General features: G+C 63.8%; 110 protein-coding genes, 1 tRNA gene and 2 pseudogenes (2 of these 113 only partly in view). 53 read left to right on the top strand and 60 right to left on the bottom strand.

Annotated elements, in window-relative coordinates:
• Positions 1 to 465 carry the 3' portion of a DUF6572 domain-containing protein gene (locus NCT05_RS16900; RefSeq protein ID WP_008353854.1) on the top strand. The gene continues 78 nt to the left of window position 1, outside the view, so the window shows 465 of its 543 coding nt (coding positions 79-543); its start codon lies beyond the left edge, outside the window; the stop codon is at positions 463 to 465.
• An 88-nt stretch (positions 466 to 553) separates the two neighbouring features.
• On the opposite strand, the gene NCT05_RS16895 is transcribed toward NCT05_RS16900, so the two are convergent.
• The 4 genes from NCT05_RS16895 to NCT05_RS16880 all read right to left on the bottom strand — a co-directional run bounded on the left by NCT05_RS16895 (position 554) and on the right by NCT05_RS16880 (position 5,353).
• Positions 554 to 1,264 (bottom strand): hypothetical protein, encoded by a 711-nt coding sequence (locus NCT05_RS16895; RefSeq protein WP_008353855.1) that lies wholly within the window; start codon positions 1,262 to 1,264, stop codon positions 554 to 556.
• Positions 1,265 to 1,377: 113 nt separating this feature from the next.
• Positions 1,378 to 2,490: an enoyl-CoA hydratase/isomerase family protein gene (locus tag NCT05_RS16890; protein WP_175983068.1), complete on the bottom strand. Its 1,113-nt coding sequence runs from the start codon at positions 2,488 to 2,490 to the stop codon at positions 1,378 to 1,380.
• A gap of 8 nt (positions 2,491 to 2,498) precedes the next feature.
• The gene (locus NCT05_RS16885) at positions 2,499 to 4,205 is read right to left on the bottom strand and encodes an AMP-binding protein (protein ID WP_250502755.1); all 1,707 of its coding nucleotides are present in this window, start codon (positions 4,203 to 4,205) and stop codon (positions 2,499 to 2,501) included.
• Between the two features lie 14 nt (positions 4,206 to 4,219).
• Positions 4,220 to 5,353, bottom strand: coding sequence for an acyl-CoA dehydrogenase family protein (locus tag NCT05_RS16880; protein WP_250502764.1), 1,134 nt, complete (start codon positions 5,351 to 5,353; stop codon positions 4,220 to 4,222).
• Positions 5,354 to 5,539: 186 nt separating this feature from the next.
• Between NCT05_RS16880 and NCT05_RS16875 the strand changes: the two genes are divergently transcribed.
• Entirely contained in the window at positions 5,540 to 6,562 is a 1,023-nt protein-coding gene (locus tag NCT05_RS16875; protein WP_502800879.1) for an AraC family transcriptional regulator, read from the top strand.
• A 62-nt stretch (positions 6,563 to 6,624) separates the two neighbouring features.
• Positions 6,625 to 6,786: a hypothetical protein gene (locus NCT05_RS16870; RefSeq protein WP_008353861.1), complete on the top strand. Its 162-nt coding sequence runs from the start codon at positions 6,625 to 6,627 to the stop codon at positions 6,784 to 6,786.
• 8 nt (positions 6,787 to 6,794) lie between these two features.
• On the opposite strand, the gene NCT05_RS16865 is transcribed toward NCT05_RS16870, so the two are convergent.
• On the bottom strand, positions 6,795 to 7,466 hold the full coding sequence (locus tag NCT05_RS16865) for a hypothetical protein (protein WP_033536103.1): 672 nt from the start codon (positions 7,464 to 7,466) through the stop codon (positions 6,795 to 6,797).
• 234 nt (positions 7,467 to 7,700) lie between these two features.
• On the bottom strand, positions 7,701 to 8,996 hold the full coding sequence (locus NCT05_RS16860; protein WP_008353864.1) for an MFS family transporter: 1,296 nt from the start codon (positions 8,994 to 8,996) through the stop codon (positions 7,701 to 7,703).
• 380 nt (positions 8,997 to 9,376) lie between these two features.
• Here NCT05_RS16860 and NCT05_RS16855 point away from each other — a divergent pair, with 380 nt between their 5' ends.
• Positions 9,377 to 10,399, top strand: coding sequence for a DUF2891 domain-containing protein (locus NCT05_RS16855; protein WP_250502753.1), 1,023 nt, complete (start codon positions 9,377 to 9,379; stop codon positions 10,397 to 10,399).
• Between the two features lie 6 nt (positions 10,400 to 10,405).
• Here the strand turns inward: NCT05_RS16855 and NCT05_RS16850 are convergent, their stop codons facing one another.
• Positions 10,406 to 10,726: a YnfA family protein gene (locus NCT05_RS16850; RefSeq protein WP_008353867.1), complete on the bottom strand. Its 321-nt coding sequence runs from the start codon at positions 10,724 to 10,726 to the stop codon at positions 10,406 to 10,408.
• Positions 10,727 to 10,876: 150 nt separating this feature from the next.
• Between NCT05_RS16850 and NCT05_RS16845 the strand changes: the two genes are divergently transcribed.
• The gene (locus tag NCT05_RS16845; protein ID WP_250502763.1) at positions 10,877 to 12,169 is read left to right on the top strand and encodes an MATE family efflux transporter; all 1,293 of its coding nucleotides are present in this window, start codon (positions 10,877 to 10,879) and stop codon (positions 12,167 to 12,169) included.
• A gap of 216 nt (positions 12,170 to 12,385) precedes the next feature.
• Here the strand turns inward: NCT05_RS16845 and NCT05_RS16840 are convergent, their stop codons facing one another.
• A complete protein-coding gene (locus NCT05_RS16840; RefSeq protein ID WP_250502752.1) occupies positions 12,386 to 13,378 on the bottom strand; it encodes an alpha/beta fold hydrolase in 993 nt (330 codons plus the stop codon).
• A 179-nt stretch (positions 13,379 to 13,557) separates the two neighbouring features.
• Between NCT05_RS16840 and NCT05_RS16835 the strand changes: the two genes are divergently transcribed.
• From NCT05_RS16835 to NCT05_RS16825, 3 genes are read left to right on the top strand one after another with little or no spacing between them, the layout of a single operon-like run.
• Positions 13,558 to 14,316, top strand: a complete 759-nt coding sequence (locus tag NCT05_RS16835) for a DNA/RNA non-specific endonuclease (RefSeq protein ID WP_250435541.1) — start codon at positions 13,558 to 13,560, stop codon at positions 14,314 to 14,316.
• Complete coding sequence (locus tag NCT05_RS16830) at positions 14,309 to 14,569, top strand: hypothetical protein (protein WP_033536088.1); 261 nt, start codon at positions 14,309 to 14,311, stop codon at positions 14,567 to 14,569. The genes NCT05_RS16835 and NCT05_RS16830 overlap by 8 nt, the downstream gene beginning before the upstream one ends.
• A 38-nt stretch (positions 14,570 to 14,607) precedes the next feature.
• Positions 14,608 to 15,123 carry a methylated-DNA--[protein]-cysteine S-methyltransferase gene (locus tag NCT05_RS16825; RefSeq protein WP_250502751.1) on the top strand — a complete coding sequence of 172 codons (516 nt, stop codon included), beginning with the start codon at positions 14,608 to 14,610 and terminating at the stop codon, positions 15,121 to 15,123.
• 85 nt (positions 15,124 to 15,208) lie between these two features.
• On the opposite strand, the gene NCT05_RS16820 is transcribed toward NCT05_RS16825, so the two are convergent.
• From NCT05_RS16820 to NCT05_RS16810, 3 genes are all read right to left on the bottom strand, one after another.
• A complete protein-coding gene (locus NCT05_RS16820; protein WP_160297400.1) occupies positions 15,209 to 15,724 on the bottom strand; it encodes an OmpA family protein in 516 nt (171 codons plus the stop codon).
• A 390-nt stretch (positions 15,725 to 16,114) separates the two neighbouring features.
• Positions 16,115 to 16,735 carry a DUF2968 domain-containing protein gene (locus tag NCT05_RS16815; RefSeq protein ID WP_250440438.1) on the bottom strand — a complete coding sequence of 207 codons (621 nt, stop codon included), beginning with the start codon at positions 16,733 to 16,735 and terminating at the stop codon, positions 16,115 to 16,117.
• Positions 16,736 to 16,847: 112 nt separating this feature from the next.
• A complete protein-coding gene (locus NCT05_RS16810; protein WP_175983075.1) occupies positions 16,848 to 17,279 on the bottom strand; it encodes a hypothetical protein in 432 nt (143 codons plus the stop codon).
• Between the two features lie 247 nt (positions 17,280 to 17,526).
• On the opposite strand from NCT05_RS16810, the gene NCT05_RS16805 reads away from it, so the two are divergent.
• From NCT05_RS16805 to NCT05_RS16795, 3 genes are all read left to right on the top strand, one after another.
• Entirely contained in the window at positions 17,527 to 19,041 is a 1,515-nt protein-coding gene (locus NCT05_RS16805) for an ATPase domain-containing protein (RefSeq protein ID WP_008353887.1), read from the top strand.
• Complete coding sequence (locus tag NCT05_RS16800; RefSeq protein ID WP_008353888.1) at positions 19,038 to 19,394, top strand: response regulator; 357 nt, start codon at positions 19,038 to 19,040, stop codon at positions 19,392 to 19,394. Before NCT05_RS16805 ends, NCT05_RS16800 begins: the two co-directional genes overlap by 4 nt.
• Positions 19,395 to 19,479: 85 nt before the next feature.
• Positions 19,480 to 19,734, top strand: coding sequence for a CsbD family protein (locus NCT05_RS16795; RefSeq protein WP_008353889.1), 255 nt, complete (start codon positions 19,480 to 19,482; stop codon positions 19,732 to 19,734).
• Positions 19,735 to 19,791: 57 nt separating this feature from the next.
• Here the strand turns inward: NCT05_RS16795 and NCT05_RS16790 are convergent, their stop codons facing one another.
• From NCT05_RS16790 to frc, 4 genes are all read right to left on the bottom strand, one after another.
• Complete coding sequence (locus tag NCT05_RS16790) at positions 19,792 to 20,454, bottom strand: hypothetical protein (RefSeq protein WP_250502750.1); 663 nt, start codon at positions 20,452 to 20,454, stop codon at positions 19,792 to 19,794.
• On the bottom strand, positions 20,451 to 21,239 hold the full coding sequence (locus NCT05_RS16785; protein ID WP_250435532.1) for a fumarylacetoacetate hydrolase family protein: 789 nt from the start codon (positions 21,237 to 21,239) through the stop codon (positions 20,451 to 20,453). The genes NCT05_RS16790 and NCT05_RS16785 overlap by 4 nt, the downstream gene beginning before the upstream one ends.
• Positions 21,240 to 21,303: 64 nt before the next feature.
• Positions 21,304 to 23,511, bottom strand: coding sequence for an acetate--CoA ligase family protein (locus NCT05_RS16780; RefSeq protein WP_250502749.1), 2,208 nt, complete (start codon positions 23,509 to 23,511; stop codon positions 21,304 to 21,306).
• A gap of 81 nt (positions 23,512 to 23,592) precedes the next feature.
• Positions 23,593 to 24,855 carry a formyl-CoA transferase gene (gene frc / locus NCT05_RS16775; protein ID WP_008353895.1) on the bottom strand — a complete coding sequence of 421 codons (1,263 nt, stop codon included), beginning with the start codon at positions 24,853 to 24,855 and terminating at the stop codon, positions 23,593 to 23,595.
• A gap of 411 nt (positions 24,856 to 25,266) precedes the next feature.
• On the opposite strand from frc, the gene sucC reads away from it, so the two are divergent.
• From sucC to NCT05_RS16760, 3 genes are all read left to right on the top strand, one after another.
• The gene (gene sucC / locus NCT05_RS16770; protein WP_175983078.1) at positions 25,267 to 26,469 is read left to right on the top strand and encodes an ADP-forming succinate--CoA ligase subunit beta; all 1,203 of its coding nucleotides are present in this window, start codon (positions 25,267 to 25,269) and stop codon (positions 26,467 to 26,469) included.
• A complete protein-coding gene (sucD, locus tag NCT05_RS16765) occupies positions 26,466 to 27,338 on the top strand; it encodes a succinate--CoA ligase subunit alpha (protein WP_008353897.1) in 873 nt (290 codons plus the stop codon). Before sucC ends, sucD begins: the two co-directional genes overlap by 4 nt.
• A 90-nt stretch (positions 27,339 to 27,428) precedes the next feature.
• The gene (locus NCT05_RS16760; protein ID WP_250481840.1) at positions 27,429 to 27,626 is read left to right on the top strand and encodes a hypothetical protein; all 198 of its coding nucleotides are present in this window, start codon (positions 27,429 to 27,431) and stop codon (positions 27,624 to 27,626) included.
• Between the two features lie 54 nt (positions 27,627 to 27,680).
• Here the strand turns inward: NCT05_RS16760 and NCT05_RS16755 are convergent, their stop codons facing one another.
• From NCT05_RS16755 to oxlT, 5 genes are all read right to left on the bottom strand, one after another.
• A complete protein-coding gene (locus NCT05_RS16755) occupies positions 27,681 to 28,424 on the bottom strand; it encodes a GntR family transcriptional regulator (protein ID WP_008353900.1) in 744 nt (247 codons plus the stop codon).
• A complete protein-coding gene (locus tag NCT05_RS16750; protein WP_051079075.1) occupies positions 28,414 to 28,635 on the bottom strand; it encodes a hypothetical protein in 222 nt (73 codons plus the stop codon). The genes NCT05_RS16755 and NCT05_RS16750 overlap by 11 nt, the downstream gene beginning before the upstream one ends.
• Positions 28,636 to 28,748: 113 nt before the next feature.
• Positions 28,749 to 29,762: a 2-dehydropantoate 2-reductase gene (locus tag NCT05_RS16745; RefSeq protein ID WP_008353901.1), complete on the bottom strand. Its 1,014-nt coding sequence runs from the start codon at positions 29,760 to 29,762 to the stop codon at positions 28,749 to 28,751.
• A gap of 155 nt (positions 29,763 to 29,917) precedes the next feature.
• On the bottom strand, positions 29,918 to 30,853 hold the full coding sequence (locus tag NCT05_RS16740; protein ID WP_250502748.1) for a LysR family transcriptional regulator: 936 nt from the start codon (positions 30,851 to 30,853) through the stop codon (positions 29,918 to 29,920).
• A complete protein-coding gene (gene oxlT / locus NCT05_RS16735) occupies positions 30,850 to 32,181 on the bottom strand; it encodes an oxalate/formate MFS antiporter (protein ID WP_008353903.1) in 1,332 nt (443 codons plus the stop codon). Before oxlT ends, NCT05_RS16740 begins: the two co-directional genes overlap by 4 nt.
• A gap of 96 nt (positions 32,182 to 32,277) precedes the next feature.
• Here oxlT and NCT05_RS16730 point away from each other — a divergent pair, with 96 nt between their 5' ends.
• The 3 genes from NCT05_RS16730 to NCT05_RS16720 all read left to right on the top strand — a co-directional run bounded on the left by NCT05_RS16730 (position 32,278) and on the right by NCT05_RS16720 (position 34,039).
• The gene (locus NCT05_RS16730) at positions 32,278 to 32,607 is read left to right on the top strand and encodes a hypothetical protein (protein WP_250440432.1); all 330 of its coding nucleotides are present in this window, start codon (positions 32,278 to 32,280) and stop codon (positions 32,605 to 32,607) included.
• A gap of 51 nt (positions 32,608 to 32,658) precedes the next feature.
• Positions 32,659 to 33,603, top strand: a complete 945-nt coding sequence (locus NCT05_RS16725) for a LysR family transcriptional regulator (RefSeq protein ID WP_033536098.1) — start codon at positions 32,659 to 32,661, stop codon at positions 33,601 to 33,603.
• A gap of 97 nt (positions 33,604 to 33,700) precedes the next feature.
• Positions 33,701 to 34,039: a hypothetical protein gene (locus tag NCT05_RS16720; RefSeq protein ID WP_008353905.1), complete on the top strand. Its 339-nt coding sequence runs from the start codon at positions 33,701 to 33,703 to the stop codon at positions 34,037 to 34,039.
• 85 nt (positions 34,040 to 34,124) lie between these two features.
• Here the strand turns inward: NCT05_RS16720 and NCT05_RS16715 are convergent, their stop codons facing one another.
• A complete protein-coding gene (locus NCT05_RS16715) occupies positions 34,125 to 35,576 on the bottom strand; it encodes an aldehyde dehydrogenase family protein (protein ID WP_008353906.1) in 1,452 nt (483 codons plus the stop codon).
• 266 nt (positions 35,577 to 35,842) lie between these two features.
• Between NCT05_RS16715 and NCT05_RS16710 the strand changes: the two genes are divergently transcribed.
• Positions 35,843 to 36,730: a M23 family metallopeptidase gene (locus NCT05_RS16710; protein ID WP_250502747.1), complete on the top strand. Its 888-nt coding sequence runs from the start codon at positions 35,843 to 35,845 to the stop codon at positions 36,728 to 36,730.
• A gap of 44 nt (positions 36,731 to 36,774) precedes the next feature.
• On the opposite strand, the gene NCT05_RS37240 is transcribed toward NCT05_RS16710, so the two are convergent.
• The 11 genes and pseudogenes from NCT05_RS37240 to NCT05_RS16660 all read right to left on the bottom strand — a co-directional run bounded on the left by NCT05_RS37240 (position 36,775) and on the right by NCT05_RS16660 (position 46,732).
• Positions 36,775 to 37,029: a hypothetical protein gene (locus NCT05_RS37240; RefSeq protein WP_502801796.1), complete on the bottom strand. Its 255-nt coding sequence runs from the start codon at positions 37,027 to 37,029 to the stop codon at positions 36,775 to 36,777.
• A 166-nt stretch (positions 37,030 to 37,195) separates the two neighbouring features.
• A pseudogene (gene tssJ, locus NCT05_RS37235) lies at positions 37,196 to 37,543 on the bottom strand (type VI secretion system lipoprotein TssJ); the annotation flags it as partial.
• Between the two features lie 103 nt (positions 37,544 to 37,646).
• Positions 37,647 to 38,180, bottom strand: a complete 534-nt coding sequence (gene tssJ / locus NCT05_RS16700; RefSeq protein ID WP_250440429.1) for a type VI secretion system lipoprotein TssJ — start codon at positions 38,178 to 38,180, stop codon at positions 37,647 to 37,649.
• 8 nt (positions 38,181 to 38,188) lie between these two features.
• Positions 38,189 to 38,542: a type VI secretion system baseplate subunit TssG gene (locus NCT05_RS16695; protein WP_502801795.1), complete on the bottom strand. Its 354-nt coding sequence runs from the start codon at positions 38,540 to 38,542 to the stop codon at positions 38,189 to 38,191.
• A gap of 2 nt (positions 38,543 to 38,544) precedes the next feature.
• A pseudogene (locus NCT05_RS16690) lies at positions 38,545 to 39,894 on the bottom strand (type VI secretion system Vgr family protein); the annotation flags it as partial.
• Between the two features lie 458 nt (positions 39,895 to 40,352).
• Positions 40,353 to 40,847 (bottom strand): MaoC/PaaZ C-terminal domain-containing protein, encoded by a 495-nt coding sequence (locus NCT05_RS16685; RefSeq protein WP_235366203.1) that lies wholly within the window; start codon positions 40,845 to 40,847, stop codon positions 40,353 to 40,355.
• 44 nt (positions 40,848 to 40,891) lie between these two features.
• Positions 40,892 to 42,049, bottom strand: coding sequence for a dihydrodipicolinate synthase family protein (locus NCT05_RS16680; protein WP_250502746.1), 1,158 nt, complete (start codon positions 42,047 to 42,049; stop codon positions 40,892 to 40,894).
• 5 nt (positions 42,050 to 42,054) lie between these two features.
• A complete protein-coding gene (locus NCT05_RS16675; RefSeq protein ID WP_250502745.1) occupies positions 42,055 to 42,906 on the bottom strand; it encodes a shikimate dehydrogenase family protein in 852 nt (283 codons plus the stop codon).
• A gap of 8 nt (positions 42,907 to 42,914) precedes the next feature.
• Positions 42,915 to 44,519 carry an acyl CoA:acetate/3-ketoacid CoA transferase gene (locus NCT05_RS16670; protein ID WP_250502744.1) on the bottom strand — a complete coding sequence of 535 codons (1,605 nt, stop codon included), beginning with the start codon at positions 44,517 to 44,519 and terminating at the stop codon, positions 42,915 to 42,917.
• Between the two features lie 49 nt (positions 44,520 to 44,568).
• A complete protein-coding gene (locus NCT05_RS16665; RefSeq protein ID WP_250502743.1) occupies positions 44,569 to 45,912 on the bottom strand; it encodes an MFS transporter in 1,344 nt (447 codons plus the stop codon).
• Between the two features lie 61 nt (positions 45,913 to 45,973).
• Entirely contained in the window at positions 45,974 to 46,732 is a 759-nt protein-coding gene (locus NCT05_RS16660) for an enoyl-CoA hydratase/isomerase family protein (RefSeq protein ID WP_008353925.1), read from the bottom strand.
• Positions 46,733 to 46,871: 139 nt separating this feature from the next.
• Here NCT05_RS16660 and NCT05_RS16655 point away from each other — a divergent pair, with 139 nt between their 5' ends.
• The 15 genes from NCT05_RS16655 to NCT05_RS16585 all read left to right on the top strand — a co-directional run bounded on the left by NCT05_RS16655 (position 46,872) and on the right by NCT05_RS16585 (position 61,648).
• Positions 46,872 to 47,672, top strand: coding sequence for a TetR/AcrR family transcriptional regulator (locus NCT05_RS16655; protein ID WP_250482344.1), 801 nt, complete (start codon positions 46,872 to 46,874; stop codon positions 47,670 to 47,672).
• Positions 47,673 to 47,749: 77 nt separating this feature from the next.
• On the top strand, positions 47,750 to 48,796 hold the full coding sequence (locus NCT05_RS16650; RefSeq protein ID WP_175983090.1) for a Gfo/Idh/MocA family protein: 1,047 nt from the start codon (positions 47,750 to 47,752) through the stop codon (positions 48,794 to 48,796).
• Positions 48,793 to 49,608: a shikimate dehydrogenase family protein gene (locus NCT05_RS16645; protein ID WP_250502742.1), complete on the top strand. Its 816-nt coding sequence runs from the start codon at positions 48,793 to 48,795 to the stop codon at positions 49,606 to 49,608. Before NCT05_RS16650 ends, NCT05_RS16645 begins: the two co-directional genes overlap by 4 nt.
• Positions 49,609 to 49,672: 64 nt before the next feature.
• A complete protein-coding gene (locus tag NCT05_RS16640; RefSeq protein ID WP_008353929.1) occupies positions 49,673 to 50,701 on the top strand; it encodes a LacI family DNA-binding transcriptional regulator in 1,029 nt (342 codons plus the stop codon).
• Between the two features lie 185 nt (positions 50,702 to 50,886).
• Positions 50,887 to 51,873 carry a TRAP transporter substrate-binding protein gene (locus NCT05_RS16635; protein WP_250502741.1) on the top strand — a complete coding sequence of 329 codons (987 nt, stop codon included), beginning with the start codon at positions 50,887 to 50,889 and terminating at the stop codon, positions 51,871 to 51,873.
• 18 nt (positions 51,874 to 51,891) lie between these two features.
• Entirely contained in the window at positions 51,892 to 52,449 is a 558-nt protein-coding gene (locus tag NCT05_RS16630) for a TRAP transporter small permease (protein WP_008353934.1), read from the top strand.
• Positions 52,446 to 53,711, top strand: coding sequence for a TRAP transporter large permease (locus NCT05_RS16625; protein ID WP_008353936.1), 1,266 nt, complete (start codon positions 52,446 to 52,448; stop codon positions 53,709 to 53,711). The genes NCT05_RS16630 and NCT05_RS16625 overlap by 4 nt, the downstream gene beginning before the upstream one ends.
• Positions 53,687 to 54,481 (top strand): 3-ketoacyl-ACP reductase, encoded by a 795-nt coding sequence (locus NCT05_RS16620; protein ID WP_250459117.1) that lies wholly within the window; start codon positions 53,687 to 53,689, stop codon positions 54,479 to 54,481. Before NCT05_RS16625 ends, NCT05_RS16620 begins: the two co-directional genes overlap by 25 nt.
• 23 nt (positions 54,482 to 54,504) lie before the next feature.
• Positions 54,505 to 55,263 (top strand): enoyl-CoA hydratase/isomerase family protein, encoded by a 759-nt coding sequence (locus tag NCT05_RS16615; RefSeq protein WP_250502740.1) that lies wholly within the window; start codon positions 54,505 to 54,507, stop codon positions 55,261 to 55,263.
• A gap of 12 nt (positions 55,264 to 55,275) precedes the next feature.
• A complete protein-coding gene (locus NCT05_RS16610; RefSeq protein ID WP_008353940.1) occupies positions 55,276 to 56,094 on the top strand; it encodes an aldo/keto reductase in 819 nt (272 codons plus the stop codon).
• Between the two features lie 11 nt (positions 56,095 to 56,105).
• A complete protein-coding gene (locus NCT05_RS16605) occupies positions 56,106 to 56,570 on the top strand; it encodes a MaoC family dehydratase (RefSeq protein ID WP_175982492.1) in 465 nt (154 codons plus the stop codon).
• A gap of 1 nt (position 56,571) precedes the next feature.
• Positions 56,572 to 58,095 carry an acyl CoA:acetate/3-ketoacid CoA transferase gene (locus tag NCT05_RS16600; protein WP_250435504.1) on the top strand — a complete coding sequence of 508 codons (1,524 nt, stop codon included), beginning with the start codon at positions 56,572 to 56,574 and terminating at the stop codon, positions 58,093 to 58,095.
• A 20-nt stretch (positions 58,096 to 58,115) separates the two neighbouring features.
• A complete protein-coding gene (locus NCT05_RS16595) occupies positions 58,116 to 59,276 on the top strand; it encodes an acyl-CoA dehydrogenase family protein (protein ID WP_008353943.1) in 1,161 nt (386 codons plus the stop codon).
• Positions 59,277 to 59,280: 4 nt separating this feature from the next.
• On the top strand, positions 59,281 to 60,876 hold the full coding sequence (locus NCT05_RS16590) for an acyl CoA:acetate/3-ketoacid CoA transferase (RefSeq protein ID WP_250502739.1): 1,596 nt from the start codon (positions 59,281 to 59,283) through the stop codon (positions 60,874 to 60,876).
• A complete protein-coding gene (locus tag NCT05_RS16585; RefSeq protein WP_250502738.1) occupies positions 60,869 to 61,648 on the top strand; it encodes an enoyl-CoA hydratase/isomerase family protein in 780 nt (259 codons plus the stop codon). The genes NCT05_RS16590 and NCT05_RS16585 overlap by 8 nt, the downstream gene beginning before the upstream one ends.
• Positions 61,649 to 61,651: 3 nt before the next feature.
• Here NCT05_RS16585 and NCT05_RS16580 read toward each other — a convergent pair whose 3' ends face one another.
• A complete protein-coding gene (locus NCT05_RS16580; protein WP_008353948.1) occupies positions 61,652 to 62,497 on the bottom strand; it encodes a sugar phosphate isomerase/epimerase family protein in 846 nt (281 codons plus the stop codon).
• Positions 62,498 to 62,888: 391 nt separating this feature from the next.
• A complete protein-coding gene (locus NCT05_RS16575) occupies positions 62,889 to 63,683 on the bottom strand; it encodes an IclR family transcriptional regulator (protein ID WP_250502737.1) in 795 nt (264 codons plus the stop codon).
• Between the two features lie 156 nt (positions 63,684 to 63,839).
• On the opposite strand from NCT05_RS16575, the gene NCT05_RS16570 reads away from it, so the two are divergent.
• The 4 genes from NCT05_RS16570 to NCT05_RS16555 all read left to right on the top strand — a co-directional run bounded on the left by NCT05_RS16570 (position 63,840) and on the right by NCT05_RS16555 (position 68,615).
• Positions 63,840 to 64,823 carry a hydroxymethylglutaryl-CoA lyase gene (locus tag NCT05_RS16570; RefSeq protein ID WP_250440411.1) on the top strand — a complete coding sequence of 328 codons (984 nt, stop codon included), beginning with the start codon at positions 63,840 to 63,842 and terminating at the stop codon, positions 64,821 to 64,823.
• Positions 64,820 to 66,094: a CaiB/BaiF CoA transferase family protein gene (locus NCT05_RS16565; RefSeq protein ID WP_175982495.1), complete on the top strand. Its 1,275-nt coding sequence runs from the start codon at positions 64,820 to 64,822 to the stop codon at positions 66,092 to 66,094. The genes NCT05_RS16570 and NCT05_RS16565 overlap by 4 nt, the downstream gene beginning before the upstream one ends.
• Positions 66,095 to 66,174: 80 nt before the next feature.
• Positions 66,175 to 67,482 carry an MFS transporter gene (locus NCT05_RS16560; RefSeq protein ID WP_250502736.1) on the top strand — a complete coding sequence of 436 codons (1,308 nt, stop codon included), beginning with the start codon at positions 66,175 to 66,177 and terminating at the stop codon, positions 67,480 to 67,482.
• Between the two features lie 2 nt (positions 67,483 to 67,484).
• The gene (locus tag NCT05_RS16555; protein ID WP_250502735.1) at positions 67,485 to 68,615 is read left to right on the top strand and encodes an amidohydrolase family protein; all 1,131 of its coding nucleotides are present in this window, start codon (positions 67,485 to 67,487) and stop codon (positions 68,613 to 68,615) included.
• Between the two features lie 13 nt (positions 68,616 to 68,628).
• Here the strand turns inward: NCT05_RS16555 and NCT05_RS16550 are convergent, their stop codons facing one another.
• The 6 genes from NCT05_RS16550 to NCT05_RS16525 all read right to left on the bottom strand — a co-directional run bounded on the left by NCT05_RS16550 (position 68,629) and on the right by NCT05_RS16525 (position 75,993).
• Positions 68,629 to 69,015, bottom strand: coding sequence for a zinc-ribbon domain-containing protein (locus NCT05_RS16550; protein WP_250459099.1), 387 nt, complete (start codon positions 69,013 to 69,015; stop codon positions 68,629 to 68,631).
• A 525-nt stretch (positions 69,016 to 69,540) separates the two neighbouring features.
• A tRNA-Ile gene (locus NCT05_RS16545) sits at positions 69,541 to 69,617 on the bottom strand.
• Positions 69,618 to 69,742: 125 nt separating this feature from the next.
• Positions 69,743 to 71,800, bottom strand: a complete 2,058-nt coding sequence (gene rpoD, locus NCT05_RS16540; protein ID WP_075583507.1) for an RNA polymerase sigma factor RpoD — start codon at positions 71,798 to 71,800, stop codon at positions 69,743 to 69,745.
• A 409-nt stretch (positions 71,801 to 72,209) separates the two neighbouring features.
• Positions 72,210 to 74,087, bottom strand: a complete 1,878-nt coding sequence (gene dnaG / locus NCT05_RS16535; protein WP_008353957.1) for a DNA primase — start codon at positions 74,085 to 74,087, stop codon at positions 72,210 to 72,212.
• Between the two features lie 19 nt (positions 74,088 to 74,106).
• The gene (locus NCT05_RS16530) at positions 74,107 to 74,553 is read right to left on the bottom strand and encodes a GatB/YqeY domain-containing protein (protein ID WP_008353959.1); all 447 of its coding nucleotides are present in this window, start codon (positions 74,551 to 74,553) and stop codon (positions 74,107 to 74,109) included.
• A gap of 213 nt (positions 74,554 to 74,766) precedes the next feature.
• A complete protein-coding gene (locus tag NCT05_RS16525; RefSeq protein WP_250502734.1) occupies positions 74,767 to 75,993 on the bottom strand; it encodes a BaiN/RdsA family NAD(P)/FAD-dependent oxidoreductase in 1,227 nt (408 codons plus the stop codon).
• Positions 75,994 to 76,068: 75 nt separating this feature from the next.
• Here NCT05_RS16525 and tsaD point away from each other — a divergent pair, with 75 nt between their 5' ends.
• Positions 76,069 to 77,097, top strand: a complete 1,029-nt coding sequence (tsaD, locus tag NCT05_RS16520) for a tRNA (adenosine(37)-N6)-threonylcarbamoyltransferase complex transferase subunit TsaD (RefSeq protein ID WP_175982500.1) — start codon at positions 76,069 to 76,071, stop codon at positions 77,095 to 77,097.
• Positions 77,098 to 77,103: 6 nt separating this feature from the next.
• Here the strand turns inward: tsaD and NCT05_RS16515 are convergent, their stop codons facing one another.
• On the bottom strand, positions 77,104 to 77,730 hold the full coding sequence (locus NCT05_RS16515; protein ID WP_175982501.1) for a glutathione S-transferase family protein: 627 nt from the start codon (positions 77,728 to 77,730) through the stop codon (positions 77,104 to 77,106).
• Between the two features lie 39 nt (positions 77,731 to 77,769).
• Positions 77,770 to 78,993 carry an MFS transporter gene (locus tag NCT05_RS16510; protein WP_250502733.1) on the bottom strand — a complete coding sequence of 408 codons (1,224 nt, stop codon included), beginning with the start codon at positions 78,991 to 78,993 and terminating at the stop codon, positions 77,770 to 77,772.
• Between the two features lie 105 nt (positions 78,994 to 79,098).
• Between NCT05_RS16510 and NCT05_RS16505 the strand changes: the two genes are divergently transcribed.
• Positions 79,099 to 80,016, top strand: a complete 918-nt coding sequence (locus NCT05_RS16505; protein ID WP_175982503.1) for a LysR substrate-binding domain-containing protein — start codon at positions 79,099 to 79,101, stop codon at positions 80,014 to 80,016.
• A 4-nt stretch (positions 80,017 to 80,020) separates the two neighbouring features.
• On the opposite strand, the gene folE2 is transcribed toward NCT05_RS16505, so the two are convergent.
• The 4 genes from folE2 to NCT05_RS16485 form a co-directional block, all read right to left on the bottom strand.
• Complete coding sequence (gene folE2 / locus NCT05_RS16500; RefSeq protein ID WP_175982504.1) at positions 80,021 to 80,827, bottom strand: GTP cyclohydrolase FolE2; 807 nt, start codon at positions 80,825 to 80,827, stop codon at positions 80,021 to 80,023.
• A 146-nt stretch (positions 80,828 to 80,973) separates the two neighbouring features.
• A complete protein-coding gene (gene dxs / locus NCT05_RS16495) occupies positions 80,974 to 82,890 on the bottom strand; it encodes a 1-deoxy-D-xylulose-5-phosphate synthase (protein WP_008353967.1) in 1,917 nt (638 codons plus the stop codon).
• An 88-nt stretch (positions 82,891 to 82,978) separates the two neighbouring features.
• Positions 82,979 to 83,866 (bottom strand): polyprenyl synthetase family protein, encoded by an 888-nt coding sequence (locus NCT05_RS16490; RefSeq protein WP_008353968.1) that lies wholly within the window; start codon positions 83,864 to 83,866, stop codon positions 82,979 to 82,981.
• Positions 83,863 to 84,198 carry an exodeoxyribonuclease VII small subunit gene (locus NCT05_RS16485; protein WP_008353969.1) on the bottom strand — a complete coding sequence of 112 codons (336 nt, stop codon included), beginning with the start codon at positions 84,196 to 84,198 and terminating at the stop codon, positions 83,863 to 83,865. The genes NCT05_RS16490 and NCT05_RS16485 overlap by 4 nt, the downstream gene beginning before the upstream one ends.
• A 310-nt stretch (positions 84,199 to 84,508) precedes the next feature.
• Between NCT05_RS16485 and NCT05_RS16480 the strand changes: the two genes are divergently transcribed.
• Together NCT05_RS16480 and NCT05_RS16475 are read left to right on the top strand one after the other, a co-directional pair.
• The gene (locus NCT05_RS16480) at positions 84,509 to 85,615 is read left to right on the top strand and encodes an aromatic ring-hydroxylating oxygenase subunit alpha (RefSeq protein WP_008353970.1); all 1,107 of its coding nucleotides are present in this window, start codon (positions 84,509 to 84,511) and stop codon (positions 85,613 to 85,615) included.
• 105 nt (positions 85,616 to 85,720) lie between these two features.
• Positions 85,721 to 86,590: a sulfurtransferase gene (locus NCT05_RS16475; RefSeq protein ID WP_008353971.1), complete on the top strand. Its 870-nt coding sequence runs from the start codon at positions 85,721 to 85,723 to the stop codon at positions 86,588 to 86,590.
• A gap of 6 nt (positions 86,591 to 86,596) precedes the next feature.
• On the opposite strand, the gene NCT05_RS16470 is transcribed toward NCT05_RS16475, so the two are convergent.
• The 3 genes from NCT05_RS16470 to polA form a co-directional block, all read right to left on the bottom strand.
• The gene (locus NCT05_RS16470; protein ID WP_175982507.1) at positions 86,597 to 87,472 is read right to left on the bottom strand and encodes a dienelactone hydrolase family protein; all 876 of its coding nucleotides are present in this window, start codon (positions 87,470 to 87,472) and stop codon (positions 86,597 to 86,599) included.
• A 189-nt stretch (positions 87,473 to 87,661) separates the two neighbouring features.
• Positions 87,662 to 89,026, bottom strand: coding sequence for an NAD(P)/FAD-dependent oxidoreductase (locus tag NCT05_RS16465; protein ID WP_250435476.1), 1,365 nt, complete (start codon positions 89,024 to 89,026; stop codon positions 87,662 to 87,664).
• A 151-nt stretch (positions 89,027 to 89,177) separates the two neighbouring features.
• Positions 89,178 to 91,916 (bottom strand): DNA polymerase I, encoded by a 2,739-nt coding sequence (gene polA, locus NCT05_RS16460; protein ID WP_250502732.1) that lies wholly within the window; start codon positions 91,914 to 91,916, stop codon positions 89,178 to 89,180.
• Between the two features lies 1 nt (position 91,917).
• On the opposite strand from polA, the gene NCT05_RS16455 reads away from it, so the two are divergent.
• The gene (locus NCT05_RS16455; protein WP_008353977.1) at positions 91,918 to 92,667 is read left to right on the top strand and encodes an LOG family protein; all 750 of its coding nucleotides are present in this window, start codon (positions 91,918 to 91,920) and stop codon (positions 92,665 to 92,667) included.
• A 57-nt stretch (positions 92,668 to 92,724) separates the two neighbouring features.
• Here the strand turns inward: NCT05_RS16455 and NCT05_RS16450 are convergent, their stop codons facing one another.
• Complete coding sequence (locus NCT05_RS16450; protein WP_008353978.1) at positions 92,725 to 94,251, bottom strand: AMP nucleosidase; 1,527 nt, start codon at positions 94,249 to 94,251, stop codon at positions 92,725 to 92,727.
• A 231-nt stretch (positions 94,252 to 94,482) separates the two neighbouring features.
• Between NCT05_RS16450 and NCT05_RS16445 the strand changes: the two genes are divergently transcribed.
• From NCT05_RS16445 to NCT05_RS16425, 5 genes are all read left to right on the top strand, one after another.
• Positions 94,483 to 94,893: a hypothetical protein gene (locus NCT05_RS16445; protein ID WP_008353979.1), complete on the top strand. Its 411-nt coding sequence runs from the start codon at positions 94,483 to 94,485 to the stop codon at positions 94,891 to 94,893.
• Positions 94,894 to 95,013: 120 nt separating this feature from the next.
• Positions 95,014 to 95,982: a homoserine kinase gene (locus tag NCT05_RS16440; protein ID WP_250502731.1), complete on the top strand. Its 969-nt coding sequence runs from the start codon at positions 95,014 to 95,016 to the stop codon at positions 95,980 to 95,982.
• An 8-nt stretch (positions 95,983 to 95,990) separates the two neighbouring features.
• Entirely contained in the window at positions 95,991 to 96,812 is an 822-nt protein-coding gene (locus tag NCT05_RS16435; RefSeq protein WP_008353981.1) for a BPSS1780 family membrane protein, read from the top strand.
• Between the two features lie 104 nt (positions 96,813 to 96,916).
• Positions 96,917 to 97,378: a MarR family winged helix-turn-helix transcriptional regulator gene (locus tag NCT05_RS16430; protein ID WP_250502730.1), complete on the top strand. Its 462-nt coding sequence runs from the start codon at positions 96,917 to 96,919 to the stop codon at positions 97,376 to 97,378.
• A 131-nt stretch (positions 97,379 to 97,509) separates the two neighbouring features.
• The gene (locus NCT05_RS16425; RefSeq protein ID WP_250502729.1) at positions 97,510 to 97,929 is read left to right on the top strand and encodes an organic hydroperoxide resistance protein; all 420 of its coding nucleotides are present in this window, start codon (positions 97,510 to 97,512) and stop codon (positions 97,927 to 97,929) included.
• A gap of 70 nt (positions 97,930 to 97,999) precedes the next feature.
• Here NCT05_RS16425 and NCT05_RS16420 read toward each other — a convergent pair whose 3' ends face one another.
• Positions 98,000 to 98,173 (bottom strand): DUF3563 family protein, encoded by a 174-nt coding sequence (locus tag NCT05_RS16420; protein WP_008353986.1) that lies wholly within the window; start codon positions 98,171 to 98,173, stop codon positions 98,000 to 98,002.
• Between the two features lie 139 nt (positions 98,174 to 98,312).
• The gene (locus NCT05_RS16415) at positions 98,313 to 99,473 is read right to left on the bottom strand and encodes an extracellular catalytic domain type 1 short-chain-length polyhydroxyalkanoate depolymerase (protein ID WP_008353987.1); all 1,161 of its coding nucleotides are present in this window, start codon (positions 99,471 to 99,473) and stop codon (positions 98,313 to 98,315) included.
• A gap of 332 nt (positions 99,474 to 99,805) precedes the next feature.
• On the opposite strand from NCT05_RS16415, the gene NCT05_RS16410 reads away from it, so the two are divergent.
• Positions 99,806 to 100,492 (top strand): phosphatase PAP2 family protein, encoded by a 687-nt coding sequence (locus NCT05_RS16410; protein ID WP_033536080.1) that lies wholly within the window; start codon positions 99,806 to 99,808, stop codon positions 100,490 to 100,492.
• A gap of 29 nt (positions 100,493 to 100,521) precedes the next feature.
• Here the strand turns inward: NCT05_RS16410 and NCT05_RS16405 are convergent, their stop codons facing one another.
• Entirely contained in the window at positions 100,522 to 101,346 is an 825-nt protein-coding gene (locus NCT05_RS16405; RefSeq protein WP_034471893.1) for a TOBE domain-containing protein, read from the bottom strand.
• Between the two features lie 38 nt (positions 101,347 to 101,384).
• Positions 101,385 to 102,842, bottom strand: a complete 1,458-nt coding sequence (locus tag NCT05_RS16400; RefSeq protein ID WP_250502728.1) for a CHAD domain-containing protein — start codon at positions 102,840 to 102,842, stop codon at positions 101,385 to 101,387.
• A gap of 182 nt (positions 102,843 to 103,024) precedes the next feature.
• On the opposite strand from NCT05_RS16400, the gene NCT05_RS16395 reads away from it, so the two are divergent.
• Positions 103,025 to 104,611, top strand: a complete 1,587-nt coding sequence (locus NCT05_RS16395) for an inorganic phosphate transporter (RefSeq protein WP_250502727.1) — start codon at positions 103,025 to 103,027, stop codon at positions 104,609 to 104,611.
• Positions 104,612 to 104,929: 318 nt separating this feature from the next.
• Complete coding sequence (locus NCT05_RS16390; RefSeq protein WP_008353994.1) at positions 104,930 to 105,088, top strand: DUF3309 family protein; 159 nt, start codon at positions 104,930 to 104,932, stop codon at positions 105,086 to 105,088.
• A gap of 82 nt (positions 105,089 to 105,170) precedes the next feature.
• Here NCT05_RS16390 and NCT05_RS16385 read toward each other — a convergent pair whose 3' ends face one another.
• Both NCT05_RS16385 and NCT05_RS16380 read right to left on the bottom strand, forming a co-directional pair.
• Complete coding sequence (locus NCT05_RS16385; RefSeq protein ID WP_008353995.1) at positions 105,171 to 105,479, bottom strand: hypothetical protein; 309 nt, start codon at positions 105,477 to 105,479, stop codon at positions 105,171 to 105,173.
• Positions 105,480 to 105,496: 17 nt separating this feature from the next.
• Positions 105,497 to 105,721 (bottom strand): hypothetical protein, encoded by a 225-nt coding sequence (locus NCT05_RS16380; RefSeq protein ID WP_008353996.1) that lies wholly within the window; start codon positions 105,719 to 105,721, stop codon positions 105,497 to 105,499.
• A gap of 276 nt (positions 105,722 to 105,997) precedes the next feature.
• Here NCT05_RS16380 and NCT05_RS16375 point away from each other — a divergent pair, with 276 nt between their 5' ends.
• From NCT05_RS16375 to NCT05_RS16365, 3 genes are all read left to right on the top strand, one after another.
• The gene (locus NCT05_RS16375) at positions 105,998 to 106,270 is read left to right on the top strand and encodes a DUF2866 domain-containing protein (protein ID WP_008353997.1); all 273 of its coding nucleotides are present in this window, start codon (positions 105,998 to 106,000) and stop codon (positions 106,268 to 106,270) included.
• 93 nt (positions 106,271 to 106,363) lie between these two features.
• Complete coding sequence (locus tag NCT05_RS16370; protein WP_008353999.1) at positions 106,364 to 106,801, top strand: MbcA/ParS/Xre antitoxin family protein; 438 nt, start codon at positions 106,364 to 106,366, stop codon at positions 106,799 to 106,801.
• Positions 106,801 to 107,532, top strand: coding sequence for an RES family NAD+ phosphorylase (locus NCT05_RS16365; protein ID WP_175982516.1), 732 nt, complete (start codon positions 106,801 to 106,803; stop codon positions 107,530 to 107,532). Before NCT05_RS16370 ends, NCT05_RS16365 begins: the two co-directional genes overlap by 1 nt.
• 13 nt (positions 107,533 to 107,545) lie before the next feature.
• Here NCT05_RS16365 and NCT05_RS16360 read toward each other — a convergent pair whose 3' ends face one another.
• From NCT05_RS16360 to NCT05_RS16345, 4 genes are all read right to left on the bottom strand, one after another.
• The gene (locus NCT05_RS16360; RefSeq protein WP_250440393.1) at positions 107,546 to 108,874 is read right to left on the bottom strand and encodes a DNA topoisomerase IB; all 1,329 of its coding nucleotides are present in this window, start codon (positions 108,872 to 108,874) and stop codon (positions 107,546 to 107,548) included.
• A gap of 73 nt (positions 108,875 to 108,947) precedes the next feature.
• Positions 108,948 to 109,685, bottom strand: a complete 738-nt coding sequence (locus NCT05_RS16355; protein WP_081851854.1) for a metallophosphoesterase — start codon at positions 109,683 to 109,685, stop codon at positions 108,948 to 108,950.
• 153 nt (positions 109,686 to 109,838) lie between these two features.
• Positions 109,839 to 111,047, bottom strand: coding sequence for a cytochrome c (locus tag NCT05_RS16350; protein ID WP_250502726.1), 1,209 nt, complete (start codon positions 111,045 to 111,047; stop codon positions 109,839 to 109,841).
• Positions 111,044 to 112,429, bottom strand: the 3' portion of a protein-coding gene (locus tag NCT05_RS16345) for a GMC family oxidoreductase (protein ID WP_250502725.1). 210 nt of this gene lie beyond the right edge of the window; only the last 1,386 of its 1,596 coding nucleotides appear in the window; its start codon lies off the right edge, out of view; it ends in the stop codon at positions 111,044 to 111,046. Before NCT05_RS16345 ends, NCT05_RS16350 begins: the two co-directional genes overlap by 4 nt.

Raw genomic sequence — 112,429 nt, 5'->3', positions numbered from 1 at the left:
GACGATCTGGACTGGCGCGATGAAGAGAAGCATCAGGATTTGCTCACAAAGAAGATCGACCGCTACATCCGTTATATTCGTTCAGGCAAATTGCTGTTGAATTATCCGAAAGTTCGCGGCTATGAGATCGTGGTCGAATACGTGTCGATGCATCCCATGACGCCGTCGGGACTCGAATTCTGGAAATCGCGCGAACGCGTCGTGACCGACGCGGGTTACAAGGTGCATATCCGTGGCGTCGACGTGCGTCATTCGCTCGGCATTTCCGTCGATAAACCGGAGCGCGTCGCAGCCGAACCGGTCGAGCCGCCCGCGCTGGAAGTGCTCGATCCCGACCCGCGCATGCAGCAACTCGCCGACGTCGCCGACGTTTCGTATCTTCCGCCCTCGATGCCCAAATCGGGCCTGCCGCAGGCGCTGCCCCTGCTCAGGCGTCTCGCGATGCGTCAGGCGGCAAGCTACTGAACCAACTCCCGCGATCGAAAAAAGCGGCGTGGCTCGCATGAGCCCCGCCGCTTTTCCTTTGCGCGCGTGATCGCCGCTTCACATCGCGTTACTGCGCGCCGCTCAGCGCCGCTGTCGCGATCGACGGCACCGAAATGCCATTGGTCTTCGCGTACTGCACCGCTTGCGAGAGCGTCTGCATGAGCGACTGCAACTGCCCCGGCGCCGATTGCGCCACATAGCTCGCCGCCTGCACGGTCGACGGATTCGAACCCGCCTCCAGCAGCGACGACATGTTCATCGAATTCGTCACCGAGCCGAGATTCGATTGCAGGCCGGCGTACTGCTTTACGCCCTGCCCGAGCGACGCGAGGCCGTCGCTGAAGGTCTTCTTGCTGGCGGCTGTCGGCGGCGTCGCGGAGCCGTTCGTGAATGCCTGCATCAGCGATTGGGACACGCTCTGCTGCGTGCCGCCGAGTTGCGACAATACGCTCGTGCTCGGAACGGCGTTCCCGCCCGATGCGCCGGAGAGCAACCCCGCCGCCGATTGCGCCTGGCTCGCGACGCTCGACATGCCCATCGCCGAGGCGAGGGTCGACTGCCCGGTCAGCACTTGCTGGTTCGCGCCGACATAGCTTTGCAGAAGCGAATTCAGCGCCGAAGGCTGCGTCGCGCCGTTCGCGCCCGACGTCACGTCAGACTTGCCGCTCCCGAAGCCGAACTGTTGAAGATTGAGTTGTGCGTACGATGCCCCCGGCGCGATTACCGCAAATGCGATCCCAGCCGAAAGAAGCGCCGTTCGATACGTACGGTTCGCCATGTTCGGTTCCTCCTCAGAATTGTCCGATGTTCGATAAGCCCGATTCGACCATCGGTCATCTGGACGGTTCGCTGCAGAAACATTTGCTTGCGAATTCCGTCGAGAGGTCCCGCCTACAGATCGGCGAGCGGATGCATTTCCCTGCGCCACGGCGATGACAGGAAGTGCTGCACGCGCTCGGCGCGCACTTGCGCGAGCGTCGTCGGCGCGAAACGCGGCCGCTCGTCCTTGTCGATGATGAGCGCCCGCACGCCTTCGACGAAATCGCCGTCATCGATCGCGCGGTACACGACGCCGAGTTCCATGCGAAAGCAGTCCGCGAGCGACATCTGACGGCCACGCAAAAGCGCGTGATACGTGACTTCGAGCATCGTCGGCGAATGGCTTTCGAGCAGCGCGAGCGTCGCGCGCGCCCAGTCGGATTCATCCGTTGCGAGCGATGCGACGATGCGTTCCACGCCGCCCGTCGCGCACACGGCGAAATGGCGTTTGATTTGCGCGCGCATATCGTCGAGCGGCGCGTGCCGTTCGATATTCGCGCTCGGCACGAACACGCGCGCCACTTGCGTCATCGTGTCCTGCGCATCGTCCCAGCGGATAGCTTCGAGACGCTCGACGAAACTGCGCAGCCACGTCGACGGCACGCATTCGTCCGCGAGACCGACACGCCGCGCATCCGCGCCCGACAGACGCGCGCCCGTCAACCCGACGTAAAGCGCGAGATCGCGCGGCAGCACGCGCAGGAAATGCGTCGCGCCGACATCGGGCAACAGGCCGATGCGCGTCTCCGGCATCGCCATGCGCGTGCGCTCGGTCGCGATGCGCAACGCCGCGCCTTGCGCGAGGCCCATGCCGCCGCCCATCACGATGCCGTCCATCAGCGCGATAACCGGCTTCGCAAAGCGATGCACCGTGAAATCGAGCCGATATTCATCGATGAAAAACTTGAGCCACGGCGTCTCGTGATGCGGATCGTTGCGCGCCGCGTGATAGAGCTTGCGCACGTCGCCGCCCGCGCAAAACGCCTTCTCTCCCGCGCCGCGCAAGACGACCGCGGCGATCGAATCGTCCGCGGCGCATTGCGCGAAACGTTCGGCGAGATGCGCGATCATGCCGTGCGAGAGCGCGTTCAAGGCATGCGGACGGTCGAGTGTGACGATCGCCACGCGGTTCACGACCTCGAAGGCGACTTCGGGCGCGTCGCGTGAAAGTTCAAGCGTGCTCATGAATTCCTTTAGTCGGCCTTGCTGGTCTGGCGCAGCTCCGGGAAATCTTCCTCCCAGAACTCGAACTCGCCGCGCGCGCCGTCCTGCGTGCGCGCGATTTCCTGCCGGCGCAAATCGACGCGGCGAATCTTGCCGGAGATGGTCTTCGGCAATTCCGCGAATTCGAGCCGGCGGATGCGCTTGTACGGCGCGAGCCGTTCGCGCGAGAACGCGAACACGCTTTTCGCGAGTTCGGGTCCGATCGAATAGCCGTGACGCAGCGTGACGAACGCCTTCGGCACCGAAAGACGCAGCGGATCGGGACTCGGCACGACAGCCGCCTCGGCGATCGCTTCGTGCTCGATCAGCACGCTTTCCAGCTCGAACGGGCTCAAGCGGTAATCCGACGACTTGAACACGTCATCCGCGCGGCCGACGTAGACGAAGTAGCCGTCCGCGCCACGCGCGGCGACATCGGATGTGCGATAGAAGCCGCCTCGCATCGCGTTTTCGGTGGCCTTGGGGTTATCGGCGTAACCGGTCATCAGGCCGAGCGGCGGCGGATCGAGCGCGAGCGCGATTTCGCCTTCTTCGGCAGGATTGCCATCCGGATCGAGCAAGGCCACGCGATAACCCGGCAGCGGACGGCCCATCGAGCCCGGCACGAGCCGCTGGCCCGGCGTGTTGGCAATCTGCGCGGTGGTTTCGGTCTGGCCGTAGCCGTCGCGGATCGGCAATCCCCACGCATGCTGCACGCGCTCGATGATCTCCGGATTCAGCGGCTCGCCCGCCCCGACGATCTCGCGCAGCTTCACCTCGTACGACGCGAGTGGCTCCTGCACGAGCATGCGCCACACGGTCGGCGGCGCGCACAGCGTCGTGACTTCGTGCTTCACGAGCACATCGAGCGCGCGGGCGGCATCGAAACGGCTGAAGTTGTAGATGAACACGCACGCCTGCGCGTTCCACGGCGCGAAGAAGCAGCTCCACGCGTGTTTCGCCCAGCCGGGCGAGCTGATGTTCCAGTGGACGTCGCCGGGTTGCAGGCCGATCCAGTACATCGTCGAGAGATGCCCGACCGGATAACTCTGATGCGTATGCGCGACGAGCTTCGGCTTCGACGTCGTGCCGGACGTGAAGTACAGCAGATACGGATCGTTCGCGGACGTTTCGCCGTCCTTGGCGAATTCCGCCGATGCGTCGTACGCGGCTTCATACGCGAGCCAGCCGTCCTGCGCGCCGTCCACCGCGATGCGCAAGCCCGGTACGTCGATGACATCGAATTTCCTCGTTTCGGCTGCATCGACGATCACATGCTGCACGCCGCCTAGCGCGATGCGGTCGCGCAAATCCGCGCTCGCAAGCTGCGTCGTCGCGGGCAGGACGATCGCGCCCAGCTTCATCGCGGCGAGCATCGTGTCCCATAGCTCGACGCGATTCGGCAGCATCAGCAGAATGCGCTCGCCGCGTTTCACGTTCAGCCCCCGCAAATGATTCGCGACGCGCGCGGAACGCTCGCTCATCTGCGCAAACGAAAGCCGTGTCTCGTCGCCGCTTTCGCCGACGATCTGCAACGCAGGCGCGTCGTTGCCGCGCGCCATCGGATCGAAATAATCGAGCGCCCAGTTGAAGCGATCGAGCGACGGCCATCTGAAGTCGCGATACGCGGTGTCGTAGTCCGTGCGATGAGCAAACAGGAAGTCTCGTGCTTCGATGAATGCCTGGGCTTCGTTCATTGCGTCTCCAAGATTTATACGTTGCGCGCGATCACCATCCGCTGCACTTCGCTGGTGCCTTCGTAAATCTGCGTGATGCGTGCATCGCGATAATGACGCTCCACCGGATAATCCTGCAGATAGCCGTATCCGCCGTGAATCTGGATCGCGTCCGAACACACGCGCTCCGCCATTTCCGACGCATACAGCTTCGCCTGCGACGCCTCCGACAGACACGGCACGCCTTCGGTACGCATGCGCGCCGCGTGATGAATCAAGAGGCGCGCGGCGTTGATCTGCGTTTGCATGTCGGCGAGCATGTTGGCCACCGACTGATGTTCCTGAATCGGCTTGCCGAACTGCACGCGCTCCTTCGCATAGGCGCGCGCCGCATCGAATGCCGCGCGCGCGATGCCGAGCGCCTGCGCCGCAATGCCGATGCGCCCGCCTTCCAGATTCGACAGCGCGATCTTCAAGCCCTCGCCGCGCTTGCCGAGCAGATTCGCGGCGGGAATCGCGCAATCGTCGAAGTTGATCGGACACGTATCCGACGCGCGGATGCCGAGCTTGTGCTCCGGCGCGCCGACGTTGAAGCCGGGCGTGTCCGTCGGCACGATGAACGCAGAGAGGCCGCGCTTGCCCTGATCGGGATCGGTCACGGCGAAAACGATCGCCACGCCCGCGCGCTTGCCGTTCGTCACGAACTGCTTGCTGCCGGAAATGACCCACTTGCCGTCTTTCTCGACGGCGCGCACGCGCAGGTTGTTCGCTTCGGAGCCCGCCTGCGGCTCCGTCAGGCAGAACGCGCCGATAACCTCGCCGCTCGCGAGCTTCGGCAGCCATTCGGCCTTCTGCGCGTCGGTGCCGTACGCGAGGATCGGCCCGCAGCCGACCGAGTTGTGCACGCTCATCATCGTCGCGCAGGACGCGCAGCCGGCGGCGATCTCTTCCATCGCGAGTGCGTAGGCGGTGTAGTCGCTGAAGGTGCCGCCGAGTTCGGCGGGCACGATCATCCCGAGCAGGCCGAGTTCGCCCAGTTGCCGCACGACTGCGTCGGGGATCGCGCCGTCCTTGTCCCACTGGCCCGCGTTCGGCGCGAGCGCTTCGGTTGCGAACTGGCGAGCCGCGTCGCGGATCATGCGTTGCTCTTCGGTGAGAAATGCGTCGATCATGTTCTGAATTCGGTGATGGGGGCTTGCGCGGCGAGGCTCGCCGCATCGATCGTTTAAACTTTCTGGCCGCCGCTCGCCCGGTCGATGATGGGCGGCTGGGCCGTCTGAGCACGAGTCTAGGCAATCGCCTAACGTTAGCCGATGCCCAAAACGATCACGCTAACTGAGCGCTTTGGCCACCTAGTGACAACCCCAAGTACCAAAAAAAAGATCGAGCGCGACTCGATTTCCGTGAGCCTCGTCGAAGCCGCATTGCGATGCGCCGAATCGCGCGGCGTCGCGCGCGGGCATTTGCTGGCCGCGGCGGGCATCGCGCCGGCGACGCTCGATTCGCCGCGCGCGCGGGTGTCGCCGGTCCAGTACGGCAAGCTGTGGAACGCCACCGCCGACGCGCTCGACGACGAGTTCTTCGGCCAGGACGCCCATCCGATGCGGCGCGGCAGCTTCGTGCTGCTATGCCACGCGGCGCTTTCCTCGCGCGACGGCGCGCAGGCGCTCGGGCGCATCGCGACTTTCATGCGGCTCGTGCTCGACGATCTGAGCTTCGAGCCGGACATCAACGACAAGCGCGTGCGAATCTGGCTCGCCGACAAAGCCGGACCGAAGTCGATGTTCGCCTACGCGACGGGCTTCATCCTCGTGTATGGGCTCTTGTGCTGGCTGGTCGGGCGGCGCATTCCGGTGCTCGCGGCGCACATGCGCTGCCCCGAGCCCGCCGACAGCGACGAATATCGCCTCATGTTCTGCAACGACCTGCGTTTCGACGCGACGCGCTCGTTCGTCGACCTGTCGGCCGAATGCGCGGCGCTGCCGATCGTGCAGACGTCCGCCACGCTCAAGCGCTTCCTGCGCGATGCGCCGGCGAATTTCATCGTGAAGTATCGCAATCCGGATTCGCTCGCGGCGCGCATCCGGACGCGTCTTCGGCAAACCGCGCCGACGGACTGGCCGGAAGCCGAAAGCATCGCGGCCGCGCTGCATATGGCCGAAGCCACGCTGCGGCGGCGTCTGAAGCAGGAAGGGCTGACCTATCAGACGATCAAGGACGCATTGCGGCGCGATCTGGCCATCGCGCGTCTTGCGCATACGCAGGAGACGATTCCGCAAATCGCCGATGCGCTCGGCTTCGCGGAACCGAGCGCGTTCCGGCGCGCATTCAGGAAGTGGACGGGCGTGCGCCCCGCGGATTACCGGCGGGAGAGCTGAAGCGCGCGAACATCGAGGCTGCTATATTGAATCGTCCATGATTTCGCACCTTGGAGCGCACCATGACCAAAGCCAGCCGGGATGAACGTTCGAAGCAGGAACAACCGAAGAAGGAAACCGAAGAGGATTTGCTCGACGAGGCGCTGGAAGAGACCTTCCCCGCAAGCGATCCGATCGCGGTGCATCCGGAGCCGGAATCGCCTGAAGACCGGAAAAACAAGTAGTCGTTCGGTTATTCGCCCGAGTCGGGCTCATCCGGACTCGAGAGCAGCACCACGAGCTTCTCGACGTGCTGATGTAACAGCTTGACGTGCTTGTCGATCTGTTCGAGACGCCCGGTCAGATCGGCCTTCGCCGACTCGCTCATGCGATCGGACGCGATGAGTTCATCGACCTTCGGCTGCATCGATTCGACCTGCAGCAAGCCGAGCTGGCGCTCCAGGCGGCGTAAGTCCTGCGACAGCAGCTCGCGATTCTTCCGAAAAACCAGATCGCGGCGGTTGGCTTCGGCCTGTTGCTGGGCCTGATCGGCGACACGGCGCGTCGCTTCGGTCTGGGAAAGCAGCGGTTCCGGGCCGCGCAACACGGAACGCTTCGGCGCGGGATGGGCCGTGCCGCGGAACACGGCCATCGGCGTTTCCTCGTCGATCGCGCGCAGGACGTCGGGCGGAATCTCGTCCAGCGTGCGGCGCTCGTCCATCCAGTGCGGCGGCAGGCCGGTCACGAGCTCGATGCCGCGTACGAATTCCTCGTTGAAATCGCGCTGACCGCCGACGATCAGCTTCATGAACGTCGGCGAGAAGTTCATCATGCGCGCGAGGCGGCCAGCGCCGCCCGGCGAGCCGACCAGGACATTGAGGTTGGCTCGCCAGACTATGAACAGCGTTTCGTCGAAATCTTCCATGAACAGGCTCCAGGCAGTCCGACGCGCCCGAACGTGCACATCGGATTTGCGCGCGGCGGCGCTGCGCGCATGCGTATCCGGTTCCCGCGCTTTCCGATCAACATCGTGCACCGTGGCCGGTGCGTCGTCTACATACCGCATAAAACACCATACTACCTTCATCGGCAAGCCGGGCGGACAACGGCGTCCGCGCCGATGCGGGCGTGCGACACGACGCGCACGCCGCCGGCCGGCTTACGGTTCGTTGCGCAGATACCCTTCCTTGCTCGGATCGAGCATGCGCCAGGAGACGATGAGCGAAATGGCGCACATCGCCGTGACATACCAGAAGAACGTCGATTCGCTGCCCGCCGATTTCAGCCACAGCGCCACATACTCCGCCGAGCCGCCGAACACCGCGTTGGCGACCGCGTACGACAGGCCGACGCCCAGCGCGCGCACTTCCGGCGGGAACATTTCCGCCTTGATGAGACCGCTGATCGACGTGTAGAAGCTCACGATCGCGAGCGCGATCACGACCAGCACGAACGCCATGACCGGGCTCGTCACCGTGGAGAGCGCGTGCAGCAGCGGCACCGTGCAAATGGTCGCGAGCGCGCCGAAGCAAAGCATCGAGGCGCGGCGGCCAATGCGGTCCGACAGCGCGCCGAACAGCGGCTGCAGCAGCATGTAGACGAAGAGCGCGGCGGTCATCACGTTGCTGGCGGTCTTCGCGTGCATGCCCGCCGTGTTGACCAGATACTTCTGCATGTAGGTCGTGAACGTGTAGAAGATGAGCGAGCCGCCCGCCGTGAAGCCGACGACTGTCATGAACGCGGCCTTGTGCTGCATCAGGCCGGCGAGCGTGCCCGCTTCCTTGCGATCGCGCGTCTCGGCGGTCGACGTTTCGTCGAGCGAACGGCGCAGGTACAGCGAGATCAGCGCCGCGCACGCGCCGATGAAAAACGGAATGCGCCAGCCCCACGCCTTCAGCTCTTCCGTCGACAGGAACAGTTGCAGGATCACGAGCACGAGCAGCGCGGCGAGCTGGCCGCCGATCAGCGTCACGTACTGGAACGACGCGAAGAAGCCGCGCCGGCCGCGCAGCGCGACTTCACTCATGTACGTCGCGCTGGTGCCGTATTCGCCGCCCACCGACAAGCCCTGGAACAGGCGCGCGATCAGCAGCAGGAACGGCGCCCACGCGCCGATCGACGCGTACGTCGGCAGGAAGGTGATGACGAGCGAGCCGCCGCACATCATCAGGACGGAGATCATCATCGCGTTGCGGCGGCCGTGCTTGTCGGCGATGCGGCCGAAGAGCCACCCGCCGATCGGGCGCATCAGGAAGCCCGCCGCGAACACGCCCGCCGTGTTCAGCAACTGAACCGTCGGATTGCCGCCGGGAAAGAACGCCGCCGAAAAGTACAGCGCGAGGAACGAGTAGATATAGAAGTCGAACCATTCGACGAGGTTGCCCGACGAGGCGCCGACGATGGCGAAAACGCGGCGCCGGGTGTCCTCTGCGGTGTAAGCGGGAAGGTCGGTCATGTTGTTTCTGATCTCTTGGTCACTGTCTGGATGGCGTATGTCGGGGTTTCATCCCCGATCCGGGCGCTCTTGGCGGCGTTCGGGCGCAAGTTTATACGCGGTTTCGCAACCGGCGCGCGATCGTGGCGCGCGAAACACGGCCGGACGGAGTAGGAAAATTCGCGCAAGGACGCGCCCGCATCGCGTTCACCGATGACCGCCCCAACCGCTCAGGCTTGCCGCAAAAGCATTTGCCGCCCTTGCGACGGCATCGTTCAACGCTTTCGACATAAATCGTCTTTGCCTCGATCGTTCGTACTAGGTAATTACCCTGATTAAAGATTTTGACGATTATTTATCGATAAAGTCTCGGGATCACGATTCACATCGACGAGGACTGCATGAGTCAGCATCAACCGATCATTCTCGACGCCGCGCTCGCGTCGACATTCGCGCAAGTCGCGCTCGGCCACCTGACGCGCGAATATCCCAACAAGCTCGATCACGTCATGGCAAGCGTTGCCGACGTGCAAAGCCCGCGCGCGCTGCATCCGATTTTCTACGGCAGCTTCGACTGGCATTCGTGCGTGCACGGTTACTGGCTGATCGCTCGGCTGATCGACCGCTTTCCGGATCTGCCGGACGCGCCGCGCATTCGCGCCGTGATCGACGAGCATGTCACCGAGGCTAACGTCGCCGCTGAAGTCGCTTATCTGCAGCGTCCCGCCGCGCGCGGCTTCGAGCGGCCTTATGGCTGGGCGTGGCTGCTCGCGCTCGCAGGCCAGCTGCGCTCGATGCGTTCCGACGACGGCGCGCGCTGGGCCCGCACGCTCCAGCCGCTCGCGGACGCATTCGTCGCACGCTTCGAGGAATTCCTGCCGAAATCGACGTATCCGCTTCGCGTCGGCACGCACTTCAACATGGCGTTCGCCTTGACGCTTTCGATCGGTTACGCGCGCGTCGCGCAGAACGCCGATTTTGAGCATCTGCTGAAGGAAACCGCCCTGCGCTGGTTCGAGAAGGACGAAGGCTGTCAGGCGTGGGAACCGGCGGGCGACGAGTTCCTGTCGCCGTCGCTGATGGAAGCCGTGCTGATGCGTCATGTGCTGCCGGGCGAGCGCTTCGTCGGCTGGTTCGACCGGTTTCTGCCGCGCATCGCCGAGCGAGAACCCGCGACGCTCTTCGCGCCGGCCACCGTCACCGATCGCAGCGACGGCAAGCTCGCGCATCTCGACGGCCTGAACCTCTCGCGCGCGTGGTGTCAGCGCACGATCGCACGCGCGCTGCCGGCGGGCGATGCGCGTATCGCCGTGCTCGAGACGGCGGCGCACGAACATCTGGCGTCGGGCATTGCGCATGTCGCGGGCGATTACATGGGCGAGCACTGGCTCGCGACGTTCGCGCTGCTGGCGCTGGAAGCCTGAGCGGTTCTAGACGCGCGGCTGGAACGCGATCACGCCCATGCCGATGAGCGCGATCGCCGCGCCCGCGACATCCCACGCCGTCGGCCGGATGCGCTCGACGGCCCATAGCCACGCGATCGCCACGCCGATATACACGCCGCCATACGCCGCGTAGACGCGCCCCGCCGCCGCGGCGTGCAGCGTGAGCAGCCACGCGAACAGCGCGAGCGACAGCGCGCCGGGCACGACGAGCCACGGCGAGCCGCCCTCCTTGAGCCATCGATGAGGGAAATAGCAGCCGGCGATCTCGGCGATGGCGGTGACGACATAGAGCGCGAACGTTTTCATGAGGCGCATTATCGGCGTTCGCGAGACGTTGCGTGGTCCGCGTCCGCTGCGGACAATGACGCCCTTGCTCGAAACTTCAGGCCGCCGACCTTGCAGACCGATTCAACCGATGCCGCCGCGCTGCCCGTGCACTGGCACAAGCGCGTGCTGATGCTGGCCTTTCCCATCGTTCTCGCGAATCTCACGCAGCCGATTCTCGGCGCCGTCGACACGGCTGTCGCCGGGCATCTCGACGGGCCGCAGTATCTCGGCGGCGTCGCGCTCGGCGGGCTCGTCTTCAGCTTCGTGTTCTGGGGCTTCGGCTTTCTGCGCATGGGTACGACGGGACTCGTGGCGCAGGCGTTCGGCGCGCGTGACGACGACGCCTTGCGCAAGAGCGTGCTGCGCGCGTTGCTGCTCGGACTCGCGATCGGCGCGGCGGTGCTGGTGCTGCAAGTGCCGATCATTCGTTACGCGCTCGTCGCGCTGGGCGGCAGCGCCGCCGTGCAGGACACCGCGAGCGCGTACTGTCACGCGCGCATCTGGGCCGCGCCGTTCGCGCTCGGCAATTACGTCGTGTTGGGTTATCTGCTCGGCTGCCAGCGCGTGAGGCTCGCGCTCGTCACGCAGATCTTCATCAATCTGGTGAACATCATCGCGGTGCTGCTTTTCGTGTATCGCTTCGATTGGGGCATCGCGGGCATCGGCGCGGCAACGGCGTTCGCGGATTTCTGCGGCTTTGCGCTCGGACTCGCGATTCTTTGGCATCTGCGTCCGCGCGGCCTCCCGCCGCTCGTCCCGCGCTCGCTCTTCGACGCGCACGCGTTGAGGCGGGTCGTCGCGATCAACCGCGACATCTTCATCCGCACGATCTGCCTGCTCGGTTCGTATGGCTGGTTCGCGCATCTCGGCGCGCGTCAGGGGGATGCGATCCTCGCCGCGAACGCCGTCCTGCTGAACTTCCAGACCTTCATGTCCTTCGGTCTCGACGGCTTCGCGCACGCGGCCGAAGCGCTCGTCGGCGCGGCGGCGGGCGCGCGCGACCGGTACGCGTTCCGTCAGGCCGTGAAGGTGACGATGTTCTGGTCGGCAATCGGCGCGGCGGGCTTTTCCATCGTCTTCTGGTTTAGCGGCGAATGGATCATCGGCAAGCTCACGGATCAGGCGGTCGTGAAGGCGGCGGCGGTGCGCTATCTGCCGTGGGCGTCGGTTCTGCCGCTCGCGTCGGTCGCGGGCTTTCAGCTCGACGGCGTGTTCATCGGCGCGACGCGCACGCACGAGTTGATGAAGGCGATGGCCGTCTCGCTTGCTGTCTTTCTGCTTGCTGCGTGGGCGCTCGCGGGATCGCTCGGGAATCACGGGCTGTGGCTGGCGCTCACTGTTTTCATGGTGGCGAGAGGTATTACGTTGGCGATTCAGGTGCCGGCGATCGAGCGGGCTTCGTGTGCGACTTTGGGAAGGTGAGGTATGGTGCGTCGGGTTCCAGCGCGGATGGCAAGTCTGCCCTCGCTTCGTCCAACGATTTTCTTGGAGGTCGGCACAGTCAGCATCGACAAGAGAAGACCTGCAAATAACGTGCGCCAGATAATGGCCGCCCTGCGTCGGCGTGGCACGATCATGGTCACGTTGAGCGAAATCGCAATGCAGAACAGCCAACGAAACTTTGCGAGCGAATCGAAGCTATTGCCCCGCCAGCCCCTCCAGCAGCGCCTTATGAAACGCGGCCGGATCCTGCATCTGCGGCGCGTGCCCAAGCGCCGGAAACTCGACCAGCTTCGCGCCTTCGATACGCTCCTTCGCCAGCTTCGCGAGATCCGGATATCGCCCGAGCATCGGCCGAATCTCCGGCGGCGCGAAGTCCTTGCCGATCGCGGTCGTATCCTTGTCGCCGATAAGCAATAGCGTCGGCGTCTTCAACTGATCGAATTCGTAGACGACGGGCTGCGTGTAAATCATGTCGTACAGCAACGCCGAGTTCCACGCGACGATGTCCTTGCCCGGTCCGCGATACATGCCCGCCAGCATCTGCACCCACGGTTCGTAGTCGTCGCGCCACTGGCCCGAGTAGTACGTGCTCGTCTCATAGCGGCGGATGCCGTCGGCGCTCGTCTTGAGCTCGCGCGCATACCAGTCGTCGATGGAAATCGACGGCACGCCCTTCGCCTTCCAGTCTTCGAGCCCGATCGGATTCACGAGCACGAGCTGCTCCGTCTCGCGCGGATACATGAGCGCGTAGCGCACCGCGAGCATGCCGCCCGTCGAATGCGCGATGAGCGTCGCCTTCGACACGCCGAGCGCGGTCAGCAGCGCATGCGTGTTGCGGGCAAGTTGCTGGAAACTGTATTGATAGCGCGCGGGCTTCGTCGATTTGCAAAAGCCGATCTGATCCGGCGCGATCACGCGATAGCCCGCATCGCTCAAGGTCTGGATCGTCTGCTTCCACGTCGCCGAACAAAAATTCTTGCCGTGCAGAAGTACCGCGGTGCGTCCATTCGGATGCGCCGGATGCACATCCATATACGCCATGCGCACGACCTGGCGCTGCGACGTAAGCGCGAAGCGCGCGACCGGATACGGATAGTCGAAGCCCTGCAACTCGGGGCCGTATGCGGGGCCGTCATTGCCGGCCGCTTGCGTGGCTTCGTCGGCATGTGCTTGTAAAGCGAAGGACATCGCGAGACACAACATCAAGGATCGAAGGACGGACGGCTTGCTGCGCGCTGGTTTCATTTTTTGATCTGAAGATGACGTCGGCCGACGCATTCTAGCGCGGCTGAATTTCGCACGCGCCCGTATGCTGTATTCAGCGCTTATACTTTGCGACCCCGATCGTCGTCAGGATCATTCCAAGCATGCAATTCCGCATCAAGGCATTCGCCGCCGCGCTCCTCGCATTCGCGTGCATCAGCGCATCCGCGAGCGACTGTCCGCAGTTCAGCCCGAACGGCCGCGCGCCGGTCGTCGTCAATTCGAAGATGCGCGCGTCGACGCAGGAAGTCTGCTATTCCGACTTCGCGCTGCTGCACTCCGGCATCACGAAAGGGCCGCTGTGGTCGGCGGAACATCTGACCGCGAGCAGTGTCGACCAGGCGAAGAACAACACGCGCACGAATCGCTTCTTCGTCGACAAACGTCTGCCGCCCGACGAGGCCGCGCAACTGTCCGACTACAAGAGGAGCGGTTACGACCGCGGCCACATGAGTCCCGCGGGCGATCGCGCAAGCAAGAAAGGCATGGCCGAATCGTTCTCGCTCGCGAACATCGTCCCGCAGGATCCGTCGAACAACCGGCGCATCTGGTCGCGCATCGAGCAAGCGGTGCGCAGGCTCACGGAGGAATCGGGCGAAGCGTATGTCGTCACCGGGCCGCTCTTCTCGGGACGTCAGTTGCAGACGATCGGCGAATCGCGCGTGTTCGTGCCCACGCAACTGTATAAAGTAGTCTATTTGCCGCAGCGTCAGATCGCGTTCGCGGTCGTGATCGAAAATACGCCGACGAACACGTACACGATGAAAACCGTGCACGAACTGGAAGCGATGAGCGGACTCGCGTTTCCCGGCATCCCGGACGGACTGAAGGACAAGCGAATTGGAGGATTGCGCGGTGTTTAAGCCATTTGCAAACGATACGGATGTGATGAACATCGCGGGCGACGCGATCAACATCGAGAACGGCGTGAAGCGCCTCACGATCAGCGGCAATTTGACGATCGCCCGCGACAAGGCCGGACTCGCGAACGCGCTGGCGCTTCAGAAGGCGATCGGTGCGATCGTCGAAGCGTTGCAAAGCGATGCGTCGCTGCCCGCGAAGCTGCCCGACGAGCCGGATGCGCCGTCAGGCACCGCCGATAATCCGTTCATCTGAAGCGGCCGTCGCCGAAGACAGCCGCGCGGAGAATCGAAGTGATCGAATGCCATGTCGGCCCGAGCCCGCTCGGGCACATTTTGTATCGCGCCGAAGACGAATGTCTGACGGGTCTCTTCTTCATCGGACAGAAGTATTTTCCCGATAGTCTGCACGCGCCGACGCTGTCGGAGACAGCGCCGAGATCCCGCGTGATTGCCGATGCGCGCGAGCAGGTCGGCGAATACTTCGCGGGTACGCGTCGGAAGTTTTCGATTGCGGTGCAGTTTCGCGGAACACCCTTTCAGCGACAAGTCTGGGACGCGCTTTGCCAGATCCCTTTCGGCGACGCGTGGACGTACAGCGATCTCGCGCGCCGGCTCGGCTTGCCCGCGGGCGCATCGCGGGCCGTCGGCGGCGCGAACGGACGCAATCCGGTCGCGATCATCGTGCCGTGTCATCGCGTGATCGGCGTCGACGGGGAATTGACCGGCTATGCGGGCGGCGTCGAACGCAAACGCCATTTGCTCACGCTGGAGGGCGGTCCGGGGCGCGAACAACTCGCGCTCTTCTGAAGCAGCGCACAGTCGGCGACAAAACAAAAACCCCCGCGAACCATCGGTTCGCGGGGGTTTTTTTTCGACATCGTCCGATGATGAATTACGGCGTAAGCATCACTTCCACACGACGATTTTCCGCACGCCCGACGCTCGTTGCGTTCGACGCAATCGGATTGGCCTTGCCGAAACCCTTCATCGCGAAGTTCTCGGCGCTCAGGCCATGTCCCTTCAGGTAGTCGAGCACGGCCTGCGCGCGACGCTGGGACAGACCGAGGTTGTAGGCATCCGGGCCCATCGAATCCGTGTAGCCCTCGACCGTGACGGACGCGAAATTCGCACCCTTCGAGTCGGCGACGAGCTTATCCAGAATGCTCCTGGCCTTCGGCGTCAACGCGGCGCTGTCGAAGGCGAAGTTCGTCTTTTCGTCGAGCGAAATCTTGCGCGGCACGACAGCCGGGGCCTTCGCTGGCGCCGGTTCCGGCGTTGCAACGACCGGCTGAGGCGGCGTCACGCAGTTGAAGATTACGTTGCGCGGATCGCTCGGCGTCTTCGTTCCGGCGAGCGTCTGAAGCACGTTCACCTTTTGATCGCCGCACATCTTTTGAGCCGCGGTCATGCAGGCGCTGCCGTTTTCGAACAGACCGTAGCATTCGGCGCGAAAAGCCTTCTGGCCATCCGACGTTTGAATTTCGCTGATATTGAAGGCCGGTCCCGACGTGGACGAACAGCCCGCAAGTACGGCAGCGGCGATAAGACTAACAGCAAGGGTTTTCGTGAGCATCTTGGTGGTCATGCAAGTCAATTTCAAAGTGCGAGCCGCTGAGCGCGCACCTCGATTCCGGGCCGGGGAACAACCCAAAGGTGACGTGAAAAATGATGGATCGATTTCGGGTGCGCCAAACGTTCGATAAGCAATCCGAAAGCTGCGCGATTGTAGCGTGACAATTCGTGCGATTTAAGCGGACAACTCCCAAATACAAGGCCGGCGGCACTCGTATCGAAAGCCCTATTTGGACGGGACCGGAAGGTCGCCGTCGGATTGCTTCTGAAGCTCCTGCACGCGGATCTGCAGCGCGCGAAGTTGCGCCTGCGCCGCTGCCTGCTCCGTGCGAAGTTCGCGGATCGCATTCTGCTGCTCCACTTGATAACTCGTCACCTGATTTTGCTGCGCGCGTGCAATATCGAGATCGGCTTGCAGCCGGTTCGCGCGCGCCTGCTGGGCGGCGATCTGCCGGTCCGCATATGCCTTCTCCGCTTCGAGCTTGATGCGCTTTATTTCCGCATCGGCGAGCGTGTTCGACGTCTTGGCGAAATCCGCATAGACCGTTTCGGCCCGCGCGTCATTTTGCGTTTTGAACACGCGCCAGATATTGCTTTGCTGAAACAGCGCGGCGTAATAGATCATCTCGTCGGGATAATACGAGAGACTCGCGCCATAACTGCCATTCAACGTCCTGCGTAACGCCGTGATTTTCCCGGCGGCAAGCAGATTCTCGAGTTCCGCGACATCGCCATTGCTCGCAATAGCCGCTTCGGGCCTCATCGGCGATGAATCAGCGGCCCGCGCCAACGGACCGGACAAACCGGCGGCAATCAGCACGATTTCCGCAATTACCCAGCGCTTCATTGCGATTTTCCGTAACGGCAACGCGCGTCGCCCGGAAAGAATTATGGCGCGGCAAGGCAATCGATTCCAGACGACTCAATACTTCATTCGAACGCCGTTAATCCGTGCGTCTTTAAATGGTCGATGTGCGCTTGAAACTTACTTGCGACAAACGCGGCTCGCTCAGGTTGCGGATCGTTTCGACCGGCATGAAGATGCGCGAATCGGACGGCTCCACGGACATGCGCGAAAAAATATGGCGGTCGCCGTGGAAAACGAAAGGCGCGGCCGAGAGAATGCGCGCGTCGGGCAGGCTTTCGGTGGCGTGCGGCGCGGCGGCCGAAGCTGTCGCGGCAAAAAGAACAAAAAAGCTGGCGGCGAGCGCAAGAGCGCCCGGAATCGAGTGCGAACGGTGCATGGCGAGATGAAGGCAATGAAGGCGCGCGAGCGCCGGAGTGAAGCGGCGGGAGAAAACACGGCGCCCCTGTAAGACGTTCGTCATTTCATCACCCGCTGCTCCGAGTGCCCATGAGACAGTTCTCAAAGAATTCCTGTTGGCGGGCAATCGCTCCCATCCGCAAAACGCTCGGGCGCAGAAAATGCGTGCATGATGCATTCGCCCGCGCGCGGCCCCGGCGGGCTCGCTTCAAAAGGCCGCAGCGACGACGCAAAGGCGCGTGGCCGCCCAAAACCGCGCACGCAAAGGCGCGACGGCGGGCATGAGCGGTATGGCTTCCAGCACGGCTTGCCAATAGTCAGCCATAATTCGCCTTCTCAAAAAAGCCGGTACGCCGAGTAAAAAAGAAAATCCCATGAACCAAGACGACAAGCACTCCACCGCTCAACCCCGGCAACACGCGGCCAACGACGGCAACGTGACGACGGGCGTCGCGGGCCTGGATGACATCCTGGGCGGCGGGTTCGTCGAGGGCGGCCTGTATCTGATCGAAGGCATGGCGGGCGCGGGCAAGACGATTCTTTCATCGCAGATCGGCTTTCATCGCGTCGCGCAGGGCGACATGGTCCTGTACATCACGCTGATCGCCGAATCGCACACCAAGCTTTTGTCTCATCTTCGCGGACTGTCGTTCTACAACGCCGACGCCATCTCCGACCGGATGCTCTTCGTCTCCGGTTATCACGAACTGATGCGCGACGGCCTGTCCGGCTTTCTCGCGCTGATTGCGGCGACGATCAAGACGAGCCGGCCGCGTTTCATGGTCATCGACGGCTTTCGCAGCGCGCGCGAATTCAGCTCGACGGAACTCGAACTCTCGCAGTTCATCCACGAGCTTTCGGCGTTCGTGAGCGCCGCGCGCTGCACGACGCTGATCCTCGCGCCGCTTTCGGGCAACGAGCCGCATCCGGAGCACACGCTCGTCGACGGGCTCATCGAACTGAACCGCTACAACACCGGCATGCGGCGTGCCCGCGAAATCGAAGTCCACAAGCTGCGCGCCCGCGATCATCTGCTCGGCAAGCACTTCTTCAAGATCACGGAGAACGGTCTCGTGACCTTTCCGCGCATCGAGGCGTCGCCCGCGAACGATGACGGCGCGCCGGACTTCAAGAACAAGTTGAGCTTCGGCTTTCCCGATTTCGACCAGATGCTCGGCGGCGGCATCGTGCGCGGCTCGACGACGACGCTCGTCGGGCCATCGGGCATCGGCAAGACGCTGCTGTCGCTCAAGTTCCTGCAGGCGGGCGTCGAACGCGGCGAGCGCTGCGTCTACTTCGGCCTCTACGAATCGCCCGAGCGGCTTCTCGCCAAAGCGTTGTCGGTCGGCATCGATCTCGCGCCGGCCGTGCAGGACGGACGTCTCGCGATCCGCTGGCATCCGGCTGTCGAACTCGCAATCGACGAGCTCGCCGTCGAACTGATGACCGCGGTGCGGAACACGAATGCGTCGCGGCTCGTGGTCGACGGCATCGACGGCTTTTTTCAGTCCGCGAACCGCACGGAGCGTTTCGGCCTCTTCCTCAACGCGCTCACGCACCGTCTGCGCGACGCGGGCGTGACGACGCTGCTCACCGAGGAAATGCCGCTCTACGGCGATTCGGTGCAGCCCACGACGTTGCGCGCGTCCGCGATGACCGAGAACATCGTGCTCATGCGTTATGTCGAGGCGAATTCCTCGCTGTATCGCATGGTGTCGATCGTCAAGCAGCGCGAAGGCCCGCACGATTCGGCGATCCGCCGTCTCACGATCGACTCGCGCGGCCTGCATATCAGCGAAGGCTTCATTGGCTCGACGGGTATCTTGTCCGGACACCCGTCGATCGCCGCGCCCGCGCTGTCTGTGTCGGACCCCGGCGCGCGCGCATGAAGAAGATCCTCGTCGTCGACGATGAATTCGACATTCTGACCACGTGGCGCCTCGTGCTCGAAATGGAGGGCTACGAAGTTTCGACCGCGTCCAACGGACGGACCGCGCTCGACGCGGCGCGCTCGAATCCGCCCGCGCTCGTCATCACCGACTGGATGATGCCGCACATGGACGGCGTCGAACTGATCCGTCAACTGGCCGCGAGCGACGCCCTCGCACGCGTGCCGGTGATCCTCATGAGCGCGGCGGCGCATGCGCCGGCGCTCGAGCATCCGCATGCGCAGTTTCGCCGCAAGCCGCTTTCTATCGACGATTTGATCGACGCCGTGAAGGGACTGATCGGTTCGGCCTGAATTGGCCCGGGCACGCTGCGTGCTGCTGATGAGCGTTCCGGCGAATCCGGATTTACGAGAAACCGCTCAACCGAAGGGAGGCACCATGGTGCAGGATCAAGTGGAAGGCGCGGCACAGAAGGTCGTCGGCAAAGTGCAGGACGCAGTCGGCGCACTGACGGGCGATGAAGGCACGCAAGCCGAAGGCAAGGTGCGGCAGGCTTACGGCAACTTGCAGCAAAGTTATGGTCAGACCGTCGACAACGTGCGTCTCGCGGTCGCGAGCCAGCCGATTCAGGGCGTGCTGATCGCGGCGGCCGTCGGCTTCGTGCTCGGCGCGTTGTGGAATCGCGATCGCTGATGTGTCTCGGGCATCGCGATGCAAAGCCGGCGCGAAGGTTGCGCCGGCTTTGTCGTTTCATGGCGTCTCGCGCACGATGCCGACGAGCGTCGCCGACCGCGTGCAGCCGACGGCGATCGCGACTGCCGCCACGACGAGCGCGCCATGCGAACCGCCGATCGCTGCCGCGAGCGCAAGTCCGCCAGCCGCCGCCGCGCTCATCGCGTATGCGACCGGCGTGGCCGCGTTGCCGCCCATCGCGAGCGACAAGTGCGCGCCGATGAGCGCGAGCATCGCGATGACGGAAATCACGTCCGACTGAACGCCGAGCACATAGGCGAACGCCGCGCATGCGCCTGCGCAGGCGAGATGCATCGATTGAAGGTTCGCGCTTGCTCCGTTCGTGTGCCGGCGAACGACGACGCAAGCCAATGCCGCCAGCGCGCCGCCCGCCAGCACCGCATACGCGCTGTCCGGGCCCGGCAGCGCCCACGCGACGAACGCCATCGTCGCGAAGAGCGATTGCGCCGATACACCCGGCGTCGCACGCGCGGATCGATACCCGATGAATCCCGCGACCAGCGCAAGCACGAGCGCGGTTCCGCCCGATGCGCCGCTCGCGAAGCACGCGGCGGCAAGGAGCGCGCCCGTTTCCCGCCTTCCGCGCGACGCACGCATCGACGAACCCGCCGACAGCGCCGCGAGCACGCAGAGCGCGCCCGCGAGTCCATCCGCGATCATGCTTCGAGCACGTTCGACAGCGTGCCGATTCCGGCGATCGACACATCCACGCGCGCGCCGTCCTTGATCGAGCCGACGCCGATAGACGTGCCGCACGCGATCACGTCGCCGGGAACGAGCGTCATGTCTTGCGACAGCATGCTCACTTGCTCGGCGGGCGAGAAAATCATGTCGTCGAGCGGATAGTTCTGGCGCTCGACGCCTTCGAGTGTCGTGACGACGCTCGCCGTGCGCCAGTCGAAGCCGTTGCCCGTCGTGACGATCGCCGGCCCGAGGCAGGTGAACGTGTCGAAGCCCTTCGAGCGGCACCATTGCGCGAAGTTGGGATCTTCCTGCAGCAGCTCGATCGCGGTGACGTCGTTCACGCACGTATAGCCGAAGATCGCGCTTTCGGCTTCCTCCACGGACGCCCCGCTCACCGTCTTGCCGATCACGATGCCGAGTTCGCCCTCGTACGCGATCTTGCCGTGATAGCTCTTCGGCCGGCGGATCGACTCGCCCGGCCCGATCACCGACATCGGCGGCTTGATGAGAAAGAGCGGATGCTGCGGCGGCGCCTTGTCGAGCTTCTGCGACAGCGCGTAATAGTTGTTCCACAGCGCGATGACCTTGCTCGGCTGACAGGGCGCGAGCAGCGTCAGGTCGTCGACGGCGAACGACATGTCGGTCGGGCGCGGATTGTCGAACATCGCGCCGTCGTGCTGCACGACGCGGCCAGAATGCTGATCGAGCGTACCGAAACCGATGCTGCCGCCGGCATCCCGAAAACGAATCCAGTGTGTCAAGTGTGTCTCCCTTATAAAGGGCGCGGACATACGTGGTCCGCGCCCCTGTCCCCTCCTCCAAACCTCAGATCAAACCTGCGCCGCGCGCCCACTTGTACTTCGCGCCGAGCACGGCAACGGGCAGTTCCGTCGAATAAGCGTAGGCCGGCACGCCATGCTCGTACAGGTATTCCGCGGCCTCTTCCACTTGCACGTCGCCCGCGAGCGACGCCACGATCGGCTTCTCGATGCCGAGCGCCTTCATCTCCTCCTTCACTTCGATGACGAGTTTCGCGAAGACCATCGGCGGCGTGATGATCGTGTGCCAGTAGCCGAGGATGATCGAATGGATGCGATCGTCCTCGAGCCCGAGGCGGATCGTGTTCTTGTACGTCGACGGCGGCTCGCCCCCGGTGATGTCGACGGGATTTCCGGCCGCGCCGAACGGCGGGATGAACTTGCGGAACGCGGCATCGAGATCGTCGGGCATCGCCATCAGCGAGAGGCCGTTGTCGACGCATGCGTCCGACAACAGCACGCCCGAGCCGCCCGCGCCCGTGATGATGACCGTGTTCTCCCCTTTGGGCGTCGGCAGCTTCGGAATGCCGCGCGCGAACTCGAGCAGATCGCGCAGCGACCGCGCGCGGATCACGCCGCATTGCTCGAAGACGTCTTCGTAGATCTTGTCGTTGCCCGCGAGCGCGCCCGTATGCGAGCTGGCCGCGCGCGCGCCGAGGCTCGTGCGCCCCGCTTTCAGCACGACGACCGGCTTCTTCTTCGACACGCGCTTTGCGGCTTCGGCGAACGCACGGCCGTCCTTCAGATCCTCGCAATGCTGCGCGATGATTTCGGTGTTGTCGTCCTGCTCGAAGAACGTGAGCAGATCGTCTTCGTCGATATCGCTCTTGTTGCCGAGACCGACGATCGCGGAAACGCCCATCTTCGCCGAACGCGAGAACCCGATGATGGCCATGCCGATGCCGCCCGACTGCGACGACAGCGCCGCCTTGCCTTTCACGTCGTACGGCGTGCAGAACGTCGCGCAAAGATTCGTCGGCGTGTAGTAAAAGCCGTAGATGTTCGGGCCCATCATGCGGATGTCGTATTGCCGCGCGATTTTGACGATCTCTTCCTGACCTTCGTGATTGCCCGTTTCCGCGAAGCCCGACGGAATCAGCACCGCGCCCGGAATCTTCTTCTCGCCGACTTCGACGAGCGCCTGAGCCACGAACTTCGCGGGAATCGCGAACACGGCGACATCGATCACGCCGGGCACGTCCTTCACGCTCTTGTACGCCTTGCGGCCCATGATCTCGTCGGCTTTCGGGTGAATCGGATAGATCGTGCCCTGATAGCCGCCGTTGATGAGGTTCTTCATCACCGAATTGCCGATCTTGCCGTCCTCGTTCGACGCGCCGATCACCGCGACCGCATCCGGCTTCATGATGCGGTTCATCTGCGCGACGATCTGCTCTTGCGTCGGCCGATAGCGCGGTTCGGCGGGCGCGAAATCCATCACGATGCGCACGTCCGCCGCGACCGCGCCGTTCGGGCTCGCGAACACCGGATTCAGGTCCATCTCGGAGATTTGCGGGAAATCGTCGACGAGACGGGACACGCGCTCGATCAGGGTAATCAGCGCCTCGCGATGTACCGGTTCGGCGCCGCGCACGCCGCGCAGCACTTCTGCGGCCTGAATGCCGTCGAGCATCGATGCGGCTTCTTCGCGCGTGACGGGCGCGAGCCGGAACGTCACGTCCTTCAGCACTTCGACAAGCACGCCGCCGAGACCGAACGCGATCAGCTTGCCGAACGACGGGTCCGTCACCGCGCCGATGATGACTTCCTGCCCCGCGCCGACCATCTGCTGAACCTGCACGCCGACAAGCGTCGCCTTCGGGTCGTACTTCTTCGCGTTCGAGATGATCGTGTCGAAACCGGCACGCACATCGGCTTCATTCTTCAGGTTGACGAGCACGCCGCCCGCTTCGGTCTTGTGCAGGATTTCCGGCGAAACGATCTTCAGCACCACCGGAAAGCCGATGAACGACGCGAGCTTCGCGGCATCGTCTGCCGATTTCGCGACGCCTTCCTGCGGCACCGCGATGCCGTATGCATCGCAGACGAGTTTGCCTTCCGGCGCGGTCAGCGACGTGCGGCCTTCCGCCTTCACTCGGGCGAACACTTCCGCGACGCGGCGTTTCGCGTCGGGCGCGTGGAGCGGAACGACCGCCGCCGCGTGCGTGGATGAATTGGCTGCTTCGCCGCGGTCCTGGGCAACCGTGCTGTTCATTTGGTGCGTCTCCGTTATAGGGGCGTGCAGGGGCCTGCGCCGCCCTCTTTCGAAGGCGGACGTCAGTGCAAGGCAATGTGCTCAGATCGCGCCGAGGCTCTTCAGCGTGGCGATCTGATCCGGCGTGTAGCCGAGTTCGGCCATGACTTCGTCGGTGTGTTCGCCGAGCAGCGGCGAGCGCACGACTTCGGTCGGACTGTCGGACAATTTGATCGGATTGCCGACCGTCAGATACTTCCCTCGCACCGGATGATCGACTTCGACGACCGTTCCCGTCTTTCGCAGCGACGGCTCTTCGGCGATTTCCTTCATCGACAGGATCGGGCCGCACGGTATGTCGTGCTTGTTGAGGATTTCCATCGCCTGGAACTTGGTCTTCGACATCGTCCAGCGCTCGATTTCCTCGAAAATCTGCTTCAGATGCGGCAGGCGCGCGTTCGGCGTCTTGTAATCCGGATGATCGATCCATTCCTCCTTGCCGATCACCTTGCAGATTTCACCCCAGACCGGCGCCTGCGTGATGAAGTAGATGTACGCGTTCGGATCGGTCTCCCAGCCCTTGCACTTGAGAATCCAGCCCGGCTGGCCGCCGCCCGATGCGTTGCCCGCGCGCGGCACGGCTTCGCCGAACGTGCCGTTCGGATATTGCGGGTACTCCTTCATCACGCCAGTGCGTTCGAGGCGCTGCTGGTCGCGCAATTTCACGCGGCAGAGATTGAGCACGCCATCCTGCATCGCGGCGAGCACTTTCTGGCCACGTCCGCTCGTGTTGCGCTGATACAGCGCCGTGACGATGCCGAGCGCCAGATGCAGGCCCGTGCCCGAATCGCCGATCTGCGCGCCGGTGACGGTCGGCGGACCGTCTTCGAAACCGGTCGTCGACGCCGCGCCGCCCGCGCACTGCGCGACGTTCTCATACACCTTGCAATCTTCGTACGGTCCCGGGCCGAAGCCCTTCACCGACGCGACGATCATCCGCGGATTCAGTTCCTGGATGCGCTCCCACGTGAAGCCCATGCGATCGAGCGCGCCCGGGGCGAAGTTCTCGACGAGCACGTCGCACTTCTTCACGAGCGTCTCGAGCACCTTCTTGCCTTCCGGATTCTTCGTGTCGATGGTGATCGAGCGCTTGTTGTGGTTGAGCATCGTGAAGTAGAGGCTGTCGGCGTCGGGGATATCGCGCAACTGCTCCCGCGTGATGTCGCCCGAACCCGCGCGCTCGACCTTGATGACGTCGGCGCCGAACCACGCGAGCAACTGCGTGCAGGTCGGTCCCGACTGAACGTGCGTGAAGTCCAGGATTCGCACGCCGTCCAGCGCCTTGCCAGATGTGTTCACCGTCATGGCTTTGTCTCCCACTCTCTTTCGACGTTTATAGATTCACAATTATTTGTACATCGTCCCGCGCCGTCGTGCCCGGAGCGCGTAGACCGTCGGACCGCAAAGCGACCCGTCTCCTGTGATATACAATATTCCACACACAGTATTAGTCAACCGTCCGCCGGTCGATGAAAACCCTGTGATGCAGCGCACGATCCCTTGAACGCCGCTGTGAGCAACGCTCGACCGATTTTTAATTCTGCAGTGCATCAATCACCGTCGTCTGCCTCGGCCCGTTAAGCACTCGTTTAACGCTGCAAAAGCCCGCAAACGAAAGTTTTTGCGCGTCGTGAAATCTGATATACAGTATTTCAGCGCGCCGACGATCCTGTTGCTCGGCTCGCTCATTCCCATCAGAGGACATCAGGAGACGAGATGAACATCCACGAATATCAGGCGAAGGCGCTGCTGCGAAAGTACGGCGTCGCGGTTCCGGAGGGCCGCGTCGCCTTTTCCGCGACGGAGGCCGCCGATGCGGCGCGCGCGCTGCCCGGACCCGTCTGGGTCGTGAAGTCGCAGATTCACGCGGGCGGCCGCGGCGCCGGGCGCTTCGCCAACGATCCGGACGGAAAAGGCGGCGTGCGCGTGGTGAAGTCGGTCGACGAAGTGCGCGAGAACGCGCAGAAGATGCTCGCGTCCGTGCTCGTGACCAAGCAGACGGGGCCGGCGGGCAAGGAAGTGAAGCGGCTCTACGTCGAAGAAGGCTGCGATATCGCGCGCGAGCTGTATCTCGGCATGCTGGTCGACCGCGCCAACTCGCGCATCACGATCATGGCGTCGACGGAAGGCGGCATGGAGATCGAGGAAGTCGCGCATCGCACGCCGGAAAAAATTCTCAAGGTCGCGATCGATCCGGCGACCGGGCTTCAGCCCTTTCACACGCGCCAGATCGCGTTCGGACTCGGGCTCACCGGCAATCAGATCAAGGCTGCGTCGAAGTTCATCACGGCGCTGTATCAGGCGTTCGTCGATCTGGATGCGTCGATCGTGGAAGTGAATCCGCTCGTCGTGACCGGCTCCGGCGACGTGATGGCGCTCGACGCGAAGCTCAATTTCGACGACAACGCGCTGTATCGCCATCCCGACATCGAGAAACTGCGCGACGAGGACGAGGAAGATCCCGCCGAAATCGAAGCGGCGAAGCACGGTCTGAACTACGTCAAGCTCGACGGCAATATCGGCTGCATGGTGAACGGCGCGGGCCTCGCGATGGCCACGATGGACATCATCAAGCTCTACGGCGGCGAGCCGGCGAACTTTCTCGACGTCGGCGGCGGCGCGACCCAGGAGCGCGTCGCGACCGCGTTCAAGCTGATCCTGCGCGACCCGAAGGTGCAGGGCATTCTCGTCAACATCTTCGGCGGCATCATGCGCTGCGACGTGATCGCGCAAGGCGTCGTCGCGGCCGCGCGCGAGATCGATCTGAGCGTGCCGCTCGTCGTGCGCCTCGCAGGCACGAATGTCGATGCGGGCCGCGAGATTCTGCGCACGTCCGGTCTCACCATCATCCCCGCCGAAAATCTCGCCGATGCCGCCGACAAGATCGTCAGCGCCGTCGCTCAAGGAGTGGCCCAATGAGCGTTCTCATCAATAAAGATACGAAGGTCATCTGCCAGGGCTTCACCGGCGCGCAAGGCACGTTTCATTCCGAACAGGCGATCGCGTACGGCACGCGCATGGTCGGCGGCGTGACGCCGGGCAAAGGCGGCACGACGCATCTGGACTTGCCCGTGTTCGACACCGTCGCCGATGCCGTCGCGAAAACGGGCGCCGACGCCTCCGTCATCTATGTGCCGCCGCCCTTCGCCGCCGATGCGATTCTCGAAGCCATCGACGCGCAGGTGCCGTTCATCGTCTGCATCACGGAAGGCATTCCGGTGCTCGACATGCTGCGCGTGAAGCGCGCGTTGAGCGGTTCGTCGAGCCGGCTCGTCGGGCCGAACTGTCCGGGCGTCATCACGCCGGGGCAGTGCAAGATCGGCATCATGCCGGGGCATATTCACCGGCCGGGGAAGATCGGCGTCGTATCGCGTTCGGGCACGCTGACCTATGAGGCCGTCGCGCAGACGACCGCGGCCGGCCTCGGGCAGACGACGTGCATCGGTATCGGCGGCGATCCGGTGAACGGGACGAACTTCATCGATTGCCTGTCGCTCTTTCTGGAGGACGATGCGACCGAGGGCATCATCATGATCGGCGAGATCGGCGGATCGGCGGAGGAAGAAGCCGCGCAGTTTCTCAAGGACGCGAAGACGACGAAGCCAGTGGTCGGTTTCATCGCCGGAACGACCGCGCCGCCGGGACGCCGCATGGGTCACGCGGGCGCGATCATCTCGGGCGGATCGGGCACGGCCAGCGCGAAGATCGACGCGATGAAATCGGCGGGCATTCACGTCGCCGATTCGCCGGCCGCGCTCGGCGAAACGATGCTGCACGCGATGCGTTAGTCACGCGGGCAACCGGCGCGGGCCGCGCAACGGCGCGCGCTATTGCTGAGAAAGGGCAGCATCGATAGACTTGCGCCTTTTTTCCGCGCCATGTTCGTCTACCTCGACTCTGCGATGGCGGTGGCCTTGCGCATCGGCCAGGTCACTGCCCTGTCGTTCGCGACATCGCAAGCCGTCGCGCCGTCTCCGAGTCATGCGCCCGGCTTCGTGCCCGTCGAGACGCGCGGCGCGCTGCCGAGCGACGACTATCCGCTTCGCGCATCACCGTTTCGATCGACGACGAAATAAAAAAACCGCACGGCGAACACCATGCGGTTTTTTGCTTTCCAACTCAATCCGTCATCAGTCCAGAAAGTCGCAATTCGCCTCGACGAACGCCGCCAGATCGAGCGAATGCTGCTTCACGAGCCGCTCGACCAGCTCCGTGTCGCGCTTCTCCAGCGCCTCGATGATCCGCATGTGATCGACGATCGAGCGCGACGCCCGATCGCTCTGCGAGATCGTCATCTTACGGATCGCGCGGACGTGCACGAAGATGTTCTTGATCGTGTCGAAGATGATTTCCGACTTCGACAGCCGCACGATCGCCGAATGGAACGCGATATTCGCTTCCGAATACTCGTCGATATGCTCGGCGGGCGTCGAGTCGCGGAAATTGTCGAACATGTGGCGCAGATGGGCGATTTCCTCGTCCGTCGCGCGCTGCGTCGCGAGGCGCGCCGCCATGCTTTCCAGCGCCGCCCACATGTGAATCATCTCGACGATCTCGCGCTTGGTCTTGCGCAAGATATAGACGCCGCGGCGCGGCACCGTGCGCAGAAAACCTTCCTGCTCGAGCAGCGTCATGGCCTCGCGAATCGGCGTGCGGGACACGCCGAGCGCTTCGGTCAGTTCTTTCTCGTCGAGACGGATTTCTTCCCGCGAACGATAGATGTCCGCCTCGGCGATCGCCTGCCGCAGCTTCGCGTACGCCTGATCGCGCAGCGAAACCGTGGCATTGATCGGCTCCAGCGAAAGCGTCAGCCCGGGCGGACGTACATCGGGGCGAACTTCCGGACTATCTACGGATTGAGTATCAGATGGCATTGATGGCTTGATTTCCCAAGTGCGGACGGCGAGCGTCGACACGCTTGCCCGAACCGCCGTTCTGGTCATCCGCCGCGAGACCGGCGAAGCGACCGTGATCCTGTGCGCGCTGCAGCATGCTTTGCGGCACGGCCGACGCAATCATAAACGTAACACCTACACCAACGGCAACCAGCGCGAATCCGACAACAACCAGCAGGGCGATGCTCATTTCAGGCTCCAGTTGAATCACTCAAGAGCCCTCAGTATATGCTGCATCGCAACAGCACGCAAGTATTTTGAATCTTGTATATCAGAAACAACGCTGGTCCCTTCGTCTGCAGTTTAGGCGGCTTTTTGAGATTGCGGGAGCGGCAGCGGCTTCGCCGTGCCCTGATTCACGCCTTCGCGCAGCTTGATCAATGCGAGAACGGCATCGAGCATCGGCGTTTCGACGTGCACGAGGCGGCCGATTTCCTGCACGACGGTCATCAGCGGATCGATTTCCATCGGGCGTCCGGCCTCGCAGTCCATCAGCATCGACGTCTTGTGCGCGCCGACCGCGCCCGCGCCGTTGATGCGCCGCTCAACGTCGACGCGGAAATTCACGCCGATCCTGTCGCCGATCGCCTTCGCCTCCAGCATCATCGCCTTCGAGAGCGCGCGCGTGCCGGGATCGCTCGTGAGCACGTCGAGCGTCGCGCCGGTCAACGCGCTGATCGGGTTGAAGCACAGATTGCCCCAGAGCTTCAGCCAGATTTCATCGCGGATGTTGTCGCGCATCGGCGCTTCCATATCCGCCTTCGCCATCATGTCGTGCAGCGCCTGCAGACGCGGCGTGATTTCGCCGCTCGGCTCGCCGATGGGAAATTTCTTGCCGTAGTGATGTTCGATGACGCCCGGCTCCGCGATTTCCGCCGCCGGCAGCAGCACGCAGCCGATCGCGCGTTCCGGACCGAACACGTCCCACTGGCGGCCGCCAGGATCGACGCTCTGCAGTTTCGTGCCTTCGAGCTCGCCGCCGTGTTTGTAGAAATACCAGTAAGGCAGACCGTTGACGGCCGTGACGATCGCGGTTTCCGGGCCGAGCAGCGGCGGAATCAGATCGACGACGCCCGGAATCGAATGCGCCTTCAGCGCGACGATCACGTAATCCTGCGGGCCGAGTTCGGCGGCATTGTTCGTGCAGCGCACCTTGACGGTGTGCTCCTCGCCATCGATCCGGAGCTTGACGCCGTTCGCCTGCATCGCCGCGAGATGCGGCCCGCGCGCGACGAAACTGACGTCCGCACCCGCTCGCGCCAGTTGCGCGCCCATATAGCCGCCGATCGCTCCGGCGCCGTACACGCAGATCTTCATGGTTCGTCTCCTGAGGGTTGTAGCTTTATATCTCTCTGATATACAAGATACTACATTCCGAGTGCAGACAGGACAAGGAATCGTGCGCTCGCAGACGAGCGAAAACCCGCATGCGCGAGATGCGCGGCGGGCTTCCTTCAGCGGCAAGAAGTCGGTCAGACCTCGACGGCCTGACCCGAGATGAAAGTATGCGACGAGGATGCGACGATGTGTGACCAGACGTTCGCCGCGCTCGAGCGCAGCGCGCGGCTCTTGCGCCGTACGAGCATGATCGTGCGCGACGTGTCCGGCACGAGCGGGATGATGCGCGTCTGTGCGCAGTCGATGGCAGCGCGCGCGTGCATCGGCAGGATACCGACGCCGAGGCCGGCTTCCGCCATGCGCGCAACCGCGGCAGCTTGCGTGAATTTCTGGCGCACCGCGCCCGCGACGCCGTGCAGCGCGAGCGCAGCCTCGATGGCGCCCAGGCTGCCGGTGTCATCGTCGAGCAGGAGAAGCGGCGTGCCGCGCAACTGCTGCCAGTCGATGCCCGCCGCCGCGCTCAGTCGATGCGACGCGCTGACGACGGCAGCAAGTCCATCGGCGAAAAGAGGCTCGGCGGCGAGTTCGTCGAGATTGTCGGGCGCGATCGCGACGCCCAGTTCCGCCTCGCCCGAACGCACGAGTTGCAGCACGGCGTTTTGCGGCCGATCCATCACGATGATCGTGACTTCAGGCAGACATTCGCGACACGATGCGAGCATCGCGGGCAAAACGCTCGCCGTGAGAGCGCAACTGCTCGCGAGATTGACGACGCCCGGCTCGCCGCCCTCTTGCGCGCGCGGCCGCAGAGTCGCTTCCAGTTCCTCGACGAGCGGCGCAATGCGGGCGAGCAGCTTGCGTCCGGTTTCGGTGAGCGCGACCTGACGCGTCGTGCGATCGAAGAGCCGCAGCGCGATTTCATCTTCGAGTTCGCGAATGCTGCGGCTCACCGCCGATTGGGTGATGCCGAGATCGTCGCCCGCGCGCGTGAAGCTGCGATGCCGCGCGAGGGTGACGAAAAGCCTCAGTTGATGCAGCGATACGCTCAACGTCGGCGTGCCCTGTTTCATTGAATCGAGCCGGTCCGTAACGACGCGTTGATCGACGATTCGGCCGACGACTCTTCCGTGAGCGTGTTTTCGATCCAGCGCTTTCGCATCGGCGCGAGAACGAATTTCGCGCACAGTCCCGCCGCGATCGACGTCACCGCCGCCGTGATGAACACCGCGTTCCACGATCCGATCGACGCGAGCACCGAAGCCAGCGGCACCAGCATCGACGCCGTGCCTTTCGCGGTGTAGAGCGTGCCCGCGTTGGCGGCGGCGTACTTGCTGCCGAAGGTGTCCGCGCAGGTCGCCGGGAAGATCGAGAAGATTTCGCCCCAGCAGAGGAACGTCATCGCCGCGAACAGCATGAAGAGATACGGATTGTGGCCGAACTCCATCAGCCCGAGCAGCGCGACGCCTTCACCGAGAAAGATGATGAACATCGTGTTTTCGCGGCCGATCTTGTCCGAGATGAAGCCGCACAGCGGACGCGTGAAGCCGTTGCACAGATTGTCGATGGACAGCGTCATCGCGAGCAGCGGCAGCGTTACGCCGAGCAGATTCACCGGCATCTTGGCGAAGCCGTATTCCTTCGCGATCGGCCCGAACTGCGCGGTCGCGATCACGCCGCCCGCCGCGACGAACACGAACATCAGATACAGCACCCAGAAGAGCGGCGAGCGCACCATCTGTCCTGTCGTGTAGTCGATCTTCGTCGACACGATGCGCTTGGCCGGCACGATGCCTTTCGGCGGATTCGGCCGCACGAGCATCAGCGCGAGCACGAAGATGCACGCGCCCTGCAGGATGCCGAAGAACATGAACGCGTGCTCGTAGCCTGAGCTCTGGATCATGTTCGAGATCGGAATCACCGTGACAGCCGCGCCCGCGCCGAAGCCAGCAGCGGTCAGGCCCGCCGCGAGACCGCGCTTGTCCGGGAACCACTTGAGCGCCGTGCCGACGCAGGTGCCATACACGCAACCGGCGCCGATACCTGCGACCACGGCGGCGATGTACAGATGCGTGAGCGTGGTGGCGTGGGCGTCGATCATCCAGCCGATGGCGGCGCAAAGTGCGCCGCCCATCACGACCGGGCGCGGTCCGAATTTATCGACGAGCCAGCCCTCGACGGGCACGAGCCACGTTTCAGTGACGATGAAGATGGTGAAGGCGGTTTGAATCGCCGCTTGACCCCAATGGTGCTTCGCATCCATCGGAACGACGAAAAGAGTCCATGCGTACTGGAGGTTGGCGACCAGCCCCATGCATACGATGCCGACTGCGAGCTGGATCCATCTGTTGTGGTGACGCCCGTGCGATTGCCCGGACACAACCGTGTCTGCGCTTGCCATGTCTGTCTCCGTTATCTGTCTTAGCGCTCGTACGGCGCTTGATGTGCTGCGAGAAGCCGGCGCGGTGCGTCGGCGGCGAGCGGTCGGTCAGGGGAAATGCTCGGTCCAGGCGGCATGGGCGTGAGGCCGCCGGTCACGGGTATTGCGCATGTCGCGCGTTTTGAGGTGGGCGATCGATTCGCACATCCGGCAAACATCCGCTTCAGGCGATCGAAGAATCATTTCAAAGCGATTCCCAATAAAGTCCGGATGGGTTATGCAGCGTTTGCGGGCTTCCATGCTGCGGGTGTGCTCATGTTGCTTTGCGGCAAACTGGCCGATGCCTGGGGTCTGGCGTGGCCCTTCGTTCTTGGCGCACCCGTCCGCCTTACAACTTTCGCGGACGTGAAAGCATCGTGGGGGAGAAAAACGATTAAGGAAAGTTAGAAAAAATTATTGTATAAATTAGTGATCGTTAATGGATGAGGGATTGCTGTGCTGCGCAACGCCACCCTGCGTCAACTCAAGATCTTCGAGACCGTCGCCCGTCGACTGAGTTTCTCGCGCGCCGCTGAAGAGCTCTACCTTACGCAGCCGGCTGTTTCGACGCAGGTGAAGCAACTGGAGGAGCACGCCGGGCTGCCGCTGTTCGAGCAGCTCGGCAAGAAAATCTATCTGACGCCGGCCGGAAATGAAATGCTTCACTACAGCCGCGCGATTCTGGAGCAATTCCGCGAAGCCGACGATGCGATGGCCCGACTCAAAGGCATCGCGGGCGGCACGCTCAACGTCGCGGTGATCAGCGCCGGCGATTACTTTTTCCCCCGCTTGCTCGCCGCGTTCACGCAGCGCAATACCGATGTCCGGCTCAATCTCGCGGTACACAATCGCGAGGAATTGCTGCATCAGCTGTCCGACAATCTCACCGATCTCGCCGTGATGGTCCGCCCCCCGCGCGATATGGACACGGTGAACGTCTCATTCGCGCCCCATCCGTACGTGATCGTCGCGCCGCCGGATCATCCGCTCGTCGGACGGAGGAACTTGCCGCTCGAAGCGCTCGCCGACGAACCGTTCATCGTGCGCGAGCGTGGCTCCGACACCTGGAATTCGATGGAAGAAGGATTCGGCGGACGGCTGCCGAACCTTAACGTCGCGATGGAAATCACCAGCACGGAGACGATCAAGCAGGCGGTGATCGCCGGCATGGGCCTGAGCTTCTTGTCCGCGCACACGATCAGCATGGAATTGCAGGTCGGAAAGCTGGCGGTGCTCGATATCGAGGGCTTTCCCGTGATGCTCAACTGGTTCGTCGTGCATCGGAACAACAAGCGGCTACCGCCGGTAGCGCTTGCGTTCAAGCAGTTTCTGATCGAAGAAGGCGCAGCGCAGATCGAAGCGATCACGCAAATCGTCGCGAAGACGGGCAAACCGAACGCATAATTTTTTCTGAATAGATAAGCGAAAAAACTTTAACTATCGTATATGGATTGACTTTTCTATCCTGCATTCAAGCCCCACGGCCATACAGGAGACGATCATGATCCATGCAACGCACGACGATGACCGCGAACTTCAGGCGCAAGTCTGCGCGTTCAACACGGCTTTCGAAGAACTCGACCTGATGTTCCGCTGGGATGTGCAGACGTATCGCGCGCTGGCATCGGCGGATAGCGATTACGGGAAGATCGCACAGTACATCGCAACCCATTCTCCGCATTTGCTGACGGCCTACAGCGCCGAGTTTCTTTGCCAGGCGATCGTCGAGCGCAAGAATTCGACAATCGAAGCCTGCCGGCAAAACACGGTCCAATATGAAGACAGCACGCAGCGGGCGCGGCTCTGGCGGGCGCGCAACGAGGAAACGGCGCGCGTCTGACGGGTCTTTCCGATCCAAACGGGCGGTTCGATGAGTCGGACCGCCCGTTTCCCTTTCGCCGCGGTTGGCCGCGGCGTTCATTCCGTCAAGGCGTCAGCGCCACCCAGACCGCCTTCGGCTCGGTGAAATTCTCGATGGCGACGTCGCCATGTTCGCGGCCGAAGCCCGAGTCGCCGCCGCCGCCCCACGGCAGGCGCACGTCCGTGAAACCGTAGGTATTGACCCAGACCGTGCCCGCTTTCAATTCCGCGGCCATGCGATGCACGCGGCCGATATCCGCGCTCCAGACGCCCGCTGCGAGACTGTACGCGGTGCCGTTGGCGATGCGCAGCGCGTCGGCTTCGTCGTCGAAGGGGATCACGCTCGCGACCGGCCCGAAAATCTCTTCCTGCGAGATGCGCATCTCGTGCTCGACGTTGGCGAACACCGTCGGCTCCACGAAATAGCCGCGTTCGCCCGCGCGCTTGCCGCCTGTCACGAGCGAGGCGCCCTCGCCCGTGCCGATGTCCACGTAGTCGAGCACGCTCTTCATCTGCTTGGCGGAAATGAGCGGGCCCATGTTGGTTTCGCGTTTGGACGGATCGCCGAGCTTGATCGTCTGCGCGCGCTGGGCGAGGCGCTCGACGACTTCGTCGTAGACGGCGCGCTGCGCGAGAATGCGCGAGCCCGCCGAGCAGACTTGCCCCGCGTTGAAGAAGATGCCCGATGCGGCCGCGCGCACGGCGCCGTCGATGTTCGCATCGGCGAAGATCACGTTGGCGGACTTGCCGCCTAGTTCGAGCGTGACGCGCTTGAAGTTGCCCGCCGCGCCCTGCAGAATGCCGCGCCCGACGGACGGCGAGCCGGTGAACGTCACCTTGTCGACGCCCGGATGCGCGACGAGGGAATCGCCGACGACCGAGCCCTTGCCGGTCACGATGTTGAGCACGCCCGGCGGCACGCCGGCTTCCAGCGCGAGCCGCCCGACCATCAGCGCCGAAAGCGGCGTGATTTCGGCCGGCTTGACGATCAGCGTGCAGCCGCACGCGAGCGCGGGCGCGATCTTCCACATGCCGATCATCAGCGGGAAATTCCACGGCACGATCGCCGCGACGACGCCGATCGGCTCGCGCACGGTGTAGGTCAGCGCGTCGGGGCGTGCGGGCACGACCTGGCCGTTGATCTTGTCGCACCAGCCGGCATAGTAGGCGAGCGTATCGATGGCGGCGGGCACGTCCTGGCGTTGTACACCGGAGATCGGCTTGCCGGCATCGAGACTTTCGAGCGCCGCGAGTTCTTCCTGATTTTCGCGCAGGAGATCGGCAAGCTTCATCAGGATTCGGCCGCGTTCGGCGGCGCGGATCGCATTCCACGGCTTGAGCGCGGCGCGCGCCGCCTGCACCGCGCGGTCGACATCGGCGGATGTGCCTTGCGCGACGTGGGCGATCGGATTCTCGTTCGAAGGATCGAGGTTCGTCGAGTAGTCGCCTCCGCTCGGCGGGACGAACTCGCCATTGATCAGCAATTCATAGCGCTTCAAATCCGCGGTGCTTTCCATGTCTCGCTCCAGTGCTTTTTCGGATCACTTCATGTTGAGGGAGAAGAACCATCTATGAAAGCAAAACATTTTTATTGTTTATATAGGGCGGAATGTATGAGCGGATATAGCGCAGGCCGCGGAATCGACTCTTGTCCCAAATTTCTCTGATTCGTCCGATAGGCCGAGATCCGGCGCGCTCCTACCATCTCAAAACTCGCACTGATTGCAGGGAGATAAGGGTGGTGTCAGTCATCTCGCGCTCGAAAAACGATCTTTACATCGTGATGCGGCGAGGCGCGCTGCGCGCCATCGTTGGTACTGCCTGCTCGGTGGCGGTGCTGGCGCTGGCAGGCGGTCTCGCGCTGGGCCAGTATGACGTTCAGATGCGGCGTGCGCAGGAGCCCGCCGCCGTCCGATACGCCCGAGCCCCTTACAACGCCGATGAGCTCGCGCGTCTGAAGGCGTCGAACGCCGCGCTCGATGCGCGCGTGGAGCGGCTCGCTGCGCAGTTGGACACGCTCAGTGGGTTCGATCAACGCTTGCGCGCAAAACCGCCGCGCGCCACGGCGACCAGCGCAGTGGCCTCGGTGCGCGCGGCCTCCAGCGACGCAGCGGGCGGCCCAGAGCTTCCGCCCCGCCCTTGCCAGGCCGCCGACGCGCGGCCGGAGCCGCGAAACCGAAGCAACGAACTCGACTGCCTGGCGACGACGCTTGACGCGCTCGAACAAGACGCGGCGCAGCACGAGGCGGCGTGGGAAGCCTTTCCGGGGCGTCGTCCGCTCGCGTTCGGACGAACGAGTTCATCGTTCGGAAACCGTCTGGATCCGTTCAATCGTCACCTGAGTTTCCACCCGGGCGTGGATCTGGTCGCCCCGACAGGTACGCCGATTCTCGCGGCCGCCGGCGGCCGCGTGATCCACGCCGGACCGATGCCGGGCTATGGCAATACGGTCGAGATCGATCACGGCAACGGCTTTATCACGCGATACGCTCACGCTTCGAAGATCGAAGTGCGCGTCGGACAGCAGGTCGAGCCGCGCGAGACTATCGCCGAGGTGGGCTCGACGGGTCGATCCACGGGACCGCATCTGCATTTCGAGGTGCGTGTGGGCGGGAAGCCGGTCGACCCGGAAGGATATCTCGCGCTGTTTGCGGGCGACTCGCATGCGTGAGACGAGGTAAGAATTGGTCCGCCGGGTGGACCATTCCGACACGTTCAATTCGAAAGCAACCCGCCGGCGCTCGTCGAGAGCGAACTTGCGCTCGCCTTGGCGCTTGTGAGCGCGTCGGTCGCCGTGTTGACGCTCTGCGCCGCCGCTTTGCTCGCGGCGGCGGCTCCCGAGACACTCGACGCCGCCGACGCGGCAGCCGCCCCGGCGTTCGATACGGACTGCTGCGGCGCATCGCGTTTCACGGCTTTCGGATCCGCACCTTCGAGCACGAGCAGATTGCTCTGCACACTGATTCTCACCGGATCGGTGTCCTTCCACTGCTTCTTCGGAATCAACAGCTTCCACACGCCGTTGCTGCTCGGCGAGCGGAAGAACGCCACTACGCCAACGTGCTCGGCGTCCTTCTGCATCGGTGGCAACGCTCGCGCTCGCGCCCGGGCGCAGCACGACGTCCTTGGTGGCGACGAGATCCGTCTTGAGCAGTTCGAGATCGGCGTTCTGCAACTGGACGTATTCGAGTTGCGCGAAGGTCTTCGAATCCTTGAGTTGATAGAACCGCACCACCGTCGAAAGCGGCTGCCCAGTCGCGTTTTCGTTCAACGCGGCGCGACCGTTCAGTTCGACGTTCATCGACTTGACTTGCGTGGTGAAGAGCCACTCGGCTGCGCTTACCGTGCTGTCCTTCGTGGCCTGCCATGCGCCGCAGCCGGCGAGCGTAAGCGCGCCGATGAAAAAGAGCGCCGAGTTCACGCTTCGGGTCGCGCGGGCGACGAGGCCATCGCCGCGTAATTCGTTCAATCTGTTGTGCCGCATTGCTGGTTATTGTCGATTTCGATTCGGTTTGATGTTTGAAGCCATCGGTCTTTTGTCGCGACCGCCCTTTAGCTACGATGGCGACGACAGACGCTGCCGCACGTCATTTCTTGCCCGCCTTCGCCTTGCTTTCCATATCGAGCTTGCTGTCCGCCAGCGTCAGCTTTACCGGCGCGTCGTCAGGGAGCTTCCTGGCCGCGATGACCTGCTTCCAGCCGCCCGCCTGATCGGCGTTCCGATAGAACGCGGCAATTGCGATGAACGCGGTCTCCTTTTGCATCGGCTGCGACACGCTCGCCGATGCGCCGGGATTGACCACGGCAGACACGCTCGCTTGCAGATCGCGCCCAAGCACGGTGCGGTCGTGGTGGAGAAGCTCGTTGAACGACGCGCTGTCGAAGCGCGCGCGATCCTTCAACTGATAGACGCGCACCGCCACCGGATGCGGATGGCCCGAAGCGTCCGGATTCAGGTCGGCACGGGCGCGCATGTCGACGTCGACCGCTTTCACGCGCCAGTCGGTCATCGCTTGATAAGCGCTCGTGGCTCCGTCGGAGGTCGCCTGCCAGAGGCCGCAGCCTGACAGCCCGAGAATGAGCAACACCGCGCAGGCCATTTGATTCGGTTTCGACATCATTCGGCCTCTCATGCGGCACGCGGTTCGAGGTACGGGTTCGGCTGCGGTGCCGGAAACGCTTCGCAGACGCCCAACTCGACCGTGATCTCGCGTTCCTGCCGAACGGGCAGCACCACCGTCCAGCCCAGACGCGGCGATACGGGCGCACGCGCTTTGCCCACCATTGGCTCGGGCGTGAATCGCGAGGACATCTGCATGCGCAGATGCACGTCCGCCTTCGTGCCGATATAGAGCCGCGCCAGCGCCATCAAATCGCGATGGAGCCACGCACCAGGCAACAAGTCGTGCGCCTGTTGCGCGTTCGTCGGACGCAGCGTCACGCGCACCGCGCGACTGCGGTAATGCACGCGCTTGCCGAGCACGTAAGCGCCACCTCCGTGCCGTGAATCAACGGCAAGTGATGACCGTAGTCCGCCCCCGCATAAGGCTTGGCCATACGAATAGGACGGCTCGCGCCCCCCGGACTCCACTCGTCCAGATCGAACGGCATCTTGACGACATACCGTCCCTTTTCATCGAGATAGCCATAGTGATAGTTGCCGGGAGAATCCACCCTGGCCGGCCAGATGCCTTCGGCCTTGGGACGCTCGATCACGTCGATGCTCGTGCGCCACTTGCGATCCGCCGGGATCGCCCGAAAAGTGTTCCAGTACGACACCCCCCGGCCGCCGCCGCAACGCATCGACGTAACGAGCAGGCCGTTGGGCGCATCCTTGGGATTCACGTCCAGCCGGATCACCTCGCCCACTTCGAGCGAGAACGGATTGCCCCGAGCGCGATAGCTGATCTGGGTGGCGATGTGCGCTTCATGGCGCAGACGCGCGATCTGGCGACCTTCCTCCAGCGTTTCGTAATGCTCGCCCCACGTCCCATCGACGCCATCGGTGGTCTTGTCCGCGCGCGCGGTGTTCTCCTCGACCAACAGATTGACGTCCGCCTGACGATGGTTGTAGTCGTTCAGTTGCACCGCCTCGGGCACGCGCTGCGTGATCGTCCTGAGCGAACGGATCGATTCGGCGCCCACGCTTTCCAGCCCCGAGTGGCTGCGATACGGAACCACCCGCTGCTTGCGGGCATACGCATCCAGATCATCCCCGAAGATGATGACCGTCCGATCGCTCTTCTGCTCGAAGCGAAACCAGATGCCCGCTTCGGCGCAGAGGCGCTGAATGAACGCGAACGTGGTCTCGTAGAACTGAGTCTCGTATTCGAGCCGCTTATACGTGCCGCGCAGACTCTTGAAATCGAAATCGACACCGAGGCGATAATCGTAGTGGCGCAGCGTATCGGTGATGATCTCGACGACCGATTGCTTCTGAAACAATCGGCATGTGCGGCCTCTCGCCAATTCCGCGATCTTCGGCACGAGGGTGACGCGATACCGGGTTTCATCGGCCGATGTGCCGAGCGTCTCAAACCTGTCAATGACGCCATGCGTGACGCTAGGCTCCGGCGCCTTGCTGAAGTCCTTCCATCGTTCACCGAACATCTGCCGCAGATAAGCTTCTTGAGGATCGATGGGGGCGATGGTCAACACCGCAGACCGCCCAACGACCTGATCCATCGGAATATCGGCGACAGGGCTCGTAAATTCGATATTGAACTTGTAGAGCGCGCTAATTTGCGCCTCGCCATTGAAGCTCAATACTGAGATGGGCGCGGGGTGGGGCTTCAACTGGAGGCCGTAGGCCTGACTTGGCAATACCATTGACATGCGAAAGCACTCTCCCTGATAAGCGCCACCTTCGACGACAACTTAGGTAGACGTTTTAACGTCCCGAGGATTGCATCGCGCAATCGCTTGGCATTCCGAATCGGGACAATTTAGCAGGGGATTGTGACCTAATATTCCGTCGCTCGGAGCGACGTCATTGTCATTTAGGAATGGTCCGAAGACGCTTGCGGCACTGATCGGAGGTGGGGCCGCTCGACATGGAAACTGCACCCAGCCTTTAGCATGTCCAGGTTGAAGCAGCGATCGCAGCGATCGCAGTGACGCGCACCCAAACTGCAATTCTGCACGTTGCTCGTGCTCGCAGAGGCGGTGCGGAGCGGGAGGTCATGACACAACTGGTTGCGCGCATCGGGCTCGACCGCCCGAGCTTCGGTCAAACGATGATCGTTAACGTCCGCTGATGGGCAATCGTCGCGCGTATCGAATATTTGAGAAAACTAAGCCCGATTCTGCATCAACAGCAGCGTCTCCCCGTCCTGCACGACGTTCCCCAGTTGATTCAGCACGCGCAGCTTCAGCGTCGCGATTCCTCGGTCGATGCGCTTCGTCACCCGCTTACCGACGACTTCGATTTCGACCTGAATGCGATCGCCGATATGAAGCGGCGCCCGAAACGACCAGTTCCATCCCAACGTCGCCAGCGCGCTCATGCGCACCGGCGAGCGCGTCTTCAGACCATCGGTGAGCGCGAGGCCGAGCAGTCCGTGCGCGATCCGGCCGGAAAATCCCGCCTGCTGCGCGGCCACATCGTCGAGATGAATGTCGTACATATCGCCCGATACACCCGCGTAATTGACGATATGCGCTTCCGTCAACGTCATGCCCGACGTGACGAAATGATCGCCTATCTCGAGGTCGTTCAGGTCATACATGCCCGGCGCGAGCAAACGCCCGCGCTGTACGGCGGCTTCTTCGTTCTGTAATTGGGTCATGTCTTCCATCTGTCCTTGTAATGTGCCTTCAAGAAAGTCGGCGTTCAAAGTCCGAGCGTCTGCATGACGAGCCGCATTCGCTGAACCGCGAGATCGGGATTGCGCAGCAGGCCGGCCTTATCGGCGAGACGGAACACGTCCGCGAGATAAACCGGCGGACGTGCGCCGTGGTGACCGCCGAGCATGAAGAAATGCGGCTGAAATCCGTTCAGGTAGGCGAGAAAGACGACGCCCGTTTTGTAGTACTGCGTCGGCATGCGAAAGATGTGGCGCGAGAGCGCCACCGTCGGCGCGAAAAACCGCTCGTATCGCGCGAGATCGCCTGCAGCGAGCGCCGCGAGCGCCTGCGATGCAGCCGGCGCGATCGCATCGAAGATGCCGAGCAACGCGTGCGAGTAACCTTCTTCATCGCCCTTGATGAGCGACGGATAGTTGAAATCGTCGCCCGTATACATCCTGACGCCTTCGGGCAGGCGTCGCCGGAAGGCAATCTCGCGGGCATCGTCGAGCAGGGAAATCTTGATGCCGTCGATCTTGCCAGCGTTCTCCGCGATGACCGTCAGGCACGCGTCGGCTGCTTCGTCGAGATTGTCGCTGCCCCAGTATCCCTTCAACTCCGGATCGAACATGTCGCCGAGCCAGTGAAGGATCACGGGCTCGTCGCACATCGCGAGCACTTCGCCATACACACGCAGATAGTCATCGCGACTTCGCGCCACGCGGGTGAGCGCGCGGCTTGCCATCAGGATCACCCGGCTGCCCGTGCGCTGAATCGCTTCGAGCTGCGTCGCATAGGCGCGGATGACGTCATCGCACGACGTGGCCGACTGCGCGGGAAGATGATCCGTGCCGCATCCCGACGCGATCCGCGCACCGGCCATGTCGCGCGTTTCCTGCATCGTCCGCTCGATGAGCTCGAGCGCCGTGTCCCATGTGAGGCCCATGCCGCGCTGCGCGGTGTCCATCGCCTCCGCGATGCCGAGCCCCTGGCCGATCAGATATCGCCGATATTCGATCGTGCGCGCCCAGTCGAGTGCGGCGGGCTGATTCAGTTCGCCGCTGCGAAGCGGATCGGCCACGACGTGCGCGGCGGAATAGGCGATGCGGTTGAATGTCGATCCCGCCGGCGCGCCGCCGATCGGATCGCCTTTGAGCGTGTAGTTTTCGAACTCGCCGGAAGCGGTCGGAAGAACGATATGCATGGTAGTCAGGTCCGGATAGGCGCGTCGAAAAGGATAGGGAACGCTGCGGGCATGTCGATGCCGAAAAACGTCGCGAACGCCGCGAGCTGCCCTTCGATCATCGGCCGTCCGTTGGTCGCGCGACAGCCGCACTGCCGCGCATGTTTCAGCAGCGGCGTTTCGGCGGGCGTCATGATGATGTCGACGACCTGCATCGCTTCGGAAAATGCGCCAAAGGAAGCCGGCATGCCATCGCCCGGCTTCATGCCGACCGGCGAACAGTTGATGAGCAGATCCATGCCCGCGACATTCGCCGGATCGACATCGACGCGAGCCTCGCAATCCGGATAGAAGCGGTTCAGTCGCGCCGACAACTGCTCGGACAGCTCGCGCTGCGGATCGCTCAGCGCGATGCTCGCCGCGCCCGCCTCGGCCAGCGCGTGCGCGACCGCGGCGCCCGCACCGCCCGCGCCGAGCTGCTTCACGCGCTGGCCGCGAATCTCGAAGCCGAGACGCGTCAGTCCCTGCACGAGGCCTGTGCCGTCGAACATATCGCCGTACCAGGTGCCATCCGGCTGTTGCCGCATCACGTTGATCGCGCCGACGCGCCGCGCCGTGTCCGACATGTCGTCGACCATCGCCATCGCGCGCACCTTGTGCGGCACGGTGACGACGAGGCCATCGAGATTGCCGAGCGCCTGAAGTCCGGCTACGGCCGGCTCGAACACGTTCACGGGCACATCGAACGGCAGGCATGTCGCATTGATGCCGCTTGCGTCGAAGAGCGCGTTCATCAGTTGCGGTGTCTTCACCTGCGTCACCGGACTGCCGACGATGCCGAAGAGGCGCGTCGATCCATCGATTCGAAGAGCTTGCAACTCGCGCTTCACCGCTCGCCCCCCGCTAACGCAGCAAGCCGCGGATGACACGGCCAGCCTTGCGACGCCATCACGGCATCGAGGCCCATCGGTTCGGGACGGAAGAGTCGCTCGTCCATCAGCTTGAGATCGGGCGAGATGACGGGGCGAAACGCCATGTGCGCGAGCACGTCGCGCTCGAGATCGATGCCCGGCGCGATCTCGATCAGTTCGAGCGCGCCATCGATGGCGCGGAACACCGCGCGCTCGGTGACGAAGAGTGTCGTCTGCTTGCGCTCCTGCGCGAAAGGTCCGCTGTACGACACCTGCTGCAGCTTCGACACGAACTTGCGATGCGCGCCTTCCTTCAGGATCTGCAGCTTGCCGCCTTCGCAGGACACTTGCAGGTTGCCCGCCGTGAACGTGCCGCCGAAGACCATCTTGCGCGCGTTCTGGCTGATGTTGATGAACCCGCCCACGCCGATCAGCTTGTTCGCGAAGCGGCTGATATTGACGCTGCCCTGCGCGTCGATCTCGACCGCCGAGAGAAACGCGATATCGATGCCGCCGCCATCGTAGAAATCGAATTGATACGGCATGTCGACGATCGCGCTGTAGTTGCGCGCGGCGCCGGCATCGAGTCCCGCCGCGGGCGCGCCGCCGATCAGCCCTTGCTCGTTCGTCAGCACGATGTGATGCAGCACGTCCTCTTCCGCCGCGACGAGCCCGATGCCCGTGCACACGCCCGAGCCGACGTTGCACACCGCGCCCATGCTCAGTTCCATCGCGAGACGCCGCGCGATGATCTTGCGTTCGTCGAGCGGAAGGCGCGGAAAACCGCCGAGCGGAATACGCATTTCGCCGGTAAACGACGGATCGTAAGCCGTCTGATACGTCACCGGCTGATCCTCCTGAACGACGACCGCGTCGACGAGCATGCCCGGAATCTTCACCGTCTTCGCGGGCAAGGTGCCGCGCTTCGCAAGCCGCTTCACCTGCACGATCACGACACCGCCGTTGCGCTTCGTCGCCTGCGCCATCGAGAGCATGTCCGCGAAAACGGCTTCATGCTCCATCGATATGTTGCCGTCTTCGTCCGCCGTCGTGCCGCGCAGAAAAGCGACATCGACTTCGAACGGCTTGTAGAACAGCCACTCGCGGCCGTCGAGCTCGATCAGGCTGACGAGTTCGTCATCGCTCGGCGCGCCCTGAAGCCCACCGCCATTGCGCGGATCGACGAAGGTATGCAGCCCGACATGACTGACGAGCCCCGGCCGCCCCGCCGCCATCTCGCGCGTGAGCTGCGAGAGCGCGCCCTGCGGCAGTGTCCACGCTTCGACTTCATTGTTCAGCGCCATCTGCGCGAGCGCCGGCGAATCGACCAGCGTGCCGCATACGACACGCTTGAGCAGCCCCGTATGCGCGAGCCGCGATGCGCCGCGTTCGCCGCGATCGCCGAGGCCGACCGGATGAAACGACGTGATCCGGCGCGGCTCGCCCTGCGCGAGAAAGCGCCGCTCGAGCGCCTCGATCAGCGCTTCCGGCACGGCGTGCCCGCTTCCCGATCCGCCGATCATCAAGGTATCGCCATCCTTCAGCAGGGATGCAGCCTGGTCGGCGGTCAAAATTTGCATGTCATCTACTCCGGTATTGTCTGTGTTTGCGTCGATGCCCGCATCGGCGTCAGATTGCCGAATGCGATTCCTGGAACACGGGCTGATCGTCCCGATGACGCGAGAGGCGTTTGCCGAACAGCGCCGCGATCAGCGTGAGCAGGCAGAAGACGGCGAGGAACACCATCACGTAAGTCGGCTTGCCGCCCGCGTATGCGACGAGCGCGGTCGCGATGAACGGCGTCGGCCCGCCTATCAGCGCGCCGGAAAACTCGCGGCACATCGCGATGCCGGAGAAGCGGTACTGCGTCGGAAACAGATTCGACAGGAACGCGCCCTGTGCGCCGCAGGTGCAGCCCCAGCTGATTCCATAGACCGCGCTCATCGCGATCGTGGCGAGCACGATGTCCTTCGAATCGATGGCGCGGAAGAGCGGCCACACGAGCGCGAGCGCGATCATCGCGCCGGCGGCGAACACGTTGCCGCTGCCGTATTTGTCCGCGAGCATGCCGCCGACGGGCGCGCAGAAAAGCGAGAAGCCCAGCGCGATGATCAGTACGACGAGGCTGTCAGCCTTCGCCATGCCGACCGTGTTGGTCATGTAGCTCAGCGCAAAGGTATTGAGCACATAGCTGAGCGCCTGATGGCCGCCCATCGCGAAGAAGCCGCACAGCAACTCGCGACGGCTGTTGCGAAACAGGTCCGCGACGGGCACTTTCTCGGCCTTGGCCTTCGCGCTCGCCTTCTCCATCGCGGCGACGTATTCGGGCGTTTCATCGAGCTTCGAGCGGATGTAGATCGCGACGCCGAACAACCCGAGCGACAGGATGAACGGCACGCGCCACGCCCACGTGAACAGGATGTCTTCCGGCACGTACGAGATCATCAGGAACGTCGCGATCGCGATCATCACGCCGAAGTTGGTGGCCGCGTTCGGAATCGACGTAAAGAACGCGCGCCGGCTCGGCGGCGTGTATTCGGCGATCAGCGTGATTGCGCCGGCGAGTTCCGCGCCGGCGCCGAAGCCCTGCATCATGCGCAGCAGCACGAGCAGGATCGGCGCGATCACGCCTGCCTGCTGCCACGTCGGCAATATGCCGAGGCCGACGGTCGCCGCGCCCATGATCGTCACGCAGAACACGAGCGCGGGTTTGCGGCCGTATTTGTCGCCGATATGCGAAATGACGATGCCGCCAACCGGCCGGATGATGAAGCCGACCGCGAAGGTCGCGAACGCCGCGAGCGTGCCCGCAAGCGACGACAACTGCGGAAAGAACAGCTTGTTGATGATGAGGCCCGATGCCGCTGCGTAGAGCCCATAGTCGTACCATTCGATGATGGTGCCGAGCGTCGACGCGAACACGGCGCGTCGGATGTTCCTGCGGTCTGCGTTCTGCGCATGTGCGACGTGCATGGCGCTGTCTCCTGCTTCTCTTTGGTCTGGTTATGTTCGACGTGACGTACTTGTCCGCGAATCAGTTCCGGCTTGCGCGATTGCCGAATGCGTTGGCGCCCTCCTCGTAGTTGCCCGAGGCGAAGCACAGCGACGTCAGCTCGTTCTCGTAGCGAATGCCCTGTTCGACGCTCATCGAAAGCGATGCGCGCACGGCCGCCTTGACCGACTGCGTCGCGATCGGGCTGAACTCGGCCATCTTGCGGCACAGCGCCATCGCGGTTTCGACGACGGCCGCATCCTCGACCACCATCTCGACAAGGCCGATGCGGAGCGCCTCGTTCGCATCGATGGTGTCGCCGGTCAGCAGAAGGCGCATGGCCTGCCCGTAGCCGATGAGGCGCGGCAGCATTTGCGACGCACCGCCGCCGCCGACCCAACCGCGCACCACTTCAGGCGCGCCGAACTTGGCGCTTTGTCCCGCGACGCGGACATCGGCGCCAAGCATCATTTCCAGGCCGCCGCCCAGCACCCAGCCTTTCAATGCCGCGACGACGGGCTTGGTGAATTCGCGCACGACCATCGCGTAATCGGTGCGGGCGCGAAACTCCCACGTCGTGCGATACGTCTTGAGCGAATGGAGATCGCTTCCCGCGCTGAATGCGCGCTCGCCTTCGCCGCGCAGCAGCACCGCGCGGATCGCTTCGTCACGCTCGATGTCCTGCCGGATGCCGGCGAGCGTCTGCGTCATCTCGGGCGTGATCGCGTTCATCTTCTCCGGTCGATTGATGACGATCTCCGCGACCGCGCCGTGTTTGCGCACCACCATGTGTTCCTGCATCGCGCCTCCTTTTTTTTCACTGCCGAAGCAGTGTTGTCCCATTCGAGTATTCCCTTATACTTACTTACTAGTAAGTACGTTGAGTGGACATTAACATCATTTCCGGGCACTACGCAACGAGATTTTCGGGAGGCGAAAAATGGAACGCGCGCAGTCGTTTGCGGAGAAGGCGGCGAAGAGATCGACAAATGGGGGTCGTGTAAAATCAACCGCAAATTCCGCAGCATCCCCGTCCGTTGCTTCGCCTCGTTCGAGGCCGAGCCGGCAGTCCGATCCCCACCGAGATGAACCGTTGAGTCAGAACGACAAGACCGACAAAACAAGCGCCGCGCCCAAAAAATCTCCGATGTACGACAGCATCAAGGATCTGGCGAAGAAGCTCCTGATCGCGCACGGCTATCACAAGACAACGTTTGGCGTGATCGCCAAGGAGCTCGGCATCACGACCACCAACATCCACTATCACTTCGGCAACAAGAACAGTCTCGTCGAGGAAGTGGTGAAGGAATACGTGGCCGGCGCCACCGCGGGACAGAAGAAAATCTGGCTCGACGAAACGCTGTCGCTGCGAGAGAAGCTGCAGGCGGAAGTCGCCTACAACCGCAATCTGTTCCGCAAATACAATCCCGGCGGCAAGACGCGCAGGCCGTGGAGTCTGATTGGCCGGCTGCGCCTGGAAAGCGACGTCCTGACCGACGAGGCGCGCGCGGCGCTCGCGGGCTTCACAACCGAGATCCACGCGGCCGTCGAAGTCGCCGTCGAGCATGCGAGCCGCACCGGCGAGCTGAAGCGCGACACGCCGAAGGAAGACCTGATCTTCCTGCTCACGCACCTCGTCGACAGCCTGTCGGTATTCGCACAGGACGCGGGCGGCTTCGAGCGTGTCGAACAGTTCATGAACTCTTTCTCCGTCGTGGTGCTCGCGAAATACACCAAGTGAATCTTTCCCATCGATGTCATCGGCGGCTGGACAATTAGATCGATCTACCTTATTGTCTTTCAACGGAGACAATAGACATGAACGAGACCGGTTTCAAGCTCGCAGTCGTCGGCGCGGGCATGGCATCCGCGCCGCATCTGGCGAGTCTGCTGGCCTTGCAGGACCGCGCGACCGTTCGGTATGTCGTTGCGAGGTCGCGGGAACGCGCAAGCGCTTTCGCCCGACAATTGCCGCATGCGCGCGTCACGCTCGATCTCGACACCGCGCTCGCCGATGACAACGTCGACGGCGTGCTGCTGCTGACGCCGCCGAACACGCATCTCGAACTCGGCGCGATGATCGCGGCAGCGGGCAAACATCTGCTGGTCGAGAAGCCCATCGACGTCACCACGTCCCGCGCGCGCGAGCTGGTCGCGCTATGCGAGCAACGCGGCATCGTCGCGGCTGCGGTGCTGCAACATCGCACGCGCGACGCAGCGCGCAAGCTCCGTCAATTGCTCGACGCGGGCGCGCTCGGCGACATCCACAGCGCGAGCATCGCCGTTCCGTGGTGGCGTCCGCAGTCCTATTACGACGAACCCGGACGCGGCACGCGCGAGCGCGACGGCGGCGGCGTGCTGATGACGCAGGCCATCCATACGCTCGATCTTTTCTTGTGGCTGGTCGGCCTTCCCGACGAAGTGTTCGCCTACGCGATCACGAGCCGCGCGCACCGCATGGAATGCGAGGACACCGTCGCGGGCGTCATGCGATACCGAAGCGGCTGCGTCGCGTCGCTGCACGCCAGCACGGCCATCTTTCCCGGCTTTCCCGAACGCATCGAATTGAGCGGGAGCAACGGCAGCGCGACGCTCGGCGGCGGCAGGCTCGTCGTGCAGTACATGGACGGCACCACGCTCGACGAAGGCGAAACCGCTTCGCTCGGTTCAGGCGCGAACCCGATGGCCTTCTCTCATCACGCCCATCAGGCCGTGATCGCCAATTTCATCGACGCCGCCACGCACGGAATCGAGCCGGTCGCGTCATTGCGCAGCGCCTTGAATGCGCATCTGCTGATCGACGCGCTGATCGCCTCGTCGGATGAGCATCGACTCATGATCGTCAACCCGGACTCGTCATCATGACTTTCGCACTGAACGCCGCTGTTTCCGGAGACACGCGCCTCTTCGCCATCGTGGGCGATCCGATTGCGCAAGCGCGCTCGCCGCTCGTCTTCAACGAGATATTCCAGCGCATGGGCGTGAACGCGGTGCTCGTGCCGATGCAGATTCCCGCCGCGTCGCTCGCGACCGCCATCGCCGGACTGAAGACGATCGGCAATCTCGATGGCATCGTCGTCACGGTGCCGCACAAGATATCGATGACCGGCCTCGTCGACCGGCTCCTGCCGATTGCGCGGAAAGTGGGCGCGATCAATTGCATGCGCCGCGTCGAATCGGGCGAATGGGTCGGCGAGATGTACGACGGCGAAGGCTTCACGCGCGGACTGCGAAAACAGGGCCACGAGCCGCGCGGCATGTCGGTGTTTCAGGCGGGCGCGGGCGGAGCCGGAAAAGCGCTCGCGCATGCGCTGTCCAGCGCGGGCGTGAAAGCGCTGCAATTGATCGATGTAGATCGCGCGAAGCAGGACGCGCTGATCGCGGAGCTTGCGCACGCTTATCCCGATGTGAACGTCTCGGTCGGAAGCGCCAGTCCCGCGGATGTCGATATGGTCGTCAACGCGACGCCGTGCGGCATGGCGGCCGGAGATCCGTTGCCGTTCGACATCGCCCGGCTCGACCGCCGCGTGCTGGTGGCGGACATCATCATGAAGCCTGAACGCACACAACTGCTCTGTCAGGCCGAAGAACGCGGCCACCGCATCCATCTCGGGCGTGGTCTGCTGGAGAATCAGGCGGAGATCGTCGCCGAGTTCTTCGGCATCGCGCATGGCTGACCGGAAGACGGATCTCGCGGCCGATTCGGATACACTCCGGGCATACGACTCATCGACCGTTCCAATGACCCGAGGCAAACCAGGTTCTCCCGTCACGCTGCTGGATATTGCAAACGATCTCGGCCTGTCCCGCGCCACGGTCTCGCTCGTGCTGCGCAACAGCCCGCGCATCTCCGAAGCCACGCGCGAGCGCGTGCTGGAAGCGTTCAAGCGCAAAGGCTACGTCTACAACCGCCATGCGGCGGGCATGCGCAGCAATCAGACGAACACCGTCGGCGTCGTCGTCAACGACCTCGCCAATCCGTATTTCACGATGCTCGTCCGCTCCATCGAGGCGAGCCTGAGCACGCAAGGGTTCATCACGCTGCTCGGCAACACCGACGAATCGCTCGAACGCCAAGGCCGCTTTCTCGATACCGTGCGGCAGCACAATATCGACGGTCTCATCGTCTGTCCGACCGAATCGACGACGGCCGCGCAGATGCGTCAGGTGCTCGCGTGGGGCATTCCGTGCGTCTTCGCTTCGCGTTACGTGCCGGGCCTCAAGGCCGATTACGTCGGCGTGGACAATCGTCGCGGCATGGCGCTCGCGACCTCGCATCTGATTTCGCTCGGGCACAAACGCATCGCGATGATCGGCGGCGTGATGCGCGCGTCGACCGGCAGCGACCGCGCCGAGGGCTATCGCGACGCGCTGCGCGACGCGAAGATCAAACTCGACGAACGGCTGCTCGTGCCGTCGCCGCTGACGCGTCACGACGGAAAGCGCATCATCACCGAACTGCTTGCGCTGAAGAATCCGCCGACGGCCGTCGTATGCGGCAACGACATCGTCGCGTTCGGCGTGATGCTCGGACTGCGCGCCCACGGCATCGAGCCTGGCGCAGACTTCGGCGTCGTAGGCTTCGACGACGTGCCGGAAGCCGAACTCTGGGAGCCGCCGCTGACCACGGTCCAGGTCTTGCAGGACGACATCGGCCGCGCCGCCGCCGATCTGCTGCTCAAGCGCATGACGGAGCCTTCGCGCACGCCCACGCGCATCGTCTCGGAGCCGGTTCTCGTCATCCGCGGAACCTGCGGCGCGCGCAAATAAGCGCCTCATACCCGGACGTGCTCCGTTCGGGTTTCCCTTATAAAAATCTCCTTGCACCGTATCCGCGCAGCTTTTACCCTGTAGTAGATCGATCTAACAGATTTTCGCAGTCGCATCGGCAGCGTCTCTTCGCGCCTTTTTCGTCGCAATGCAATATGGACATCAGACCCATAGGAGTCCGAGACATGCATGACTATCTGCTTTCTCGCCGCAAGATTTTGATGCTCACGGCTGCGTCGGCGGCCGCGGGTTGCCTGCCGCGCCTGGCGAGCGCCGACACCCCGACGATCCGCATCGGCGATGTCGTCGACCGCCACAATCCCGAGGTCATCACCGAGAATCTGATGGCCAAGCGTCTGAAGGAAACGACCGGCTTCGACGCGCGCGTATTTCCGGACGGCGTGCTCGGCTCCCACACGCGCATGAACGAGCAACTGCGCAACGGCACGCTCGAAGTCACGGTGACCAACGTGGCGGACCTGGAAGGCTACGACAAGCGTCTCGGACTCTTCGCGATGCCCTTCGCGTTTCCGGACCGGAAGTCGCTCTTCGCGGCTCAGGACGGTGCGCTCGGCAAGGCCTATGCGGGCATCCTCGACAATCTCGGCTTCGTGCTGCTGGGCTGGTTCGACTCGGGCTTGCGCAGCGTCTACAACCGCACGCGTCCGATCAACGAACCGGGCGATCTGAAGGGCCTGAAGATCCGTACGCAAGGCAATCAGATCATGATCGCGACGTTCAACCAGCTCGGCGCACAGGCGACGCCGCTCGACACGACGCAAATCTATTCCGCGTTGCAGCAGGGCGTCGTCGATGGTGCGGAGAACTCGGTGACGTTCTTCGTTCAGCAGCATCACAGCGAGGTGGCGAAGCACTACTCGTACACGAATCACTTCTTCTCGATCGATCCGATGCTCGCCAGCAAGAACTGGTTCGACTCGCTCGACCCCAAGAAACAGGACGCCGTGAAGGAAGCCGCCGCGCAGGCTCAGCAGCACGAACGCGATCTGTGGCTGGCTTCCGATGCGAAGTATCTGGCCGAAGCGAAGAAGGCGGGCGTGGCGTTCAACGACGCGAATCTTCCCGCGTTCCAGGCAGCGGTCAAGCCGATCTATACGAAGTACCGCGCCAACTTCGCCGAACTGGGCACCTACCTGCCCGCCCTCGGATAACCGCCGGAGGTTCCCGACATGAAACCCGATCCGCGTTCGCGCGAGCCACGGGACAGCATCAACAAGGTTGCGGCGTTGCGCGTGCTCGCGAGCGTCGAAGACCTGCTGATAGCGGTCCTGGTTTTCGCGATCTTCTGCGTCGTTCTTGCGGGCATCCTGTCCCGCTTCGTCTTCCACGTCTCGCTCTCGTGGAACATCGAGGTCAGCGTCACGTTGATGATCTGGATGACCTTCATCGGCATCGCGGTCGGGGTGCGCGACAAGGTGCACGTCGCTTTCGAACTCTTCGAAGACAAGCTGAGCGGCCGATGGCTCGCGCTGGCGTCATTCGCGCAGATGCTGTTGATGGGCTTCCTGCTCGTGGCGCTCACTTGGGGCGGCTGGCAGTTCATGCAGCTCGGGCTCAACCAGATGACGCCGAGCGGCATCCCGCAATGGATATCGTTCGCCGCGATTCCCGCCGGCAGCGCGCTGGGTCTGCTGCATCTCGCGGCGCACGCATGGGACCTGGCCGCCCACGCTAACCTCGAAAGCGCGCAACACGGCCACGGCCATACCGAGACGAGGACGCAATGATTCTGACCGTCGGACTGCTCGCGCTATTCGTCGTCGCCGGCGCGCCGATCATCGCTTCGCTGGGCGCGGTCGGCACCATCGACGGCCTGATGCAAGGCCTGCCGCTGACCAACATCGCGCAGGCGATGTATCACGGCGTCGATTCGTTCACGCTGCTCGCCGTGCCGCTGTTCATCCTCGCCGGAGAAATTCTCTTTCACTCGGGCTCGGCCGGGCGCCTCGTCAACTTCATGAATCTGCTGGTGGGCCGCGTGCCCGGCGGGCTCGGCGTTTCCGCCGTCGCCTCGACGATGGTCTTCTCCGGCTTGAGCGGCTCCGTCAACGCGGATGCCGCCGCGATCAGTTCGGCGATGCTGCCGTCGATGGAAAAAGCCGGCTATCGCAAGGAATGGTCGTCCGCGATTATCGCGGCGGCGGCCGGCACGGGCATTCTGATTCCGCCGTCGATCACGATCATCGTGCTGGCGACGGTCGCGAACATGTCGGTCACGAAGCTCTTTCTCGCGGCGACGCTGCCTGCCCTGCTGGTCGGCATCACGAAGATGCTCATCATCATGTATCGCGCGCGCTCCGAGCCGCCCGTCGCGCCGGTCCACTTCAGCGTGCGCGAGCTCGGCCGCGCGTTCATGCTCGCGATCCCCGCGCTCGGTGCGCCGATCATCATCCTGGGCGGGATCTTCATGGGCTTCTTCACGGCGACCGAGTCCGCTGCGGCGGCGGTGGCCTACGTGACGATCATCACGCTCGTGCAGCGATCCATTCCGAACCGCGCATGGCTCGGCATTCTGATCAAGGCGGGCCGCACCAGCGCAATCGTGCTGTCGCTCGTCGGCGTCGCGCAGATTCTCGGATACATGCTGGCGTACAACTCGGTCGGCGAGCAGGTCGCCGAATTCGCTACGCAACTGACCGGCAACAAGTTCGTCTTCACGGTGTTCATCGTGGTCGTGTTTTGGCTGCTGGGCGCGTTGCTCGACGGCATTCCCGCGCTCATCCTGCTGATTCCGCTATTCCTGCCGATCGCGCAGGACGCCGGCTTCAGCGACATCCATTTCGCGATTCTCGCCATCGCCATCGTCGGCATCTCGCTCGTGACGCCGCCGATCGGCACGGCCTGCTTCATCGTCACCGGCGTCGCCAACATCCGAATGGTGAATCTTGTGCGGCCCATGCTGCCATTCATGGCCATCATGTTCGTGACCATCCTGCTGCTGGCTTTCGTGCCGGCGTTCTCCGAATGGCTACCTCATCTCCTGTACTGACGCCGCGCCGCGCCCCGCCGCTCGCGCTCGTCACCGGCGCGCGCCGCGGCATCGGCGCGAGCATCGCGATCGAGCTGGCGACGCGCGGGTTCGATCTCGCGCTGATCGACATCGATGACGACAACGCGAACAAAACGATGGCCGCCGTCGAAGCGCACGGCGCGCGCGCACGCTTTTACCGGCACGATCTCGCCGATAGCGCCGCCCATCGCGCGCTCGTCGAGCGCATCGTTTCGGACTGCGGGCCGATCACCTGTCTCGTCAACAACGCGGGCGTCTCGGCCGGGCAGCGCGGCGATCTGCTGGAGGTAGACGAGCAGTCCTATGACCGCGTCGTCGATATCAACATGCGCGGCACGTTCTTTCTCACGCAGGCCGTGGCGCGCCACATGGCCGCGATCGGCAGCGAAGATTCGCGCAGCATCGTCTCGGTGTCGTCGGTCAGCGCCGAACTCGCGTCGACGGAGCGCGGCGAATACTGCATGTCGAAGGCCGGGCTGGGCATGCTCACCAAGCTGTTCGCGCTGCGCCTCGCGCCGCTCGCAATCGGCGTATTCGAAGTGCGCCCCGGCATCATCCGCACGCCGATGACGGAAGGCGTCGCCGCGCGCTACGACGAACGCATCGCCGGCGGCATCGTCCCGATGAAGCGCTGGGGCGCGCCGCAGGACGTCGCGTCGGCCGTCGCGGCGCTCGTCTGCGGACAGATGGCGTTCGCGACGGGCAGCGTGCTCAACGTCGACGGCGCGCTCTCCGTTCCGCGCCTGTGACCATGACGACCGAGGAACCATCGATGGGACACATTCTCTCGCGTCGCGAAGATGCCGTGCTCGTGCTGGAACTCAGCAATCCGGGCAAGGCCAACGCGCTCGACTTCGCGATGCTGGCCGCGCTCGACGAGCAGATCGCGCAAATCAATCGGGACGACGGCATTCGCGCCGTCGTGCTGCGCGGCACGCCGGGCGGCGTGTTTTCGTCCGGCGCCGACATCCGCGAATGGTCGGCGCTGAGTCCGGAGACATTCGCGACGCAATGGGTCGGCGAAGGCAACGCGGTGTTCCGGCGCTTCGAGCGGCTGCGCTGCCCGACCGTGGCCGTCATCGAAGGACTGTGCTTCGGCGGCGGCCTGGAACTCGCGCTGTGCTGCGATCTGCGGCTCGCTGGCACCGGCGCGCGCCTGCGCTTTCCGGAAGTTTCCATCGGCGCCATTCCCGGCTGGGAGGGCGGCGACCGCTTGCAGCGCATCGCGGGCCGCGGGCGCGCGCTCGAAGCGGTGCTGCTGTCGCAGGAGATCGATGCATCGACCGCGCTGCAGTGGGGCATCGTCAATGCGGTCTGCGCGCCGCAGGAAGTCGAAGCGCAGTTGCAGGAATGGACCGCGCGCCTGTGCCGCGTATCGCCGCGCGCCGCCGCGCTCGCCAAGGCGCTGATCGTCGATGACCACGACGATCCGCACGCAGCCTATACATCGGCCGCGCTCGCGGTCCGCTCCAGTCCCGACGCGGAGCTCGGCATCCGCGCCTTTTTCGCGAAGACGGCCGCCGTCTTCTGATGTCACGACGCCATGAACATACTTTTCCAACGCACGCATCAACGATCTTTCGGCACCTGGCCGCTCAACGGACAGCAACTGCGCGACGCGCTGACGGACGCGATCGAAACCGGCTATCGCGCGATCGATACCGCGCAGCTCTACGACAACGAACTCGGCGTCGGCTCGTCGCTGCGGGCGATCGGCATCCCGCGCGACGAGTTGTGCATCACGACCAAGATCGCGCCCGCCAACGATTCCGACGAACGTTTCATGCCGTCGCTGCGCGAAAGCCTCGAGAAGCTGAAGATCGAGCAGGCCGACGTCCTGCTGCTGCACTGGCCGCCCGCGGACGGCAACGTCGCGCCTTCCGTGCGGCGCCTCGAAGAAGCGGCGCGCGCGGGCCTGACGCGTCATATCGGCGTCAGCAACTTCAACGCCGCGATGATGCGCGCCGCGAAAGCCGCGACCGCGCTGCCGCTCGTCACCAATCAGGTCGAGTTCCATCCGCTCTTGAACCAGCGTGTGCTGATGGATACCGCCATCGAGACCGGCATTCCGCTTTCGTCGTACTGCTCGGTCGCGCGCGGCGAAATCTTCAACTATCCGCTTTTCGAGGAAATCGGTGCGCGCTACGGCAAGTCGGGTGCGCAGGTGGCGCTGCGCTGGATTCTCCAGAAAGGCGTCCCGATCAACACGATGTCGACGCAGCGCAGGAACATCGAGGCCAACTTCGACGTGATGGACTTCACGCTGTCGAGCATCGACATGCATCGCATCGACGCGCTGAACGACACCAATTACCGCATCGTCAATCGCGAACGGGTGCCGTATGCGCCCGAGTTCGACTGATAAGGAACCGCATGAGCCATCCCCTGCTCTTCGACGAGATCGAGCCCGGCCTCGGCTTCACGACGTCGGGCATCGTGGTCACCGAAAGCCATGTCGTGCAGTTCGCGGGCATCTCGGGCGATTTCTTCGATGTCCACATGGACGACGAATTCGCCCGCGATGTCGGCTTTCCCGGCCGCGTCGCGCACGGTCTGCTGTGCCTCGCCATGCTCGACGGCCTCAAGAACCGCGCGGCGACGCGCTTTGCCGCCGTCGCGACGCTCGAGTGGACGTATCGCTTTCACAAGCCGGTGCTGATCGGCGACCGCGTCCAGGGGCGCATCCGCGTGCTGGACAAGCGTCCGACGCGCCGCTCCGATCGCGGCATCGTGCGTTTGCAGGTCGAAGTGCACAACCAGGACGGCGTGCTGATCCAGGACGGAATCAACGTGCTGATGGTCCGCGCGGGCGCACGGACGGACAACGAGAACCGATGAAATGAAGCGTGCACACCTGACCGATGCGGATTTCATGGCGGCGGCGATCTTCGACGGCGCGGTCGTCGTATTGAGCGGCTCGGGCGGCGGACTCGTCGAACCCGATCACATCACGGAAGCCATCGAGCGCCGCTTTCTCGCGACGGGCCATCCGCGCGATCTCACGCTGATCCACGGCCTCGGCATCGGCGACGGCGTCAAGAGCGGCATCAGCCGCTTCGCGCACGAAGGCATGGTGAAGCGCGTGATCGGCGGCCACTGGACCTGGTCCAAGCCGATGCAGAAGCTCGCGCGCGAGGAACGCATCGAGGCCTACACCCTGCCCGCCGGCGTGATCCAGACGCTGATCCGCGAAGCCGGCGCGGGCCGCCACGGGCTCGTCACGCACATCGGCCTCGATACCTTCGCCGATCCGCGCCACGGCGGCGGGCGCGTCAACCTGCGCGCGCGGGACGATCTCGTCGAAGTCGTCACGCTGGGCGGCAAGGAACTGCTCTGGTACAAGCCCTTCGAAATCGACTTCGCGATCGTGCGCGGCACCACGGCGGACATGCAGGGCAATCTGACATCGCGCGAAGAGCCGGCCGATATCGACGCTTTCGCCGCCGCGCTCGCCGCGCACAACCGCGGCGGCCGCGTGTTCGCGCAGGTGCGCGACGTATGCGCCACGCCGATCACGCCGGCGCGCGCGGTCACCGTGCCGGGCGTTCTCGTCGACGATATCTGCGTGTACGCGGATCAGAAGCAGACGACCAGCGGGCACTACGATCCGGCCATCAGCGGCGAAGCGCCCGCGCCCGACACGCGCATGCCGCCGCCGCTGCCCGAGGGCATCCGCTACATCATCGCGAAACGCGCCGCGAAGGAGCTGGAACCCGGCGCGTGCGTCAACTTCGGTTACGGTTTGCCCGATGGCATTCCCGCGGTGGCGCATGCGGAAGGCGTGGACATCAGCTGGACCGTGATCGAGCAGGGATCGCACAACGGCGAACTGCTGGGCGGCGATCTGTTCGGCGCCACGCGCCATGCGAGCGCGATCCTCAAGTCCACCGATCAGTTCGACCTGTTCAGCGGCGGCGGCATCGATATCGCGTTCCTCGGCATGGGCGAACTCGACGCGCAAGGCAACGTCAACGTCTCGTGGCTGGGGGAGAACATCGTCGGGCCGGGCGGCTTCGTCGACATCACGCAGCGCACGCGCAAGGTCGTCTTTTGCGGCACGTTCGAGGCGAAGGGGCTTGAAGTCGAGCTGGAAGACGGGCAAGTGCGCATCCGGCGTCACGGCGCGGTCCCGAAGCTGGTCGAGCAAGTGCGTCACATCACGTTCAGCGGCAAGCGCGCCCGCGCGGACGGCCAACAAGTGCTTTACGTCACCGAGCGTGCCGTCTTCGAACTCGCGCCCGAAGGCTTGCGGCTGATCGAAATCGCGCCGGGCGTCGACCTCGTTCGCGACGTGCTCGAACGTATGCCCTTCGAAGTCTCGTTGCATCCGTCGCTGCGTGTCGCCGCGACCAGTGCTGACTAAAACTCGAATCGGAGAGATCGATGGACTTCACGCTGAGCGACACGCAGAAAATGATGATCGAGACCGCGCGCCGCTTCGTCCGGTCCGAGTTGCAGCCGCTCGAACAGCAAGTGGAAGAGGAAGGCGCGCTCGCGCCCGAGATCGCCCGCGACTTGCAGGCGCGGGCGCGTGCGCTGGGTCTTTATGCGGTGAACATGCCCGCCGAACTCGGCGGCGGCGGACTGAACACGGTCGATTCGATGCTATGCGAGGAGCAGTTCGGCCACAGCTCCGACATACTCGTGCGGCGCGCGTTCGGCAACGTCTACGACGCGCTGCTCGCCTGCGAAGGCGAACAGATCGACCGCTGGCTGAAACCGGCGATTGCCGGCGCGCGAACCTGCGGCCTCGCGATCACCGAAACGGGCGCGGGTTCGGACGCCCAGGGCATCGAAACCACGGCGCGCAAGACGTCGTTCGGCTGGGCGCTGAACGGCAGCAAGCACTTCATCAGCGATGCGCAATGGAGCGATTTCTTTCTCGTCTCGGCCCGCACCGGCGAGAAGGAAATCTCGCTCTTCGCGGTCGACAAGAATCTTCCGGGTTTCACTGTCGGCCGCGATCAACGGATGATGGGTCTTCGCGGCACGCCGCACCACGAACTCTTCTTCGACGACGTCCCGCTAGAGCCGATGGCCCTCATCGGACGACAGGGCGAAGGCTTCAAACTCGCGATGAACATGCTCGGCCGCGTGCGCCTCGCGTTGATCGGCGCGCGCGGCATCGGCAAGGCGACGCACGTGCTCGAAATGATGATCGAGTACGCCGGCGAACGGCGGCAGTTCGGCACGCGCATCGGCGATTTTCAAATGATCCAGCAACTCATCGCGGACAGCGTGATGGAGATCAACGCGGCGCGGCTGATGCTGCTCAACACCGCGAGCATGATGGACGCGGGACAGGACGCGCGCGACTGGATTTCAATGGTCAAGGTGCAGGCTTCCGAGACGCTTGGGCGCGTCGTCGATCGCGCGGTGCAGGTCTTCGGCGGCATGGGCTTCTGCAAGGAGCTGGCCATCGAACGCTATTACCGCGATGCGCGCGTCTATCGCATCTTCGACGGCACCTCGGAGATTCATCGCGGCATCATCGCCCGCAACGCGATGAAGCGCGGCGCAGCGCTGTTCGACCTTCATCGATAAAAACATGAGAAAGCTCATTACCGCGGACGCGGCGGCCAGGCTCGTGCGAACCGGCGATGTCGTCAGCATCAGCTCGTCCAGCGCGCTCGGCTGCCCCGACAAGATTCTCGCGGCCATCGGCGAGCGCTTCGAGCGCGAGGGACAGCCGCGCGACCTCACGACGCTGAACCCGATCGCCGCGGGCGACATGTACGGCGTCAAGGGCATCGATCATCTCGCCCGGCCCGGGCTGCTCGCGCGCACGCTCGCGGGCTCGTATCCGAGCGGCCCGTCGTCGCTGCCGATGCCGAACATCTGGCGCATGATCGCCGACAACGAAATCGAGGCCTACAACATTCCGAGCGGCATCCTGTTCGACATGCACCGCGACGCCGCCGCGAAGCGTCCCGGCGTGCTGACCAAGGTCGGAATGGGCACGTTCGTCGATCCCGATTTACAGGGCTGCGCGATGAACGCCGCCGCCGCCGCGCGTCCGGTCGTGCGCAAGGTGTCCTTCGATGGCGATGACTGGCTCTACTTCCCGGCGATCGCGCCGCGCGTGGCGATCATCCGCGCGACCACGGCCGACGAAGCGGGCAATCTCGGCTACGAACACGAAGGCGCGCTGCTGGGCGGCATCGATCAGGCGCTGGCCGCGCGCAACAACGGCGGCATCGTGATCGCGCAGGTCAAGCGCGTGGTGAAATCCGGCACGCTGCGGCCGCACGACGTGCGGGTGCCCTGCAATCTGGTCGATTACGTCGTGGTCGATCCGGACCAGTGGCAGACCACGCAGACGCCCTACGATCCCGCGATCAGCGGCGAAATCACGCTTCCGATGGATTCCTTCGAGCCGACGCCGTGGGGACCGGAGAAGGTCATCGCCCGCCGCGCCGCGATGGAGCTCGCGCATGGGTACGCGGCCAATCTGGGCTTCGGCATTTCGGCCAATGTCCCGCGCATCCTGCTCGAGGAAGGCTTGCACGGCGAAGTGACGTGGGCGATCGAACAGGGCGCGGTCGGCGGCATGCCTTTGCTCGGGTTCGCTTTCGGTTGCGCATCGAACGCGGACGCGATCGTCGCGTCGCCGAATCAGTTCACGTATTTTCAGGGCGGCGGCTTCGACATCGCACTGCTGTCCTTTCTGCAAGTCGACGCCGATGGCAGCGTGAATGTCTCCCGGCTCGCGTCGAAACCGTATCTGACGGCGGGCTGCGGCGGTTTCGTCGATATCACCGCTCATGCGCGCCGCATCGTGTTCTCGGGCTTTTTCACCGCGGGCGCGCAGCTGGAAGTCGGCGGCGGCAGGCTCGCGATCGTCAAGGAAGGCCGCACGCGCAAGTTCGTCCGGACGGCCGAGCAGATCACGTTCAGCGGCCGCGTGGGGCGCGAGCGCGGGCAGCGCGTGACCTACGTGACCGAACGCTGCGTCATCGATCTTCTCGATGACGGGCTGACCGTGCGCGAGATCGCTCCCGGCGTGGATTTGCAGCGCGACATTCTGGATCAGGCCGAGGTTGCGCTAAAGGTCGCCTCGGATCTGCGTCAGATGGATGCAGCGCTTTTCACCGATGCGCCCTTCGGACTCCGGCTCAAACCTCGCGAAGGACGCCATGACTGATCGCTTCGTTTCCATCGTTCGCGATGCGGCTGTCGCCATCGTCACGCTGAACCGGCCGGACAAGCTCAATGCGCTGACGCCCGCCATGCTGGATCAACTCGAAGATGCGGCCCGCGCGATCGAAGCCGACGATGAGACGCGCGTCGTCATCCTCGCGGGCGGCGGCGTGAAGGCGTTCTGCGTCGGCGCGGACATCAACGAATGGGCCGCGCTCAGGCCGCTGGACATGTGGCGCCACTGGGTGCGGCGAGGTCATCAGGTCTTCGACCAATGGGCGCGGCTGCGTCAGCCCGTGATCGCGGCGATCAACGGTCATGCCTTCGGCGGCGGGCTGGAACTGGCGATCACGGCCGACGTGCGTATCGCGGCCGAAGAGGCCCGTTTCGCGCTGCCGGAGGCATCGATTGCCACTTGCCCCGGCTGGTCGGGCACGCAGCGGCTCGTGCGTCTGACCGGCGCGAGCCACGCAAAATACCTCGCCTTGAGCGGCGCGCGCGTGACGGCCGCGGACGCGCGGGCGTGCGGCCTTGTGCACGAGGTCGTGCCGCAGGACCGCGTGCTGGAACGTGCGCATCGACTGGCGCTGGACATGACGGCGCGCGCGCCGGTGGCGCTGCAACTGACCAAACAGTTGCTCAACGCCGCCAGCGGCGAGGAAACCTGCTCGACTCTCGAAGCGATGGCGGGCGCGCTCGCCGCGAGCACCGAGGATGCCGCGGAGGGCATCCGCAGTTTTAGCGAGAAGCGGCCGCCGATTTACGTCGGACGTTGATGCTCAACAGCACTCGAACAGGCGCTCGCGGCAGATCCGCAACGTCTCGTCGGCCGGGCGCGCCCACCAGTCGAGCCGGGAAAAAATCTCCACTTCGACGGGACCGTCGTAACCGGCGGCTTCCACCGCCGCGCGCAGCCGCTTGAGATCGATGACGCCATCGCCCATCATTCCGCGGTCCTGCAACGGATCGCGGGTTTCGACCAGCCAGTCGCATACGTGCAGCGCGAGGATGCGGTCGCCCGCGCGCGCGATGGCGGGCATCAGCGCCGGATCCCACCAGACATGGTAAGCGTCGATGGCCACGCCGAAGCCTCCCTCGCGCGACGGGTCGAGCCGGTCGCACCAGTCCAGCGCCTGGTCGAGCGTATTGAGCAGGCTGCGATCGGCCGCGTACACCGGATGCAAGGGCTCGAGCGCGACGCGCACGCCTGTTTCGTTCATCGTCGGCTGCAAGGCGGCGAGACCGTCGAGAATCTGCTCGCGTGCATCGTCGATATCGCGCGAACCGGGCGGCAATCCGCCGACGACGGCGACGAGCATCGGCGCGCCCAGCACGGCTGCCGTTTCCAGTGCGCGGCGGTTGGAGTCGATCGCGGCGCGACGGCCCGCGGCGTCGTTGGCCGCGAAATACGCCGTGCGGCAATACGCGCCGACCTTCAGGCCGGCCGCGCGGATCGCACTGGCGGCTGCTTGCGGATTGTTCTCGTCGATTTCCTGACGCCACGGCGTGATCCAGCCGAAGCCCTGTTCGGCGATGCGTCCGGCCGTGACTTCGATCGGCTCGCGATAGCCGAGCGTGCCCGTGTTGATGCAGCAGAGATCGCCGCGCCCGTTAAGTTCACGCATGGTTCACCTCAGAAACGTTGGATCATCGGGCCGCCGTCGACGCAGCCATCGTGCGGATCACGCGGGCCACGTTTGCCCGCGAGGCCGAGCGCGGCGGCCGCGTCGGGGTCGCGTTATCGGCGAGCAGATTGTTCGTGCATCGACCTGGGCGGGGCGGTCAGGGCACGCTCGGCCTGGTCAAAAGACTCTAAGGCAAGTAGATCGATCTAGCAAGTGCTATGCGGCCGCGTTACGTTCAGCGGCATCGGATCGTGCGCGGTGAAACGCTGATCTGCGAATTTCGCGCGACGCGCGCGCTGTGTGTCAAACAAGCCGATGGAAAGCTGAAAGCCGTCGAGATTCCCGACTTCATCCGTGCGGCGTGTGCGTGAAAGCATGTGACTGCCGTCCTTCAGGCAGAGCGCTCGCTTTCATCGGCGGCTGGCGGCGCTTTCACGAAGCTCGCGATGCTCGCGTCATATCTCGATCCGTTTCCGCCCAGTGCGACGGTCGCTCGCCGCGCGCTATCGAGCAACATCGCCAATGCTGCATCGATAACCGCCGGAGCATCGAAACGGCCCTTTGGTCCTGAAAGCGTCAACGCGCCCTGCAACTCGCCGGTCGAATCGAACACGGGCACCGAGGCCGATGCCGTTTCCGGATCCCTCTCGCCAAACGAGGTGGCCCATAGCCGTTCGCGGATCTCTTGCCAGCGCGGATCCTGTGTCTCCGAGAACGCGAGCAGGACTTTGCCGGAGGCGCCCTTATCGATCGCGAACTCCTCTCCGACGCGAATCGATACCCGAACGCTGCGGCTAGGTTCGACGCGATACAACACGAGACGTTGATCGCCCTGGCGTACGTAGAAACTGGCCGTTTCGCCCAAGTCCCGGCTCAACTGCTGAAGCAACGGTTCGATCACAGGCCCCACCTGAAACGACCGCTGATAGAGCGTCGCAAGCCGCAACGGCTGATGACCGATTGCGTATTGCCCGTCGCTCAACTTCCGGATGAATCCGCCATGCTCCAAAGCGCCGAGCAGTCTCAAAACCGTACTCTTATAAAGCTCGGTCCGGCGTGAAAGCTCGGTCAGGGTCAGCCGGTCGTCGGTCGGCCCGAAGGCATTGAGTATGGCGAACGCCCGGTCAAGAACGGCGACGCCGCTCGACGCCTCGTTCGTATCGGACGGCTGGTCTTCCTTGGTCATGCACCGCTCCCGAATCAAATTCCACGACTATACAGTTCTATCCGGTAGAACTCTAGTTCTGAAATCCGGGGTTAACCCCGCTTTCAGTGATAGACATCTTCGCCTAAAGTTCTCTCTAACAAAACACAGGTCTATCTGACAGAACCAAGGAGCGAAATGAGCGCCTCACATCGCCGAATACTGATCAGCGAAGTCGGCCCGCGCGACGGCTTGCAGAGCATCCGAAGCGTCATGCCGACGTCCGCGAAACTCGAATGGATATCCGCGCTGGCGGCAGCGGGACTCAAGGAGATCGAAGTGGGATCGTTCGTTCCGCCGAAACTTCTGCCCCAAATGGCCGATATCCGCGAAGTCGTCGCTCACGCGTTATCCATTCCGGACCTTCGTGTCGCTGTACTGGCGCCGAACCTGCGCGGCTCGCAAAGCGCGTTCGAAGCCGGCGTCCATAAAGTCACGTTGCCGGTGTCCGTCACCGATGAACACGCGTTGGCTAATGTCCGCAAAACGACCGCGCAGTTGATCGATGAGGTGCGCAGCATTGTCGCGCTGCGCGATGAGCAGTTCCCCGGAACAGAAATCGAAGCGGGTGTATCGGTCGCATTCGGCTGCACGATCGCGGGCACCGTGACCGACGACCAGACGATGCGCATGTGCCTCGCGATGGCCGAATGCGGTGTCGACGAAATCGGCCTGTCCGATACGAGCGGTTATGCCAACCCCGTTCAGGTTCGCCGCCTGTTTCGCCGGCTGCAATCGGAAGTCGGCGCGAAGGCGGGCGGCGCTCATTTCCACAACACGCGCGGTCAAGGCCTGGCGAATGTCGTGGCGGCACTCGATGCCGGCGTCACCACGATCGATTCGAGTCAGGCGGGCCTCGGCGGCTGTCCCTACGCGCCGGGCGCGACGGGGAACATCGTTACCGAAGACCTCGCGTTTCTGCTCGAGGCGATGGGCTACGACACGGGCATAGACATCGACAAGCTCATTGCCGCGCGCTCGATCCTCGCACAGGCGCTTCCGGGCGAAGCGCTCTACGGACACGTACAGGACGCGGGATTGCCGAAAGGTTTCTCGTACGCAGACGGGCGCGCGCCGAGTGCGCCCCAGCCGGAAGGCTGTTTGTTGGGAGCGGCGCAATGAGCGAAGTGCAATCGGATCAGTCCTTGCCGTACAGCGGCGTGCGCGTCGTAGAGATGACGCACATGGTGATGGGGCCGACGTGCGGCATGGTGCTGGCGGACCTCGGCGCGGAAGTGATCAAGGTCGAGCCGATCACCGGCGACAGCACCCGCAATCTGCGAGGCTCGGGAGCAGGCTTCTTCAGCACGTTCAACCGCAACAAGAAAAGCATCGCCGTCGATCTGAAAGACCCGCGCGGTGTGGAGATCGTGCACAAGCTGCTTGCGAACGCCGATGTCTTCAGCGAGAACTTCAAGAGCGGCACCGTGGACAAGCTCGGCCTCGGCTATTCGGCCTTGTCCAGACTCAATCCTCGTCTGATCTATGTGTCGCACAAGGGCTTCCTGCCCGGTCCCTACGACCATCGCACCGCGCTCGACGAAGTCGTGCAGATGATGGGCGGTCTCGCGTACATGACCGGTCCCGAAGGCAGACCCTTGCGGGCAGGCACGAGCGTCAACGACATCATGGGCGGCATGTTCGGCGCGATCGGCGCAATGGCGGCGCTGGCACAACGCGAGCGGACCGGCCGCGGACAAGAGGTGCAGAGCGCCCTGTTCGAGAACAACGTGTTTCTCGTGGCGCAGCACATGATGCAATACGCCGTGACGGGACAAACCGCCGCGCCGATGCCAAGCCGCATTTCGGCCTGGGCAGTCTATGACGTCTTTTCGGTGAAGAACGGCGATCAGATCTTCCTGGCGGTCGTCTCCGATACGCAATGGGCGCTCTTCTGCGATGCCTTCGGCCTCGACGATCTGAAGGCCGACGCGCGTATCGCCAGCAACAATCAGCGCGTGCAAGCCCGCGAATGGCTGATGCCGCGGCTTCGCGCCCACATGGAAGCGTTCACTGCTGCCGAGATCGGCGCCATCTTCGAGCGCTGCGGGCTGCCGTACGCGCCGATCACGAAGCCGCAGGATCTTTTCGACGATCCGCATCTGCTCGCAACGGACGGACTTGCCGATGTCACCCTGCCATCCGACGCAAGCGGCGCGGGCAAAGCAGTACAGACGAAGACCGCATTGCTGCCTTTGACCCTTGGCGGCGAGCGTCTGCGGCTTCGCGCAGGTCCACCTTCGCTGGGTCAGGACACGCAGGCGCTGCTTCTGGAGCTGGGTTACTCATCGGAAGACCTGAGGCAGTTGGCGGACGCCGGCATCGTGAAGTGCCAGGCGGCCTTTTCCCACGATCCTTCCAGTCCCTCCGCCAACGAACTGGCGAGCGCCTGAGCACAACAGCATAAAAGGAACGCCGCTTCGCGTAGGCCGGCATGAGCCCGCGCGTTGGGTGTTCCGTCCGGAGACGAAGCATGACATCCATTTCATCGAACATGACGGCCGAGAGCGCGGTCGATACGACGCTCGAACAGCAGGCCGTCAGAAAGGCCGCGTGGCGTTTCATCCCCTTGCTTGCGCTCGCCTATTTCTTCAACTATCTCGATCGCACCAGCGTCGGGTTCGCCGCGCTGACGATGAACCGCGACCTCGGCTTGACCGCGACGCAGTTCGGCTGGGGCGCGGGCATCATGTTCGCGGGTTATTGCCTGTGCGAAGTGCCGAGCAACCTGGCGCTGTATCGCTTCGGCGCCCGGCGATGGCTCGCGCGCATCATGATGACGTGGGGCTTCTTCGCCGCCGCGACGGCGCTCGCGGTTGGACCGACGAGCTTCTACGTGATTCGTCTTCTGCTGGGAATCGGCGAGGCCGGATTCTTCCCTGGCGTGATCTTCTTCCTCGCAGTGTGGTTTCCGGCCAGTTATCGCACTCGGGTGCTCGCATGGTTCACGGTCTCGACGCCGCTTTCGTCGCTAGTGGGCGGACCGCTGTCGACCTGGCTGCTGAAGATGGACGGCTTGCTCGGCCTTGCCGGATGGAAATGGATGTTTATCGTCGAAGGCCTGCCGGCGTGCATTCTCGGCTTCTTCGTCCTGAAGATGCTCGCGGACAAACCCGCCGATGCGAAGTGGCTCTCGCCCGAGGAGCGTCAGGCGCTGCAAAGCGCGTTCGATCGCGAGGGCGCTGCGAGCCAGAAGAAAAAGGATTTCGGCGCAGCGCTCAAAGATGTGCGGATGTACATCCTCGCGATGATTTCCTTCGGCTTCACGATGGGCTCCTACGGCATCGGCATATGGCTGCCGCAGATGCTCAAGGCGCACGGCATGAGCGTGACGCAGACGGGCTGGGTATCGGCGGTGCCGTATTTCTTCGCGACCGTCGCGCTCTTGTGGTGGGCGAAGCGCGTCGATCGCCGCGGTGGCCATATCGCCAACCTCGCGGCTGGTCTTTTCATCGGCGCGGTCGCGCTCGGCATCTCGACATATTTTCAGCAACTGGTGCCTGCGTTGACGGGCATCACGCTGGCGTTGATCGGCACCATCGCAGGCCGAACGATTTTCTACACGCTGCCTGCCCGGTTCCTGTCGGGTCAGGCGGCCGCCGGCGGACTGGCGCTGATCAACTCCATCGGCGCGCTGGGCGGCTTTGCCGGTCCGTATCTGGTCGGCTATCTGAAGGATAGTTTCGGCACGTTCACCGCGGGCATGATCGGTCTGGCCGTCGTACTCGCGTTCACGACGTTGCTGACGCTTTCCCTCTACGCGTTCAACAAGGGAAAGTGACCATGCAAACTCTTCAATCGATTCACCGGCGCCGGCTGCTTGGCGCGGTCGCCGCATCCATCGCGATGCCCGCGCTGAGCGTGCGCCACGCATTCGCCAAAGAGGAAACGCGCAGTATGAGTACGACCAGCAATTACCTGCCGGTTCGGGCAGAGTGGCTTGCATCCGGAACGGAAGCGGCGCTCGAACCGGAGATGCCGATCATCGACGCGCATCACCACTTTTATGAGCGCCCGGGTTGGACGTATTTGCTCGACGAGTATCTCGAGGATGCACGGTCCGGGCACAACATTACCGCGTCTGTCTTCATGCAGGCGCTTACGCGGTACCGCACCACGGGTCCGGAACCGATGCGGCCGATCGGCGAAGTGGAGTATGTGGCTCAAGTCACCGCGCCGATGCAGGAAGAGAAGCCGCAGGTAGCGAAGGGCATCGTCGGATACGCGGATCTCCGTCGCGGCGCTGCCGTGCGAAACGTACTCGAAGCGGAACTCGAGGCCGGCGACGGCCGCTTGCGCGGTGTACGGCACCTCGTAACCTGGGATGCGGACGCCACGCTAGTGAACCCGCTTTCGGCAGTTCCTCGCGGGCTTCTGCTCGACTCCGGTTATCGTGCGGGCGTCGCGCAGTTGAAAGCCTTGGGCCTCTCCTACGACGCATGGCTGTTTTTCCCTCAGCTTCCCGAATTGTTCGATTTGGCGAAGGCAAATCCCGACACGCCGTTCATCGTCAATCACTGTGGGGGAGTGGTCAGAATCGCCAGCTACGCGGATCAGCGCAAGGAGGTCTTCGATGCATGGTCGCGTTCGATGCGCGAACTTGCGCGGTTGCCGAACGTTTATGTGAAGGTGGGCGGACTCGGAATGCGTATCAACGGTTTCGACTTCGAAAAAGGTGAGCGGCCACCTTCATCGATTGAATTGTCCGAAGCCTGGAAGCCGTGGATGCTGACCTGCATCGAAGCGTTCGGCGCGGATCGCTGCATGTTCGAAAGCAATTTTCCGGTCGATAAGGGTTCTTACCCGTTCAGTAACGGCTGGAACGCGTTCAAGCGATTGACTTCACAGGCAAGTGCTGAGGAACGTCAGGCGTTGTTTCGGGGGACGGTTTCGAGGGTGTATTGCCTGGGCTGAGTTGGCTGAGCTGTCAGGGGCGAGATCGCCCCTGACCCGCAAGCGTCACCGCGTTTGACCCACCAGGGCCATCAGAGAACCAATCCGGACTCTTCACAGCAGAATCGGGACTTTGCCCTTCGAAACCTTCTTCAAATTTAAGCCGGATTTTTCCGGCCTGCGCTATTTTCACCGCTCGGCACACCGGACAGCAGCTTCCGGTCCGAATGATGCTCTCGGGCCTTGCACTCCAGGTATGCCCGTCCATGCATTGCCATTCCAACGGCGTGATGGTGTTGACGTCGGTCTCCGACAAACACTTGCCACCGTGCATCGCAGCGGCGTCGTGCATCTTCTCAACGCCTAGACGTGTCCGTTCGACCGCACAGGTCCGGCACCAATGGCCGATCATGATCTTCACGGGCTTCGCCTGCCACGTATGCCCCTTTGCACATTCCCAGCGCAATAGGACACTATTGTTTGTGTAATCGTCGGACAGGCACTTTCCGCCGTAACCTGCGGCAAATTTCGTGCGTGTTTCCAATGCCCAGACGCTTGCGATCGAGGGCACACACCGGACACCGGCTTCTGTTGACCTTACCGAGCTTGGCACGCCAGCGATGTCCTTCTTCGCACTGCCAAAGCAGAGACGTTTGCGCATCGGTATAGTGCTTCGAAACACAGCGCCCGCTATGTTTTGCTGCCAGTACCTGCATATCGTTCTGCATTCGCTCGACAGGCATAGCACGCCGCGCTCCTCGGCGATCTCGCAAATATGCTCAAGCGTATCGGCAAGCGTGAACGTCTCTTGAACCGGCGGCGGTGAGATGCGCGAGTGTCAAAAAGCCCGAGTGGGTCACGTGACCCACTTTGTCCCCGAGTGTCCCCGAAAGCGCCTTATCAGGGACGCAAATCCGCTAACCCCCTGATACTTTTGAGCAAGTGCTGGTGGGCCGGGTGGGGCTCGAACCCACTATCGGTCGATTATGAGTCGACAGCTTATACCAGTTAAGCTTCCGGCCCTGTGCAGGCAGAGCGTGCAAAAAGAAAGCGCCGCAAACGGCGCTTTCTGTCACTTCAGAACATTGCGCGAGGCGACTACGAAGGGTAGCGAGTTTGCCTCACAACGCCTCTCAAAACAAGTCCCGTCAGTTGCCTTCGAGGAACGACTTCAACTTGTCCGACCGGCTCGGATGCCGCAGCTTGCGCAGCGCCTTCGCCTCGATCTGGCGAATCCGCTCACGCGTCACGTCGAACTGCTTGCCGACCTCTTCCAGCGTGTGATCCGTGCTCATCTCGATCCCGAACCGCATGCGCAGCACCTTCGCCTCGCGCGGCGTCAGCGAATCGAGCACGTCCTTCACGACGTCGCGCATCGATGCATGCAGCGCGGCATCGGACGGCGCCACCGTGTTCGTATCCTCGATGAAATCGCCGAGATGCGAATCGTCGTCGTCGCCGATCGGCGTTTCCATGGAGATCGGCTCCTTCGCGATCTTCATGATCTTGCGGATCTTGTCCTCGGGCATTTCCATCTTCTCGGCGAGCGTCGCCGGATCCGGCTCGAGCCCGGTCTCCTGCAAGATCTGCCGCGAAATACGGTTCATCTTGTTGATCGTTTCGATCATGTGGACCGGAATGCGAATGGTGCGCGCCTGATCCGCGATCGAACGCGTGATCGCCTGACGAATCCACCACGTCGCGTACGTCGAAAACTTGTAGCCGCGACGATATTCGAACTTGTCCACCGCCTTCATCAAGCCAATGTTGCCTTCCTGGATCAGATCGAGGAACTGCAGGCCACGATTCGTGTACTTCTTCGCGATGGAAATCACGAGGCGCAGATTCGCCTCCGTCATTTCGCGCTTCGCCTGACGCGCCTTCAACTCGCCCGCCGCCATCTGACGGTTGGTTTCCTTCAGATCCTTCAACGGCAGAACGACGCGCGCCTGCAAATCCAGCAGACGCTGCTGCTGCTCGCGGATCGCCGGAATATTGCGCTCCAGCACCGCGCTGTACTCGTGACCCTCGGCGACGACCTTGTCGGACCATTCGAGATCCGTCTCGTTGCCGGGGAATCGCGTGATGAACTCGGCGCGCGGCATGCCGCACTTGTCGACAACCGTATGCAGGATCTGCCGCTCGACCTGACGCACTTCGTCCACTTGCGCGCGCAGCGTATCGCACAGGCGCTCGACGGTACGCGCGGTGAAGCGAATGTTCATGAGTTCCGTCTGAATGGCTTCCTGCGCCTTCAGATATGCCTTCGATTTATAGCCTTCCTTCTCGTAGGCGCGGCGCATCTTGTCGAACCATTCGCTGATGAGCGCGAACTTCTCGAGCGACTGGAGCTTGAGTGCTTCGAGTTGAGCGGCGTTCGCGCTTGCCTGCGCGCTGCCGTCGTCCTCTTCTTCCTCTTCCTCTTCGCCCTCTTCCGCGGTCTCTTCTTCTTCCGATTCGATCGCTTCCGCTTCCTGCTCGGAGAAGCCATCGGTGTCCTGCGCGTTCGGATCGATCAGGCCGTCGACGAGTTCATCGACGCGCACTTCCTCGTTCTGCACGCGCTCGGCCATCGCGAGAATGTCGGCGATGGTCGTCGGGCACGCGGAGATCGCCATGACCATGTGCTTGAGGCCGTCTTCGATGCGCTTCGCGATCTCGATTTCGCCTTCGCGCGTCAACAGTTCGACGGTGCCCATCTCGCGCATGTACATCCGGACCGGATCGGTCGTGCGGCCGAATTCGGAATCAACCGTGGAAAGCGCGACTTCGGCCTCTTCCTCGACTTCGTCGTCGGACGACGCGTTCGGCGCGTTGTCGTTCAGCAGCAGCGTTTCGGCATCGGGCGCTTGCTCGTACACCGCCACGCCCATGTCATTGAACGTGCTGATGATGCCTTCGATCGCCTCGGTTTCCGTGAAGTTGTCCGGAAGGTGGTCGTTGATCTCGCCGTAGGTGAGGAAGCCGCGCTCCTTGCCGAGCTTGATGAGCGCGCGCAGCTTGCCGCGCCGCTCTTCCAATTCCTCGACGGTGCCGGGCGCGCTCGACGAGAACGCGTCCTTCAGCAGCGCTTTTTCCTTCGCGCGGCGATCGCGGGCCTTCGCCTTTTCGACCTTCGCCGCAGGAGCGGCGCCAGACTCTGCGTTTTGCATTGCGTCGTCTTCGACGGATACATCGTTCAGCTTTTTCGTCATGGAGTTCGCCATACCGGCTTTAGTCTCGACTCGCGGCTGCTGGACAACAGCCGATGGAACCGTGAATACCCAATACGCGCACGCTGCTTCGTCCTGCGTGCCCTGCCCGGGGCGCCATCGCGGTTCGGACGAGTGTGAATCGTCTCCTCGCCCTACCCTCGATAGCAGCCGCTTCCCTTGCGCCCGTCTGTTCGCCGGCGTGCTTATCGGCCCGTTTCGTGTGACTTATGCGGCGTGTGCCACCTTCGTCGCCTACGGTCCATTCAGCCAGCGCCTTCCTGCTTCGCTTCCCTCTGCAAACAACTTCACATGCCCTTTGCCAACTGCTCGACCGCTGCCGCCCATCTACCGTGAAAAAACGACGAAAGCGCCTGAACAGTTGACAAAAAGCAATTCACTTGAACTTTTTATTATAGCATTCTCACCTTGCGCCATCCGCGCCGGCGCCCCGCCCAGCCTTGATCTGCGCCACTCTCGCCGACAACTCCGAGAACTCCGCGACCTCTTCCGCCGACAGACTCGATTGCCGCGCCAGTTGATCCAGCCGCGCCCGGTAGCTGTCGTGCCTCAGCTTCACCACTGTTGCTTGCAATTCTTCCGCCAGCAGACGCTTTTGTTCCTCGACTCGCTGCGCCGCGTCCTCATCGGACGGATCGCGCATCAGCAAATCGCGAACGTTTTCATCATAGGCGAGAATTTCCTGAAAGATATCGTCGTATGTGGGCGCGTTTGCTGCATTTCTCAAGATCTCCGACAGCAACTGGAACTGCGCGGCATCGCCGAGTTCGCGCGCGTGCGAGATCACTTCGCTGAACAATTCGCCGTGCTCGGTCATCGTTACGAGGGTGCGCTCGCTGTCCTGATCGAGCGAAACCGCGATGCCCGGATACATCACCAGATTGCGCAGCGCGCGCTGTTCCTGTCCGGTGACGCGGCGCCGCTCGCTCTTCGGCACGTTTGCCCGCGCGACGGCCGCAGCGCGCGAATCGATGTCGCATAGCGCGGCGATTTCGGTGAACGGCGTGTCGAGCCGGTCCGCGAGCATATGCAGGATCTGCACCCGCAACGCGTTTGCGGGCAGCGCCTGCAGCAGCGGTTTAGCGTCGAAGAGCGCTTTCGCTCGGCCTTCGGGCTGCTCCAGCTCCTTGTCGTTCAGTACCTCGTTCAGTAGGAACTGCGACAGCGGCATCGCGCGATCGACCTGCTCGCCGAACCCGTCCGTGCCGAACTCGCGCACGTAGCTGTCCGGATCGTGCTCCTTCGGCAGAAAGAGGAACTTGATGGTCCGGTTGTCCGCAGCGTGCGGCAGCGCCGCTTCCAGCGCGCGACGCGCGGCTCGCCGCCCGGCCGAATCGCCGTCGAAACTGAAGACGACGGTATCCGTCTGACGAAACAGCTTCTGCACGTGGATCGGCGTACACGCCGTGCCGAGCGTCGCCACGGCGTTCGCAAAACCCAGTTGAGCGAGCGCGACGACGTCCATATACCCTTCGACGACGAGCACGTAACCCAGTTCACGAATCGCCAAGCGCGCTTCGAACAGGCCGTACAGCTCGCTGCCCTTGCTGAACAGCGGCGTCTCCGGCGAGTTCAGATATTTAGGCTCGCCACCATCGAGCACGCGCCCGCCGAAGCCGATCACGTTGCCCTTCACATTGCGGATCGGGAACATCACGCGTTCGCGAAAACGATCGTAACGTCGCGCCTGTCCTTGAGAATCCGTTTTTTCGCTGACGATCACCAAACCCGACTCGACCAGGTTTTCATCCCGATAATCGGGAAAGGCCGCCTCGAGGTTCTGCCAGCCATCCGGCGCGTAGCCGAGCCCGAAGCGCGCGGCGACCTCACCGGTCAAGCCGCGCTTTTTCAGATATTCGATGGCGTTCGGCGCGCCGCGCAACTGCTTGCGATAGAAATCGCACGCCGTCTGCATGACGTCCGTCAACGCGACGCTGACCGCCTTGCTCGGTGCGCTGTCGCCGCCGCCACCGCGGAACGAGTTGGAAGGCTCCTGCGGAACCGTCAGGCCGGCGCCTTGCGCCAGGTCTTTCACGGCCTCGGGAAACGTGAGCCCGGTGTGCTCCATCAGAAAGCCGATCGCGGTGCCGTGCGCGCCGCAGCCGAAGCAGTGATAGAACTGCTTGGTCGGGCTGACCGTGAACGACGGGCTTTTCTCGTTGTGAAATGGGCAAAGGCCCATGAAATTCGCGCCGCCCTTTTTTAACTGGACGTAGCGGCCCACCACGTCGACGATGTCGACGCGGTTGAGCAAATCCTGCAGGAAAGCGTGCGGAATCACCGATCGAAAGCTGCGGACGTTACTTGGCGAGTGCGGCTTTCACCTGCGCGGAGACGGCGGTCATGTCGGCCTTGCCGGCGAGCTTCGGCTTCAGCACGCCCATCACCTTGCCCATGTCCTGCGGCCCGGCGGCGCCGGTCGCGGCGACGGCTGCCTGGACTTCGGCAGCGATCGCTTCGGCGGAAAGCTGTTCGGGCATATACGCCGCCAGCACCGCCAGCTCCGCTTTCTCCTTGTCGGCGAGATCGGTGCGGCTCGCGGCTTCGAACTGGCTGATCGAATCCTTGCGCTGCTTGATCATCTTGTCGATGACGGCGGTGATGCCCGCGTCGTCGAGCGTGACGCGATCGTCGACTTCGCGCTGCTTGATTGCCGCGAGCAGCAGGCGAATCGTGCCGAGACGCTCGGTTTCCTTCGCGCGCATGGCAGTCTTCATGTCGTCGTTGATCTGGTCTTTGAGGCTCATCGTTCACCCGGTGCAATTGCGAAAGTTTGAATTCCGGCCGGCGCGCGGCGGTCCCGCGAATGCAAAAACCCGCTTGGGAACGCCTCCTCAAGCGGGATTAGCAGACAGCCTTCCTGGCGCCAGCGGAAAGCGGAGAGAATCCTCCGATGACCGTCCGAGTATAGCAAACGGGTCCGCGTTTCGAGACTCGCCAAAACCCCCGGACGGACGCCCTCAGGCGGTCGTCGCCGCGTCTCGCGCGTACTCCGCGGCGGCCTTGCCCGCGGCGACGCCCGAAGCCCACGCCCACTGGAAGTTATAGCCGCCGAGCCAGCCGGTGACATCGACCGCCTCGCCGATGAAATAGAGCCCCGCGACGCGCTCGCTCATCATCGTCGCGGATGAAAGCTCGCGCGTGTCGACGCCGCCGCGCGTGACTTCCGCCTTGCGATAGCCTTCGGTGCCGCTCGGCGTGAGCGTCCAGTCCGACAGCGATGCGCCGATCGCCTTCAGCGTGCGATCCGGCAGATCGGCGAGGCGCGCGTCGACCGGCACGCGCTGCGCTTCGAGCCACGCGTGCGCGAGACGCGCGGGAACGTGCTCGGCCAGAAAATTGCCGATCTGCTTTTTCGAGCCGGCTTTGGCTTCGATCAGCATGGCGGTCGGATCGAGGTCGGGAAGCAGATCGACGTGAATCGGCTCCGACGTGTTCCAGTAGCTCGAAATCTGCAGCACGCCCGGCCCTGACACGCCGCGATGCGTGAGCAGCAAGTCTTCGTCGAATTCGCCGCGCGTCTTGCCTTTGCCCGTGCTGATGCGAACCGGCAGCGAAAGCCCCGACAGCTGCGCGAACGGCGCCCAGTCGGCGGACGTGAACGTGAGCGGCACGAGCGCCGGACGCGTATCGACGAGCTTGTGGCCGAACTGCTTGGCGACGCGATAGCCGAAATCCGTCGCGCCGATCTTCGGAATCGACAGGCCGCCGGTCGCGATCACGAGCGCCGCCGCGCCGATCGCGCCCGCGTTCGTATCGAGCGCGAAACGCGCGCCGTCGTGACGGACCTCATGCACGGCGACCGGACGCCGCCACGCGACGCGACCGGCATCGCACTCGCTTTTGAGCACGTCGATGATGGTCTCGCTGGAGTCGTCGCAGAAGAGCTGGCCCTTGTGCTTCTCGTGCCACTTCACGCGGTATTGCTTGAGCAGCGCGAGAAAATCGCGCGGCGTGTAGCGGGCGAGCGCGGAGCGGCAAAAATGCGGATTCGCCGACAGAAAGTTGGCCGGCTGCGCGTTGATGTTCGTGAAGTTGCAGCGCCCGCCGCCGGAGATGCGGATTTTTTCGGCGAGACGCTCTGCGTGGTCGATGAGGACGACGCGGCGTCCGGATTGAGCGGCCACGGCCGCGCACATCATGCCGGCCGCGCCCGCGCCGATGACGGCGATATCGAAGGATTCCATGGCGCGCATTTTACCTTCGACACGCTCGATCACGCCCGCTGCTATACTTTTCTGTTCCTCTAACGCATTGAATCCATGCTAGTTCTAGGCATCGAAAGCTCCTGCGACGAAACCGGCCTCGCACTCTACGACACCGAGCGCGGCCTGCTTTCGCACGCCCTTCATTCGCAGATCGCGATGCATCGCGATTACGGCGGCGTCGTGCCCGAACTGGCTTCGCGCGATCACATCCGCCGCGCGCTGCCGCTGCTGGAGGAAGTGCTCGACAAGTCCGGCGCACAGCGCGGCGACATCGACGCCATCGCGTTCACGCAAGGGCCGGGGCTCGCGGGGGCGCTGCTCGTCGGCGCGAGCATCGCGAATGCGCTGGCGATGGCGTGGGACAAGCCGACCGTCGGCATCCATCATCTGGAAGGGCATTTGCTGTCGCCGCTGCTCGTCGACGCGCCGCCGCCCTTTCCGTTCGTCGCGCTGCTCGTGTCCGGCGGACACACGCAGTTGATGCGCGTGACCGATGTCGGCGTCTACGAGACGCTCGGCGAAACACTCGACGACGCCGCCGGCGAAGCCTTCGACAAGACCGCGAAGCTGCTCGGCCTCGGCTATCCGGGCGGCCCGGAAGTGTCGCGGCTCGCGGAATTCGGCACGTCCGGCGCGGTCGCGCTGCCGCGTCCGATGCTCCATTCCGGCGATCTCGATTTCAGCTTCAGCGGCCTGAAAACCGCCGTGCTCACGCACAGCCGCAAGCTCGGCAACAACGTCTGCGAGCAGGCCAAGGCCGATCTCGCGCGCGGTTTCGTCGATGCGGCCGTGGACGTGCTCGTCGCTAAATCGCTCGCCGCGCTGAAGAAAACGGGGTTGAAGCGGCTCGTCGTGGCGGGCGGCGTCGGCGCGAACCGGCAGTTGCGCGAGGCGCTGTCGGCGGCGGCGAAAAAGCGCCGCTTCGACGTGCATTATCCCGACCTGTCGCTATGCACCGACAACGGCGCGATGATCGCGCTCGCGGGCGCGCTGCGCCTGTCGCGCTGGCCGGAGCAGGCCGTGCGCGACTACGCGTTCACCGTGAAGCCGCGCTGGGATCTCACGTCGCTCGCGCGCGCCTGAGCCACTTTATCGAGGCGGATTGAACGGCTGCACGATCGCCTTGAAGACGGGCAGCGTTTCGCAGCGATCGCTATGGCCGATGAGCGTCGGCCAGCGCGTCGAGCTGAAAATTTCCGGATGCGCCTCGCGCGCGAAGCGCAGCGCGCAGGCCACGGCGATATCGGCGTGGCCGATTGCATCGCCGAACCAGTAAGGCGTCGCGCGCGCAGCGCGGTCCGCTTCCAGCGCATTCAACACACGCTCGACCTGCCCCGTGCAGCGATCGAGCCACGCCTGCGATTTCTCCTTGTGCAGCACGCGTTCGTAGACGAGCGCGACGGCCTTGTCGGCGAGACCGGTCGCGAGCGCGCAGACCTTCAGCGCCTGACGTCGCTCCGGCCCGCCCGATGGAATCAAAGCGCGCGCATCGCCCGCCTCTGCGTCGAGATAGTCGAGGATCATCGTGCTTTCGATGAGCGTATCGCCGGAATCGAGCACGAGCGTCGGCACGCGGCACAGCGGGTTGTACGGCGCGATCTTGTCGGCGTCGCCGAACACCGACCACGGGCGATGCTCGAACGCCATGTCGTAGAGCTTCAACGCGATGCCGACGCGCCGCACGAACGGGGAATCGTATTGGCCGATGAGAATCAAGATGCGCTCCGCGTGGTGGTGATGACGTGGACGGCCAGTTTAAGCGCGCGCGGGCCTCGGAAACAACGGCCACGCGAGCGACGCGCACACGCCCGCCCCGAGCCAGACCATCGGCCAGGAACCGATCGCGAGCACGTGCGGAATGGCGAGCGGCGTCACGAAAAAGCCGACAAAGACCGCCGTGTTCGCCATGCCGAGCGCGGTACCCGCGCGTTCGGTGCCCGCGAGCGTCGCCAGTTCCGTGTACGCGACGCCGTGCCATGCCGACACGCAGACGCCCGCGAGAATCAGCATCGCCGCGAGCAAAACGGGCCAATGGACCGCGCCGAGCGCCGTCGCGATACCGAGCACGACGAACGACGCGCACGCGACGATCGTCGATACGCGCAGGTACGTGCGGCGGTTGCGGTGCCGGTCGGTGTGGCGGCCGCTCCAGACGCGCATCGCGATCGCACCGATCTGGAGCGTGGCCATCGTCGTGCTGATCGCGGTCAGGCCGAAGTGCGCGGCGTCGTGCATGAAGATCGTCGCGAAACTCAGCACCGCGAACTGCGGCACGCACAAGATGCCGATGCCCAGCACGACGCGCCAGACCAGCGCGTTTTTCAGCGGCGCGGCGCCTGCGCTCCGAATCGCCCGATGAACGGCTTCAGCCGGCTCGTGAAGCCAGCGCCAGGCGAAAATGCCGGACAGCGCGCACATCGCGGCCAGCGCGCCGAATACCGCCCCGAAACCATGCGACGACGCGAGCCACGGCAGCAACGCCGCGCCGATGCCGCCGCCGAGCGGCACAGCCGTCTGGCGAATGCTCATCGCGAGGCCGCGCTCGCCTTCGCCGAACCACGCCATCACCGCGCGTCCGCTCGACCCATTGACGCTGCCGCCGAGCAGGCCGAGCGCGCACATCGCGAAGACGAGCCAGCCGAAGCTCGCCGTCGCGGGCGTCGCGAACAAAGTCATCGCGACGAGCACCGCGGCCGTCGAAAAAAGACCGGTCAGCAGGACGGGACGGTCGCCCCACTTGTCGGTGAGAACGCCCCACGGCAATTCGGACAGCGCGACGCCCAAGCCTAGGGCGCCCAGCACGACGCCCAGTTGCCCGTTGCTCAGATGGTAGGCGCCGCGCACCCAGACGGCGGTCGTCGGAAAGCCCGTCGCCGCCGCCGACACGCTCGCGTTCGCCGCGACGCCCACGCCGAGCACTTTCCAGCGGTGTCCATCGCCGAGTGCGGTTTTGGTGTTCAAAGCGAGAGAAATGGCCATGTCGCAGTCCATCGAAAAGTTGACTGGGGCCAGTTTGAACGCTTAACATCATCCTGAAAATCGCAAAGTTTGCGACGGACCGTTCATCAAATCGGGACTGTCATCATGAGCCAGACAACCTTCGACCTCGCGGTGTTGCGCAGCTTCGTCGCGGGCGTGGACCTCGGGAGTTTCGCGAAAGCAGCCGATCGCGTCGGGCGTTCGACGTCCGCCGTCAGCGCCCAGATTCACAAGCTGGAAGAACAGGCGGGCACACCGCTGTTTCGCAAATCGGGACGCGGGCTCGCACTCACCGATGCCGGCGAGGTCATGCTCAACTACGCGCGGCGGCTCGTCGAGCTGAACGACGAAGCCGCAGTCGCGGTTCGCGGCGTCGATCTGGAAGGCTGGATCCGGCTCGGTCTGCAGGAAGATTTCGGCGAAGTCGTGCTGCCCGATGTGCTCGGACGCTTCGCGCGAGCGCACCCGAAAGTGCGGATCGAAGCGCGCGTCGCGCGCAATACGGAACTGCTGGAGCGCATCGGCGGCGCGCAGCTCGATCTCGCGCTCGTGTGGGGTGCGGCGGGCGTGCCGGATGAAAGTCAGGCGTCGAATCTGCCCGAGCCGATCGCCGCGCCGCCGATGCGCTGGATCGCGTCATCGACCGTTCCCTGGCATTTCGACGCCGACGAGCCCTTGCCGCTCATCGTTTTCGATCGGCCGTGTCTCTTCCACAGCGCGGCGGCGGCGGCGCTCGACCGTGCGGGCATCAAATGGCGTGTGGCGTTCACGAGCCCGAGCCTGTCCGGACTGTGGGCGGCGGCAGCGGCGGGACTCGGCGTGACGGTGCGAACGAGCTACGGCCTGCCGTCGACCGTTCGTCCGCTCGATGGCGGCGAAGGCGGTTTGCCCGCGCTGCCGTCGATTCCGCTCGCGCTGCATCGCGCGTCGGGAAAGGGCTCGCCGCTCGTCGAGCGGCTGGCGTCGCTCGTGGTGGAATCGGTGCGGGAAGCGCACGTTTCCGCGGAAACGGCGCTTGCCTAGACGTTCAGGCGTCGCGGCGCTTGTCGCGCTCGATCACGGCATACGCACTGTGATTGTGGATCGACTCGAAGTTCTCGGCTTCGAGCGTATAGGCGACGATGCGCGCGTCGGCGTTCAGGCGCGTCGCGACATCGCGCACGAGGTCCTCGACGAACTTCGGATTTTCATACGCGCGCTCGGTGACGAACTTCTCGTCCGGACGCTTCAGCAAGCCCCACAGTTCGCACGACGCCTCTTCCTCGGCGATGCGGATCAGTTCCTCGACCGGCATCTCGTCGGCCAATTCCGCCGCGATCGTGACGTGCGAGCGCTGGTTGTGCGCGCCGTACTGCGAGATTTTCTTCGAGCACGGGCACAGGCTCGTCACCGGCACGAGCACTTTGATCGACATGCGCGTGTCGCCGTCACGCCGCTCGGCGATAAACGTCACTTCGTAGTCCAGCAAGCTCTTCACGCCCGAGACCGGCGCGGTCTTCATGACGAAGTACGGCATCGTCACTTCGATACGGCCGGAGTGCGCTTCGAGCTTCGCCAGCATCAGCGAGAGCAATCCGCGCAGCGCGTGCTGATCGACCGGCAGCCGGTTCTCTTCCAGCAACGCGACGAAACGCGACATGTGCGTGCCCTTCTGTTCCGCGGGCAGATGCACGTCGAGGTTCCATACGCCGACGGTCGGCTTCAGCCCGTCTTCCGTCAGCACCGTCAGCGGATAGCGCACGCCCTTGACGCCGACGCGCTGAATCGCGATCTGACGCGTGTCGGGCGTGCTCTGGACGTCGGGCATCACGAAGGCGGGATTCATCTGATTCATTTGTTTTGTCCTTATGCGCCGCGCGTCGCGCAAGACGCGAGCGGGTCGATACGTTCAAGCGCACACGGCGCGGGACGATGCCCGCGCCGTGTGCCAAAGCGTTGATGCACGGCGCACCCCGAGCGCGCCGTTCGAGCGAAGCGTCGTCAGGCGACGCGCTTCGTCAGCTTCCCTGCGTTGGCGCTTTCGATTGCGTCGATAAAGCGCTCGCGAATCGACTTGGCGATGCCAGCCGCGTCCAGTCCGACGCTCGACAGCAGCTTGGCCGGATCGCCGTGATCGATGAACACGTCCGGCAAGCCGAGTTGCAGCACGGGCTTCACGATGGAGCTTGCAAGCAGCGCTTCGACGCACGCGGAACCCGCGCCGCCCATGATCGTGCCTTCTTCGATCGTGACGATCGCGTCGTGCGTGGCGGCGAGTTCGCGCAGCAGATCGGCGTCGACCGGTTTCACGAAGCGCATGTTGGCGACGGTCAAATCCAGTTCCTCGGCGGCGGCGAGCGACGGCGCGACCATCGTGCCGAACGCGCAAATCGCGATGCGCTTGCCCGAGCCCAGCTTTTGCGACGACTCGCGGCGAATCTCGCCCTTGCCGACCGGAATCGCGGTCATCTGCTTGACCGTCGCCACGCCGGTGCCCGCGCCGCGCGGATAGCGCACGGCCGTCGGGTTCGGCTGCTGCAGCGCCGTGTAGAGCATCTGGCGGCACTCGTTTTCGTCCGACGCGGCCATCACCGTCATGTTCGGGATGCAGCGCAGGAACGCGAGATCGTAGTTGCCCGCGTGCGTCGCGCCGTCCGCGCCGACGAGGCCCGCGCGATCGATCGCGAACACGACTGGCAGATTCTGCAGCGCGACGTCGTGGATCAGTTGGTCATACGCGCGTTGCAGGAAGGTCGAATAGATGGCGACGACCGGCTTCATGCCGTCCGCGGCCAGGCCGCCCGCGAAGGTCACCGCGTGCTGTTCGGCGATGCCGACATCGAAATAGCGGTCCGGGAAGCGCTTCTCGAACTCGACCATGCCGGAGCCTTCGCGCATCGCCGGCGTGATGCCGACCACGCGCGAGTCTTGCGCTGCGGCGTCGCACAGCCATTCGCCGAACACCTGCGTGTAAGTCTTCTTCGATGGCGCCGTCGACGGCTTGATGCCTTCAGCCGGATTGAACTTGCCCGGACCGTGATACAGCACCGGATCGGCTTCCGCGAGCTTGTAGCCCTGGCCTTTCTTAGTGACGACGTGCAGGAATTGCGGGCCGCGCAGTTCCTTGATGTTCTGCAGCGTCGGGATCAGCGAATCGAGATCGTGACCGTCGATCGGGCCGATGTAGTTGAAGCCGAACTCCTCGAATAGCGTGGCCGGTACGATCATGCCCTTCGCGTGCTCTTCGAGCTTGCGCGCGAGATCGAGCACGGGCGGCGCATGGCGCAGCACGCGTTCGACGCCCGCGCGCGCGGCGGCGTAGAAACGGCCCGACATCAGACGCGCGAGATGGCGATTCAACGCGCCGACCGGCGGCGAAATCGACATGTCGTTGTCGTTGAGGATGACGAGCAGCGGCACGTCGTCGGCGACGCCCGCGTTGTTCATCGCTTCGAAGGCCATGCCCGCGGTCATCGCGCCGTCGCCGATCACGGCGATCGAAAAGCGGTTGTCGCCCTGCAGCTTGTTGGCGATCGCCATGCCGAGCGCAGCCGAAATCGACGTGCTCGAATGCGCGGTGCCGAAGGTGTCGTATTCGGATTCGGCGCGGCGCGGGAAACCGGAGATGCCGCCGAGCTGGCGCAGCCCCGGCATCTGATCGCGGCGGCCGGTCAGGATCTTGTGCGGATACGTCTGATGACCGACGTCCCAGACGATGCGGTCATTAGGCGTATCGAACACATAGTGCAACGCGATGGTCAGCTCCACCGTGCCCAGATTGGACGACAGATGGCCGCCCGTCTGGGACACGCTATCGAGCACGTAGGCTCGCAGCTCGTCGGCCAGCGGTTGCAATTGGCGGCGATCGAGGGCGCGGAGATCGGCCGGATCGTCGATGGTTTTCAGCAAGTCGTACATCGTCGTCCCATTTTAGGAAAACTGGCGTGATTCGTTCGGTGCGATTGTTTCTTTCTTCGCACCGTGGGGTTCGTCACGCGTTCAACAATCAATTCACCCGGTTCACGACCAGGTCGGCAAGCTCGGCGAGACGCTGGCCGCGCGCGCCGAACGGCTCGATCGCGGCGTGCGCGTCGCGGCCCAGTTGCGCAGCGAGTTCGCGCGACGCATCGAGCCCGATGATCGATACGTAAGTGGGCTTGTCGTGCTGCGCGTCCTTGCCGGCGGTCTTGCCGAGCGTGGCGGAATCGGCGGTGACGTCCAGGATGTCGTCGACGACCTGGAATGCGAGACCGATCGCTGCCGCATACCGATCCAGCGACGTCAGCGCTTCCGCGCCCGGATGCGTGCCCGCGAGCGCGCCCATGCGGACCGATGCGCGCAGCAGCGCACCTGTTTTCTTGCGATGCATCGTCTCGAGCTCGGGGCGCGACAGCTTGCGGCCGACGCTTTCCAGGTCGATCGCCTGACCGCCCGCCATGCCGAGCGAGCCGCTCGCGACCGCCAGCTCGCGCACGAGCGCGGCTTGCTGGGCATCGCTCAAACCGTTGCCTTCCGCCGTCAATGCGACGAACGCCTGCGATTGCAGCGCGTCACCGACGAGCAGTGCCGTCGCTTCGTCATATTGGATGTGTACGGTAGGCTTGCCGCGACGCAACGCGTCGTCATCCATGGCGGGCATATCGTCATGCACCAGCGAATAGACGTGGATCATTTCGAGTGCCGCGCTCGCCGCTTCGACGGCCTGCGCGCTCGCGCCGGTCAGCTCGCCCGCCGCGTGGACGAGCAGGGGCCGCACGCGCTTGCCGCCGCCCAGCACCGCGTAGCGCATGGCTTCGTGCAGGCGCGCCGGCGCGACGTCCGTGCCCGGAAGATAGTGTTCCAGCGCCGTCTCGACGCGATCGAGCGTCGCGCGCATCCATTGTTCGAAGGTCATAGGTCGTCGTCCCCGTCGTCGTTCGTCGCTCCGGCACCCTGCGTGGCGCGCTGCACCTCGGCGGGCAACGGTTTGAGCGTCTCGCCATCGAGAACGCGTACCTGCTGCTCAACTTTTTCGAGTTGCTGTTGGCAAAAGCCGACAAGCGCTGCGCCGCGGCGGTATGCCGCAAGCGATTCCTCGAGGCTCAGCGCGCCCTCTTCCATGCGCGCGACGAGCGATTCGAGTTCTGCCAGCGCCGCCTCGTAATTCTCGGGAAGCGGGGCGGCGTCCGCGCTCTGTGCGCTTGCGCCGGTTTGCTCGCCTGTTTCCTGGACAGCGGTCTTCGCCATGAATCGTGGATGTGCAATTGAATTTTTGGAACCAAGTCGCACATTCTACGGCAAAAGCCAAATTTTCGACCCGCATCCCGTCCACGCGGGACCGTCGAGATTGCTTTGCCGGATTCTCCGCCAATCGGGAAGGAACGTGCGATTCAAGCGCGCGGGCGCAACGATTGCGAGGAACTCTCGCGACAATTTATACCCAAATCAAGACCTTAAGCACCCCAAGGATGCGGATTTCGGTATAATCGCGGGCTCCCTAAATCGAATCTTCGATGGTTGGGTTGTTCACTGCTTTCACGTCTTAACGGGAGTGGGAATGTCCAATCTGAGCAATGCATTGCAGCTGAACGCCATTCACAGTCAGCTGCCAGTCACGGCTTACTTTGACGAAGCGCTTCTTACGCGCGAACTCGACACACTTTTCAAACAAGGTCCACGCTACGTCGGGCACGAACTCATGGTTCCCGAAGCGGGCAACTATTTCGCGCTTCCGGGCGAAGGCGAAGGGCGCGTGCTCGTCCGCAATCAGCAGAACAATATCGAACTGCTGTCCAACGTGTGCCGCCATCGCCAGGCGATCATGCTCAATGGCCGCGGCAGCGCGGACAACATCGTCTGCCCGCTGCATCGCTGGACCTACGATCTCAACGGTCAACTGCTCGGCGCGCCGCATTTCGCGGACAAGCCCTGCCTGAACCTCGGCAAGACTTCGCTGCAGAACTGGCAAGGCCTGCTCTTCGAATCGGAGGGCCGCAACGTCGCCGCGGATCTCGCGCGGCTTGGCACCGCAAAGCACTTCGATTTTTCGGGCTTCATGTTCGATCACGTCGAAGTGCACGAGTGCAATTACAACTGGAAGACGTTCATCGAAGTCTATCTCGAGGACTATCACGTCGCGCCGTTCCATCCGGGACTCGGCAGCTTCGTGTCGTGCGACAACCTCGAGTGGGAATTCGGCGACTGGTACAGCGTCCAGACCGTGGGCGTCCACAAGAACTTGGAAAAGCCGGGCAGCCCGACGTATCGCAAGTGGCACGACGAAGTCCTGCGCTTTCGCAACGGCGCGCCGCCCGAGTTCGGTGCGATCTGGATGGTGTATTACCCCGGTCTGATGATCGAGTGGTATCCGCATGTGCTGGTCGTGTCGTGGCTGATTCCACAAGGCACGCAGAAGACGACGAACATCGTCGAGTTCTATTACCCCGAGGAAATCGCGCTTTTTGAGCGTGAGTTCATCGAGGCCGAGCGCGCTGCGTATATGGAAACCGCGCGTGAGGACGACGAAATCGGCGAGCGCATGGACGCGGGCCGGCGCGCGCTGATGTCGCGCGGCGAGAATCAGGTCGGGCCGTATCAGAGCCCGATGGAATCCGGCATGCAGCACTTCCACGAGTTCTTGCGGCATCAGCTCGGCGCGATCTGATATAGGCCGTTCGGCCAGAGTTACGAAAAGGCGGGCTTTCAGGCCCGCCTTTTTGTTTAGACTAACGGTTCAAGTCTCGCACATGAGCGACGCACAGGAGCCGTCATGCCGCACACCCACTACACCACGCTCATCTCGGCGGCGAATCTCGCCGAACGGCTCGCCGCCGCGCCCGGCAGCATGCTCGTCTTCGATTGCCGCTTCGATCTGGCCGCGCCCGAATCCGGCGAAGCGGCCTATGCGCAAGGGCATATTCCCGGCGCGCACTATCTTCATCTGGATCGAGATCTGTCCGGCGTCAAGACGGGCACGAACGGGCGTCATCCGCTGCCGGAGCGCGCCGCGCTCGTCGCCAAACTGGCCAGCTTCGGCCTGAACGAGGGCCAGCAAGTAGTCGCGTACGATGCCCACGGCGGCATGTACGCCGCGCGTCTCTGGTGGCTGCTGCGCTGGCTCGGGCACGATTCCGTCGCGTTGCTCGACGGCGGCCTGCAGGCCTGGGAAGCCGCGGGCAATCCGCTCGATACCGCCGTGCCGCCGAAGAGGCAGGGCACGTTCAAGGCCGGCGCGCCGCTTCAGGTGACGATCGACGCCCCGGCGATCGAGCGCAGCATCGGCACGCGCGATCATCTGCTGATCGATGCGCGCGCCGCCGATCGTTACCGCGGCGAGAATGAGACGATCGATCCTGTCGGCGGGCACATTCCCGGCGCGCTGAATCACTTTTTCAAGAACAATCTGACGGCGGAAGGCCGCTTCAAGACCGCGCACGAACTGCGCGAGGCGTTCGGTTCGCTCGTCGGCACGACGCCGGCGGACCGCGTCGTCCTGCAATGCGGCTCGGGCGTGACGGCATGCCATAACGCGCTCGCGATGGAGATCGCCGGCCTGCACGGCGCGGCGCTCTATCCCGGCTCGTGGAGCGAGTGGAGCGCCGATCCGGGCCGGCCCGTCGCGACCGGCCCGAATCCGTGAACGCCGTTATTTGACGCCGTGCTCGCGGAACCACGCGAGCGCGCGCTTCCATCCGTCCTCGGCGTCGGCTTTGCGATAGCTCGGCCGATAATCCGCGAAGAACGCATGCGGCGCGTCGTCGTACACGACGAACTGCGAGTCTTTCGCGGGCGGCGGGTCGTTCGCGAGCGCCTGTTTCATCTGCTCGATCGTATCCTGCGGGATGCTCTGATCCTGCCGGCCATATAGGCCGAGCACCGGCACTTTGAGCTGGCTCGCGAGGTCGATCGGATTGGCCGGCGTGTTCTCGGTCTTGTTGCCGACGAGCCGTCCGTACCACGCCACGGCCGCCTTCACATTGGGATTGTGCTCGGCATAGAGCCAGGTGATGCGCCCGCCCCAGCAAAACCCGGTAATGCCGACGCGCTTCGGATCGCCGCCATGCTCGCCCGCCCATTTGACCGTCTGATCGATGTCGGAGATCACTTGTGCATCGGGCACTTTCGACACGAGTTGTTCGTTGAGCTGCTGCATCGACTTGTAGGCCGATGCATCGCCCTGACGCGTGTAGAGATCCGGCGCGATGGCGAGATAACCCTGCTTGGCGAAGCGCCGGCAGACGTCGGCGATATGCTCGTGCACGCCGAAAATCTCGTGAATCACGATGATGACCGGCAAATGCGTCTTGCCTTTGGGCTGCGCGCGATACGCCGGCACGAGCGTGCCATCCGCGCCGCGTATGCCGATGGCGCCGGCTTCCAGCCCATCGCTGTCGGTGTGAACGGTTTGCGCGGACACCGGCAGCACGGCGGCCGCGAAGCCGGTGCCGAAGGTCGCCTTGATGAAATTGCGTCGGTTGAACGGGACGTGCGGAATGAGGCTGTCGACTTCAGGGTCTAGCATACGAAGCTCCCGCGGCAATGCCGTCGCGGCGCGTACTCGATCGCGCGACGGCGAGGATCGTTGAAATCCGCGCGACGCGATCAAGGCGTCACGACGCGCGGCGCTGCACGACGATGAACGCGCGTTATGCATTAAGCGCGCCGCTCATTCTAAACAGCTTTAAACGAACGGCGCAGCGGATCTGTTCCGTCAGTGCAGCTTGACACGCGGGGCGGTGGAACGGCGCAGCCAGTGCGCGACAGTATCGAGCACCATGCGCGCATAGCCGTGCAGCGCGGCCACATGCAGGCGATACAGCGACATGTACATGAAGCGCGCGAAGAGGCCTTCGATCAGCATGTTGCCGCCGATCAACCCGCCCATCAGATTGCCGACCGCGCTGTAATGGCCGAGCGACACCAGCGAGCCGAAATCGCGATACGTGTACTCGGGCAACGGCTTGCCCTGCAACATCCGCTCGAACGACTTGAAAAGGAAGCTCGCCTGCTGATGCGCGGCCTGCGCGCGCGGCGGAACGTTGCGCTCGTTGCCGGGCCACGGACACGCGGCGCAATCGCCGAGCGCGAAGACGTTCTCGTCGGTTTCGGTTTGCAGCGTGCGGCGCACGACCAGCTGGCCGAGACGATTGGTCGGAAGTCCGTCGAGATTGTTGAGAATCGCGGGCGCCTTGATGCCCGCCGCCCAGACTGTGAGATCCGCGCGAATCGTCTTGCCGCTCGCCGTGCGGATCGTGTCGCGCGAGACCTGCGCGACGGTTTCGCCCGTCATCAGCTTTACGCCGAGCTTGGTCAGCAGTTCCGCCGTCGCGCTGGACACGCGTTCCTGCAATGCGGGCAGAATGCGTGGCCCGGCCTCGATCAGCACGATGCCGATATCGTGCTTCGGATCGAGCTTGTGCAAGCCGTATGCGGAAAGCACTTGCGCGGTATTGCGCAATTCCGCCGACAATTCGACGCCCGTCGCGCCCGCGCCGACGATCGCCACCTGAATGCGCGGCACGGGATCGACGCCGGGCTCTTCGTCGACTTCGTCCACGCCCGCCGCGACGGGTTCCGGTGCGAAATGCTCCGCGCGCATGCAGGCCGCGATCAGGCGCTTGCGGAAGAGCTCCGCCTGACCGACGGTATCGAGCGCGATCGAATTCTGCTGCGCGCCTTCGACGCCGAAGAAATGCGTCGTGCTGCCGATCGCGATGACGAGCGTGTCGTACTCCAACTCGCGCTCGGGCAGCAGTTCGCCGGCTTCTTCATCGCGCAACGCGCCGATCGTGATGCGCTTCGCCGCCCGATTCAGTCCGACGAGTTCGCCCTGCTGAAACTCGAAGCCGTGCCACAGGGCTTGTGCCGCGTATTCGAGTTCCTGCGTGAAGGGATCCATGCTGCCCGCCGCGACTTCATGCAGGAGCGGTTTCCAGATATGCGTCGGGTTTCGGTCGACGAGCGTGACTTGCGCTTTCGGCGGCGTTTTGGAATCCGTCGAGCCGAAACGGTCGCCGAGACGAGTTGCGAGTTCGAGGCCGCCTGCGCCTCCGCCGATGATGATGAAGCGATGCATGGAACTCTCCCTGTGCTTTTATATTCGATCGGCCTTCGTGCTTATCTTCCTCGATTGAAACATTGTGCGGAGCTTCGGTGACAGTCACAAGCGAGTCACCAACATGTCGGACATATGCGACATCCGCGCATATGTCCTTGCACCGGGAATTTCAGTGCGCTTCTTCCCAGTTGTTGCCGACGCCCACTTCCGCGACGAGCGGCACTTTCAGCTTCGCGACGCCGCACATCAGTTCAGGTAAGCGCTTCCTGACCTCGGGCAGCGCCTCTTCGGGCACTTCGAGCACGAGTTCGTCGTGCACCTGCATGATCATCTTCGCGCCGATGCCCGACGCTTCGAGCCAGTCCTGCACCGCGATCATCGAGAGCTTGATGAGATCGGCGGCGGTGCCCTGCATCGGCGCGTTGATCGCCGCGCGCTCCGCCGCCTGACGGCGCGGCCCGCTGCCGCCATTGATCTCGGGCAGCCACAGACGCCGGCCGAACACAGTTTCGACGAAGCCGTTCGCCTTCGCGATCACGCGCGTATTTTCCATGTACGCGGCAACGCCGGGATAACGCGCGAAATAGCGGTCGATATAAAGCTTCGCCGCATCGCGTGTGATGCCGAGATTCGACGCGAGCCCGAACGAGCTCATGCCATAGATCAGGCCGAAGTTGATGACCTTCGCGATGCGGCGCTGATCGTTGTCGACTTCGAGCGGCGTGACGCCGAACACTTCCGACGCCGTCGCGCGGTGCACGTCTTCGCCTTCCCTGAACGCGCGCATCAGCGATTCGTCGCCGGAAATGTGCGCCATGATGCGCAGCTCGATCTGCGAGTAATCCGCCGATACGATCTTGCAGCCCGGCGATGCGATGAACGCTTCGCGAATGCGCCGCCCTTCGCCCGTTCGCACCGGAATGTTCTGCAAGTTCGGCTCGTTCGACGACAAACGCCCCGTCACCGCGACGGCCTGCGCATAGTTCGTATGCACGCGTCCCGTCGATGCGTTGACCATGCGCGGCAGCTTGTCCGTGTAAGTGGACTTGAGCTTGGACAGCCCGCGATGCTCGAGCAGCACCTTCGGCAGCGGATAGTCTTCGGCGAGCTTCTGCAGCACTTCTTCATCGGTGGAAGGCGCGCCGCTCGGCGTTTTCTTCACGACCGGCAATTGCAGCTTCTCGAAGAAGATCTGGCCGATTTGCTTCGGCGAGCCGAGATTGAACTCGCCGCCCGCGAATTCGTACGCCTGCGCCTGCAAATCGATGAGCCGCTTCGCAATCTCGTTGCTCTGCGCTTCGAGCCGTTCGCGATCGATCAGGACTCCGTTTCGTTCCATCTTGCGCAGCACGCGCGAAGTCGGCATTTCGATGTCGCGATACACGCGCAACAAGCCTTCCTCCTGCGCCACTTGCGGATAGAGCGCCTGATGCAGACGCAACGTGATATCGGCGTCTTCGGCCGCATACGCGGAGGCTTTGTCGAGCGGCACTTCATCGAAGCCGATCTGCGATGCGCCCTTACCCGCGACGTCTTCGTACTTGATCGTCTTCACGCCGAGATGACGCAACGCGAGGTTGTCCATGTCGTGCGGACGATGCGATTCCAGCACGTACGATTGCAGCAGCGTGTCGTGCTCGACGCCGCGCATTTCGATGCCGTAATTGGCGAGCACCTGCTCGTCGTACTTCAGATGCTGGCCGACCTTTTTCTTCGATGCATCTTCGAGCCACGGCTTGAGTTTCGCGAGCACTTCGTCGCGCGGCAGTTGCTCGGGCGCGTCCGGCCCGCGATGCGCGACCGGAATGTACGCCGCATGCCCCGGCTCGACAGAGAACGACATGCCGACGATCTGCGCGGTCATCGGATCGAGCGACGTGGTTTCGCTATCGAACGATGTGAGCTCCGCTTCATTGATGCGCTCGAGCCACGCATCGAACTGCTCCCATGTCTGCACCGTCTCGTAGTGATGCACGATTTCGGTGACTTCGGCGGGCGGCGTATCGGTCGGGCCTTCGACGGCATCGGCGATTTCGACTTCGCGCAGCCACGTCTTGAAGCCGTGACGCAGGAACACGTCGCGCAGTTCGTCGCGCGACTCGGGACGCGATTGAAGCGTCGCATCGATCGATTCGATTTGCGATGTGAGGTCGCACTCCGTGTGCACGGTAACGAGCTTTCGCGCCATCGGCAGGAAGTCCAGAGCCTTGCGCAGATTGTCTCCTACCGCACCCTTGATCTCGTTCGCATGCTCTACGATGCCATCAAGGGTTTCGTATTGCGTGAGCCATTTGATCGCTGTCTTGGGACCGCATTTTTCGACCCCCGGCACGTTGTCGACGGTATCGCCGATGAGCGACAGATAGTCGACGATGCGCTCCGGTGGCACGCCGAACTTCGTGAGCACGCCGGCGCGGTCGAGCGTTTCGTTGGTCATCGTATTGATGAGGGTGACATGATCCGTCACGAGTTGAGCCAGATCCTTGTCGCCCGTCGACACGATCACCTTCATGCCGCGCTTTTCGGCTTCGACCGCGAGCGTGCCGATGACGTCGTCCGCCTCGACGCGCTCGATCATCACGAGCGGCCAGCCGAGCGCGCGCACGGCGACGTGGATCGGCTCGATCTGCTTCGCGAGGTCTTCGGGCATCGAAGGGCGGTTGGCCTTGTAGTCGGCGTACCAGTCGTCGCGGAAAGTCTTGCCTTTGGCATCAAATACGCACGCGCTATACTCTGCATTGATTTCGCGCCGCAAGCGCCGCAGCATGTTGATCATTCCATACAGAGCGCCGGTGGGCCCGCCGTCGGGGCCTCGCAAGTCCGGCATTGCATGGTAGGCCCGGTACAAGTAACTAGAACCGTCGACCAATAGCAGGGTCTTACCTTCAAGACTTAGTTCTTCAGGCATTATGAACAAGAGAAAAGTGATTCCGAGTCTGCGATCGCTCGCAGATCAAGAGCGCGCGACGGCCAAGAAGGCTCGCGCATCGTGGCAGATGTTCACGATTATGGCAGAGTTTATCGAGGCGACCGAGTACCTCTCGGAGATCCGCCCTGCCATCAGCATCTATGGTTCGGCGCGTCTGAAACCGGAGTCGCCGTACTATCAGCTCACGATCGAAATCGCGCAGAAATTCTCCGACGCGGGCTTCGCCGTCATATCCGGCGGCGGGCCGGGCATCATGGAAGCGGCGAATAAAGGCGCGCACGCGGGCAAGTCGCCTTCGGTCGGCTTGAACATCGAGTTGCCGCACGAGCAATCGGGCAATCAGTGGCAGGACATTTCGCTCCGCTTCCGTCACTTCTTCACGCGCAAGGTCACGTTCGTGAAGAACTCGGACGCGGTCGTGGTGATGCCGGGCGGCTTCGGTACGCTGGACGAGCTCGCGGAAGTGCTCACGCTCATCCAGACGAAGAAGTCACGTCACGTTCCCATCGTGCTCGTCGGCGCGGAGTTCTGGGCCGGCCTGCTCGACTGGTTCAAGAACACGTTGCTGACCAACGGCGTCATCAGCGAAAAGGATCTCGACCTGATGCAAGTCATCGACGATCCGGATCAGGTGCTCGAAGCCGTGTTGCGCTTCTATGAGGATCGCGAGGAATCGGTCGAACAGCCGGCTGAGAGCAAGTCGGATGAGGATCGGATGTTCTATCTTTAATCGAGACTCGATGCGAGCGGTTTCATGAACCGCTCGCATCGTCTCACGCAGAAGGCATCATTGAAACGCCACTTCCGCGAAGCTGCGCAACTTCCGCGAATGCAGCTTCGACAACCCATTCTCGCGCAGCAGTTCCATCGCCTTGACGCCGATTTGCAAGTGCTGATCCACCTGCGCGCGATAGAACTGATCCGCCATTCCCGGCAGCTTCAATTCACCGTGCAGCGGCTTATCGGACACGCATAGCAGCGTTCCGTACGGCACGCGGAATCTGAATCCATTGGCCGCAATCGTCGCACTCTCCATATCGAGCGCCACCGCGCGGCTTTGCGACAAACGCCGCACCGGCTCGCGATGATCGCGCAACTCCCAGTTGCGGTTATCGACGCTCGCGACGGTGCCCGTACGCATCACGCGCTTCAGTTCGACGCCTTCGAGCTGCGTCACCTGCGCCACCGCGCGCTCCAGCGCAACCTGCACTTCCGCGAGCGCAGGCACCGGCACCCAAAGCGGCAGATCGTCATCGAGAACGTGATCCTCGCGCACATAGCCGTGCGCCAGCACGTAATCGCCGAGACGCTGCGTATTGCGCAGCCCCGCGCAATGTCCGAGCATGATCCACGCATGTGGACGCAGCACCGCGATGTGATCCGTGATCGTCTTCGCGTTCGACGGCCCCACGCCGATGTTCACCATCGTGATGCCGCTGCCGTCCGCGCGTTTCAGGTGATACGCGGGCATCTGCGGCAGACGCGCGGGCTGCGCGCCTTCCTCCGGCTGCTCGCCGAGATTCGCGTTGTACGTGACGACATCGCCCGGTTCGACGAACGATGAATACGCGCTGCGATACGCGCGCGTTTCCTCGTCGTCGGCGCGCGACATCATCGTGCGGCCGAGCTTCACGAACTCGTCGATATAGAACTGGTAGTTCGTGTACAGCACGTAATTCTGGAAGTGCGTGGGCGACGTGGCCGTGTAATGCCTCAGCCGATGCAGCGAGAAATCGACGCGCGCGGCCGTGAAGAGCGCAAGCGGGTGCGGCTCGCCCGGCCCCGGCTCGTACGTGCCGTTGACGATGCGATCGTCGAGCAGCGCGAGGTCGGGCGTATCGAAGATATTGCGCATCGCGAGCAGCCGGTCGCGATCGAGATCGCCTTCGAGATGGATGCCTTCCGCGAACGCGAAGTGAATCGGAATGGGATGCGCCGACACACCGACTTCGAGCCCGACGTGATGGTTCTTCGTCAGCAGTCGCAATTGCTCGCGATAGTAATCGCCGAAAAGATCGGGACGCGTCAGCGTCGTTTCGTAGATGCCCGGCCCCGCCACGAAGCCATATGAGCGCCGGGAATCGATCTGCGAGTTGAGCTCGGTACGCACGCGCACGAACGGATAGCACGCGCGCACGCGATGCGTGAACTGCTCGTTGCGGCGATAGCGCGCGAATGCATCGCGCAGAAATGCGGTATTCGCTTCATAGATCGCCGACAGACGCGCGACCGCCGCAGCGGGATCTTCGAAGGATTCGGTCGGAAAATCGTTGGCAGGCGTGCCCTGCGTGCTTTGAGTCCGGTCGTTTGTCATGATCTTGTGTCTTTCTTCGATGCCCTCGTAATGAATCGACATTAACACGGAAGAATGTGCGGACCATGAAGTCCCTCCTCACGTGAGTGCGTGCGATCACACCTCGCAACACGTTTTTGACGTTCGAAGTCAAATTTCGCGAAAGCGGCGCAAAATAAGGCGTTGGCTGCGCGCGCGCCGCTCAGTCAGCAACCGTTTTGTTAGAATCCGGCCATCGCCTGGAGAACCATCATGAAGCCGCACCTTTGCGCCGCCGCCGCGGCAGTCCTCGCCGCAGCAAGCTTCGGCGCATTCGCGCAGCCGGCGCAGCAAGCCGCCAACGCAGAACCCCAACCGGCGGTGCAGAAAATGTCGCCGGAAGAAGCGGCGGGCCTGCCCGATCTGAAATCCATCAACCGTCCGCCCGCGAACGTCAGCTCGAAAGTCGAGATTTCGCCGCCGCGCACACCGAGCTATCACGAGCTGAGCACCAACGGCACCGAGATCACCGAATTCCGCGACAAGGGCAAGCCCGTCGAAATCGACGTGCGTTCCAATTTCGGCACGCGCTATCAGATGAGCGCGCCCGCCGACACGTCGCCGCAAGTGCGCGACAACGGCAAGGCCAGTACGCGCCTGCCGTCGATCAACCTGCATTACTGATCACTTAAAGATGGCTTCGGACCCGCTCTTTCCGGGCGGGTCGCGGCACCGTGGCTGCATGCCCGGCGCCACCGTTCACCGGCCTCTTCCTGGCCGTCCAACCTGACCGACGTTTCCCGCATGGCCGTCTTCACTCCCGTCACCAACGCCGACCTCGGCGACTGGCTGCAAGACTACGATCTCGGCGATGTCGTCGAATTTCGCGGCATCCAGTCGGGCATCGAGAACAGCAATTTCTTTCTCACGACGACGCACGGCGAGTACGTGCTCACGATCTTCGAGAATCTCACGGCAGCGCAACTGCCGTTCTATCTCGATCTGATGCGCCATCTGGCTTCGCATCGCGTGCCGGTGCCCGATCCGATGCCGCGCCGCGACGGCTCGCTCTTCGGCATGCTGCATGGCAAGCCCGCGTCGATCGTGACGAAGCTCGAAGGCGCGCCCGAACTCGCGCCGACGTCCGCGCATTGCATCGAAGTGGGGCAGATGCTCGCGCGCATGCATCTCGCGGGGCGCGACTTTGCGCAGCATCAGCCGAATCTGCGCAGCCTTTCATGGTGGCAGCAGAAGGCGCCGTCGATCGCCGAATTTTTAAGCGGCGAGCAGCGGGCATTGTTCGAAGACGAACTCGCGCATCAGGCTGAATTTTTCGGCTCGGCGGATTACGCGTCGCTGCCGGAAGGCCCGTGCCATTGCGACCTGTTCCGCGACAACGTGCTGTTCGCGCACGGCCGCGGGCACGCGCGCCTCGGCGGTTTCTTCGACTTCTACTTCGCGGGCGTCGACAAGTGGCTGTTCGATGTCGCCGTAACGGTCAACGACTGGTGCATCGATCTCGCCACCGGCGTGCTCGATCCCGCGCGCGTCGATGCGATGCTGCGCGCCTATCAGACGGTGCGTCCGTTCACGCCCGCCGAAGAGCGTCACTGGAACGACATGCTGCGCGCCGGCGCGATGCGCTTCTGGGTCTCGCGCCTTTTCGACTTTCATCGCCCGCGCGAAGCGCAAATGCTCAAAGCGCACGATCCCGGCCATTTCGAACGCATTCTGCGCGAACGCGTCAAAGCCGCTTCTCCCGCCAATCGATAACCAGCAACATGCGACTGATCGAAGTTCCGGCCAAGACCGGCTACGTGTGGTTCCGTCAGGGCATCTGGCTGTTCCGCCGCAACCCGTTTGCCTTCCTCACGGTGTTCTTCGCGTATCTGTTCGTGATGACGCTGATCTCCCGTGTGCCGCTCGTCGGCCCGTTGCTGCCGCTGCTGTTCATTCCGGGGGTCGCGGTCGGCTTCATGGCGGCGTGCCGCAACACGATCGCGGGCAAGCCCGTCTGGCCGACCATTCTCGTCGACGGATTCCGCTCGTACGGCAGCGTCGTCGCGCGCAGGCTGCTCGCGCTGGGCGCGCTGTACATCGTCGCGATGATGGTCATCTTCATGGCGTCGGCGCTCGTGGATGGCGGCACGCTGCTCAGCATCATGATGGGCGACGGCCCGAGCGGCGATCCGGAAACGGTTGCCGCGAGCTTCAGTCCGCTCGCGGTGCTCGTCGCGATGGCGTGCTATGTCCCGATCGCGATGCTGTTCTGGTTCGCGCCGATCCTCGTCGCGTGGCACGACGTGCCGCCCGCGAAGGCGCTGTTCTTCAGCCTCGTCTCGTGCTGGCGCAATCGCGGCGCGTTCATTTTTTACGGCGTGCTGTGGATCGTGATCGCGCTCGCGGTCTCGTTCGGCCTGACCACGCTGATGCAGGCGCTCGGCGTGGGACAGGAAATGGCGCTCGCGGTGCTGATGCCGGCATCGATCATCGTCACGACCGCGCTGTATTGCTCGTTTTACGCGACGTATCGCGGCTGTTTCGGCGTGCAGTCCCCCGATTCGCCGGACATTCCCGACGCGCCGGGCACGCCCAAGGCTTGACCGGATGCCGCGCTCTTCGAACGGGCGCGGCGATGATTCGTGCGCGAAGCATTGCACGTACACTAGCGAGATCGGCCATCCCGGCCTTTCGCCGCGCCTCTGTCATGACCTCGTCAAACGCTTTGCCTGAGTTTCCGCTCGAACTCGATCAGCAGCTGTGCTTCGCGCTCTATTCGACTTCGCTCGCGATGACGAAGGCGTACAAGCCGCTGCTGGAGAAGCTCGGGCTGACGTATCCGCAATACCTGGCGATGCTCGTGCTTTGGGAATCCGACGACCTCACGGTCAAGGAAATCGCCGCGCGCCTCTCGCTCGATTCCGCGACGATGACACCGCTTCTCAAGCGTCTCGAAGCGCAGGGCTACGTCGAGCGCGTGCGCGGCGTGGAAGACGAGCGCCAGGTTCACATCCGACTGACCGACGCCGGCGCCGCGCTGAAACAAGCCGCCCGCGCGATTCCCAGCGAAATCTACTGCGCCTCCGGTTCGGACATCGACGCGATGCTGCGTCTGCGCAACGATCTGGTGCGGCTGCGCGCCTCCCTCGGCGAGTACATCGACGGCTGATCCGAACCGATAGCAACACGCTAACGGCCCCATCGTCGAATTTTAATTTGCACACTAATTAATAGCGCGATATATTTACGCCGTGGTGAACGCAGTATTGATCTGAGAACCGAAACATAAGGAGAGAAACGATGAGCATCCTGTACAAGGCGACGGCAACCAGCACCGGTGGACGCGATGGCCGCGCCATTTCCTCGGACGAGCAATTGAATGTGAAGTTGAGCGCGCCGAAGGAACTGGGCGGAACGGGCGCACCGGGTACGAATCCCGAGCAATTGTTCGCTGCGGGCTATTCCGCCTGCTTTCTCTCAGCGATGAAGTTCGTCGCGGGTCAGCAAAAGCACGCAGTGCCGGCCGATACAAGCGTAACGGCGGACGTGGGCGTCGGTCCCAACGATGCAGGCGGATTCAAGCTCGATATCGAGCTGCGCGTGTCGCTGCCGGGCCTCGACGCGCCCGACGCTCAGGCATTGGTCGATGCAGCACACAAGGTTTGCCCGTACTCGAACGCGACACGCAACAACGTGGATGTGCGCGTGAAGCTCGTCTGAGACGACGCGAGCGGAAACAAAAATGCCGGCCTAAAAGGCCGGCATGTTCCAGAACCGTCGAAGGCAGAGCTTAGTTGGACATCCACGCCGGGTGACGCGCCGTAGCACGCTGATCCAGCTTCTTCATACGATATTCGAGATCGTAGATGTCCGTGGCTTCGGCGAGATAAGCGTCGTCGCGCGCGCGATCGCGTTCATCGGCGGATTTGGTCAGGAACAGGAAAATACGGCTGAGCAGGAACATGGTGGGCCTCGCTTGAATACTGGGGTTACTACCTATGAAGCGGATTATAGGGTAATCCCTGATCCAACGCCAGCCCTAATCGCTAGAACGCTGATACTAAAGACTAAATTGCAACAACTGCAACACGGCGCGCCCGGCGTCAGGCGACGTACGCATCGCGCGCGGCCTCGCTCGGACGCCGCTGGTGCTTGAAAAACTCCCACATCACCGCTGAAGAATCCGGTCCTTTGGACGAGTGGAAAGCGACGGTATCGTCGCCGCCGGCCCATGAATGGCCCAGGCCGCGCACGATCGACGTCTTCACCACGCGTCGGCCGTTCTTGAAATAGTCCGTCACGACACCATCCGGATGCGCTTCCTCGCGCGCCTCGCCCGCGCGGCGATTGCCTGCGGCGTCGATGAAGCCGTTCAGCCGCAGAAACTGCTTGGCGAGCTGCTCGGCGTTCGCGGCCGCGACCACCGAATCCAGTTCTCCGTGCACGATGATCGCCGGCATGCCCGGATAATCGCGAACGTCGACAGCCGCGTCGATGAGCGTGACGGGATCGCTGCGCGCGCCGCGGCGCATGACGTCCATCGCGCCGATGGCCGACCGCGCCTCGCCGAACACCACGCCCGAGTGCAGGCCGACGGCCGCGAACACGTGCGGATAACGCACGGCGAGCAGCGCCGCGAGTCCCGCACCGGCGGACATGCCCGCGAGATAGACGCGCTCCGGATCCAGATCGTGCTGCTCGACCATCGCGTTCACCAGCGAGACGACGGACGCAGCTTCGCCACCGCCGGCGCTACCGGAATCGTCATACCAGCGCCAACAGCGATGCGCGTGATCGTGCTTCGATTGCTCCGGATACAGCACCGCGAATCCGTATCGATCGGCAAGCAGATTGATGCGCGTGCCTTGCGCGAATTCGTCGGCGTTCTGCTTGCAACCGTGCAGCATGACCACGAGCGGAACCGGCTCGGACCCGGCTTTCGGCGGCAGATAGAGCGCGTAGGACATGTGATTGACGAAGCGGCCGCTCGTCGGCGGGGCCGAATGATACGAGCGCGCCCACTTCCCGCGCGCCCACGCCGACGCGCGCGGACGCACACGCGATTCGCGCGGCACGGGACGCGCGCTGGCGCGGGGCGCTGTTGCCGCCTTCGCAGACGCCCCCGATTTCAGTTTCGACTTGACGGTTTTCGCGCGCGCGGGCTTGGCCGCCGCACGGGGCTTGGGTGTGCGGATCGCTTCGACTTGGCCGGCGACCAGGCGTCTCAAGCCGCGCAACCAGAGCTTGGTAAGGCTTTTGGACATTTCGGCTGGGTCCTCCACTTCATGCAATGGGATGGCGCGACGAAAACGCGCGCCGTGTTGTGCATTGCACAATAACATCAAAACGGCTGGATTACCTGCCTCGAGCGCACAGATCTCGGGATGAATTAACAGCAAATCGCGAAGATAGCCAAAATTAGACGATAGTTACGCGATGTAACCGTCAACTCGCTTTAAGCAATGTCGGATAATTCAGTATGTTCCCAAGCGTTATACTGGAGCGAATTTGCGGCAGCGTGTCGAAGCGCCAGCCGCCGGCAGAACGGCCCGCTCGCCGCTGCCGCACTGCAGCAACCCTTATTCCCACAAAACCAATGACCGTAGACCTACCCGTTTCCGCTTGGATCTCCGTGACCGCGCTCGGCAGCGTCGGCGTGATGGGGCCGGTGGCCCTCATCGTCGCCGCATGGCTCGCCGTCGGCTATCGATGGAAATATTCTGTCGCGTGGCTCGCACTGCTCGGCGCGGCGAGCGGCCTCGTCGCGTTGAGCAAGATCGCGTTTATCGGCTGGGGTATCGGCGTGCGCCATCTCGACTTCACCGGCGTCAGCGGACATGCGCTGATGTCCACAGCGGTGCTGCCCGTAGCGATTTTCGTCGCGCTGTTGCCCGCGCGCGGCGCGTGGCGCGCCATCGGCGTCGCGCTCGGTCTGTTGCTGGGCGTATGGGTGGGCGTGTCGCGCGTCGTGCTCGACGCGCATTCGGTATCGGAAGTGGTCGCTGGTTGCGCGCTCGGCGCGGTCGTCGCGCTCGCGTTCGTGTGGTTCGCGTGGCGCGCCGAGTCCGGCAGGCTCGCGCCGGCGCCCGTCGCCGCGAGTCTCGCGGCGGTCGTCGTGGCGCTGCACGGCGTGCCCGTGCCGACGCAGCAATGGATCACGGAAATCGCGCTCGGGCTGTCGGGCCATGAGCGTCCGTATGTGCGGGCAAGCTGGAAGTCGAAGAAATTTCGCGCGCCGGAACGCCGCACTGAACTGCCGCAGGACGACCGCGCGGCCGCCTGACGCGGCCGCTGCGTTCATTGCATGATGCCTTAATCGTTCACGCCGATAATCACGCTCGACGCCTTGATCACCGCAACGGCCTTCTGACCTTGCGTCAGGCCGAGCGTGTCCGCGCTCTGGTTCGTGATGATCGCGGTGATGGTCGTGCCGCCGTCGAGCGACAGCGAAACCTCCGCGTTCACCGCGCCCTTCGTCAGACTGGCAACCGTGCCACGCAACTGGTTGCGCGCCGACAGCTTTGCGCCGGTGTCTTCCATCAGCATGACCCACGACGCCTTGATAAGCGCGAACGCATCGCTGCCTTCCTTCAGGCCCAGCGCCTGCGTGCTCTCGTGCGTGACGACCGCGACGATCGTCTGCCCGCCGGGCAAGCCGAGTTCGATTTCGTCGTTCACCGCTCCACGCGTGACCTTCGTCACCTTGCCGGCCAGTTGGTTGCGTGCGCTTGTTTTCATTCCCAATCTTCCGATCAGTTCCCAATCGTGGGCGAAGCCTTCGATGGCCGCGCCCGCCCGTTCCAGAAATTTCCGATGCTCGCGTTCGATCGCGTGATACGTGTCGATGAGACGCAACGCTGATGGCGTGAGCGTTGTGCCGCCGCCGCCCTTGCCGCCCGCCGCGCTGGTCACGAGCGGTTCGCCGGCAAGGTTGTTCATGGTGTCGACGGCGTCCCACGCGCCCTTGTAGCTCATGCCCACGGCCTTCGCCGCGGCGGTGATCGATCCCGTGTCGCGGATCGCGGCCAGAAGCGCAATGCGCGCCGCGCCCCCGAGCGTCTCCGTGCCGCTGCGCAGCCATACGGAGCCACCGAGTTCCAGCGGATCGCGCACCTTCGACGGTGCTGTTTTACTCATCTCTAGCCTCTGTGATCGTGCTGAAACAATGGGACGGATTATATCGATGCCTTCACACGCGGACGGTGCATCGAACGCAGCAGCCGCTCGCCTTCGCGCGCGTCCTTGCGCGCCGACGCCGCACCCCAGGCCCGCGCGAAACCGCGCTGATAATCGGTGGCTTCGGGGAGCGCCGCGAGCCGATCGGCGGCGACGGCTGCATCGTTTGCTTCGCCGAGCACCGTCTGCAATTCGCCGAGCAGCTTCGCCGTGTCGGTACGCGTTCTCCGCGACGTCACCGAGCGGAAGAATTCGAGCGCATATCGCAGGCGCTTCGCATGAATGCGGACGCGATGCCGCTCATGCGCTTCGAGCGACGCGAGATCGGGCGCGCGCGCGATACGCCGGTAGTCCTTGCGGATGCGTTTTTCGGCAAAGCTGACAAAGCGCATCGGCGACTCGTCTTCCTGCGATGAGAACCGCGCGAGCCATTCGACGAACGCGAGCATCAGGCGTGCATGGCGCTTCGACGCCAGCGCGTCGTGCACCTTGTCGCGCGCGACGCGGCGCTTCACGTCCGCAGCGGCGATGACCGGTTGCCAGCGCGTGGCGTCGTCGTCCGATTCGGCGTAGGCAGGCAGCGTCCTGTCGGTGAAGACGTCCCAGTCGCGTGCATCGGCGAGCAGGTCGCCGAACCACTTCAGATCGGGCGCGATGCGCGCATTCCACGTGTCGTCGATATCGTCGCGAAAGAGCTTCAGCAGCGTCTTCAGCCGACGCTGCGCGACGCGCAACTGATGCACGTGCTCGTCGCCCAGACCCGCGCGCGACGCGGCCGCGTTGCCGAACCACTGCCCCGCCACCGACGCCGCGATGGCGACGAACGCTTCGCGGCGCGTCGCCGTGCGCGGCAGGTCGAGTTTCGCGGCATGCACAGGTTCCGCTTGCGATGCGTGCTCGTCGTCCGGCGCGATGAAAAACGGCGCGGCGTCGATCACCTCGCCCGCGAGCCCGAAGGCGGCGTCCAGCGCGCCGTTCACCGCGGGCGCCGCGAGCCGCAAGATCGGCGGTTCCCCTTCCGAAGTTTCGAGCGACGCGAGAATGTCCGCGCCGCCGGCATCGACGCGCCATTCGATGCGTTCGATCTCGCGCCCGGCTTCCGAGTCCGCCGCCATATCCCGATGCGCGTTCGCGAGCGGCTCGGCGAGCGCGTCGTCGGCATGCGCGAATTCGATCAGCGACGCCGCCAGATCCTCACCCGCGGGCCGCGCGAAAGTCCGATAGCGCGTGAAGCCGGGCATCGGCACGCTCTCTTTTTGCACGGCGCACAGCGTGCGCGCGCCCTCGAGCGTTTCGATCGACAACCGCCATCGCGGCGTTTTCAGCGGAATCTCGCGCGTCGTGAAGCGCGTCCGGACGGGTTCCGCGCCCGCGAATGCGGCCACGCGATGCAGCGCGTCCTCGGCTCCATCGTCCGATCGATGCGCGTGCAGCGTCACCTCGATCCACATCGTCATGAAGTCTCCCCGGGCGATCTGACGCCGCCCGTCAATTCATACGAAATGGCTGCCGTTTCCCGATTCATGAAATCGACACATGCGCCGGGAAACATGCCCATTTGAGCTTCTGAAACGCTTCTCGTCTGCTTTTTCACCTTTCCGATACGACCTCGCGCAGGACCAGCCCCAAGGACGCGTTCATGAACCAGATTGCCTTTCCTCAATCCCAGACGGGCCGCACGCTCGGACAACGCCTCGCGCTACTGCTCTTTCTGCTCGCCATCGGCGCGGGCGCGGTGTACTGCGTCCTGCATCTGCTCGAAGATCTCGCGCCGGTTCGCGAATCGTCGGCGCTTCCATACATTCTGCTCGGCGTCGCGCTCCTGATTGCGCTCGGCTTCGAATTCGTCAACGGTTTTCATGACACGGCGAATGCTGTCGCCACTGTAATTTACACGCACTCGTTGACGCCAAACTTAGCGGTAGTCTGGTCGGGAGCATGGAATTTCATCGGCGTGTTGATTTCGAGCGGCGCGGTCGCGTTCGGCATCCTGCAATTGCTGCCGGTGGAACTGATCATCGGCGTCGGCAGTTCGCAGGGCTTCGCGATGGTCTTCGCGCTCCTCATCGCGGCGATCATCTGGAATCTCGGCACCTGGGCGCTCGGCCTGCCGTCGTCGAGTTCGCATACGCTGATCGGCTCGGTGATCGGCGTCGGCCTCATGAACCAGTTGTTGCACGGCACGAACGGCACGTCGGGCGTCGACTGGAGCCAGGCGATGTCCGTCGGCAAGTCGCTGCTGTTTTCGCCGCTCGTCGGCTTCATCCTCGCGGGTTTTCTGCTTTACGTGCTGAAGCTCGTCGTGCGCGTGCCCGCGCTCTACAAAGAGCCGGAGAAGAACACGCCGCCGCCGTTCTGGATCCGCTGTCTGCTGATCCTGACATGCACGGGCGTGTCGTTCGCGCACGGCTCGAACGATGGCCAGAAAGGCATGGGCCTCATCATGCTGATCCTGATCGGCACCGTGCCGACCGCCTACGCGCTGAACAAGGCCGTGACGGCGAGCGAAACGCAGACGTTCGTCGCGGTGAGCCGCAGCGCATCGGACGTATTGCAGCGCTACAGCAACGGCGCTCCGCCCGCCGCCGACGCGCGCGCCCAGGTCGAGAAATACGTGCAGACGAAGACGCTCGCGCCGGACACGATCGCGTCGCTGAAGCGCGTCGTCGACTCGATCGAAGCGCAGATCCGCCCGAGCCAAACGATGGCCGAAGTGCCGCAGGGCAACGTCCGCAACGTGCGCAACGAGATGTACATCGCGTCGGAGGCGCTGCGCATCATGGAGAAGCAGAAAGCGCCCGCCTTTTCCAAGGACGACGACGCCGTGCTCGGCAACTACAAGAAGCAGCTCGACCACGCGACGAAGTTCATCCCGACGTGGGTGAAGGTCGCCGTCGCCGTCGCGCTCGGATTGGGCACGATGGTCGGGTGGAAGCGGATCGTCGTGACGGTCGGCGAGCGCATCGGCAAGACGCATCTGACGTACGGACAAGGCGCGTCGGCGGAACTCGTCGCGATGCTGACCATCGGCGCCGCCGATGTCTACGGCTTGCCCGTCAGCACGACGCACGTGCTGTCGTCGGGCGTCGCGGGCACGATGGCCGCGAACGGCTCCGGCCTGCAATGGCGCACCGTGCGCAGCCTCGCGCTCGCGTGGATCCTGACGCTGCCGGTTTCGATCGCGCTCGCGGGCCTGCTGTTCTGGGCGTTCCGCGGCCTATTCTGAGCGGATCGCTTGCGTAAAAAGCGGCGCGCGAAGGCTTTCGCGCGCCGTGCAAGTTTTGCCCGCCCCGCCTCGTTTCGCCTCTCCTTTTCGACTTTCGTCTGCGCTGGCGCACGTTCGCTCACTGCCCGCAATGCCTGATGCCGCGGGCTTTCGTCGCTACTGGCACGGCCATTGCTCATATGCAGTCGTCGATCGCAAGACTGATCGTGCCGGCGGCCACGAACCGCCGCTCCTTCGGCGCATGACTGTCGATGACAGTTGGGAGGCTGCGCCGGACGCCGATCCGTCACGCGATCATTTGAATAAGGAGAAGTCGAAATGACGATCGGCACCATACTGCTGATCATCCTGATCCTGCTCTTGATCGGCGCCATTCCTTCCTGGCCGCACAGCCGCAGTTGGGGCTACGGGCCGAGCGGGATCGTCGGCGTCGTGCTGATCGTAGTGATCGTTCTGTTGCTGATGGGTCGGTTGTGACATCGCGCGGCTGCTGTTGGCCGCGTAAGAAAAAAGGGGCGCTCCCGGCGGGACGCCCCTTTTTGTCGATTGCGGCCGCGGTCTAGACGCGCATCACTTGGCCGTTCGGCTCGATCTTGCGCGGGATGACCGGCTCGCTCTGCTTCGGCGACGATGCCTTCGAACGCGGCGTGACCGGCGCCTGTTCGATAGCGGCTTTATCGGCGACCTGCTTCACGGACGTGGCGCTCTTGTGCTTCTTTTTGGCTGCCGTCTGCGGCGCCGCGTGCGTCTTGCTCTTGCCCTTGACGGACTGTGCTTCGGGAGGATTCCAGACTTCCGTGTAGCGCTCGGCCGCAAAAAGCGACGACGAGCCGATCAGAAGAACGACGATCAGGAATACGCGCTTCAAGTGATTCGCTCCAACGGTTAGTGGCCCGCTCTGCGCGAGAGGATGGCGTCGAGCGTCTGCTCGGATGTTTCCAGCTCGAGCAACGCGGCGTCGAGACGCTCGATCGAGCGCGCGACGGAGCGCCCGTCCCGCTCGAAATCCGGCTCGCCGCGCGTGGCGTCGAACGCCGCGTTGACCGCGCGCGTCGCGCGCATGAAACGTTCGAGCGCAGCGGCTTCGAGCGGATCGTTGCGTGGGTTCATCGGCGAGCTCCTGTTGCGGACAAGCTGTACGAATATACAGTAAGCCGACGCCGCGGCAAACAGGCGGCGCGCGTCGTGGCGAAAATGCCGAAGCGCCTCTTGACCGGCGCATGCATCGGCCTTCGGCGGCTCGCAGCGGCGTTTTGCCGCGCATCGATGCGGCGTCGCGCGCGATTAAGTCCCTCTTAATTCTGCGCCGACACACTCGTCTCGCGATCCGGCTCCGTTGCCGCCGTCCGCACCGGACGGCCGAGCCATCACCGTGAGGAACGTGCCATGCCAGCCAACACCGCCGCGCGCCGCAGCTTCGCCAATCTCGCTCCGACGATGCGCAAACAATACGCGCTCACCCTGCGCGAATGCCGTCTTTCCCTGCCGGTCGAGCCGCCGTGGGGCGCGCCTTACCGAATGGTCGAATGGGCGTCGAAGACCGACCAGCGCGTGCAGCGACGCGTCTTTCCCGCCGACTGCACGCCGTCGCAAATCGCCGATGCGCTCAAATCCCACGTACCGGGCCGCCGCTACGGCCCGACCGACGACGAAGACTGATCCGGCGCTTCGAGTCAAAAAGCGCATGGCGGGCTTGCATTAATCCAAATGTGGACTAATATTATTGCAAAGTTCCTTTGGAGACTTAACGACATGCCCAACGCCGCACGCGCCGAACATGCGTCGGCCGGCCGTCCGGTGCCGCGTCCGGCGCTGGATTCGGGTGATCTATCCGCTGCCGGTCTACGCGCCTTCTTCAATATCGCCCGCGACTGGGCGCTATCCGCCGAGGAGCAGATCACGCTGCTCGGCTCGCCGGGGCGCTCCACCTATTTCAAATGGAAGCAGGACCCCGAATCCGCCCGCCTCGCTCGCGACACGCTCGAGCGCCTTTCGCTGATTCTCGGCATCTACAAGGCGCTGCAAATCCTTCTCCCCGATCCGAAAGCCGCCGATACCTGGATCCGCCGCCCCAATGCCGCGCCGCCGTTCGGCGGGCGTCCGGCGCTCGATCGGCTGCTGGCGGGCAATATCAGCGATCTCGTTGCCGTGCGCCAATATCTCGACGCGATGCGAGGCGGCTGGGCGTGATGGGAATTGCATTCAGCAAGGACACACCGAACTGGCGCGAACAGTGGCCGCACAGTCTGCTCGACTGGTCGCCGGCGTATCGCGTGATTCCCACGCGCTTTCCTGCCGTCAATCTCTTCGATCGCGTGGCGTCACCGCAGGATTTCGAAGCGCTCTACGCACTGGAGGCGATGACGAACGACCGCCTGCGCACCGAAATCGGCGAACTCGATCTCGTGCCCGCGGAAGAGCGCTGTTTCGGGCCGGGCTGCGGGCCGATCATGGCGGCGTTCACGCATCTGAATCCGAACGGCAGCCGTTTCTCGGACGGCAGCTACGGCGTCTTTTACTGCGGCCGCGACCGGCAGACGGCGATCGCGGAAACGCGCTATCACTCCGGGCTTTTTCTCGCCGCGACGAACGAAGCGCCGACGCGCCAGCAGATGCGTCTCTACACAGTGCGGGCGCACGGCGATGTCGTCGATCTGCGCGGCGACGCGATCGCGCGAACGGGCCTCGATCCGCGCATCCTCGCGCCGGACGACTACGGCCCGGGCAAGGCGCTCGGACGCGCGGTGCGGGCGGCCGGTGCGCCGGGGATCGTGTATCCCTCGGTGCGCGATCCGCAGGGCGAATGCCTCGCCGCCCTGCGCACGACGATGCTGCGCGACTGCCGGCACGCGGCGTATCTCGAATACAACTGGAACGGCGAGGCGATCGACTACGTGTTCGAGCTGAATCAGGTCGGCTGAACGGGCAAACGTTTCACCTTCCCGAGCCGATCGCCACAGCCGTTTCGGTGCGCGTGCGCGAGAGCTTCTTCGACGCCGGGCGCGCCGCCTTTCTCGCCGCTTTCTTGCCGACCTGCTCGAGCGCCTGCGACGCCGCGTTCTTGCCGCTCGATTTCAGCGCACCCGCGCGCGCCTTGCGGCTCGATTCGCCGAGCAGCCGGGTCAGGCGCGCGTCGCCTGGCGTCGCGCCCTTGCGGTTCTTGCGCGCCGCCTCGCGCGTGCGGCGTTTCGCTTCCTTTTCGAGGAAGATCGCGAGCGCGGCTTCATCGGTCTTGAGACCGTGACGGCGCGACGCGGGCATCGATTCGGCGAGCTCGCCGGCTTCGAACGCCTCGATCACGGCCGGATGCACATAGCATTTGCGGCACACGGCGGGCGTATTGCGCAGCAGTTGCGCGACTTCCTTCACCGTGCCGACGACATGCTTGCGCGCCTCGGTCACCGTCTCCCATTTCAGCTTTCTCAGCGCCGCGAGCGCGAACACGCTGCCCGCCCACGTCCGGTAATCCTTCGCCGTGAAATCCGCGCCGGTGATCTCGCGCAGATATTCGTTGATGTCGGATGAAGAGACCGAATGGCGCTCGCCGTCCTCATCGAGATACTGGAAGAGATCCTGCCCCGGCAGATCCATGCAGCGCTTGACGATGCGCGCGACCCGCGCGTCGCTCACGGCGACATCGTGCTCGATGCCGCTCTTGCCGCGAAACTTGAACCGCAACGTTCCCGCCGACACTTTCAGATGCCGCTTTCTCAACGTCGTCAGTCCGTACGAGCGGTTTTCGCGCGCGTATTCCTCGCTGCCGACGCGGATCAGCGTCGTATCGAGCAGACGCACCACGGTCGCGAGCACCTTGTCGCGCGGCATGCCGTCGAGCGCCAGATCGCGCGTAACCCGCGAGCGCAGTTTCGGCAGCACCGCGGAAAACGCGAGCATGCGTTCGTACTTGTTCGCGTCGCGCGTTTCGCGCCATTGCGGGTGATAGCGATATTGCTTGCGACCGCGCGCATCGCGTCCGGTCGCCTGGAGATGGCCGCGCGAGTCGGGGCAAATCCACACATCGGTGTAAGCGGGCGGAATCGCGAGCGCGTTGATGCGGCGAATCTCGGCTTCGTCGTCGATGCGCTTGCCCTGCGTGTTGAAGTACGCGAACGCGCCGTCGATCCATTCGCGCGTATAGCCGCGCCGCGAATCGTCCACGTAGCGCAGGCCGGGCGGCAAATCATCCGGGCAGCCCTGCACGTCGGCCGTCAGGCGGTCGCCGGCCCCGCCGCCTGTCTCGTTGTTCGTTCCGATTTTCGCCACCGCGCGCCTCGCCTGATTGGTCTTCTATCGATGGCGAAGATTCGAGCAACGTGCGTGCCGCGTTGCACCGGAGTCACGGCAGCGCGAGTTCGCGCGCGCCTTCGGACGACGCCCAGCGCTCTTTTACGGACCAGCGCTCGTCGGTGCCGGCCTGCACGATCGTGAGCCGGCCTTCGGGCGCGAACGCGCACGTATCGATGTAAATCTGCGAGCCGATCTGCTTCACCGCGCGCGTCGGCGTATGGCCGCAGTAAGTGGGCGACAGGCCGAATTGCAGCCCGGGGTCCGCGTGACCGAGCGCAAGGCTGCGGCCCCAAAGGATCTGCCCGCGGACGTCTTCGTGATAGTCGCCGGCATCGAGTTCGGCGTCGTTGCCGAAGAACTCCGCGTGCAGCACGTTGAAGCGCCGCTCGCCCTCGCCGACGATCCGCACGAGCGGCAGCGTCGAGAGCCGCGCGGCGAGCGCGGCAAGCTGATCGTCGGGCACGGTTTCAGCCCACGCGCCGCCGATCGCGTACCACGATTGACGGCGCATCGCGCCGGTCGCGACCGCGATCAGCGCATCCTCGTGATTGCCGAGCACGGGATAAAACCACGGCTTGTCGATGAGATCGATGGCCGCGAGCGAATCCGTGCCGCGATCGACCAGATCGCCGACGGAGAACAGCCTGTCCCGCGCGCCGTCGAAACCGATTTCGTGCAGAAGATAACGCAGCGCATCGACGCAGCCGTGCAGATCCCCGACCACGAAATCGCGGCCGAGATCATTGGCGGGATGCCTGCAGACGATAGGATAGGTAGGACCATTCATGCGCCGATGATAGCGCTCGTCAATGACGCCGTGTGCGGGGTGGATCGCTTTTGCAAGCAATACGCAAGCCGCGCGCACACTCGTTACAGCGGCGTTACCGGGGCGCGTCCGGTCGACGTAAAAAGTGCTGTTCCCGACCTTTTTGCAACGCAGTTATTGCCCGATGACGCGAAGCCGCGCGACGGCTTTCGCATCGATCGACGCGCGTGGATCGCCGAATTGACGCGTCACGAAGTTGCTCAGAACGGCGATCTGCTCGTCGGTGAATTGCGCGTCGAATGCGGGCATCAGCGCGTGCGCATCGCGGGTCTTGCGATTCACGCCGCGCAGGATCACGAGAACGAGATTGCTCGCCGCCGCCGCGCCGCCATCACGCGCGAGCGGCGGAAACGGCTTGCTGCCCTCGCCTGTCGCGCCATGGCAACTGGCGCACGCGGCGGCGTAAAGACGCGCGCCTTCCGAATCGATCGATGTCGTGTCCGCCCGCGCCGGGTCGCTCACGCGCGCGTCTTTCGCCGCGACGGGCGGCACGGCGCGCAGATACACGATCATCGAACGCAGATCCGCGGGCGTCAGATGCTGCGTGCCAGTCGCGACGACTTCGGCCATCGGTCCGAGCGCATAGGCACGGCCGGGCGCGGCGCCCGTCGACAGAAAGCGCAGCAGTTCGTCGTCGCGCCACGCGCCGATGCCCGCGACGCGATCCGGCGTCAGATTGCCCGCCTGCCATCCCGCGACCGTCGCCCCGGCAAGCCGCTTGCTCCCCATCAGCCCGCCGATGCGGTTGCGCGGCGTGTGGCACTCGCCGCAATGCCCGAGCCCTTCGACGAGATACGCGCCGCGATTCCACTCCGCGCTCTTCGACGGATCGGGCACGAAGCGCCGCGGCGAAAACTCGAGAAGATTCCACAGCGCCATGAGCCAGCGCTGATCGAACGGAAACGCGAGCGTGTTGCGCGGCGTCGCGGACCGCACGGGCGGCACGGTCGCGAGATAGGCGCGCATCGCGAGCAGATCGGCGTCGGAAAGCAGCGTGTACGACGTGTACGGAAACGCGGGATAAAGCCGCTCGCCGTTCCTGCCGATGCCCTCGCGCATCGCGCGGATGAACTGCGCGTCGGTCCATGCGCCGATGCCCGTTTCGCGATCGCTCGTGATGTTCGGCGCGAACACGTCGCCGAACGGCGTCGGGATCGGCCTGCCGCCCGCGAACGGCCGCGCGGATTCCGAGCGGGCGGTATGGCAGCTCATGCAGCCGCCCGCGCGCACGAGGTATTCGCCTTGCTCGACTCTGGTTTGCGCCTGGGCGGCGCCGGACGCGCACGCCAGCAGAACGATCAGGCACGCGAGCCGCGCCTTCATCGCAGGGACGCCTCGATCGTGCCGGCGAGCCGCAGCGACAACGCCGCGATCGTCAGCGTGCAGTTGACGGAGCCGCCCGCGGGCATCACCGCGCTCCCGGCGATGAACAGGTTCGGATGATCGTGCGCGCGGCATTCGTCATCGACGACGGAATCGTTCGGATCGCGGCCCATGATCGCCGTGCCCATGATGTGGCTGCTCGCGCCGAGCGAATCGTCGTGCTCGATTTCCGTGCCCTCGAAAATCCCGGCGATGCGCGCGAACTGCGCGTGCGTGTCGGCGGCGCTCTTGCGCACGTAATCGTCGATCGAATACGCGATTTCCGGTCGCGGCAAGCCGAGCGCGTCCTTTTGCGCCGACAGCATCACGCGATTTTCGCTCGACGGCAGTTGCTCGTGAAAGCTGCCGAACGTGAGCCTGCGCGCGCATTGCTCGCGAATCTGCCGGTCGAGCTCGCCGCCGGTCAGCCCTTTATCCAGCAGATTCCGGGTGACGGCGAGCGTCGGCGCCGCGTTCGACAGATGCAGCTTCTTCGCCGCCTGCTGCGCGCGAAACGGCCCGTCGCGGAAATCGACGATCGACGACATCTCCACTGGCCCGCGTCCCGGCCACAGCGCCTCGTTGGCGAGAAAGCTGACGCTCGCGGCGGGATGATCCATCAGATTGCGCCCGACCTGATCCGAGCCGTTGCCGATGCCCTTCGGAAACCGCGCGGACGTCGACATCAGAAGCAGCTTGGGCGTCTCGATGCCGTTCGCCGCGATGACGAAGCGCCTGCCGGTCACGCGCGTCGAGAGGCCGTTCGGGTCCTTGCAATGGATCGCGACGATCTCGCCGCGATCGTTCGCCTCGATGCGATACGCGACCGCCTGCGCGACGAGCGCCGCGCCCGCGCGTTCGGCCTTGTCGGCGTGCGACGCTGCGTGATACAGCGCGCCGATCGGACAAATCGGCATGCAATTGTTGTTGCCGCAGCACGCGGGGCGCGCGTCGTACGGACGGCTGTTGCGCGCCATCGGCTCGGGCACCACGCGATACGACTGCGCGCCGAGCACCTCGGCGACGCGCCGGTCCATCCACGAGAGCGGCAGCGCGTCCATCGGATAAGGTGTCGAGCGCGGCGAGCCGAGATCGATGTCCGGTCCCGCGACGCCCAGATCGGCTTCGGCCTGCCCGTACCACGGTTCGAGCGTCTCGTAGGGAAACGGCCAGTCGCGCCCGACGCCGTACAGCGTTTTCACGCGAAAGTCAGAAGGCAAAAGGCGCCACGCCGCGCCGGCCCAATGCCACGTCGTCCCGCCGACGAGCCGCAGATATTGCGGCTGGTACGGCGTCGCGCCGCGATCGACGAGATAGGCGCCGGGATTCATCGGCTCGGGGCG

Source organism: Caballeronia sp. AZ7_KS35, assembly GCF_023631045.1.
Lineage (GTDB): Bacteria > Pseudomonadota > Gammaproteobacteria > Burkholderiales > Burkholderiaceae > Caballeronia > Caballeronia zhejiangensis.
Note: the sequence above shows the minus strand (reverse complement) of the source record. Positions and strands in the feature narration are given on the sequence as shown.

Excerpts from the sequence above, each read along its gene's own strand:
- NCT05_RS16470 (WP_175982507.1), bottom strand. The coding sequence starts at position 87,472 with ATGCTAGACCCTGAAGTCGACAGCCTCATTCCGCACGTCCCGTTCAAC.
- NCT05_RS16660 (WP_008353925.1), bottom strand. The coding sequence starts at position 46,732 with ATGCAGGAACACATGGTGGTGCGCAAACACGGCGCGGTCGCGGAGATC.
- NCT05_RS16480 (WP_008353970.1), top strand. The coding sequence starts at position 84,509 with ATGTCCAATCTGAGCAATGCATTGCAGCTGAACGCCATTCACAGTCAG.
- NCT05_RS16650 (WP_175983090.1), top strand. The coding sequence starts at position 47,750 with ATGAACGAGACCGGTTTCAAGCTCGCAGTCGTCGGCGCGGGCATGGCA.
- NCT05_RS16855 (WP_250502753.1), top strand. The coding sequence starts at position 9,377 with ATGAGTCAGCATCAACCGATCATTCTCGACGCCGCGCTCGCGTCGACA.
- NCT05_RS16375 (WP_008353997.1), top strand. The coding sequence starts at position 105,998 with ATGCCAGCCAACACCGCCGCGCGCCGCAGCTTCGCCAATCTCGCTCCG.
- NCT05_RS16395 (WP_250502727.1), top strand. The coding sequence starts at position 103,025 with ATGAACCAGATTGCCTTTCCTCAATCCCAGACGGGCCGCACGCTCGGA.
- NCT05_RS16790 (WP_250502750.1), bottom strand. The coding sequence starts at position 20,454 with ATGATCGCGGATGGACTCGCGGGCGCGCTCTGCGTGCTCGCGGCGCTG.
- folE2 (WP_175982504.1), bottom strand. The coding sequence starts at position 80,827 with ATGAATCAGATGAATCCCGCCTTCGTGATGCCCGACGTCCAGAGCACG.
- NCT05_RS16525 (WP_250502734.1), bottom strand. The coding sequence starts at position 75,993 with ATGGAATCCTTCGATATCGCCGTCATCGGCGCGGGCGCGGCCGGCATG.
- polA (WP_250502732.1), bottom strand. The coding sequence starts at position 91,916 with ATGCCTGAAGAACTAAGTCTTGAAGGTAAGACCCTGCTATTGGTCGAC.
- NCT05_RS16655 (WP_250482344.1), top strand. The coding sequence starts at position 46,872 with ATGGAACGCGCGCAGTCGTTTGCGGAGAAGGCGGCGAAGAGATCGACA.
- sucC (WP_175983078.1), top strand. The coding sequence starts at position 25,267 with ATGAACATCCACGAATATCAGGCGAAGGCGCTGCTGCGAAAGTACGGC.
- NCT05_RS16555 (WP_250502735.1), top strand. The coding sequence starts at position 67,485 with ATGCAAACTCTTCAATCGATTCACCGGCGCCGGCTGCTTGGCGCGGTC.
- NCT05_RS16590 (WP_250502739.1), top strand. The coding sequence starts at position 59,281 with ATGAGAAAGCTCATTACCGCGGACGCGGCGGCCAGGCTCGTGCGAACC.
- NCT05_RS16635 (WP_250502741.1), top strand. The coding sequence starts at position 50,887 with ATGCATGACTATCTGCTTTCTCGCCGCAAGATTTTGATGCTCACGGCT.
- NCT05_RS16710 (WP_250502747.1), top strand. The coding sequence starts at position 35,843 with ATGCGGCGAGGCGCGCTGCGCGCCATCGTTGGTACTGCCTGCTCGGTG.
- NCT05_RS16885 (WP_250502755.1), bottom strand. The coding sequence starts at position 4,205 with ATGAACGAAGCCCAGGCATTCATCGAAGCACGAGACTTCCTGTTTGCT.
- NCT05_RS16640 (WP_008353929.1), top strand. The coding sequence starts at position 49,673 with ATGACCCGAGGCAAACCAGGTTCTCCCGTCACGCTGCTGGATATTGCA.
- NCT05_RS16685 (WP_235366203.1), bottom strand. The coding sequence starts at position 40,847 with ATGACCCAATTACAGAACGAAGAAGCCGCCGTACAGCGCGGGCGTTTG.
- NCT05_RS16800 (WP_008353888.1), top strand. The coding sequence starts at position 19,038 with ATGAAGAAGATCCTCGTCGTCGACGATGAATTCGACATTCTGACCACG.
- NCT05_RS16370 (WP_008353999.1), top strand. The coding sequence starts at position 106,364 with ATGCCCAACGCCGCACGCGCCGAACATGCGTCGGCCGGCCGTCCGGTG.
- NCT05_RS16565 (WP_175982495.1), top strand. The coding sequence starts at position 64,820 with ATGAGCGAAGTGCAATCGGATCAGTCCTTGCCGTACAGCGGCGTGCGC.
- NCT05_RS16645 (WP_250502742.1), top strand. The coding sequence starts at position 48,793 with ATGACTTTCGCACTGAACGCCGCTGTTTCCGGAGACACGCGCCTCTTC.
- NCT05_RS16815 (WP_250440438.1), bottom strand. The coding sequence starts at position 16,735 with ATGAAGCGCTGGGTAATTGCGGAAATCGTGCTGATTGCCGCCGGTTTG.
- tsaD (WP_175982500.1), top strand. The coding sequence starts at position 76,069 with ATGCTAGTTCTAGGCATCGAAAGCTCCTGCGACGAAACCGGCCTCGCA.
- oxlT (WP_008353903.1), bottom strand. The coding sequence starts at position 32,181 with ATGGCAAGCGCAGACACGGTTGTGTCCGGGCAATCGCACGGGCGTCAC.
- NCT05_RS16680 (WP_250502746.1), bottom strand. The coding sequence starts at position 42,049 with ATGCATATCGTTCTTCCGACCGCTTCCGGCGAGTTCGAAAACTACACG.
- NCT05_RS16485 (WP_008353969.1), bottom strand. The coding sequence starts at position 84,198 with ATGGCGAAGACCGCTGTCCAGGAAACAGGCGAGCAAACCGGCGCAAGC.
- NCT05_RS16355 (WP_081851854.1), bottom strand. The coding sequence starts at position 109,685 with ATGAATGGTCCTACCTATCCTATCGTCTGCAGGCATCCCGCCAATGAT.
- NCT05_RS16615 (WP_250502740.1), top strand. The coding sequence starts at position 54,505 with ATGGGACACATTCTCTCGCGTCGCGAAGATGCCGTGCTCGTGCTGGAA.
- NCT05_RS16780 (WP_250502749.1), bottom strand. The coding sequence starts at position 23,511 with ATGAACAGCACGGTTGCCCAGGACCGCGGCGAAGCAGCCAATTCATCC.
- NCT05_RS16350 (WP_250502726.1), bottom strand. The coding sequence starts at position 111,047 with ATGAAGGCGCGGCTCGCGTGCCTGATCGTTCTGCTGGCGTGCGCGTCC.
- NCT05_RS16890 (WP_175983068.1), bottom strand. The coding sequence starts at position 2,490 with ATGAGCACGCTTGAACTTTCACGCGACGCGCCCGAAGTCGCCTTCGAG.
- NCT05_RS16865 (WP_033536103.1), bottom strand. The coding sequence starts at position 7,466 with ATGGAAGATTTCGACGAAACGCTGTTCATAGTCTGGCGAGCCAACCTC.
- NCT05_RS16870 (WP_008353861.1), top strand. The coding sequence starts at position 6,625 with ATGACCAAAGCCAGCCGGGATGAACGTTCGAAGCAGGAACAACCGAAG.
- NCT05_RS16455 (WP_008353977.1), top strand. The coding sequence starts at position 91,918 with ATGAACAAGAGAAAAGTGATTCCGAGTCTGCGATCGCTCGCAGATCAA.
- NCT05_RS16845 (WP_250502763.1), top strand. The coding sequence starts at position 10,877 with ATGCTGGCCTTTCCCATCGTTCTCGCGAATCTCACGCAGCCGATTCTC.
- NCT05_RS16505 (WP_175982503.1), top strand. The coding sequence starts at position 79,099 with ATGAGCCAGACAACCTTCGACCTCGCGGTGTTGCGCAGCTTCGTCGCG.
- NCT05_RS16390 (WP_008353994.1), top strand. The coding sequence starts at position 104,930 with ATGACGATCGGCACCATACTGCTGATCATCCTGATCCTGCTCTTGATC.
- NCT05_RS16730 (WP_250440432.1), top strand. The coding sequence starts at position 32,278 with ATGCTCGGTCCAGGCGGCATGGGCGTGAGGCCGCCGGTCACGGGTATT.
- NCT05_RS16575 (WP_250502737.1), bottom strand. The coding sequence starts at position 63,683 with ATGACCAAGGAAGACCAGCCGTCCGATACGAACGAGGCGTCGAGCGGC.
- NCT05_RS16510 (WP_250502733.1), bottom strand. The coding sequence starts at position 78,993 with ATGGCCATTTCTCTCGCTTTGAACACCAAAACCGCACTCGGCGATGGA.
- NCT05_RS16365 (WP_175982516.1), top strand. The coding sequence starts at position 106,801 with ATGGGAATTGCATTCAGCAAGGACACACCGAACTGGCGCGAACAGTGG.
- NCT05_RS16665 (WP_250502743.1), bottom strand. The coding sequence starts at position 45,912 with ATGCACGTCGCACATGCGCAGAACGCAGACCGCAGGAACATCCGACGC.
- tssJ (WP_250440429.1), bottom strand. The coding sequence starts at position 38,180 with ATGATGTCGAAACCGAATCAAATGGCCTGCGCGGTGTTGCTCATTCTC.
- NCT05_RS16475 (WP_008353971.1), top strand. The coding sequence starts at position 85,721 with ATGCCGCACACCCACTACACCACGCTCATCTCGGCGGCGAATCTCGCC.
- NCT05_RS16410 (WP_033536080.1), top strand. The coding sequence starts at position 99,806 with ATGACCGTAGACCTACCCGTTTCCGCTTGGATCTCCGTGACCGCGCTC.
- sucD (WP_008353897.1), top strand. The coding sequence starts at position 26,466 with ATGAGCGTTCTCATCAATAAAGATACGAAGGTCATCTGCCAGGGCTTC.
- NCT05_RS16400 (WP_250502728.1), bottom strand. The coding sequence starts at position 102,842 with ATGACGATGTGGATCGAGGTGACGCTGCACGCGCATCGATCGGACGAT.
- NCT05_RS16630 (WP_008353934.1), top strand. The coding sequence starts at position 51,892 with ATGAAACCCGATCCGCGTTCGCGCGAGCCACGGGACAGCATCAACAAG.
- NCT05_RS16740 (WP_250502748.1), bottom strand. The coding sequence starts at position 30,853 with ATGAAACAGGGCACGCCGACGTTGAGCGTATCGCTGCATCAACTGAGG.
- NCT05_RS16570 (WP_250440411.1), top strand. The coding sequence starts at position 63,840 with ATGAGCGCCTCACATCGCCGAATACTGATCAGCGAAGTCGGCCCGCGC.
- NCT05_RS16620 (WP_250459117.1), top strand. The coding sequence starts at position 53,687 with ATGGCTACCTCATCTCCTGTACTGACGCCGCGCCGCGCCCCGCCGCTC.
- NCT05_RS16720 (WP_008353905.1), top strand. The coding sequence starts at position 33,701 with ATGATCCATGCAACGCACGACGATGACCGCGAACTTCAGGCGCAAGTC.
- NCT05_RS16820 (WP_160297400.1), bottom strand. The coding sequence starts at position 15,724 with ATGACCGCGGCTCAAAAGATGTGCGGCGATCAAAAGGTGAACGTGCTT.
- NCT05_RS16610 (WP_008353940.1), top strand. The coding sequence starts at position 55,276 with ATGAACATACTTTTCCAACGCACGCATCAACGATCTTTCGGCACCTGG.
- NCT05_RS16835 (WP_250435541.1), top strand. The coding sequence starts at position 13,558 with ATGCAATTCCGCATCAAGGCATTCGCCGCCGCGCTCCTCGCATTCGCG.
- NCT05_RS16580 (WP_008353948.1), bottom strand. The coding sequence starts at position 62,497 with ATGCGTGAACTTAACGGGCGCGGCGATCTCTGCTGCATCAACACGGGC.
- NCT05_RS16420 (WP_008353986.1), bottom strand. The coding sequence starts at position 98,173 with ATGTTCCTGCTCAGCCGTATTTTCCTGTTCCTGACCAAATCCGCCGAT.
- NCT05_RS16450 (WP_008353978.1), bottom strand. The coding sequence starts at position 94,251 with ATGACAAACGACCGGACTCAAAGCACGCAGGGCACGCCTGCCAACGAT.
- NCT05_RS16850 (WP_008353867.1), bottom strand. The coding sequence starts at position 10,726 with ATGAAAACGTTCGCGCTCTATGTCGTCACCGCCATCGCCGAGATCGCC.
- dxs (WP_008353967.1), bottom strand. The coding sequence starts at position 82,890 with ATGTACGACTTGCTGAAAACCATCGACGATCCGGCCGATCTCCGCGCC.
- NCT05_RS16585 (WP_250502738.1), top strand. The coding sequence starts at position 60,869 with ATGACTGATCGCTTCGTTTCCATCGTTCGCGATGCGGCTGTCGCCATC.
- NCT05_RS16405 (WP_034471893.1), bottom strand. The coding sequence starts at position 101,346 with ATGAGTAAAACAGCACCGTCGAAGGTGCGCGATCCGCTGGAACTCGGT.
- NCT05_RS16415 (WP_008353987.1), bottom strand. The coding sequence starts at position 99,473 with ATGTCCAAAAGCCTTACCAAGCTCTGGTTGCGCGGCTTGAGACGCCTG.
- NCT05_RS16440 (WP_250502731.1), top strand. The coding sequence starts at position 95,014 with ATGGCCGTCTTCACTCCCGTCACCAACGCCGACCTCGGCGACTGGCTG.
- NCT05_RS16445 (WP_008353979.1), top strand. The coding sequence starts at position 94,483 with ATGAAGCCGCACCTTTGCGCCGCCGCCGCGGCAGTCCTCGCCGCAGCA.
- NCT05_RS16840 (WP_250502752.1), bottom strand. The coding sequence starts at position 13,378 with ATGTCCTTCGCTTTACAAGCACATGCCGACGAAGCCACGCAAGCGGCC.
- NCT05_RS16465 (WP_250435476.1), bottom strand. The coding sequence starts at position 89,026 with ATGCATCGCTTCATCATCATCGGCGGAGGCGCAGGCGGCCTCGAACTC.
- NCT05_RS16560 (WP_250502736.1), top strand. The coding sequence starts at position 66,175 with ATGACATCCATTTCATCGAACATGACGGCCGAGAGCGCGGTCGATACG.
- NCT05_RS16750 (WP_051079075.1), bottom strand. The coding sequence starts at position 28,635 with ATGAGCATCGCCCTGCTGGTTGTTGTCGGATTCGCGCTGGTTGCCGTT.
- NCT05_RS16595 (WP_008353943.1), top strand. The coding sequence starts at position 58,116 with ATGGACTTCACGCTGAGCGACACGCAGAAAATGATGATCGAGACCGCG.
- NCT05_RS16435 (WP_008353981.1), top strand. The coding sequence starts at position 95,991 with ATGCGACTGATCGAAGTTCCGGCCAAGACCGGCTACGTGTGGTTCCGT.
- NCT05_RS16430 (WP_250502730.1), top strand. The coding sequence starts at position 96,917 with ATGACCTCGTCAAACGCTTTGCCTGAGTTTCCGCTCGAACTCGATCAG.
- NCT05_RS16605 (WP_175982492.1), top strand. The coding sequence starts at position 56,106 with ATGAGCCATCCCCTGCTCTTCGACGAGATCGAGCCCGGCCTCGGCTTC.
- NCT05_RS16625 (WP_008353936.1), top strand. The coding sequence starts at position 52,446 with ATGATTCTGACCGTCGGACTGCTCGCGCTATTCGTCGTCGCCGGCGCG.
- NCT05_RS16805 (WP_008353887.1), top strand. The coding sequence starts at position 17,527 with ATGAACCAAGACGACAAGCACTCCACCGCTCAACCCCGGCAACACGCG.
- NCT05_RS16715 (WP_008353906.1), bottom strand. The coding sequence starts at position 35,576 with ATGGAAAGCACCGCGGATTTGAAGCGCTATGAATTGCTGATCAATGGC.
- NCT05_RS16895 (WP_008353855.1), bottom strand. The coding sequence starts at position 1,264 with ATGGCGAACCGTACGTATCGAACGGCGCTTCTTTCGGCTGGGATCGCA.
- NCT05_RS16380 (WP_008353996.1), bottom strand. The coding sequence starts at position 105,721 with ATGAACCCACGCAACGATCCGCTCGAAGCCGCTGCGCTCGAACGTTTC.
- rpoD (WP_075583507.1), bottom strand. The coding sequence starts at position 71,800 with ATGGCGAACTCCATGACGAAAAAGCTGAACGATGTATCCGTCGAAGAC.
- NCT05_RS16530 (WP_008353959.1), bottom strand. The coding sequence starts at position 74,553 with ATGAGCCTCAAAGACCAGATCAACGACGACATGAAGACTGCCATGCGC.
- NCT05_RS16490 (WP_008353968.1), bottom strand. The coding sequence starts at position 83,866 with ATGACCTTCGAACAATGGATGCGCGCGACGCTCGATCGCGTCGAGACG.
- NCT05_RS16755 (WP_008353900.1), bottom strand. The coding sequence starts at position 28,424 with ATGCCATCTGATACTCAATCCGTAGATAGTCCGGAAGTTCGCCCCGAT.
- NCT05_RS16760 (WP_250481840.1), top strand. The coding sequence starts at position 27,429 with ATGTTCGTCTACCTCGACTCTGCGATGGCGGTGGCCTTGCGCATCGGC.
- NCT05_RS16795 (WP_008353889.1), top strand. The coding sequence starts at position 19,480 with ATGGTGCAGGATCAAGTGGAAGGCGCGGCACAGAAGGTCGTCGGCAAA.
- NCT05_RS16670 (WP_250502744.1), bottom strand. The coding sequence starts at position 44,519 with ATGCAAATTTTGACCGCCGACCAGGCTGCATCCCTGCTGAAGGATGGC.
- NCT05_RS16600 (WP_250435504.1), top strand. The coding sequence starts at position 56,572 with ATGAAGCGTGCACACCTGACCGATGCGGATTTCATGGCGGCGGCGATC.
- NCT05_RS16425 (WP_250502729.1), top strand. The coding sequence starts at position 97,510 with ATGAGCATCCTGTACAAGGCGACGGCAACCAGCACCGGTGGACGCGAT.
- NCT05_RS16860 (WP_008353864.1), bottom strand. The coding sequence starts at position 8,996 with ATGACCGACCTTCCCGCTTACACCGCAGAGGACACCCGGCGCCGCGTT.
- frc (WP_008353895.1), bottom strand. The coding sequence starts at position 24,855 with ATGACGGTGAACACATCTGGCAAGGCGCTGGACGGCGTGCGAATCCTG.
- NCT05_RS16745 (WP_008353901.1), bottom strand. The coding sequence starts at position 29,762 with ATGAAGATCTGCGTGTACGGCGCCGGAGCGATCGGCGGCTATATGGGC.